Annotated in this window: 101 protein-coding genes, 1 tRNA gene, 1 other RNA gene and 2 pseudogenes (2 of these 105 only partly in view); 64 read left to right on the top strand and 41 right to left on the bottom strand. The window is 64.8% G+C overall.

Going from position 1 to position 114,291, the window contains the following annotated elements; all coding sequences use genetic code 11:
- On the bottom strand, positions 1-346 hold the 5' portion of the coding sequence (locus ACUYMZ_RS04640) for an SDR family NAD(P)-dependent oxidoreductase (protein ID WP_481602255.1). It extends 452 nt beyond the left edge of the window; only the first 346 of its 798 coding nucleotides appear in the window; the start codon lies at positions 344-346; its stop codon lies beyond the left edge, outside the window.
- A gap of 91 nt (positions 347-437) precedes the next feature.
- Here ACUYMZ_RS04640 and ACUYMZ_RS04635 point away from each other — a divergent pair, with 91 nt between their 5' ends.
- Entirely contained in the window at positions 438-1,625 is a 1,188-nt protein-coding gene (locus tag ACUYMZ_RS04635; protein WP_481602254.1) for a glycoside hydrolase family 76 protein, read from the top strand.
- Positions 1,626-1,669: 44 nt separating this feature from the next.
- On the opposite strand, the gene ACUYMZ_RS04630 is transcribed toward ACUYMZ_RS04635, so the two are convergent.
- Entirely contained in the window at positions 1,670-2,263 is a 594-nt protein-coding gene (locus ACUYMZ_RS04630) for a YdeI/OmpD-associated family protein (protein WP_426005940.1), read from the bottom strand.
- A gap of 78 nt (positions 2,264-2,341) precedes the next feature.
- Here ACUYMZ_RS04630 and ACUYMZ_RS04625 point away from each other — a divergent pair, with 78 nt between their 5' ends.
- On the top strand, positions 2,342-3,064 hold the full coding sequence (locus tag ACUYMZ_RS04625) for a hypothetical protein (protein WP_481602253.1): 723 nt from the start codon (positions 2,342-2,344) through the stop codon (positions 3,062-3,064).
- 361 nt (positions 3,065-3,425) lie between these two features.
- Positions 3,426-5,087: an MSCRAMM family protein gene (locus tag ACUYMZ_RS04620; RefSeq protein ID WP_481602252.1), complete on the top strand. Its 1,662-nt coding sequence runs from the start codon at positions 3,426-3,428 to the stop codon at positions 5,085-5,087.
- 74 nt (positions 5,088-5,161) lie between these two features.
- Here the strand turns inward: ACUYMZ_RS04620 and ACUYMZ_RS04615 are convergent, their stop codons facing one another.
- Genes ACUYMZ_RS04615 through ACUYMZ_RS04595 form a run of 5 tightly spaced genes read right to left on the bottom strand, consistent with a single transcriptional unit; the run spans position 5,162 to position 12,496 of the window.
- Entirely contained in the window at positions 5,162-6,418 is a 1,257-nt protein-coding gene (locus ACUYMZ_RS04615; protein WP_481602251.1) for a M20 family metallo-hydrolase, read from the bottom strand.
- Positions 6,419-6,426: 8 nt separating this feature from the next.
- The gene (locus ACUYMZ_RS04610) at positions 6,427-8,127 is read right to left on the bottom strand and encodes an amidohydrolase (protein ID WP_481602250.1); all 1,701 of its coding nucleotides are present in this window, start codon (positions 8,125-8,127) and stop codon (positions 6,427-6,429) included.
- A gap of 8 nt (positions 8,128-8,135) precedes the next feature.
- Complete coding sequence (locus tag ACUYMZ_RS04605; RefSeq protein ID WP_481602249.1) at positions 8,136-9,533, bottom strand: aldehyde dehydrogenase family protein; 1,398 nt, start codon at positions 9,531-9,533, stop codon at positions 8,136-8,138.
- Between the two features lie 15 nt (positions 9,534-9,548).
- Positions 9,549-11,165: a thiamine pyrophosphate-dependent enzyme gene (locus tag ACUYMZ_RS04600; RefSeq protein WP_481602248.1), complete on the bottom strand. Its 1,617-nt coding sequence runs from the start codon at positions 11,163-11,165 to the stop codon at positions 9,549-9,551.
- Positions 11,162-12,496, bottom strand: a complete 1,335-nt coding sequence (locus ACUYMZ_RS04595; protein WP_481602247.1) for an MFS transporter — start codon at positions 12,494-12,496, stop codon at positions 11,162-11,164. The genes ACUYMZ_RS04600 and ACUYMZ_RS04595 overlap by 4 nt, the downstream gene beginning before the upstream one ends.
- A gap of 162 nt (positions 12,497-12,658) precedes the next feature.
- Between ACUYMZ_RS04595 and ACUYMZ_RS04590 the strand changes: the two genes are divergently transcribed.
- From ACUYMZ_RS04590 to tgt, 8 genes are all read left to right on the top strand, one after another.
- Positions 12,659-13,831, top strand: a complete 1,173-nt coding sequence (locus ACUYMZ_RS04590) for a PucR family transcriptional regulator (protein WP_426005930.1) — start codon at positions 12,659-12,661, stop codon at positions 13,829-13,831.
- Positions 13,832-13,987: 156 nt separating this feature from the next.
- The gene (locus ACUYMZ_RS04585; RefSeq protein ID WP_426005929.1) at positions 13,988-15,337 is read left to right on the top strand and encodes an MFS transporter; all 1,350 of its coding nucleotides are present in this window, start codon (positions 13,988-13,990) and stop codon (positions 15,335-15,337) included.
- On the top strand, positions 15,334-15,756 hold the full coding sequence (locus ACUYMZ_RS04580; protein WP_426005928.1) for a RidA family protein: 423 nt from the start codon (positions 15,334-15,336) through the stop codon (positions 15,754-15,756). The genes ACUYMZ_RS04585 and ACUYMZ_RS04580 overlap by 4 nt, the downstream gene beginning before the upstream one ends.
- Positions 15,753-16,361, top strand: a complete 609-nt coding sequence (locus ACUYMZ_RS04575; protein ID WP_481602246.1) for an RraA family protein — start codon at positions 15,753-15,755, stop codon at positions 16,359-16,361. Before ACUYMZ_RS04580 ends, ACUYMZ_RS04575 begins: the two co-directional genes overlap by 4 nt.
- Before the next feature lie 66 nt (positions 16,362-16,427).
- Positions 16,428-16,967: an NUDIX hydrolase family protein gene (locus ACUYMZ_RS04570; RefSeq protein ID WP_481602245.1), complete on the top strand. Its 540-nt coding sequence runs from the start codon at positions 16,428-16,430 to the stop codon at positions 16,965-16,967.
- A gap of 75 nt (positions 16,968-17,042) precedes the next feature.
- Positions 17,043-18,110: a DUF6707 family protein gene (locus ACUYMZ_RS04565; RefSeq protein WP_481602244.1), complete on the top strand. Its 1,068-nt coding sequence runs from the start codon at positions 17,043-17,045 to the stop codon at positions 18,108-18,110.
- A gap of 72 nt (positions 18,111-18,182) precedes the next feature.
- Complete coding sequence (locus ACUYMZ_RS04560) at positions 18,183-18,890, top strand: SRPBCC family protein (protein ID WP_442424634.1); 708 nt, start codon at positions 18,183-18,185, stop codon at positions 18,888-18,890.
- Positions 18,891-18,950: 60 nt separating this feature from the next.
- Positions 18,951-20,258 (top strand): tRNA guanosine(34) transglycosylase Tgt, encoded by a 1,308-nt coding sequence (gene tgt / locus ACUYMZ_RS04555; RefSeq protein WP_481602243.1) that lies wholly within the window; start codon positions 18,951-18,953, stop codon positions 20,256-20,258.
- Positions 20,259-20,354: 96 nt separating this feature from the next.
- On the opposite strand, the gene ACUYMZ_RS04550 is transcribed toward tgt, so the two are convergent.
- Positions 20,355-21,062 (bottom strand): queuosine precursor transporter, encoded by a 708-nt coding sequence (locus ACUYMZ_RS04550; protein WP_426005921.1) that lies wholly within the window; start codon positions 21,060-21,062, stop codon positions 20,355-20,357.
- A gap of 283 nt (positions 21,063-21,345) precedes the next feature.
- Between ACUYMZ_RS04550 and ACUYMZ_RS04545 the strand changes: the two genes are divergently transcribed.
- From ACUYMZ_RS04545 to ACUYMZ_RS04535, 3 genes are read left to right on the top strand one after another with little or no spacing between them, the layout of a single operon-like run.
- Entirely contained in the window at positions 21,346-22,008 is a 663-nt protein-coding gene (locus tag ACUYMZ_RS04545) for a TetR/AcrR family transcriptional regulator (protein WP_481602242.1), read from the top strand.
- The gene (locus tag ACUYMZ_RS04540; RefSeq protein ID WP_481605809.1) at positions 22,002-22,904 is read left to right on the top strand and encodes a TIGR01777 family oxidoreductase; all 903 of its coding nucleotides are present in this window, start codon (positions 22,002-22,004) and stop codon (positions 22,902-22,904) included. The genes ACUYMZ_RS04545 and ACUYMZ_RS04540 overlap by 7 nt, the downstream gene beginning before the upstream one ends.
- Positions 22,901-23,332 carry a hypothetical protein gene (locus ACUYMZ_RS04535; RefSeq protein WP_481602241.1) on the top strand — a complete coding sequence of 144 codons (432 nt, stop codon included), beginning with the start codon at positions 22,901-22,903 and terminating at the stop codon, positions 23,330-23,332. Before ACUYMZ_RS04540 ends, ACUYMZ_RS04535 begins: the two co-directional genes overlap by 4 nt.
- 68 nt (positions 23,333-23,400) lie before the next feature.
- Here ACUYMZ_RS04535 and ACUYMZ_RS04530 read toward each other — a convergent pair whose 3' ends face one another.
- The gene (locus ACUYMZ_RS04530) at positions 23,401-23,910 is read right to left on the bottom strand and encodes a methyltransferase family protein (protein WP_481602240.1); all 510 of its coding nucleotides are present in this window, start codon (positions 23,908-23,910) and stop codon (positions 23,401-23,403) included.
- A 475-nt stretch (positions 23,911-24,385) separates the two neighbouring features.
- Between ACUYMZ_RS04530 and ACUYMZ_RS04525 the strand changes: the two genes are divergently transcribed.
- The 5 genes from ACUYMZ_RS04525 (at position 24,386) to ACUYMZ_RS04505 (ending at position 29,921) form a co-directional block, all read left to right on the top strand.
- The gene (locus ACUYMZ_RS04525) at positions 24,386-25,771 is read left to right on the top strand and encodes an MFS transporter (protein WP_481602239.1); all 1,386 of its coding nucleotides are present in this window, start codon (positions 24,386-24,388) and stop codon (positions 25,769-25,771) included.
- Positions 25,772-25,963: 192 nt separating this feature from the next.
- A complete protein-coding gene (locus ACUYMZ_RS04520) occupies positions 25,964-26,632 on the top strand; it encodes a response regulator transcription factor (protein WP_442425077.1) in 669 nt (222 codons plus the stop codon).
- Entirely contained in the window at positions 26,629-28,044 is a 1,416-nt protein-coding gene (locus tag ACUYMZ_RS04515; protein ID WP_481602238.1) for a sensor histidine kinase, read from the top strand. Before ACUYMZ_RS04520 ends, ACUYMZ_RS04515 begins: the two co-directional genes overlap by 4 nt.
- Positions 28,037-29,020 (top strand): TAXI family TRAP transporter solute-binding subunit, encoded by a 984-nt coding sequence (locus ACUYMZ_RS04510; protein ID WP_481602237.1) that lies wholly within the window; start codon positions 28,037-28,039, stop codon positions 29,018-29,020. Before ACUYMZ_RS04515 ends, ACUYMZ_RS04510 begins: the two co-directional genes overlap by 8 nt.
- Positions 29,021-29,075: 55 nt before the next feature.
- Positions 29,076-29,921: a hydroxymethylpyrimidine/phosphomethylpyrimidine kinase gene (locus ACUYMZ_RS04505; RefSeq protein WP_481602236.1), complete on the top strand. Its 846-nt coding sequence runs from the start codon at positions 29,076-29,078 to the stop codon at positions 29,919-29,921.
- Here the strand turns inward: ACUYMZ_RS04505 and ACUYMZ_RS04500 are convergent.
- Positions 29,918-30,808 (bottom strand): cytochrome b/b6 domain-containing protein, encoded by an 891-nt coding sequence (locus ACUYMZ_RS04500; RefSeq protein WP_481602235.1) that lies wholly within the window; start codon positions 30,806-30,808, stop codon positions 29,918-29,920. The genes ACUYMZ_RS04505 and ACUYMZ_RS04500 overlap by 4 nt on opposite strands.
- Positions 30,809-31,141: 333 nt before the next feature.
- Here ACUYMZ_RS04500 and ACUYMZ_RS04495 point away from each other — a divergent pair, with 333 nt between their 5' ends.
- Positions 31,142-31,756, top strand: a complete 615-nt coding sequence (locus ACUYMZ_RS04495; RefSeq protein ID WP_481602234.1) for a TetR/AcrR family transcriptional regulator — start codon at positions 31,142-31,144, stop codon at positions 31,754-31,756.
- A 137-nt stretch (positions 31,757-31,893) separates the two neighbouring features.
- On the opposite strand, the gene ACUYMZ_RS04490 is transcribed toward ACUYMZ_RS04495, so the two are convergent.
- Complete coding sequence (locus ACUYMZ_RS04490) at positions 31,894-33,408, bottom strand: helix-turn-helix domain-containing protein (protein WP_481602233.1); 1,515 nt, start codon at positions 33,406-33,408, stop codon at positions 31,894-31,896.
- 151 nt (positions 33,409-33,559) lie between these two features.
- Here ACUYMZ_RS04490 and aceA point away from each other — a divergent pair, with 151 nt between their 5' ends.
- Both aceA and aceB read left to right on the top strand, forming a co-directional pair.
- Positions 33,560-34,876, top strand: coding sequence for an isocitrate lyase (gene aceA, locus ACUYMZ_RS04485; RefSeq protein ID WP_481602232.1), 1,317 nt, complete (start codon positions 33,560-33,562; stop codon positions 34,874-34,876).
- 92 nt (positions 34,877-34,968) lie between these two features.
- The gene (gene aceB, locus ACUYMZ_RS04480; RefSeq protein WP_481602231.1) at positions 34,969-36,621 is read left to right on the top strand and encodes a malate synthase A; all 1,653 of its coding nucleotides are present in this window, start codon (positions 34,969-34,971) and stop codon (positions 36,619-36,621) included.
- A gap of 228 nt (positions 36,622-36,849) precedes the next feature.
- Here aceB and ACUYMZ_RS04475 read toward each other — a convergent pair whose 3' ends face one another.
- Together ACUYMZ_RS04475 and ACUYMZ_RS04470 are read right to left on the bottom strand one after the other, a co-directional pair.
- Positions 36,850-38,046, bottom strand: a complete 1,197-nt coding sequence (locus ACUYMZ_RS04475) for an MFS transporter (RefSeq protein WP_442424903.1) — start codon at positions 38,044-38,046, stop codon at positions 36,850-36,852.
- 86 nt (positions 38,047-38,132) lie between these two features.
- The gene (locus ACUYMZ_RS04470; RefSeq protein WP_442424902.1) at positions 38,133-39,353 is read right to left on the bottom strand and encodes an ROK family transcriptional regulator; all 1,221 of its coding nucleotides are present in this window, start codon (positions 39,351-39,353) and stop codon (positions 38,133-38,135) included.
- 182 nt (positions 39,354-39,535) lie between these two features.
- Here ACUYMZ_RS04470 and ACUYMZ_RS04465 point away from each other — a divergent pair, with 182 nt between their 5' ends.
- The 12 genes from ACUYMZ_RS04465 to ACUYMZ_RS04410 all read left to right on the top strand — a co-directional run bounded on the left by ACUYMZ_RS04465 (position 39,536) and on the right by ACUYMZ_RS04410 (position 51,270).
- On the top strand, positions 39,536-40,276 hold the full coding sequence (locus ACUYMZ_RS04465) for a sugar phosphate isomerase/epimerase family protein (protein ID WP_481602230.1): 741 nt from the start codon (positions 39,536-39,538) through the stop codon (positions 40,274-40,276).
- On the top strand, positions 40,273-41,412 hold the full coding sequence (locus ACUYMZ_RS04460) for a Gfo/Idh/MocA family protein (protein ID WP_426005903.1): 1,140 nt from the start codon (positions 40,273-40,275) through the stop codon (positions 41,410-41,412). Before ACUYMZ_RS04465 ends, ACUYMZ_RS04460 begins: the two co-directional genes overlap by 4 nt.
- 43 nt (positions 41,413-41,455) lie before the next feature.
- Positions 41,456-42,781 (top strand): ABC transporter substrate-binding protein, encoded by a 1,326-nt coding sequence (locus tag ACUYMZ_RS04455; protein WP_481602229.1) that lies wholly within the window; start codon positions 41,456-41,458, stop codon positions 42,779-42,781.
- 63 nt (positions 42,782-42,844) lie between these two features.
- Positions 42,845-43,858 carry a carbohydrate ABC transporter permease gene (locus tag ACUYMZ_RS04450; protein WP_426005901.1) on the top strand — a complete coding sequence of 338 codons (1,014 nt, stop codon included), beginning with the start codon at positions 42,845-42,847 and terminating at the stop codon, positions 43,856-43,858.
- Positions 43,851-44,690: a carbohydrate ABC transporter permease gene (locus tag ACUYMZ_RS04445; RefSeq protein ID WP_442424897.1), complete on the top strand. Its 840-nt coding sequence runs from the start codon at positions 43,851-43,853 to the stop codon at positions 44,688-44,690. Before ACUYMZ_RS04450 ends, ACUYMZ_RS04445 begins: the two co-directional genes overlap by 8 nt.
- A gap of 80 nt (positions 44,691-44,770) precedes the next feature.
- Complete coding sequence (locus ACUYMZ_RS04440) at positions 44,771-45,547, top strand: sugar phosphate isomerase/epimerase family protein (RefSeq protein ID WP_481602228.1); 777 nt, start codon at positions 44,771-44,773, stop codon at positions 45,545-45,547.
- A complete protein-coding gene (locus ACUYMZ_RS04435) occupies positions 45,544-46,665 on the top strand; it encodes a Gfo/Idh/MocA family protein (RefSeq protein ID WP_481602227.1) in 1,122 nt (373 codons plus the stop codon). The genes ACUYMZ_RS04440 and ACUYMZ_RS04435 overlap by 4 nt, the downstream gene beginning before the upstream one ends.
- 32 nt (positions 46,666-46,697) lie before the next feature.
- Positions 46,698-47,894, top strand: a complete 1,197-nt coding sequence (locus tag ACUYMZ_RS04430; protein WP_481602226.1) for a Gfo/Idh/MocA family protein — start codon at positions 46,698-46,700, stop codon at positions 47,892-47,894.
- Between the two features lies 1 nt (position 47,895).
- Positions 47,896-48,897, top strand: coding sequence for a sugar phosphate isomerase/epimerase family protein (locus tag ACUYMZ_RS04425; protein WP_481602225.1), 1,002 nt, complete (start codon positions 47,896-47,898; stop codon positions 48,895-48,897).
- Between the two features lie 12 nt (positions 48,898-48,909).
- Positions 48,910-49,794, top strand: coding sequence for a TolB family protein (locus ACUYMZ_RS04420; protein WP_481602224.1), 885 nt, complete (start codon positions 48,910-48,912; stop codon positions 49,792-49,794).
- A 4-nt stretch (positions 49,795-49,798) separates the two neighbouring features.
- Positions 49,799-50,797 carry a Gfo/Idh/MocA family protein gene (locus tag ACUYMZ_RS04415; protein WP_481602223.1) on the top strand — a complete coding sequence of 333 codons (999 nt, stop codon included), beginning with the start codon at positions 49,799-49,801 and terminating at the stop codon, positions 50,795-50,797.
- The gene (locus ACUYMZ_RS04410) at positions 50,794-51,270 is read left to right on the top strand and encodes a heme-degrading domain-containing protein (protein WP_426005892.1); all 477 of its coding nucleotides are present in this window, start codon (positions 50,794-50,796) and stop codon (positions 51,268-51,270) included. The genes ACUYMZ_RS04415 and ACUYMZ_RS04410 overlap by 4 nt, the downstream gene beginning before the upstream one ends.
- Positions 51,271-51,288: 18 nt before the next feature.
- Here the strand turns inward: ACUYMZ_RS04410 and ACUYMZ_RS04405 are convergent, their stop codons facing one another.
- Complete coding sequence (locus ACUYMZ_RS04405) at positions 51,289-52,350, bottom strand: YeiH family protein (RefSeq protein ID WP_481602222.1); 1,062 nt, start codon at positions 52,348-52,350, stop codon at positions 51,289-51,291.
- 101 nt (positions 52,351-52,451) lie between these two features.
- Here ACUYMZ_RS04405 and ACUYMZ_RS04400 point away from each other — a divergent pair, with 101 nt between their 5' ends.
- Positions 52,452-53,375 (top strand): LysR family transcriptional regulator, encoded by a 924-nt coding sequence (locus ACUYMZ_RS04400; protein ID WP_426005890.1) that lies wholly within the window; start codon positions 52,452-52,454, stop codon positions 53,373-53,375.
- On the opposite strand, the gene ACUYMZ_RS04395 is transcribed toward ACUYMZ_RS04400, so the two are convergent.
- Entirely contained in the window at positions 53,354-54,022 is a 669-nt protein-coding gene (locus ACUYMZ_RS04395) for a response regulator (protein WP_426005889.1), read from the bottom strand. The genes ACUYMZ_RS04400 and ACUYMZ_RS04395 overlap by 22 nt on opposite strands.
- A pseudogene (locus ACUYMZ_RS04390) lies at positions 54,019-55,595 on the bottom strand (sensor histidine kinase). Before ACUYMZ_RS04390 ends, ACUYMZ_RS04395 begins: the two are co-directional and overlap by 4 nt.
- Positions 55,596-55,850: 255 nt before the next feature.
- Between ACUYMZ_RS04390 and ACUYMZ_RS04385 the strand changes: the two are divergent.
- The 5 genes from ACUYMZ_RS04385 (at position 55,851) to ACUYMZ_RS04365 (ending at position 59,891) form a co-directional block, all read left to right on the top strand.
- Positions 55,851-56,858: a Bug family tripartite tricarboxylate transporter substrate binding protein gene (locus ACUYMZ_RS04385; RefSeq protein ID WP_481602221.1), complete on the top strand. Its 1,008-nt coding sequence runs from the start codon at positions 55,851-55,853 to the stop codon at positions 56,856-56,858.
- On the top strand, positions 56,855-57,358 hold the full coding sequence (locus tag ACUYMZ_RS04380; RefSeq protein WP_426005887.1) for a tripartite tricarboxylate transporter TctB family protein: 504 nt from the start codon (positions 56,855-56,857) through the stop codon (positions 57,356-57,358). The genes ACUYMZ_RS04385 and ACUYMZ_RS04380 overlap by 4 nt, the downstream gene beginning before the upstream one ends.
- The gene (locus tag ACUYMZ_RS04375; RefSeq protein ID WP_426005886.1) at positions 57,358-58,896 is read left to right on the top strand and encodes a tripartite tricarboxylate transporter permease; all 1,539 of its coding nucleotides are present in this window, start codon (positions 57,358-57,360) and stop codon (positions 58,894-58,896) included. Before ACUYMZ_RS04380 ends, ACUYMZ_RS04375 begins: the two co-directional genes overlap by 1 nt.
- On the top strand, positions 58,893-59,285 hold the full coding sequence (locus ACUYMZ_RS04370) for a universal stress protein (RefSeq protein ID WP_481602220.1): 393 nt from the start codon (positions 58,893-58,895) through the stop codon (positions 59,283-59,285). The genes ACUYMZ_RS04375 and ACUYMZ_RS04370 overlap by 4 nt, the downstream gene beginning before the upstream one ends.
- 75 nt (positions 59,286-59,360) lie before the next feature.
- Entirely contained in the window at positions 59,361-59,891 is a 531-nt protein-coding gene (locus tag ACUYMZ_RS04365) for a GNAT family N-acetyltransferase (RefSeq protein WP_426005883.1), read from the top strand.
- On the opposite strand, the gene ACUYMZ_RS04360 is transcribed toward ACUYMZ_RS04365, so the two are convergent.
- Both ACUYMZ_RS04360 and ACUYMZ_RS04355 read right to left on the bottom strand, forming a co-directional pair.
- The gene (locus ACUYMZ_RS04360) at positions 59,892-62,027 is read right to left on the bottom strand and encodes an amylo-alpha-1,6-glucosidase (protein ID WP_481602219.1); all 2,136 of its coding nucleotides are present in this window, start codon (positions 62,025-62,027) and stop codon (positions 59,892-59,894) included.
- A gap of 49 nt (positions 62,028-62,076) precedes the next feature.
- A complete protein-coding gene (locus ACUYMZ_RS04355) occupies positions 62,077-63,150 on the bottom strand; it encodes a glycosyltransferase family 4 protein (protein WP_481602218.1) in 1,074 nt (357 codons plus the stop codon).
- Between the two features lie 130 nt (positions 63,151-63,280).
- Here ACUYMZ_RS04355 and ACUYMZ_RS04350 point away from each other — a divergent pair, with 130 nt between their 5' ends.
- On the top strand, positions 63,281-63,979 hold the full coding sequence (locus ACUYMZ_RS04350) for a DsbA family oxidoreductase (RefSeq protein ID WP_426005879.1): 699 nt from the start codon (positions 63,281-63,283) through the stop codon (positions 63,977-63,979).
- A 99-nt stretch (positions 63,980-64,078) separates the two neighbouring features.
- Here ACUYMZ_RS04350 and arfA read toward each other — a convergent pair whose 3' ends face one another.
- From arfA to ACUYMZ_RS04325, 5 genes are all read right to left on the bottom strand, one after another.
- Entirely contained in the window at positions 64,079-65,617 is a 1,539-nt protein-coding gene (gene arfA / locus ACUYMZ_RS04345; RefSeq protein WP_481602217.1) for an arabinosylfuranosidase ArfA, read from the bottom strand.
- Between the two features lie 40 nt (positions 65,618-65,657).
- Positions 65,658-66,554: a carbohydrate ABC transporter permease gene (locus tag ACUYMZ_RS04340; protein ID WP_426005876.1), complete on the bottom strand. Its 897-nt coding sequence runs from the start codon at positions 66,552-66,554 to the stop codon at positions 65,658-65,660.
- A 2-nt stretch (positions 66,555-66,556) separates the two neighbouring features.
- Positions 66,557-67,504, bottom strand: coding sequence for a carbohydrate ABC transporter permease (locus ACUYMZ_RS04335; protein ID WP_426005875.1), 948 nt, complete (start codon positions 67,502-67,504; stop codon positions 66,557-66,559).
- 36 nt (positions 67,505-67,540) lie between these two features.
- A complete protein-coding gene (locus ACUYMZ_RS04330) occupies positions 67,541-68,875 on the bottom strand; it encodes an extracellular solute-binding protein (RefSeq protein WP_442424884.1) in 1,335 nt (444 codons plus the stop codon).
- A gap of 183 nt (positions 68,876-69,058) precedes the next feature.
- On the bottom strand, positions 69,059-70,060 hold the full coding sequence (locus tag ACUYMZ_RS04325) for a LacI family DNA-binding transcriptional regulator (RefSeq protein WP_442424883.1): 1,002 nt from the start codon (positions 70,058-70,060) through the stop codon (positions 69,059-69,061).
- A gap of 100 nt (positions 70,061-70,160) precedes the next feature.
- Between ACUYMZ_RS04325 and ACUYMZ_RS04320 the strand changes: the two genes are divergently transcribed.
- Positions 70,161-70,883, top strand: a complete 723-nt coding sequence (locus ACUYMZ_RS04320) for a TetR/AcrR family transcriptional regulator (RefSeq protein WP_481602216.1) — start codon at positions 70,161-70,163, stop codon at positions 70,881-70,883.
- Here ACUYMZ_RS04320 and ACUYMZ_RS04315 read toward each other — a convergent pair.
- Together ACUYMZ_RS04315 and ACUYMZ_RS04310 are read right to left on the bottom strand one after the other, a co-directional pair.
- Positions 70,842-71,489, bottom strand: a complete 648-nt coding sequence (locus tag ACUYMZ_RS04315; RefSeq protein WP_426005868.1) for a LytR C-terminal domain-containing protein — start codon at positions 71,487-71,489, stop codon at positions 70,842-70,844. The two genes, ACUYMZ_RS04320 and ACUYMZ_RS04315, sit on opposite strands and share 42 nt — an antisense overlap.
- 22 nt (positions 71,490-71,511) lie before the next feature.
- Positions 71,512-71,811, bottom strand: coding sequence for a type II toxin-antitoxin system VapB family antitoxin (locus ACUYMZ_RS04310; protein ID WP_021471645.1), 300 nt, complete (start codon positions 71,809-71,811; stop codon positions 71,512-71,514).
- A 135-nt stretch (positions 71,812-71,946) separates the two neighbouring features.
- Here ACUYMZ_RS04310 and ACUYMZ_RS04305 point away from each other — a divergent pair, with 135 nt between their 5' ends.
- Together ACUYMZ_RS04305 and ACUYMZ_RS04300 are read left to right on the top strand one after the other, a co-directional pair.
- On the top strand, positions 71,947-72,867 hold the full coding sequence (locus tag ACUYMZ_RS04305) for a Cof-type HAD-IIB family hydrolase (protein ID WP_481602215.1): 921 nt from the start codon (positions 71,947-71,949) through the stop codon (positions 72,865-72,867).
- A gap of 47 nt (positions 72,868-72,914) precedes the next feature.
- Entirely contained in the window at positions 72,915-74,504 is a 1,590-nt protein-coding gene (locus ACUYMZ_RS04300; RefSeq protein WP_426007478.1) for a stealth family protein, read from the top strand.
- Positions 74,505-74,507: 3 nt separating this feature from the next.
- On the opposite strand, the gene ACUYMZ_RS04295 is transcribed toward ACUYMZ_RS04300, so the two are convergent.
- From ACUYMZ_RS04295 to ACUYMZ_RS04285, 3 genes are all read right to left on the bottom strand, one after another.
- Complete coding sequence (locus ACUYMZ_RS04295; RefSeq protein WP_481602214.1) at positions 74,508-75,461, bottom strand: phosphodiesterase; 954 nt, start codon at positions 75,459-75,461, stop codon at positions 74,508-74,510.
- A 278-nt stretch (positions 75,462-75,739) separates the two neighbouring features.
- Complete coding sequence (locus ACUYMZ_RS04290; RefSeq protein ID WP_481602213.1) at positions 75,740-77,317, bottom strand: M23 family metallopeptidase; 1,578 nt, start codon at positions 77,315-77,317, stop codon at positions 75,740-75,742.
- A gap of 183 nt (positions 77,318-77,500) precedes the next feature.
- Complete coding sequence (locus ACUYMZ_RS04285) at positions 77,501-77,878, bottom strand: MarR family winged helix-turn-helix transcriptional regulator (RefSeq protein ID WP_481602212.1); 378 nt, start codon at positions 77,876-77,878, stop codon at positions 77,501-77,503.
- 96 nt (positions 77,879-77,974) lie between these two features.
- Between ACUYMZ_RS04285 and ACUYMZ_RS04280 the strand changes: the two genes are divergently transcribed.
- Entirely contained in the window at positions 77,975-79,429 is a 1,455-nt protein-coding gene (locus ACUYMZ_RS04280) for an MFS transporter (RefSeq protein WP_481602211.1), read from the top strand.
- A 76-nt stretch (positions 79,430-79,505) separates the two neighbouring features.
- Entirely contained in the window at positions 79,506-80,417 is a 912-nt protein-coding gene (locus ACUYMZ_RS04275; RefSeq protein WP_481602210.1) for an oxygenase MpaB family protein, read from the top strand.
- A 186-nt stretch (positions 80,418-80,603) separates the two neighbouring features.
- On the opposite strand, the gene ACUYMZ_RS04270 is transcribed toward ACUYMZ_RS04275, so the two are convergent.
- On the bottom strand, positions 80,604-84,065 hold the full coding sequence (locus ACUYMZ_RS04270; RefSeq protein ID WP_481602209.1) for a proline dehydrogenase family protein: 3,462 nt from the start codon (positions 84,063-84,065) through the stop codon (positions 80,604-80,606).
- Positions 84,066-84,188: 123 nt separating this feature from the next.
- Between ACUYMZ_RS04270 and ACUYMZ_RS04265 the strand changes: the two genes are divergently transcribed.
- Complete coding sequence (locus tag ACUYMZ_RS04265) at positions 84,189-85,088, top strand: LysR family transcriptional regulator (protein ID WP_481602208.1); 900 nt, start codon at positions 84,189-84,191, stop codon at positions 85,086-85,088.
- A gap of 50 nt (positions 85,089-85,138) precedes the next feature.
- Here the strand turns inward: ACUYMZ_RS04265 and ACUYMZ_RS04260 are convergent.
- Positions 85,139-85,223, bottom strand: a tRNA-Ser gene (locus ACUYMZ_RS04260).
- A 292-nt stretch (positions 85,224-85,515) separates the two neighbouring features.
- Between ACUYMZ_RS04260 and ACUYMZ_RS04255 the strand changes: the two genes are divergently transcribed.
- From ACUYMZ_RS04255 to recR, 4 genes are all read left to right on the top strand, one after another.
- Entirely contained in the window at positions 85,516-85,839 is a 324-nt protein-coding gene (locus ACUYMZ_RS04255) for a hypothetical protein (RefSeq protein WP_481602207.1), read from the top strand.
- A 213-nt stretch (positions 85,840-86,052) separates the two neighbouring features.
- Positions 86,053-86,149: signal recognition particle sRNA small type (gene ffs, locus ACUYMZ_RS04250), an RNA gene on the top strand.
- A gap of 34 nt (positions 86,150-86,183) precedes the next feature.
- A complete protein-coding gene (locus ACUYMZ_RS04245; RefSeq protein WP_481602206.1) occupies positions 86,184-89,426 on the top strand; it encodes a DNA polymerase III subunit gamma and tau in 3,243 nt (1,080 codons plus the stop codon).
- Between the two features lie 87 nt (positions 89,427-89,513).
- On the top strand, positions 89,514-90,113 hold the full coding sequence (gene recR, locus ACUYMZ_RS04240) for a recombination mediator RecR (protein ID WP_426005855.1): 600 nt from the start codon (positions 89,514-89,516) through the stop codon (positions 90,111-90,113).
- Here recR and ACUYMZ_RS04235 read toward each other — a convergent pair.
- Positions 90,110-91,219, bottom strand: coding sequence for a hypothetical protein (locus ACUYMZ_RS04235; RefSeq protein ID WP_481602205.1), 1,110 nt, complete (start codon positions 91,217-91,219; stop codon positions 90,110-90,112). The genes recR and ACUYMZ_RS04235 overlap by 4 nt on opposite strands.
- Before the next feature lie 240 nt (positions 91,220-91,459).
- Here ACUYMZ_RS04235 and ACUYMZ_RS04230 point away from each other — a divergent pair, with 240 nt between their 5' ends.
- Positions 91,460-92,806 (top strand): aspartate kinase, encoded by a 1,347-nt coding sequence (locus ACUYMZ_RS04230; RefSeq protein ID WP_426005853.1) that lies wholly within the window; start codon positions 91,460-91,462, stop codon positions 92,804-92,806.
- A 250-nt stretch (positions 92,807-93,056) separates the two neighbouring features.
- Positions 93,057-93,356, top strand: a complete 300-nt coding sequence (locus tag ACUYMZ_RS04225; RefSeq protein ID WP_211713967.1) for a DUF4193 domain-containing protein — start codon at positions 93,057-93,059, stop codon at positions 93,354-93,356.
- 104 nt (positions 93,357-93,460) lie between these two features.
- On the opposite strand, the gene ACUYMZ_RS04220 is transcribed toward ACUYMZ_RS04225, so the two are convergent.
- The 4 genes from ACUYMZ_RS04220 to ACUYMZ_RS04205 form a co-directional block, all read right to left on the bottom strand.
- A complete protein-coding gene (locus tag ACUYMZ_RS04220) occupies positions 93,461-93,619 on the bottom strand; it encodes a hypothetical protein (protein ID WP_481602204.1) in 159 nt (52 codons plus the stop codon).
- Positions 93,616-94,014: a LapA family protein gene (locus ACUYMZ_RS04215; protein WP_426005849.1), complete on the bottom strand. Its 399-nt coding sequence runs from the start codon at positions 94,012-94,014 to the stop codon at positions 93,616-93,618. The genes ACUYMZ_RS04220 and ACUYMZ_RS04215 overlap by 4 nt, the downstream gene beginning before the upstream one ends.
- A 112-nt stretch (positions 94,015-94,126) precedes the next feature.
- Positions 94,127-94,357 carry a hypothetical protein gene (locus tag ACUYMZ_RS04210; RefSeq protein ID WP_426005848.1) on the bottom strand — a complete coding sequence of 77 codons (231 nt, stop codon included), beginning with the start codon at positions 94,355-94,357 and terminating at the stop codon, positions 94,127-94,129.
- 113 nt (positions 94,358-94,470) lie between these two features.
- Positions 94,471-95,409 carry a LysR family transcriptional regulator gene (locus ACUYMZ_RS04205; RefSeq protein WP_481602203.1) on the bottom strand — a complete coding sequence of 313 codons (939 nt, stop codon included), beginning with the start codon at positions 95,407-95,409 and terminating at the stop codon, positions 94,471-94,473.
- A gap of 240 nt (positions 95,410-95,649) precedes the next feature.
- Between ACUYMZ_RS04205 and ACUYMZ_RS04200 the strand changes: the two genes are divergently transcribed.
- Together ACUYMZ_RS04200 and ACUYMZ_RS04195 are read left to right on the top strand one after the other, a co-directional pair.
- Positions 95,650-96,786 carry a PrpF domain-containing protein gene (locus ACUYMZ_RS04200; RefSeq protein WP_481602202.1) on the top strand — a complete coding sequence of 379 codons (1,137 nt, stop codon included), beginning with the start codon at positions 95,650-95,652 and terminating at the stop codon, positions 96,784-96,786.
- A 12-nt stretch (positions 96,787-96,798) separates the two neighbouring features.
- The gene (locus ACUYMZ_RS04195; protein ID WP_481602201.1) at positions 96,799-98,238 is read left to right on the top strand and encodes an SLC13 family permease; all 1,440 of its coding nucleotides are present in this window, start codon (positions 96,799-96,801) and stop codon (positions 98,236-98,238) included.
- 186 nt (positions 98,239-98,424) lie between these two features.
- Here the strand turns inward: ACUYMZ_RS04195 and ACUYMZ_RS04190 are convergent, their stop codons facing one another.
- The gene (locus tag ACUYMZ_RS04190) at positions 98,425-98,649 is read right to left on the bottom strand and encodes a hypothetical protein (RefSeq protein WP_442423402.1); all 225 of its coding nucleotides are present in this window, start codon (positions 98,647-98,649) and stop codon (positions 98,425-98,427) included.
- Between the two features lie 88 nt (positions 98,650-98,737).
- On the opposite strand from ACUYMZ_RS04190, the gene ACUYMZ_RS04185 reads away from it, so the two are divergent.
- From ACUYMZ_RS04185 to ACUYMZ_RS04170, 4 genes are all read left to right on the top strand, one after another.
- Positions 98,738-99,211: a MarR family winged helix-turn-helix transcriptional regulator gene (locus ACUYMZ_RS04185; protein WP_426005840.1), complete on the top strand. Its 474-nt coding sequence runs from the start codon at positions 98,738-98,740 to the stop codon at positions 99,209-99,211.
- Positions 99,212-99,299: 88 nt separating this feature from the next.
- Complete coding sequence (locus tag ACUYMZ_RS04180) at positions 99,300-99,902, top strand: SSI family serine proteinase inhibitor (RefSeq protein ID WP_481602200.1); 603 nt, start codon at positions 99,300-99,302, stop codon at positions 99,900-99,902.
- A gap of 34 nt (positions 99,903-99,936) precedes the next feature.
- Entirely contained in the window at positions 99,937-100,821 is an 885-nt protein-coding gene (locus ACUYMZ_RS04175) for a 3-methyladenine DNA glycosylase (RefSeq protein WP_426007477.1), read from the top strand.
- Positions 100,822-100,875: 54 nt separating this feature from the next.
- On the top strand, positions 100,876-101,265 hold the full coding sequence (locus ACUYMZ_RS04170) for a serine protease inhibitor (RefSeq protein WP_481602199.1): 390 nt from the start codon (positions 100,876-100,878) through the stop codon (positions 101,263-101,265).
- Between the two features lie 67 nt (positions 101,266-101,332).
- On the opposite strand, the gene ACUYMZ_RS04165 is transcribed toward ACUYMZ_RS04170, so the two are convergent.
- Positions 101,333-104,503, bottom strand: a complete 3,171-nt coding sequence (locus ACUYMZ_RS04165) for a S8 family peptidase (protein ID WP_481602198.1) — start codon at positions 104,501-104,503, stop codon at positions 101,333-101,335.
- Positions 104,504-104,767: 264 nt separating this feature from the next.
- The gene (locus ACUYMZ_RS04160; protein WP_481602197.1) at positions 104,768-107,770 is read right to left on the bottom strand and encodes an exo-alpha-sialidase; all 3,003 of its coding nucleotides are present in this window, start codon (positions 107,768-107,770) and stop codon (positions 104,768-104,770) included.
- Between the two features lie 128 nt (positions 107,771-107,898).
- Here ACUYMZ_RS04160 and ACUYMZ_RS04155 point away from each other — a divergent pair, with 128 nt between their 5' ends.
- Together ACUYMZ_RS04155 and ACUYMZ_RS04150 are read left to right on the top strand one after the other, a co-directional pair.
- Positions 107,899-108,846: an NAD(P)-dependent oxidoreductase gene (locus tag ACUYMZ_RS04155; protein ID WP_481602196.1), complete on the top strand. Its 948-nt coding sequence runs from the start codon at positions 107,899-107,901 to the stop codon at positions 108,844-108,846.
- 70 nt (positions 108,847-108,916) lie between these two features.
- Positions 108,917-109,441, top strand: a pseudogene (locus tag ACUYMZ_RS04150) (manganese catalase family protein); the annotation flags it as partial.
- 68 nt (positions 109,442-109,509) lie between these two features.
- Here the strand turns inward: ACUYMZ_RS04150 and ACUYMZ_RS04145 are convergent.
- Together ACUYMZ_RS04145 and ACUYMZ_RS04140 are read right to left on the bottom strand one after the other, a co-directional pair.
- On the bottom strand, positions 109,510-109,800 hold the full coding sequence (locus ACUYMZ_RS04145) for a DUF1540 domain-containing protein (protein WP_481602195.1): 291 nt from the start codon (positions 109,798-109,800) through the stop codon (positions 109,510-109,512).
- A 123-nt stretch (positions 109,801-109,923) separates the two neighbouring features.
- Positions 109,924-110,112 carry a hypothetical protein gene (locus ACUYMZ_RS04140; protein WP_442423395.1) on the bottom strand — a complete coding sequence of 63 codons (189 nt, stop codon included), beginning with the start codon at positions 110,110-110,112 and terminating at the stop codon, positions 109,924-109,926.
- Between the two features lie 239 nt (positions 110,113-110,351).
- Here ACUYMZ_RS04140 and purS point away from each other — a divergent pair, with 239 nt between their 5' ends.
- Genes purS through purL form a run of 3 tightly spaced genes read left to right on the top strand, consistent with a single transcriptional unit; the run spans position 110,352 to position 113,690 of the window.
- On the top strand, positions 110,352-110,603 hold the full coding sequence (gene purS / locus ACUYMZ_RS04135; RefSeq protein ID WP_011773385.1) for a phosphoribosylformylglycinamidine synthase subunit PurS: 252 nt from the start codon (positions 110,352-110,354) through the stop codon (positions 110,601-110,603).
- Position 110,604: 1 nt separating this feature from the next.
- Positions 110,605-111,384 (top strand): phosphoribosylformylglycinamidine synthase subunit PurQ, encoded by a 780-nt coding sequence (gene purQ, locus ACUYMZ_RS04130; RefSeq protein ID WP_426005828.1) that lies wholly within the window; start codon positions 110,605-110,607, stop codon positions 111,382-111,384.
- The gene (gene purL, locus ACUYMZ_RS04125) at positions 111,381-113,690 is read left to right on the top strand and encodes a phosphoribosylformylglycinamidine synthase subunit PurL (RefSeq protein WP_481602194.1); all 2,310 of its coding nucleotides are present in this window, start codon (positions 111,381-111,383) and stop codon (positions 113,688-113,690) included. Before purQ ends, purL begins: the two co-directional genes overlap by 4 nt.
- 50 nt (positions 113,691-113,740) lie before the next feature.
- Here the strand turns inward: purL and ACUYMZ_RS04120 are convergent, their stop codons facing one another.
- Positions 113,741-114,291: the end of a putative bifunctional diguanylate cyclase/phosphodiesterase gene (locus tag ACUYMZ_RS04120; protein WP_481602193.1), read on the bottom strand. 889 nt of this gene lie beyond the right edge of the window; 551 of the gene's 1,440 nt are visible here — the last part of the coding sequence; the start codon falls outside the window, past its right edge — the gene reads right to left on this strand; it ends in the stop codon at positions 113,741-113,743.

Raw genomic sequence — 114,291 nt, 5'->3', positions numbered from 1 at the left:
CTTTGTTGAACGTTTCCAGGGGCAGTACGCCGTCGCGCCCCAGGACTTTGCCGGGGGTGGCCACGCCGGCACAGTTGACCGCGATGCGGAGCGGCCCCAGGGCCATTGCGGCATCGACGGCCGCCTGGACCTGGGCTTCGTTGGTCACATCTGCCGGAGCGAAGACAGCCTTGGCTCCGTGATCCCCACCAGCTTCATTGAGTTGGGCGGCATAGGATTCCCCTGCTGATTGCGGCAGGTCCACGATCACCACCGATGCGCCCGCATGGTGGAGCCGTTCGACGGTTGCCGCTCCCAAACCCGACGCGCCACCGGTGACAAGCGCCACCGTCCCCCTGATGTCCATCCATCCTCCTCGATGCCGGCTCAAATCCGTTAATGCATGTTAACTGGAATTGTGATCCAGCGCACCCTGGACCTCCCGATAGGCTGGTCCCATGCCTGCCGACCAGAACCCTGCAGACCAGCTCGCGGCATCGAACCTGCCGGCGCCGGACGCCGCCGACCGCGCCAACCAGGCCGCCCGCTCAGTTACCCGGGCTTTCGGCAGGCGGCTGTTGTTCATCCCCGGAACCCACCTCGGCACCGTCACGCTCCCCTCCGCCGGTAGCCTCCGCAGCCTGGCAGCTCCCTGGCATTACTGGTGGCAGGCGCACTATGTTGACTGCCTGGTGGATGCAGGCCGCAGGGAACTGGCCTCGGGTGTGAAGTTCGACGGCGGCTCCCGCCCCAGCGCAGGAAGGCTGGCTTCCCGGCTGGTCACCACCATCCGGATCCGCAACCTTTTCCGCTTCATCAATCACTACTACGACGACATGGCCTGGCTGGCGCTCGCGACCCTGCGCCTGGAGTCGCTCGCAAGGGAGGCGAAAAAGCCGGGCCGCAGGCGCAACGCGTACGTGCGGAAGTCCCTCACAGCGCAGTTTGACTCGGCGTCCACGGACGAGCTTGGCGGTGGCACGTTCTGGAGCACCGCACGGGACTTCAAGAACACCCCGGCAACGGCCCCGGTGGCCCTCTACTACGCCAGGACCGGGAACGTGGCCAAAAGCCAGGCCTTGGTGGAATGGCTGAACACCAGGCTGCTGCATGCAGAACGCGGCCTCTACATGGACGGGCTGCGTATCCGCGACGGCCAGGCATTCCTTGAGGAAGCCGTATACACCTACAACCAGGGACCGGTCCTTGGTGCCCTGCTTGAGCTGGGCGGAACAGGCAACCTGGAACGCGCTGCCCGGCTGATAAGCGCAACCGCCCGCGAGCTGACTGTGCGAGGGACCGGCATCATCCGGGGTGACGGCACCGGCGACGGCGGTCTTTTCACCGGCATCCTCGTCCGGTACCTGGCCCTTGCCGCACGCGACGAACGGCTGCCGGAGGACACCCGCGCTACCGCCCGCAACCTCGTGGCAGCTACTGCGGACGCGCTGTGGTCCGGCCGCACCGACGCCGGCGACGGACCCGCATCCCGTCCGCGGCTTGTTTTCTCCTACGATCCCCTGCGGCCGGCGGCTGAGACGTATCCGGCAGGTGCCGCCGTCGAACTTTCCACCCAACTCCAGGCGTGGATGGTCCTTGAGGCGGCCGCGACGATCCCAAGTAACGCGCCGATCCCAACTAAGTAGCAGCTGTGCGCGTTTTGAGGGCTCAAAACGCGCACTAATGCGACTTAGTTGGGTTTTTTGCGCTGGGGGTACGGTGCCTCATGCCTGGCCAGCATCTCCACAAAGCCGGCGATCTTGCGTGCGCGGGTGTCGGCTCCCTTCACCGCGTTGGTGCGGAGGATGAGGGCGAAGCGGTTCTGGGATGTCAGGACATCGAACATGGCCTGCGCCTCGGGCACGGCGGCGATAGCGGCGGCGAGGTCGTCGGGAACCACGGAATCGGCAGGCCCGGCGTAAGCGGCTTCCCAGCGGCCGTCGGCCTTGGCAGCCTCCACGACGGCGCGCCCCGCCTCAGTCATCTTTCCAGCCTCCTCCAGTCGGGCTATGTGGCCGACGTTCCGCAGCGACCACATGCTGCGGGGGCCTCGCGGCGTCATGCGCTGCACATAGCACTGGGCGTCGCGGCTTTTCGTCTGGCCATCGATCCACCCAAAGCACAAGGCCTCATCCAGGGCAGCGGCGTAGTCCAGCTCCGTGACGTTGCCGCCCTTCTTGTGGAGGACAAGCCAAACCCCGGGGCTGACCGCAGCATTGTTGGACAACCATTGCCGCCACTCCGCAGCGTCCTTGACCGTCAATTCTTCAAGCTCAACAGGCATGGCCCCATTCTGCTGTGAATCGGCCCCCACGGCATAGGCTTGTGCGCAAGCACGCCTCGGAACCACCCAGGAGGACCCATGCTGCGAGCACGCCCCATCCATTTCACGTCCCGGCCGGAGAAGTGGACCCAGTTGTTGACGGCACTGGGCCTGGCGAACACCGTTGCGGACCATGACTGGTGGGAGTTCGACGCCGGCTCCGGCCGCCTTGCGCTGCACCGCGTGGCGCACCAGCAGCCGGAGCCACAGGACGGAACCACCCGGTTTGGCGTGGAGGTCGGAGTGCTGGCCGAGTTCGCCCGACGTACCCGGGAAGACGGGACCATCGCCGATATGACGGAAGCCGCGCACGGAGAAACCGTGCAAGTCACTGCGCGCGACGGCTTCTCCTTCCTGGCTGATCCGGCCAAGCGCGCCGAGGACGGTACATGGGCCACGTCGGACAAAGCCGACCCCGCCATCACGGTAGTAGCCACCTGGGTGAGTCCCGCCGTCGACGATTCCGCGCAGGAACTGCGCAATATTGGCGCGCGGCCACGGACCGCAGATGACGACTCAGTGACCTTCACCACCAAGAACGGCGGCATCCTGCGGGTTGTTCACGGAGCAACCGCCGGATCCGGGGAACTGGCTTTTGAGTACGACGGCGGGCTGGAACCGCTGCTTGACCGGCTCACCGATGCGGGAATCGACGCGAGGATGGGCGACGGAGTGCTCTATGTCGCCAACCCGGATGCCGTGGGTGGCTCGGCACCGGCTTCGATCGTCGTGGAGCGGAAACCCGGGCTGACGGGGCAATAAAAAGTCATTGTCTTTGACTGACCCTGAGCTTAATATCAAGTGCTGGGATCGATTGGGGGAAGGCAGTACATGCGCCCCGGGGCTCAGCCGGGACAAAATCTCCGGCATCTGGGACCGGCACGTGAAAGCCCGCCTTAGGGGTTTTCGTTTCCCTGTACCTGCGCTCACTCGCATGCTTTAAGCATCTTCGCAGCCGCTGGCACGTACACGGCGGCTCCATCGCCCCACGGTCTCAGGGGCGGTAACCAATACCGACGGAAGCAGCTCGAGCCAACGGGCTGCCCAAAAACCCGGGGGAATGTCGCGGCACCGGATAAACCCGTCCGGCCCGTATGGATTTCAAGCGAATTCAGGCATCCCAATGAGAAACAAGAAGATTACCTCGATCGGGGCAGCAGCAGCCTGTCTGGCTTTAGTGCTCTCCGCAACCGCAGCCCAAGCCAACCTGCCCGGAAGCCCGTTTGATGCGGCCGACGGCAACCTGGTCCTCAACGACGAAACACAGGACTGGGCCAACGCGTCCATCAGCTGTGTAGCTCCCGTTTCCGGATGTGGTATCGATCTGCCCACCGGCCAAACGGACAACTCGTTCGGCCAAGGCACCAAGGAAGATACTGAAGTTCCGGCCATTGTTGACGGCTCCATCCCGAACAACAAGAGCGATCTGCTCCGCTTCTACGCCCACTTGAAGACCGAAGCCAATGGTGACGACTACGCCTATCTGGCGTGGGAGCGTGTCCAGGAACCGACCGGCACCACCAACATGGACTTCGAGTTCAACAAGAGCAGCGTGCTGTCGGCCAACGGTGTCACTCCAGTACGAACCGCCGGCGATGTGCTCATCAAGTACGATCTGTCCCAGGGCGGTACGAACCCTGTGCTGGGCTACCACCGCTGGATGACGACCGGTGGAAAGGCGGCGTGTGACTCGGCCAATACCACTCCGTGCTGGGGCCCTGTCCAGCCTCTGACCGGCAACTTCGAGGGTTCCATCAACACTGTGGCCGTGGTTGACCCCATCGCACCGAATGCTCCGCGCAACCTGAGTGCACGAACCTTCGGTGAAGCTGCCATCAACCTGACCGACGCCGGCATCATCCCGGCCGGCTCCTGCGAAACCTTCAGCGGCGCCTACCTGAAGAGCCGGTCCTCCGACTCCTTCACGGCCGCCCTGAAGGATTTCATCGCTCCGGTACCGCTGAACTTCAGCAAGTGTGGCTCCATCAAGATCCATAAGGTAACAGTGGGCGGCGACGCATCGTTCGGCTACACCACCACAGGCGGACTGACTCCGTCGACGTTCAACCTGAGCAACGGCGGAACGCAGGACTACGGCACCTCCGTCCAGGCCGGCAACTACAGCGTCACGGAAAGCACCCTGCCCTCGGGCTGGACGCTGACGGACCTGCAATGCACGTCCTCCGGAGCCGGTACCTCCACCAGCCGGAACGGTGCCACAGTGAACATCGTCCTTGGGTTCCAGGGAACGGTGGACTGCACCTACACGAACACGGCCAAGGGCGTCATCAATGTCCATAAGCGGGATGACGGAACAGGCAGCGGAGCATCACTGGCCGGTGCTGTCTTTACCCTGTTCAACAACGCCGCCCCGCTGACGGCACCGCGCGGCGCGGAGGACACGACCACAGGCCTCACCTGCACCACCAACGCCAGCGGCGATTGCTCGTTCACGGACATCCTCGCGGGCGAGTACTGGGTTGTTGAAACCACGACGCCCGCCGGCTATGACACGGCCGCGGACCAGCGTGCAACAGTGACGGCCGGGGCAACGGTTTCCCTGACCTTCGTGGATCCGCGTGACTTCAAGATCATCGTGCTGGTCTGCAAGTCCGCAGACAACTCGCTGTATCCGAGCACCGTGACGGTGGACGGCGTGCCGCTCACCTCGCTGGGTACGGCTCCGGCAGGCTTCACTGCCGCCCAGCTGTGCGGCCTCGGCGGCGCGGCCTACGATGACAAGAAGGTAGGCGACCACCCGGCCAACGTGGCCATCCCGCAGTAAATCCTTCGTTGTCGGTACACGAAAAACAACAGCTGCCCCTGCCCTTGGCGGGGGCAGCTGCTGTGGGTACGGCTTCAGTCCGCCAAAGCTCCGTTGCACAGCCGGCTGACCACCTCGGTGAGCATGGCGAGCCCGGCCACGATGTCCTCATCCGTGGTGTATTCGTGCTCGTTATGTGAAATTCCGTCGACGCTGGGCACGAACAGCATCACCGTGGGAACAAGGTCCTTCATGTTGGTGGAGTCGTGCCCGGCCAGGGTCATGACTTCCTTGTTGCTCAGGCCAAGGTCCGCGGCCACCTTGGCGGCGAGCTCCACTCCCTCGGGCTGGTACGGCGTGACAGCCCAGGAGTGCGAATGGTGCTGCTCCACGGAAACGTTGGCCAGTCGCTCGATCTCCCTGATGCGCGAGTGCAGCAGGGCATCCGCTTCGGCCAGCACTGCCTCGTCGGCGCTGCGCAGGTCCAGCAGCAAGTTCACGCGGGACGGCACCACAACCGGCGAGTTCGGGTAGACGTTGAGCTGGCCCACCGAAGTGTGCAGGACACCCGGGAACTTATCAGCGAGTTCGCGGGCCGCGACCACCAGCATGGACGCACCCAGGAGGGCATCCTTGCGGTCGGCGATGACGGTCGAGCCGGTGTGGGCTTGCTCGCCGTGCACCACGAATTCGTACTTGTTGGCCGCCCAGTTCGAGTGGACCAAGCCAATGGTGACGCCTTCGCGCTCCATGCTGCGGCCCTGCTCAATGTGGATCTCGGCGCAGAAAGCAGCTTCCGGCCCTTCAAAGTCACCTCGGCAGCCAATGGCGTCCAGCGCCTCACATACGGAAACACCGTCGGCATCCTTGGTGTTAAGCGCCTCTTCCAAGTCCAGCTTCCCCGTATAGACGGACGAGCCCATCATGGACGGCTTGAAGCGGCTGCCTTCTTCGTTGAACCAATTGACGACGGCGAGGTTGAACTTGGGTGCCTCGGCGCCGGCTGCCCAGCGCTCAACCAGGCGGAACGCGGCGTGGGCGGCAGCGAGGACGCCGTAAGCGCCGTCGTAACGTCCCGCGGTCGGCTGGGAGTCCATGTGCGAGCCGACCACGACGAACGGAGCACCGGGAACGGCTTCGTAGAGGCCCCACTGGTTGCCGGCGCGGTCGAACCTGACCGAAAAGCCGTGTTCCTCAAGGAGACCGGTGAGCCAGCGGCGTTGTTCGCCGTCGGGGATCGTGGCGGCCTGGCGGTCCACGCCGCCGTTGTCCGTGGCCCCGAAGGCGCTCATGGTGCGGAAGTCCTGGACGAAGGCGTTGTCCTGGGCCGTGAAGCTGGTGGTGTTTATCATGGTCTCCCCTAATTGCTCTTGTGGGATTGGCCGGCAGGAACGAGGGCCGCCGGCGCAGCGTGGAGGTCTGTCGATTGGTACGTGAAGTGGCCTCCGACGGCGGTGGCCAGGACACGCAGTTGGCTGATGTCCGGCGCATCCAAGGGAGAGGCGGAGAGGACGGTGAAGTCCGCGAGCTTGCCCTGCGTGAGCGACCCCTTGTCCGCCAGCGTGCCCGTGGCTGAGGCCGCTCCGCTGGTGTAGGCGGCCAACGCCTGCAGCGCGGTGAGCCGCTCGTCCGGATTGCCGAACACCGCGCCTGAAGCTGTCTTCCGGTCCACGAACGCCTGCATCCCGCGCAGGACGTTCCCGTCGGCCACGGGCCGGTCGGAACTGCCTGCCAGGACAACCCCGGCATCGAGGAAGCTGGCCGCCCGATAGGCCCAGGAAAGGCGCTCGGGACCAAGGGAAGCCGTCATGCCATCGCCGCCGTCGCGGAAGAAGCTCGCCTGCGGAGTGACGGCGATCCCGGCTTCCGCAAGCCTGGAGAGCTGCTCGGGCCGGGTCATGGACGCGTGCTCGATCCTGTTGGGCACGCGTCGCGGACCGTAGGTGGCTTGACATTCGGCGAGGATGTCCAGCGCTAAATCGATGGCCCTGTCCCCAATGGCATGCGCCGCGATGGACCACCCCGCGGCGTACGCTGCCTCGATGCGTTCCCGCAACTGGGCCGGGTCCGCTTGGAAGTAACCGACGTTGCCGCGGTTGTCCTTCTGGCCGTGGCTGCAGAACTCATGGCTCACAGCCGCGGTCTCGCCCAACAATGATCCATCAAGGAAGACCTTGGCTGGCCCGAGGGACAAGTACTCATCCCCGAATCCGCTGAAGACCCCAAGGTCCAATCCAGCAGGAGCCACCCCGGCGCTGTCGGCGCTATGCCCATCCAGGCCGTGCAGCACATCCAGCACCGGCATCACCTGGGCACGGGCGTGCAATCGGCCATTGGCGGACGCCCGCTGGTACGCGGCGAGCTCGGCCGGGCTGTGCCCGATCCATCCACCGCCCACACCGGCTTCGGTGAAACTCGTGATTCCCTCGGCGGCGTAGTACAGCGTTGCCCGCTCCAAGGCTGCCTCGATGTCCTCCAGCGAGTACGGCAGGATCAGCTGCTGGATCAATTCCTGGGCCGTCTCCTGGACGAGTCCCGTGGGACGTCCCGCTGCGTCGCGGACTATCGCTCCGCCGTCGGGATCGGGGAACGACGGCGATTCGGCACCTGCCAGCCGCAGTGCGGCGGTGTTGACCACGGCCATATGCCCGGAGTTGTGGCGCATGAACAGCGGCCGTTCCCCTGTGATGCGGTCCAGCTCGGCGATATCCGGGAAGGAACCGCCGTGCTGGGTCTGGCTGAAGCCGGTGGCGAACAGCCAGCCATCACCTTGAGCCGTGGCATCTGACAGCAGTCCATACAGCTCCGCCAAACCACGTGCCCCGGACACATCCAGCTCCGCCAGGCCCAGCCCGAACCAGGTGGTGTGGCAGTGCGCGTCGATGAACCCGGGGGTTACCGTCGCGCCACCGAGGTCCAGTACGTCAGCGGCGTCGAGCCCGGAAAGCTCCTCGTCCAGGCCAACTATTCGGCCCTTCCAGATGCCCAGCGAGCTGGCCGATGGGCGGTCGGGATCCATGGTGATGATGTCTGCGTTGCGCAGGAGAAGATCGAGTTTCATGGCGCGTTCTAGCGGTGCGACGTGGTGACGGACTTGATGCGGGTGTAATCCTCGAGGCCATAAACGGAGAGGTCCTTGCCCGTGCCCGAGTGTTTGAAACCGCCGTGTGGAGCTTCGGCAGGGATGACCTGGTGGCAGTTGATCCATACAGCGCCGAAGTCGAGTTCTGTGGAAACGCGCGTCACCACCCCGTGATTCTCGGACCACACGCTGGAGGCCAGGGCATACTTGGTGCCATTGGCCAGTTCAAGCGCTTCCTCTTCGGTGGTGAAAGGCTGGACCGTGAGCACGGGGCCAAAGATCTCCTCGCACACCACCTCGTCGGTCTGGAAAACGCCGTCGATCACCGTGGGTTCAAAGAAGTACCCGGTACCGGTGCGCTTGCCGCCGGCCAGGACCTGCGCGTTGGCAGGGAGCCGGGACATAAAGCCCTCCACGCGTTCCAGCTGGGCAGCACTGTTGAGCGGGCCGAGGTCCGTTCCGACCTTCAGCGCCGAGGCAGCATCGGCCAAAGCCGAGGCAAACTCGGCGTGGATCTCTTCCTGGACCAGCACGCGGGTAACGGCTGTGCAGTCCTGGCCGGCGTTGAAGAAGGCTGCCAGTGCGATTTCCCGGGCGGTCCGTTGGATATCGACGTCGGCAAACACCACGGCGGGCGCCTTTCCGCCGAGCTCCAAGTGGACATCCTTGAGCGTCTTGGAGGCCGCGGACATGACCTGCGCCCCGGCCCGGGTGGAGCCGGTGATGGAGACCATTTCCGGGATATCGTGGTCCACCATCGCAGCCCCGGCTTCACGGCCGCCGCACACCACGTTGACCACGCCAACCGGGTAGACCTGCTGAGCCAGCTCGGCCAGGACCACGGTGGACCACGGGGTGGTGTCGGCCGGTTTGAGGACCAAGGTATTTCCTGCCGCAAGGGCGGGACCGATCTTCCAGATTGCCATCATGAACGGGTAGTTCCACGGCGTAATTTGTGCCACCACGCCAATCGGCTCACGACGGATGGTGGATGAGAACCCCTCCACGTATTCCGTCTGGGCCGTTCCGGAAACCACCCGGCAGGCTCCGGCGAAGAAACGCAATTGGTCGGCACCGCGCAGGATTTCCAGCTCCTTGGTCAGCGCAGCAGGCTTGCCGGTGCAGGCCACTTCGGCCTCAAGCAAGCGGTAAACGTTGGCCTCGACGAGGTCCGCGAGCTGCAACAGCAGCGACTGGCGCGTTCCCGGCGTCGTGCGCTTGTAGCTCTTGAAAGCCGCGGCCGCGGCTTGGAAGGCGGAATCGACCGTGGCGGCGTCGCTGTCCGGGGCGGTGCCGATCTGCTGACCCGTCGCGGGGTCGAAGAAGGGCAAGGTATCCACTGAGGGCACGGACTCGCCGTTGATGATGTTCTGAAGCTGGATCACGTGGGGTCCTGACTCTTAGTTGGACGTTTTGGGCGAGCGGGTAGCGGAGTCCTGGGGAAGGTGCAGCAGGGCGGGCAAGCCTGAATCTGCGGCACGGCGGAACGCGGCCGCGAAGTCTTCTGTGCGGTCCACCCGCTCCCCGTAGCCCCCGTAGGAGCGGGCCAGCGCAGCGAAGTCCGGGTTGGTCATATGGGTTCCGGACGGGCGGTCCGGGTAGTGCGCTTCCTGGTGCTCGCGGATGGTGGCGAAGATGCCGTTGTCCACCACCAACACAATGAACTGCGCTCCGTAGCCCATGGCCGTTGCGATTTCCTGGCCGTTCATCATGAAGCACCCGTCGCCGGCAACGGAGATGACTTGGCGGCCCGGGAACGCGAGGGAGGCTGCAACTGCCGCCGGAATGCCCATGCCCATGGCTCCGTTGCGCGGTGCTGCAAGGGAATTGGCGGAGTTGTGCTTCAGGTACCGTGCGGGCCACAGGGCGTGGTTCCCCGCACCGAAAGTGAGGACGGCGTCGTCGTCCATCTCTTTCTTGAGGACTTCCATGGCGACGCCCAAGTCAACGCCGATGCCGCCGTCGGGCCGGGGTGTGGAGAAGGCGAGGTGGTCGGCACGGGCAGTGGCGAACCAACCGGCCTCGCGGTCGCCGCCCGCATCAGTGGGCAGCGCTGTGGCAAATGCGGTGACGTCGGCAACGATGTGTTGGTCCACGCGGCCGAAGTGGCCCAGGAGGTTGGCATCGGCGTTGACCACCACCGTCTCCGCGTTGAGCCCGCGCTTGTAGCCATCGGAGAGGACATCGCCGCGGACGCAGCCCACGAAGACCAGGAGGTCCGCGTCGTCCAACCGCTGGGCATTGGCGTCGCTGCGTCCGTACCCCAGAAAGCCGGCGTAGGCGTCGCTGCGGTGCGGAACGGCGTCGTACGCGCGGAAGTCCGCCAGCACCGGAACGCTGTGGCGGCTGGCCCAGGCGGCCAACTGCCCACCGGACTCCTGCGTCCAGCCTTCGCCGCCGACGACGATCAGGGGCTTGCGTGCCTTGTCCAGCTTCTGCTTCAAAGTGGCAAGGTCCGCGGCTGCGGGAGTGGACCGCGCCACCGTGCGGGGTTCCACGGTGGCGTCTTCCACGACGTGCACCAGCACATCTTCCGGGAGGCCGATCACCACCGGGCCGGGGCGGCCGCTGAGGGCGGTGAAGATAGCATCGTCCACCACACGGGCAGCGGATGCGGCGTCGTCGAGGGTCACCACCTTCTTGGCAGTGCTGCCGAACCAGGCATTGATGTCGAATTCCTGGAACGACTCGCGGCCACGGTCGGCCACCGGAATCAAGCCGACGAACAGGATCAGCGGAGTGGCGTCCTGGTGCGCGGTGTGGACGGCGATGAAGGCGTTGGCGGCGCCCGGTCCACGGGTCACCATGGCAACTCCGGGAAGCTCGGTCAGACGGCCCTCCGCGAGGGCCATGAATCCTGCGCCGCCTTCCTGCCGGGCCACCACGTTGGTGATGGGCGAACCGTGCAGGCCGTCGAGGACATCAAGGAAACTTTCGCCAGGAACGGTGTAGACGCGCTTGACGCCGGCCCGTTCCAGTTGGCCGACAATGAGGTGGCCGGCGGTGGTGGTGCTCAATGCTTCATTCCTTCTTCCTTGATGGAGAGGGCGGGGAGGAACAGGCCGGACAGTGCGGTCAGCGCCGAGACCACGAGCAGGATGATGGCGCCGGGCCAGTACGAGTTGCCGTTGGCTGCCACCAGCGCGGTAGCGATCAACGGGACGAAGCCAGAGATCACGCCTGCGGTATTGGAAGTGATGGCGACGCCGGTGTAGCGCACCTTGGTGGCGAACAGGGCGGTTAGTGCCGTGCCGGAGACCGCGTACGGAATGGACAGCACGGCCACGCCGATCATCATGCCGATGACCACAAGGAACGGGTTGCGGCTGTCGATGGCCAGGAAGACGGGAACCGCAATGGCAGCAGAGGCTACGCCACCCCAGAGGATGACCTTGCTGGCGCCGAACTTCTCACCCAGGCGGCCGGCCCAGATGAGGGCACCGATTTCCAAGGCAGCGGTCAGGAGGCTGCCGAGCAGCAGGAGTTCGGAGGGGAGCTTGAGGACCTTGGTGCCGTAGAACACCACAAAGCTGGTGATGAGGTAGAAGCCGCCGATACCCAGGAGGGCCGAGCACATGCCCACCAGGATTTGGCGCCAGCTGTTCTTCAGCACTCCGCGGATGGGGGCGTGCTCGGTTTCGCCGGATTCCATGAGGGCCTCGAACTCGGGTGATTCACTGAGCTTGCTGCGGATCCACAGGGAGACGGCCAGCAGGGGGATGGCGGCGATGAACGGGATACGCCAGCCCCAGGCGTCAAAGTTGGTCTGCCCCACCAGGTAGAGCATGCCGAAGAAGCCGCCGGAGGAAAGGATGGTGCCGATCGGGGAACCGACCTGCGGGAGCGCGGCATAGCGCGCACGCTTGGCCACGGGAGCATTCTCGACGGCGATAATCACCGCACCGCTCCACTCACCGCCCACGGCAAGGCCTTGGATGATGCGCAGGAGTACCAGGAGAACCGGAGCGGCCATGCCGATGCTCATGTAGTTGGGCAGGAGGCCGATCATGCCGGTGACAATGCCGATCCCGACGATGGTGACCATCAGGATCTTCTTGCGGCCCACCTTGTCTCCCAAGGCACCGAAGATGAAGCCACCTATGGGGCGGGCAACGAAGCCCACAGCCAAAGTGGCGAAGGAACCCATGGCGGCGACGAACGGATCCTGCGAGACGAAGAACTGGGCGTTGAACACCAAGGCAGCAGCCGTGGTGAAAAGGAAGAAGTCGTACCATTCCAGCGCCGTGCCAACCAGGGCGGCCAAAGCCACCTTCTTGGTGACGCTTTCGTCGATGACGCGATCTGCCGAGGGGCTGACGCCCGTGGCTCCGCTGACGGTGCTTGCCATTGATGCTCCAAAAGTGCGAACGGACCGGATATTGGGATCCGGGACGATGGTGTGGATAGCTTGTGAGGGGGTTCACTCCACAGTGACTTATTCCATAGTGCCAGTAGTTTTTCCCAAAATAACTAGCGATACATCACGCAAATAGGGCGTTAGAATGTGTGAATGCACAATGTCGAGACCTCGGGGCACAACGTTCGCTGGAGTGCGCTGGTGGAACAGCTGGAAGGCCGCCTGGACGGGCTGGCGCGCGCGTTCACCACCCGTGTCCGGGAAATCCCCGAGTACGGCGAAAGCCAAGTTACCGTCCAGGAGATCACCGAGACGGCACGCGAAACCTTCCGGCGCCTGATCCGTGGACTCAAGGGCGGGGATCCCACCAGCCAGGACGGACTGCTGGACTTCGCTTCCGACCTGGGGTCCAAGCGCGCACGGGCCGGCATTCCTCCGGAATCGCTGACCTCCGCTGTTCGGCTGGACTTCAGCATCCTGTGGGCCGAGTTGCTGGAAATCGCGAAGCCCGAGGACGCCATGCTGCTCGCTTCCAGGGTGGACCAGGTTTGGAAGGTAGTTGACGAATTCGCCACCCGGACCCACACCAGCTACCTCACCGAACGGGTGCGCATGGCCCAGGAAGAGTCCAGCATCCAGCGCGAGTTCATCGCCAGACTCTTCAACCAGAGCACGCCGTCACTGGAAACTTCGGCCCAAGTTGCCTCCGCGCTGGGCCTCAATCCGGACTCACGCTTCGCCCTGGTGGCGGCTAGTGGTGAGCCCGGAGCGCAGCTGCGGTCCGCCGTCACCCACGCCGGCACGGCACGGCCCCGGCTGTTCCTTCACGAATCCGGCGGCAACACCTACGTCTTCTGGCCGCTTCCGTCGGTCCGAACCCGCGGCGCCGCATCCAACAACACCCTTCCAGCCGCACTCTCGACAGTCCCCTGCGGCTACGTATCAGAGGTCCTCGGACTGCGCGCCTTGCCCGCGGCGGCCCGGACAGCCGAAACGCTCGCCGCTTTGCTCCGTCCCCGCGACGCCGGTCCGCTCTCGGCCGATGCAGCCTGGGCCAGATTGGCCCGGCAAAACCTCCAGGACGCAGGGCTGGACCTCGCCGCGGAACTGGAGGAAGCCCTCGCCGAGTGCAAGGGCGGCGAGCGCGAGCGTCTTCTGGAAACTGTGCGAAACTACCTGACCACCGGCAATGTCACTCTGACCTCAGAGCAGTTGTTCTGCCACCGCAACACCATCCTCAACCGGCTCAACCGCTTCCAGGAACTGACCGGGATCGACCTGGCCGTTCCCGTGCAGGCAGCGCGCCTGGTGGTTGCCTGGGCCTAGTTCGGGTCACGGGCAAGGGCACGGGCGATGTGTGTTTTCACATTCCGTATCGCCTTTTGCTGGGATTTATGCCATTGAAGCTGTGATCGGCAACACAGAATAGTTGTAGCTACCTTGCAACGGACACTCGTCCCCGCACCCCATCCGGAGATTCTGATGGCCCAAACGGTAGATACCGATTCCGCATCCACAGCCAGGCTCGACCTGACGAAAATGCGCAAAATTGCCCTCGCCAGCGTTATTGGCACCACCGTCGAGTGGTACGACCTTTTCGTGTTCGGAACGGCGTCCGCACTCGTCTTCAACAAGATCTTCTTCCCCAGCTTCGATCCCATCGTGGGCACCATGCTCGCCTTCGGAACCTTTGCCTCGGCGTACATCGCCCGCATGGTCGGCGCCATAATTTTCGGGCACTTCGGCGACCGCCTGGGCCGCAAATCCATGTTGCTCGTCTCGCTGCTGACCATGGGCGCAGCCACGTTCGCGATCGGCCTGCTGCCCGACTACCAGAGCATCGGCATCATGGCGCCACTCCTGCTCCTCCTGCTCCGTGTCATCCAGGGCTTGGCCCTTGGCGGCGAATGGGGCGGCGCCGTGCTCATGACTGTGGAGCACGCCCCCGCCAACCGCCGTGGCTTCTTTGGCTCGTTGGTCCAGGTTGGCGTCCCGGCCGGCACCCTCATTGCCAACGTCGCGTTCCTCATCGTGGCTTCCAGCATGAGCACCGACGCCCTGCACTCCTGGGGCTGGCGCATCCCATTCCTGGCCTCCGTGCTGCTGGTGGCCGTGGGCATCTACATCCGCTTGAACATTGAGGAGACCCCATCCTTCCAGGCCGTCAAGACCGCCGGCGCCAAGGCAAAGATGCCGTTCGCCTCGCTCATGGCCAAGTACTGGAAGCAGGTTGTCCTGGGCGGCGTCGCCACCCTTTCCACAGGCAGCACCTTCACGCTTCTGGTGGCGTCCGGCGTCGCCTACGGCAAGAAAGAACTGGGTCACTCGGAAAGCCTCATGCTCTGGGTTGTCCTGGCCGCCTGCGCGCTCTGCTTCGTCCTGATCCCGTTCTTCGGCAAGCTCTCCGACAAGCACGGCCGCAAGCCCATCATCTACGCAGGCGTTGCCGCTGAAGCCGTCCTCGCTTTCCCGATGTTCTGGCTCATGGACACCAAGTCCGTGGCGCTCCTGTTCGTCGCCTACCTCGCCATGATGACGGCCTTCGCTGCCAACTACGGCCCCATCGCCACCTTCCTGGCAGAGCTCTTCGGGTCCAAGGTCCGCTACTCCGGCCTTTCCGTGGCCTACATGCTGTCCGGCCTGCTGGGCAGCGCCGCCACCCCGTTCATCACCACGTGGCTGCTGGGACTGACCGGCCAGAGCTCCTCGATCGCCTGGTACATCATGGCGGCAGCCATCCTGTCCCTTGTGGCACTGTTTGTCCTGACCGAAACGCGCCACGGCAACATCGACGCCGTCGATGTTGCACCGGCTGAAGCGGCAGCGAAGTGAACGCAACCCCCATCGTGCGCCTGGCCGGCATCCCCGGCCAGGCGCCCGCCGTCGGCCCTTTCCCGCCAGCGGTCATTGCCAACGGTTTCGTGTTCACCTCCGGCCAGATCCCCGCCATCACCGGACTTAACGATCAACCCGGGACTTTTGAAGGCCAGGTCCGCCAAACCATCGACAACCTGGCCGGAGTCCTGGAGGCGGCCGGGTCCAGCCTGCAGCACGTGGTCAAGGTCAACACGTACCTGACCAGCGAGGAGCAATTGGAGGACTACAACCGCGTGTACGTCGAGTACTTCGGCGCGGCCAAACCGGCGCGAACCACCGTGTGTGTCAGTCTGTGGGGCGTGTCGCTGGAGATCGAGTGCGTTGCCGTCCTGGCCGGAACCGCCTCGACCGGAACCACGGGGGCCGCACAGTGATCCGGACGCTCCTTGAGGACCTAACAAGGGTCAGCTACCCCACGATCGGCCACTTCCTGGAAGATGGCTTTGTTGACCCGGCCATTCAATCCCTCCTGCCCAACGTCAAGGTCGCCGGGCCCGCTGTCACGGTGCGGATCGCCGACCATGACGCGATAGCCATGAACCGCGCCCTCCTTGCGCTGCACCCCGGCGACGTCCTGGTGGTGGACATGCTCGGCGACCACCGCCATGCGCCAGTTGGTGCCGTCACTGCAGCCACGGCGATCGCCCAAGGCGCAGCCGCCGTCCTGATCGACGGCATGGCAACGGACCTGCTGGAACTGCGGCAGGCCGGGCTGCCCGTCTTCGCGCGTGGCACCACCTGCCTCACCACCAAGCGCGCGTACAGTACTGGCTCCGCCGTCAATGTGCCGGTTCACTGCGGCGGCATTGCAGTGAACCCCGGCGATTTGGTCCTCGGGGATGACAACGGCTTGATCATCCTGGAGCCGCACGCAGCCCGGAACGTCATGGGTCAAGCCCTTGCCTCGGATGCGGCCGAACCCGCCATCCTGGCCAGGATCGCGGCCGGCGAACCGCTCCACACGGTCCTGGCCCTGTAACTCCGCCACCCGTAACCCCGCTGTGGCACCAACGGACTTCGGCCGGGGATGCGGTAGAACTTAACCATGAGCGTACGTACACCCGACCCATATCCCGGCTGGCTTTCCGACGAGGACCTTTTCGAGGCGCGAGGGCGCCTTCCCATGGTCTACGTGGAGGCTGTTCCCGTCCGCTTGGATCCCCTCGGGTACGTCAATGAGGTCGGCTCCCTGCTGCAGGGCGACGCCGACGGCAACATGGTCCGCTACCTCGTCTCCGGCCGCGTCCTCTACCGCGAAACCATCCGGGCAGCACTCCTGCGGCACATGGAAAAGGACCTCGGTCCCCTGGCTTTCCCCCAGCTGCCCATCAGCCCGGTCCCGTTCACGGTGGCCGAATACTTCCCGGCCCCGTCCCAGACCGGCTTCACCGATGACCGCCAGCACGCGGTCTCGCTGGTGTTCATCATCCCGGTCACAGGTGAATGCGAGCCCCGCCAGGACGCACTGGAACTGACCTGGATGACTCCGCAGGAAGTCCTCCGCGAAGACGTTCAGCAGGAATTCGAAGGCGGCCGCGGCAACCTCGTGCGGCAGGCCTTGGCCTACTCGGGCATCGTCGTCTAGGGCGGGTCCCGGCGCCTGCCGCGGCCGGACTTTGTAGACTGGACGGCGGACCGCAAGAGAACCAAAGGACTTCCGATGACTCACAGCCCAGCCTCAGAGCAGTACCGCGAGAAGCAGGCTGGGGACCTGCAACCGGGAGACTTTGTGTACCCGCCGGGCGACGGTCCCGCCCAGGAAATCCGCAGCGTCGAGACCCAGCACGATGACTACGGTGTCGCTGCGCTGCTGCTGGTCACAACGTTCGACGGCGGTTCGATGCGGATCGCTGCGGGCTCCAGTGTGCCGGTTGGCAGCGGAGTCCCGGGCAGCGGCGTCGGGTCCGGTTTCGGCGACAGCACCGGCACCAGTGCCGGCGACTCCGGCGACAGCGCCGGTGCCGCCTCCGGCGGCGGGGCCGAAGGCCCGTCCACCGAAGACCCCTCGCTCAGCACCCCGGCGGAAACGGACCAAGAGGCGCCCGCCGCTCCCGCCGTCGTCGTACCTCCACGCCCGGAAACGCCGCCAGTGGCCACCGGACCGGGTCCGGAAGAACTGGCCCTCATCCCCGAGCCGCACGGTACTCCGGAGTCAGTGGTTGTGGCCGCCGCAGCCGGACACAAGGGCAAGAACGGTGTTCAGGTACTGGCCGACCGGCTGGCCAAAGGCATCAACACCAAGTCGGGAAGCTGCCTCCGGGATCTCAGCGACCTGGCCTTCGACCTGTGCGTGGTGTTGCGGGATCCGGACAAGGCGCTTGAAGTGGCCGATCTCCTGAACGTCCTGCCCTTCGACGGGAACCTTGACCGCTGGGCGTCGATTGAACGCGCCCTGGCGCTGTCCAGCTTCATCTGCCGCGAATCCGGACAAACGGACCGGGCGGCTGTGTACGAAAAACTCCTGCGGGCTCCCGAATCGCAGGAAGAGGACCCGTTCAAGGCCCGTATCAATGCCAGGGTCCGGCAGCGCGCCCTCAACGAACCCAACCTTTACGACAAGGAGATCTTCCGCGCGATCGACAACGGCAACCGCGAAGCCGAACGTGAATGGCGGTTCCTGCGGCTCGAAGCGCTGCTGTTCCTCCGCGCGCACGGCGGCTCCAAAACCCTTGCCGGAGACGAACTGACACGCCGGATCGCCAACGAACTCGACTCGGTCCGCGCTTAGGGCCGCCGGACCGCCCGGCTCGGGAAGATCAAGCCCTGTTTTATGTGCCCGAACGGCGGTAGATTCTGGGCCATGACGAACAATCTGAGCGTTGTGATTAATGCCGACGCGCAGCAGGTTTGGACAATGCTGCGTGAACCGTCGCTCGTGGCCCAATGGCATGGTTGGGAAGCCGATGACCTCGCCGACGAAATCAAACAGATCTACTTCAACACCGATGTAGTGGAAGGACCTGACCACACCAGCCTCACCGTCAACGGCGGCGACATCTTTGAGCTGCATCCCGTGTCCGGCGGCACCGAAGTCAAGGTGACCAGGGCCGCGCTGGACCACAATTCCGAGTGGGCGGAGTGGGATGAAGACATCACGCAGGGATGGCTTACCTTCCTCCACCAGCTTCGGTTTGCCTTGGAGCGGCATCCGCACGGTAAGCGCCGGACGCACTTCCTGTCCGTCTCAGGTGACGGCTCAGCCATAGAAAAGCTGGGGCTTGGCGACCTTCCGCCCGTAGGCGAGGAATATTCGCTCACCCTGAAAACCGGCGAGAAGATCTCCGGCAAGGTCTGGTTCAAGAGCCGGCACCAGGTCGGCCTGACCGTGCACAGCTACGCCGCGCACGGCGACGGGCTGCTGATCGTCGCAGAACAGTTGCCGATTCCGGACAAAAGGCCCGACGGCGGCGCGATAGTGATTGCCTCGACCTACGAGCTCGGGGCCCACACGTTCAACGACATCCGTGCCTCCTGGGACAAGTGGAAGGAAGCGAACTACAGCTCCTGAGACGGCGCCCATCGGACCTCCGACAGGGTGACCTTCGGCAAAGCTGGCACACTTGGTAGCGTGCCAGCTTCCGCTTCTTTGCCTTCGCCTGATTCAACCACCGCGCCCTCCGTGGCCACGGCCGGATTTTCCTTCGAGGTGGGCCGGCGCCTGACGGAAACGTGCCCGCCGTCGTCCTCGCTTGTGGAGGCGAACGGGGGCGGGTTCCTGGGCCGCACCGGAACCATCACCACGCCGCACGGAACCATCCAGACGCCGGCGTTCATCGCCGTCGGGACCAAAGCCACCGTCAAAGCCGTGCTCCCGGAGTCCGTCGCCGAACTTGGTGCACAAGCTGTGCTGGCCAACGCCTACCACCTCTACCTCCAGCCCGGGCCCGAAATCCTCGACGCCGCAGGTGGGCTCGGCGCCTTCATGAACTGGTCCGGCCCGACCTTCACGGACTCCGGCGGGTTCCAGGTAATGAGCTTGGGCTCCGGGTTCAAGAAGGTGATCGACATGAAGAACGTCGACACGTCCGGGCCCGACGACGCCGTCGCCCCGGGGAAGGAACGGCTGGCGCACATCGATGACGACGGGGTCTGGTTCAAGTCCCACCTCAACGGCGACAAGCACCGTTTCTCCCCCGAGATCTCCATGCAGGTCCAGCACCAGATCGGGGCGGACATCATGTTCGCGTTCGACGAGCTGACTACCCTGCAGAACTCCCGCGCCTACCAGGAAGAGTCGCTGGAACGGACGCGGCTCTGGGCGTTGCGCTGCTTGGAGGAGCATTTCTCGTTGACTGAGTCCCGGGCAGGCAAGCCGTACCAGGCCCTGTTCGGGGTGATCCAGGGCGCCCAGTACGAGGACCTGCGGCGCAAGGCATGCCGCGATCTTGGCGCGATGCCCTTCGACGGGTACGGCATCGGTGGGGCGTTGGAGAAGGAGAACCTCGGGACGATTGTCCGCTGGTGCAACGAGGAACTCCCCGAGGACAAGCCCCGCCACCTGCTGGGCATCTCCGAACCGGACGACATCTTTACCGCCATCGAGAACGGGGCCGATACCTTCGACTGTGTCTCCCCCACCCGCGTGGCCCGGAACTCCGCGTTCTACACGCCGTCCGGCCGGTTCAACCTGTCCGGTGCACGGTACAAGAAGGACTTCGGGCCCCTCCAGGAGGGCTGCGACTGCTACGCCTGCGCCAACTACTCACGGGCGTACATCCACCACCTGTTCAAGGCCAAGGAGATGCTCTCCGCAACCCTGATCTCCATCCACAACGAGCGCTTCGTGGTGAAGATGGTGGACGACGCCCGCTTGGCCATTGAATCCGGGGATTTCTTCGAGTTCAAGGCCGAGACGCTGGGGCGGTACTACTCCTAGCTTTGCTTGGTGCCGGTGCCGGGTTCGCGGGAAACGTGCGACGGCGTTGGGAAGCTTCCAGCGGCCCCGTGCCTTTCCAGCGAACCCGGCGAAGGGCTAGGCCGCGATTGCGCCGTAGCTCGGCTCACGCTTCTTGATCCAGCCCACCACCAGCACGGTAATGGGCACGAAGATGAACTCGACCGCCGTCTTGTACAGGAAGCCCACCAGGACGTAATTGATGAACGAGCCGACGTCGGAGATGCCGATCACCGACGCCGCGATGCTGCAGAAAATCAGGGTATCGACGAACTCGCCCACCACGGAGGAGCCCATGAGCCTGGCCCACAGGGTCTTTTCTCCCGTGCGCTCCTTCATCTTGACCAGGATCCAGGAGTTGATGGTCTGGCCTGCGAGGAACGCCAGCAGGGACGCCAGGACGATTTGTGGAACGGGCCCGAGCGCGCCCTCGATGGCTGCCTGTTTGGCGGTTCCGTAGTCGTCATCGAAGCCGGGGAGGATGATGATCACCCAGTAGCAGAGCGACGCGAAGACACTCAGGGCGAACGAGGTGATGATGGCTTTGCGGGCCACCTTGAAACCGTAGACCTCGCTCATGACGTCGCCCAGGATGTAGGCCAGCGGGAAAAGAAAGAAACCGCCGTCAGTGATGATGGGCCCGAGCACCACGCCTTTGGAAGCGCCGATGTTGGAGAGGATCAGCACCACGGCCATGACCGCGAGCATGATGCCGAAGTAGGGGGAACCGATGGACGCAAAACGCGGTGCGGGCTTGCTCAAAGTACTGCCGGAAGGCGAGGGCATGGGTCATCCGTTTCGTAGTGGTTCGCGCAGGCGCTCTGCAACTCGCGGCGCCCCGCTGTATTAGCACTGGGGTAGTGGGGGCATCCTGCCCGGCACCAGCTACATTGTCCCACCCTCCGCACGCTCTCTCACCTTCCGCCCGGTTTCCCGCCACCCTCTCTCACCCAAGTGCTGTTGTGCCGCCACCCTCTCTCACCAAAACCCCGCACCCTGTTTGAACGCGTTCAAAACTTATGCCACACTCATTCTTGAACACGTTCAAGAATCTGCCGGAGGAACCAACATGGCCGCCAAGAGCGAACAAACACGGCAACTCGTAGCCGACGTCGCACTGAAGATGTTCCGCGAGGTCGGCTTCGAGAAGACCACCATGCGGGCCATCGCCCAGGAGGCCGGCGTCTCGGTGGGCAACGCCTACTACTACTTCGCGTCGAAGGACGAGCTGGTCCACGAGCTCTATCTCCAGGTGCAGGACGAGCATGCTGTCGCCGCGGCCGCGGCCCTGCACAACGTGCAGGATCTCACCGGCCGGCTCAAGGCCGTGCTGCACACCGGCATAGACGTCATGACCCCGTACCACCAGTTCGGTTCCGACTTCATCGCGACGGCGATCCGGCCGTCGTCGCCCGTTAATCCGTTCGGAAAGGCGTCCACCGCGGCCCGGGACGCTTCGCTCGCGATCTTCCGCACCGCCGTCGACGGTTCCTCTCCCGCGGTCGCCAAAAAACTGCGCGGGGAGTTGCCCGAACTCCTCTGGCTCGCCTATATGGGAATCGCACTGTTCTGGGTCTACGACACCTCCGAGAACCAGCGCCGCACCCGCAAGCTCATCGACGGCGCGGCGCCGCTGGTTGCGCGCGGGCTGTCACTGGCAAAGATCCCAGGCGTCAACAAGGTGTTCGACGACGTCCTGGGACTGGTCCGCAGCGTGAAGACCCAATCGTGACAGCCACAGTGGTGATCGCTGGAGCGTCGGGCTTCATCGGACGGTACTTCCGGCGGCGGTTCGCCGCGGAGGGCTGGCAGGTCCGCACCATCGGGCGGGACGCTTCGGTTGACGCCCAATGGAACGACGACGGCGGCATCGCCAAGGCGCTTAACGGCGCCGAACTGCTGATAAACCTCGCCGGACGAACGGTCAACTGCCGATACAACGAGCGGAACCGTCGGGAGATCCTTGACTCGCGGGTACAGACGACGCGATCGTTGGGGGTCGCACTCTCCCGTTGTGATGAACCGCCACGCACGTGGATCAATGCGAGCACCGGGACCATTTACCGGCACGCGGAGGACCGGCCGCAGTCCGAAATGGCTGGCGAGTTGGGTAGCGGATTCTCCGTCTCCGTGGCCCGCGCGTGGGAGGACGAACTGGCGGCGGCCTCGACTCCGTTGACCCGGAAAATTCCTCTGCGGATCGCCATTGTCCTCGGCAGGGACGGAGGAGTCATGGGTCCCTTCCGGAACCTGGCGCGGCTCGGGCTGGGCGGGCACATGGGCCGCGGGACGCAGAAGTTCAGCTGGATTCATGTGGAGGACTTGTTTCATTCGGTTCTGTTCCTTCACGAGCGGCCCGAGCTGTCCGGGCCAGTCAATGCGGCGTCGCCATATGCTGTGGACAACCGTGAACTGATGTCCTTGGTCCGGCGGAGCCTCGGTGTGCCGTTCGGAGTTCCAACACCGGCGTGGCTGTTGGGGATGGGCGCCGTCATCATCCGCACGGAGACCGAACTGGTCCTGAAGAGCCGATGGGTCGAGCCAAGGAAGCTGGTCGAGGCCGGCTTCGCGTTTCAGTATCCCGCTCTTGCCGACGCCCTCAACGCGATCAGCAGGTCCAGCCGATGATGACCGACCCGAGTGATGAGTATGCTCCGGCAGAGTTGAACACGCCGCAGTACCGCCCCCTGCACCGGGTGGTTCTCAATGGCAAGAGCCTGGCCCTGGGTGTCCTGGTTGCGTACCTGGTCTTCAGCTCGTTGTTGGCCGTGCAGGCTCCCGACTGGGCTCTGATCTTCTTTGTTTACGCCGCGATCCCCGTGGCATTCATCGGCACGGCCGTAGGAGCTTTACTGGGATTGGCCATGCGCCGCGTGCGCAACCAATGGCTTCACGTGGCTGCGTTTTTCGCGACCGGGGCTCTCATCTGCCTACCCTTCGGCGGTTTCTCGAGTTGGGGCGCAACCTTGTTTAGCCTGTCCATTGCGCTGGCAGCAGGGATCGGCCGGCTATCGGTCTGGCGACTCGTCCGCATCACGCAACGCTCTCTCACCTAAGCGCCCCCTCAGCCGAACGCTCTCTCACCAAAGCGCCCCCTCAGCCGAACGCTCTCTCACCGTCCATCTCAAGGTTCGTGGCGCCGTGGGATTCCGACGTAACGCGGCACCTCCCTCACGTACTCGACGTAGGGCTGCCCAAACTCTTTCTGAAGTGCCCTTTCTTCCCAGAGGGCGCCAAGATGTTCCACCAGCATGCCCGCCGGCAGAGTCACCAGAGCCCACGGCGAACCCCTGAATGCCGCTACACCGGCATGGATCATCCACCAGCCCAAGTACATAGGATGACGGCTCAGGGCATAGGGGCCGCTGGTCACAAGTTCTTCAGGGCGGCCCAAGGCAAAGGTCCCCACGGTGTGGCGTCGTCGTTCCACAACCGCCCAGGCTGTAACTCCCGTGCCGGTCAGCAGCAAGATCGTCCCCACGACTTTGCGAGTGCCACGAACTGGTGTGATCGGCGTCGGCAATACCCGGTCGAGGACCCCGTCCAGGACGAGTCCGAGCACTTGACCAGGTGGAAGCGGTATTCCGCCTGCTTCCTGTTTCAGGATGAGAACCACCCGCCGAAGTGTGCCCATGCCATGAACATTAATCCCGTCCCAGCCTGAAGGCCACGGCCTGCACGCACGGAGTGAGAGAGCATCCGCCCAAAACCGGCGATCCCTGAGAGAGCGTCCGCCCAAAACCGGCGATCCCTGAGAGAGCGTCCGGCCAAAACCGGCGATCCCTGAGAGAGCATCCGCCCAAAACCGGCGATCCCTGAGAGAGCATCCGCCCAAAACCGGCGAACGGTGAGAGAGCATCCGCCCAAAACCGGCGATCCGTGAGAGAGCGTCCGGCGGGGGAAACCTAAGGAAGTGTTAGGAAATCCCCTCCCGCGTTGGCTGTGCCGTGCATCACCCATAGCTTGGAATACGTCCTCTTCATCCAAGAGGGCCTTTCTTAGTCACGAAGAGCCATGCGCAACGACGCCATGAGCACGAGCTTCATGGACAGAACGAACTCATGAAAGACACGGCTGCCACGTGCGCAGCCGGCCAGGAAGGTTCATTGATGAGCACCCAACAAGCTGCGCCCCTCAGCGAGGCGGCCCAAACACGCAAGGCCGTGAGCAATATCCTCAAGGGCTCCGCGGGCAACCTCGTGGAGTGGTTCGACCTCTACGTGTACACCGTGTTTGCCGCGTACTTCCAGTCGCACTTCTTTAATTCGTCGGACGATCTGCAGGCGGGCCTCGAAGCGATGGCCGTGTTCTCGACGTCGTTCCTCGCCCGTCCAGTCGGCAGCTGGTTCTTCGGCCGCTACGCAGACCGCAAGGGCCGTAAGGCCGCGCTGACGCTAAGTGTCACCATGATGTCCGCGGGCTCATTCTGCATTGCGATCCTGCCCACGCAGGACGTCATCGGCTTGTGGTCCATGATCCTGCTGGTGTTCATCCGCGTGCTGCAGGGATTCTCCGTCGGCGGCGAGTACGGAACCAGCGCCACCTACATGTCCGAGGCTGCTACGGCCAAGCGCCGCGGCTTCTTCTCCAGCTTCCAGTACGTGACGCTGGTGGGTGGCCAGATGTTGGCTCTCCTCGTCCTCGTGATCCTGCAGAACACCATGACCAAGGAAGCCCTCACCGAGTGGGGCTGGCGCATTCCGTTCGCGATCGGCGGCGTCGCTGCCTTGGTTGTCCTCTGGCTCCGCCGTTCCATGGAGGAAACCGTCTCGGCCGACCAGATCCGCGCGGCCCACATCAAAGTGGAAGGCGAAGCCCAGCCGGGCACCATGAAGCTCCTCTTCACCAAGCACTGGAAGCCATTGCTCATCTGCATCGGCATCACGCTCGGTGGCACGGTGGCGTTCTACACGTACACCAACTTCATCCTGAAGTTCATGAACGATACCTCCGGCATCGCCAAGACCGACACCTCTGTGATCAACTTCTGGGCACTGTTCATCTTCATGCTGCTGCAGCCGGTGTATGGCATGATCTCGGACAAAATCGGCCGAAAGCCCCTGCTGGTGTGGTTCGGCGTCACAGGTGTCCTGTTCACGTGGCCGCTGCTGTCCACCTTGGCCGGCACGCAGGACCCCTTCATGGCGTTCCTCCTGATGATGGGCGGCCTGCTCATGGTTGGCGGCTACACGTCCATCAACGCCTTGGTGAAGGCCGAGCTCTTTCCGGCTTCCATCCGCGCTCTCGGCGTCGGCCTGGGCTACGCAATCGCCAACTCGCTCTTCGGTGGCACGGTCCCGCTGATTGGCGCAGCGCTGCAGAAGGCCGGCCAGGAAAACCTGTTCTTCACCTACGTAACGGCCGCGATCTTCGTATCCCTGCTGGTGTACATCTTTGCGTTGAAGAACAAGAAGGCTACCCACCTGGACGCCGAGCAGGGCAGCGCGTTCAAGGTCAAGGACGAGGACGACAAGAAGGACCTCGTCAACGCCTAAAGGCCGTGCCTGCGAGGCCCGCCCTGCGCCCTTTGGTCATTCCAAAGAACGCAGGGCGGGCCCGGCTTGGCTAAGGGGTGGGCGTTTGGTGATAGAGGGATTCCCTGAAGGCGCCGGAAGGTGATAGAGCGTTGGGAATGGAGTAACCTCCAAGACGGAGCAAACGCTCCGCAAGCAGGAGGAAACCCCACAGTGCACGTGCTTATCGTCGAGGATGACGACTCCGTAGCATCTGCCCTTGCTGCCGCCGTCGCATCCGCTGGCCACAAAGCTGCACGGGTTTCCCGGGGTGAAGACGCACTGCTGGCCCATCGGCAACATGAGGTGATCCTCCTCGACCTCGGCCTCCCTGATATCGACGGCCTGGACGTCCTCAGGAAACTGCGTCAGGTCACGCAGGCTCCCATCCTGATCCTCACGGCCCGTGATGATGAACGCAGCGTGGTGCTGGGCCTGCGTTCAGGAGCAGACGACTACCTGGTCAAGCCCGTGAAACTCGTGGAACTGCTGGCAAGGATCGAGGCGGTGACCCGACGTACCAGCCGTTCAGGGCAGGGCACACCCCACGTCATCACCGTAGGACCCGTGACAGTGGACCTGGACCGCCGCGTGGCCGCCGTCGAAACCCGGGAACTGGCACTGACAGCGACCGAGTTCGACCTCCTCAGCCTCCTGGCCAGGAACGCCGGCTCGGTGGTGACGCGCGAACAGATCCTGGATGCCCTCTGGGGTGATGCTTTCCTCGCGAATTCACGCTCCCTGGATGTCCATCTCACGGCCTTGCGTTCCAAGCTCCAGCAGCCGGGGTTCATCATCAACGTACGCGGCGTGGGCTACCGCGTGGAGGGCGAACCCGAATGAGGGTGCGGGTCCTCGGCATCCTGAGCCTGCTGGTGGTGGTCATCGTAGCCACCGTTTCCAGCGTGATCCTGACATCGGCAGGCCGCGAACTGACCCAGGAACTGCAAATCAACCGGGTCGCAGCCCTCAACAGGTTCGCCCAACTGGCAAGCGACGCCGCGCAGGACAACAACACCACCCAGCTGGAACGCGAGATGAACCGGTACTCCGAACTGTACGGCGAGGGTGTCCTGATCCGGCTGCAGGACACCACGGTCGCCTCGGGCGGACTCAGCGAGGAACGGCACGATGTCCGTGACGCCCTGGGACGTGCGAGCCTCAACCTCAGTGACACAACGCTGAACCCGGTGAGCCCGTTCACCACCGGCAACGAGGTCCTCTCGCGTCCATTCGGGACAGCCAGCCAGGTCCTGGGCGAAGCGGTGGTTGAAGTGGACCTCGACACGGCGCGCCGTAAACTCCGGGAACGCTGGGGTGCTGTTGGGCTCGCGGCTTTGGCTTTGGCCGCGTTGCTGCTCCTGGCCGCCTCACGCATCACCGGCTGGGTTCTCAGGCCCGTGCAGCGGCTCAGTTCTGCTGTCCATGAACTGGAAGCCACGGGCAGGACCAGTCAGCTCCCCGAAGCCGGACCGCCCGAGCTCCGCGAACTCAGCCGTTCCTTCACGGCCATGGCCAATACGGTCACCGAAAGCATGGAATCACAGCGCCGCCTGATCGCCGACACGTCGCACCAGCTCCGGAACCCGGTGGCCGCGTTGCGGCTGCGCATCGACCTGCTGCAGCTGGAACTTCGTTCGGCCAAGGAACAGCAAGCCGCAGCGGGTGTGGTGGCCGAGCTTGAGCGGGTTGAGGACATGCTCGACGGCGTGCTGAAGCTGGCTGCCGCTGAGCACCGCGCCTCCGCGGGGGCTGCCCCTGCAGCGCACCCGATGGCAGACCGAAGGGCGTCCGTGATCGATGCCGTTCCCGTGCTGCAGGGAGAAGTTGAGCGTGCCATGCCGACGGCCGAAAGGGCCGGATCAACCCTTGCCACGGACTTTCCCGGGTCCCCGGTGGAAGTCCCCTGCAACCCGGAAGAACTGGCACAGATGGTGCGTGAGCTCCTGGCCAACGCCATCAAGTACGCCCCGGGCGGCCACATCACCGTGGCGACGCAAAAGACGCAAGGAGGTGCCGCCGTCGTGATTTCGGACGACGGTCCCGGCATCCCCGAACAGAGCCTGGCCGCCGCTGCAACCCGGTTTTGGAGGGGGCCGCAGCACGGCGCGATCGAAGGCAATGGTTTGGGAATGACGATCGTGGAGCGCCTGGCGCAGGCCAACCAGGGAACGCTGGTACTGCAGAACAGGAAGCCGCACGGACTGTCGGCTCGCGTGGAGTTCACGTCCCAGGCAGGAGGAACAGGTGCGTGACCCTCAGCTGACGCGGAGGAAGTTGCTCGCGGTGGGGCTCGCCGCTGGGCTGTCAGCCGTTGGAGCGAGCGCCTGTACCGCCGTCGATCAAGCGGGCAAGGTGACCGTGGCAGGCGGCGAAACCGGAGGGTTCTACCTTGAGTTCGCCACGCTGCTCGCCGGGCTCCTGCAGCGGGAAGGGGTGGCATCGTCTACCGAAACGCTGATCACGGGCGGCAGTCTCGACAACATCCGGCGCGTCTTGTCCGGCGAGGCGACATTCGCCGTCGCCCTCGCCGATGCCGCCGTACGGGCCGCCGCAGGGCAGGAAGCGGACAGCCAGGACGGAAAAGACCTGGTGGCCTTGGGCAAGGTGTATGAAAACTACGTGCACTGCATTGTCCGGGAGGACAGTGGCATCCGCAATGTTTCCGAGCTTGCGGGGCGGACCGCCGGCGTTGGCGAAGTTGGTTCGGGCACGTCGCTGACTGCGGACCGCATCCTGGCGGCTGCCGGTCTGGCCGGGGGCGCCGCCCCGGGACCGGTGAGGCAGGTGAACCTGGGGCTCAGCGAGGGACTGGCCGCACTCAAGGACGGGTCGATCGACGTCATGATCCAGTCCGGGGGTGTGCCCACCGCACCGATCGTCGGCACAGCGGACGAAGTGCAGCTGCGGCTCCTGGACCTTTCCGACCTCATCCAGCCCACCAGGACCCTCTCCGGATTTTTCTACGACCGCGTCCTGATTCCCGCCGGCACCTACGGTGACGCTCCCGCGGTCTGGACGTTGGGGGTGGCCAACCTGCTGCTGTGCCGGCGGGACCTCGCCGACGCGTTGGCGCGCAGTACGGTGCAGCTCCTGGTGGAACGGGCCAGTGAGCTGGTCCCGGCCTCGAGCGCCGGGGTGCAGTTCCTCAGTCCGGAAACCCTCATCAATACCGCCGGCGTTCCCCTGCATCCCGCTGCCCAGGCGAGCTACCGGGAACTGCACGGCTGACCGCCCGGTATGCCCGGTATGCCCGGAAACGGGACACCCTCGGGAAACTGGCAAAATGGAATCCATGACTTCAGCCGTTTCCCCTGCCATTGCACTGACCATCGCCGGCTCGGAAGCGACCGGCGGCGCCGGTGCGCAAGCCGACCTCAAGACCTTCCAGGAACTGGGAGTGTTCGGCATCGTCAACCTCACCTGCATCGTCTCCTTCGACCCCAAGGACAACTGGAACCACCGTTTCGTCCCGGTGGACCAGCAGGTTATCGCGGACCAACTGGAAGCAACGACGGCGGCCTACGGTGCCGCTTCCGGCGCACCTTCGGTTCTGGACACCGTGAAGATCGGAATGCTCGGCAGCCCGGCCACCATCAGCACTGTTGAGGGAGCCCTGCGTGGCGGTGCGTTCGCCAACATCGTGCTGGACCCGGTGCTGATCTGCAAAGGCCAGGAACCGGGGCACGCACTGGACACCGACCAGGCGTTGAAGGCCCAGATCCTTCCCTTGGCCACGTTTGTCACCCCGAACCATTTCGAGGCCGAGTCGTTGTCCGGCATTGCCATCACGGATGAGGAATCGCTGAAAGCCGCAGCCATCCGCATCCACGAGCTCAGCGGCGCAGCGGTCCTTGCCAAAGGTGGGGTGCGGCTGGAAGGTGCTGACGCCGTCGACGTTTTCTACGACGGCGAGACGCTGGAAGTCCTGCGCGCCCCGAAGGTGGGCGAGGTTGCCGTGTCCGGTGCCGGCTGCTCGCTGGCCGCCGCAGTGACCGCCGAGCTCGCCAAGGGTGCCACCCCGCTTGAGGCGGCCCGGACTGCGAAGGCTTTCGTGACCGAGGGAATCCGCAACCGCGTGGCCTCCGGCGCCCCGTTCGACGCCCTGTGGCAGGGCGGCGCGCTGAGCTAGCGCGAGACCTTGCCCATCAGCGACGCGATCGGGCGCAGGAACAGCGGGCGGGCCAGGAACCACGCGGCGGCGGTGAAGACGATCGACGCAGCGAAGATACCGAAGCCCCACCAGCTGGTGTTGTCGTCGTTGGCGGCGTACATGTGGTTGAGGTTGCGGAGGGCGCCGGTGGCGAGGACCAGCGTCACGTGGACGATCACGAACGCCACGAAGTAGATCATTACCGGGAAATGGATCTTGCGGGCCAGTTCGATCGGGTAGAACTTGTTGACCGCAGCCTTCTTGGGCCACGCACCGGACATCCGCAGGCCCGTAATGATCGCCAGCGGCGCAGCGATGAAGACGGTGATGAAGTACGTCAGCAACTGCAGGGCGTTGTAGTTGTTCCAGCCGTTTTCGACGGGCCAGTTCAGCGAGGCGTACTGCAGGCCGGCCGAGACAGCGTTCGGGAAGACGTCGCAACTGGTGGGCACAATCCGGAGCCACTGGCCAGTGGCGAACAGCAGCACGATGAAGATGACGCCGTTGAGCACCCACAATGCGTCCAGGGTCAGGTGGAACCAGAGGTCCAGGCTGATCTTGGTGGGCGGGTTCTTGGTTTTGATGAAGCCCTTGTTGTTCCGGGTCCAATAGGCGGGCGGACGGGTGGTGGTCCGCACCTGCCAACCCGATCGGATGATGAGGACCAGGAAGAACATATTGAGGAAGTGCTGCCAGCCCAGCCACGCCGGGAACCCGGTAGGAGCTCCCTCGGGCAGGTCAGAGTGGCCGGGGTAGTCAATGAGGAACTGCTTCACGGGTTCCAGCGTCCGCAGCCACATGGCAACCAGCACCAGGATCAGCGCCAACACCAGCGCGCCAGCGGTGATGACCCTGGTTTGAACCACCTGTTCGACGTGATCCCGGACGACTTGCTTGAAACGGACATCAGGCCGCGTTCCTCTCTGGCTTGTTGGCGTGCGACCAGTTGGCGCTCTCATAGCGATTCAACCAGTTGCTGCCCGACGGTGAAAACGGCTCCCGGGTTTTGGGGCGTTCGGCGTCAAAAATCGCAGCATTTGGTTACATACTGCAATACATATTTCTAGAACAGACTTCCAGAATTATTTCCTGTATTTTGGGCCTTGGTCAAGGATGGGCCGCTCCCATCCGCCTCTCGGTCGGTTCAGCATTCCAGAAACCGTCCGGAAGACACACCGACGCTGCGGCAAGGAGGTCCCATGGTCCGGAAGACGTCTGACGCCGGGGTCCACGCGGGCTCCTGGCAATGGTCGCGCACGGCGGCCACCCGCCGGAACCTTCTTGACGCGGCCGGCGCCGTTTTCTCCGAGCAGGGCTTCACCGACGCCGGCATCTCCGATATTGTTGCCCGCTCCGGCTCCAGTGTCGGCAGCCTCTACCACCACTTCGGCGGCAAGACCGAACTGTTCCTCGCCCTGTGGGACGACTACCAGAACGAGCACGAACGCCTGGTGGCGGCCGCCGTCGCCAGAGCCCGCAAGTCCGGCGAAGACGATCCGCTGGCACTCTTCAACATCGGCAGCCGGACCTACTTCGACTACACCTGGAAGCACCGCGACTTGGAGCGCGTGTTCATCGAGGGCGACACTCCCCCGGGCTTTGAGGTCCTCCGGCGCGAACGCGGCCGCGAGTGGGTGCGCCAAAATTCCGTCCTGCTCGGCACCAGCGAGGACACCCTGGGCCGGCTCACTGTCGCGGTGATCACGGACATCATTACGGTTGCCGGCCACGAGGTCGCCTTGAGTGGCAGCAAGAAGGAGGCGGACGACGTCGTAAAGGCCGCGGCTGTGCTGGTGGCGCGGCTGGCTCCCTAGCCGTGCGCGCCGAATTCGCCGGAAGCGTGCTTGCACACCGGGAAACTTCCGGCGACGCCGCATCGTTCCGGCGAACTCGATTCGCCGACCCCGAGAACGCGACCCCGAGAGCCGACCCCGAGAGCCCGTTGAGAGGGTCAGCGCCCGGAGTGGGCCTCCAGGAAGCTGTACACCTCGGTCTCGTCCACGCCGGGGAACGCCCCCGGAGGCATCGCAGCGAGCAGGTGCGAGTGGGCCCGGGCCGAAGGCCACGCGTTTCCGGCCCACTCGTCGGCCAACGCCGCAGGCGGACGCTTGCAGCAATTCGGATCCGGGCAGTTCGAGGTAGCGCGGGCAGTGGTCTCGCGTCCGCGGAACCACTTCACGTGCTGGTACGGCACGCCAATGCTGAGCGAGAACTCCCCGGTAGCCGACCGCTCGGTGCGGGCAGTGCACCAGTACGTCCCGGACGGCGTATCCGTGTACTGGCTGTAGGCGCTGAACTTGTCCGGCACATCGAACACAGCCCGTGACGTCCAGGCCTTGCATGAGGGCTGCCCCTCGATGGCGCCGGTGTGATCCTGCGGGAACGTCACGCCGTCGTTCTCGTAGGCCTTGTAGATGATGCCGGACTGGTGGGTCTTCTGGAAGTGCGTGGTGATGCCCAGGTGCTTGGTAGCCAGGTTGGTGAAGCGGTGCGCGGCGGTTTCGTATGACACGGCGAAGGCATCGCGAATGTCCTCCACCGCGATTTCCTTGGCCGCCTTGGCCTTTTGCAGGAACTCCACCGTGGCGTGCTCGGGCAGCAACAGCGCGGCCGCGAAGTAATTGGTGGCCACACGCTGCGCCAGGAAGTCGCCGTAGTTCCGCGGAGTTTCGTGCCCCAGGACATAGTGCCCCAGCGCCTGCAGCAGCACAGAACGGGGGTCGTGGTCCTGCCTCTGGTTCTGTGTCAGATAAATTCTGCGGTTCTTCAAATCCGTCACGGACCGCGTGGAATGCGGCAGGTCACCCACATGGTGAAGCGAAAAACCGAGGTTCTCGGCGATGTCCGCAATGACGTGCTGGCTCAGCGGACCCGTGGTGTAGCCGACGCCCTTGAGGACCTTCTGTGCCTCGGCCTCATACTCGGGGAAATAGTTGCCGCGCTCGCGCATCATGGCACGCAACTCGCCGTTCGCGCGGCGGGCTTCTTCCGGCGTCGCGGCTTGCTCATTAAGCTTGCGTTCGAGCTCCTGAAGCAGCCCCACCTGCGACTCCAGCACCTCCAGCGGAAGCCGCGAGCTGATGCGGATTTTCGGCAGGTTCAGCGACTCGTAGAGCGGTCCCCGCTGGTACCGTTCCAGCTCGATTTCCAGGGCCGCACGACGGCTGGGCGGCTCCGCCCCCAGCAACTGGTCGATGCTCACATTGAGGGACGCAGCCAACTGCTGCAGCAGACCCAACTTGGGCTCGCGCTTGCCGTTTTCAATCAGGCTCAGCTGGCTTGGTGCGGTCCCGACGGCGGCACTCAGGTCATCGAGCGTCAGGCCGGCCTGCTTGCGCAAATGGCGCACGCGGCGGCCAAGGCTGATGACGTCCAGTTCAGGGGACGCAGGGGACGACGACGGCGACGCGACTTCGCGATTCCAGCTCACAGGCGACATTTCTTGAGGATACGCGAAGAACTGCATTTCTTTCCATGCTTTTCCTCTGGAAAGCCTCTTGAAAGTGCAGAAAAGTAGTTCTCACGAAAAAGAAACACAGACCCCGGGCAAGCCGGCCGAAGCAGCAATGACGCAGCGGAGGCCGGCCCGGGAGCCCCGCCATATGAGGAGACATGCAATGACCGCATCGTTTGAACCAGCAGAGCAGACCGCCGATCAGCAGGCAGCAGCGCTGGAGCTTGAATGGTCCGCCAACCCGCGCTGGGAGGGCGTCACCCGTGATTACTCGGCCACCGACGTCGTCCGCCTCCGCGGCCGCGTCTCCGAAGAGCACACCCTGGCCCGCCGTGGTTCGGAGAAGCTGTGGAAGCAGCTCACGGAGGAAGCACCCACCGGTGGTTACACCAACGCCCTCGGAGCCCTGACCGGCAACCAGGCCGTGCAGCAGGTCAAGGCCGGACTCCGCGCCATCTACCTCTCCGGCTGGCAGGTGGCCGCCGATGCCAACCTTTCGGGCCACACCTACCCGGACCAGTCGTTGTATCCGGCGAACTCGGTGCCCCAGGTTGTCCGTCGCATCAACAACGCCCTGCTCCGCGCAGACCAGATCGAATACGCCGAGGGCATCAAGACGGTCGAGGACTGGCTGGTCCCGATCGTGGCCGACGCCGAAGCCGGCTTCGGCGGCCCGCTGAACGCCTATGAGCTCATGAAGTCCATGATCACCGCAGGCGCCTCGGGTGTTCACTGGGAAGACCAGCTCGCTTCCGAGAAGAAGTGCGGACACCTCGGCGGCAAGGTCCTGATCCCCACCCAGCAGCACATCCGGACCCTCAACGCAGCCCGCCTGGCGGCCGACGTCGCCGGTACCCCCACCGTCGTCATCGCCCGCACCGACGCCGAGGCAGCAACCCTGATCACCTCCGATGTCGATGAGCGCGACCGCGAATTCATCACCGGTGAGCGTACGGCCGAGGGCTTCTACAAGGTCCGCAACGGGATCGAACCCTGCATCGCCCGCGCCAAGGCCTACGCCCCCTACTCCGACCTGATCTGGATGGAAACGGGCACGCCGGACCTGGAGTTGGCCCGTAAGTTCGCCGAAGCCGTCAAGGCCGAGTACCCGGACCAGATGCTTTCCTACAACTGCTCCCCGTCCTTCAACTGGCGCAAGCACCTGGATGACGACACGATCGCGAAGTTCCAGCGTGAGCTCGGCGCCATGGGCTTCACGTTCCAGTTCATCACCCTGGCCGGCTTCCACGCCCTGAACTACTCGATGTTCGACCTCGCCCACGGTTACGCCCGTGAAGGCATGAGCGCGTACGTCGAGCTCCAGGAGAAGGAATTCGCCTCCGAGTCCCGCGGCTACACCGCCACCAAGCACCAGCGCGAAGTCGGCACCGGCTACTTCGACGACATCGCCACCGCGCTCAACCCGAACGCATCCACCCTGGCCCTGGTGGGATCCACCGAAGAAGGCCAATTCCACTAACAACTTTCCCAACTAAGTCGCAGTTGTGCGCGTTTTGAGCCGTCATAACGCGCACAACTGCGACCCAGTTGGTCCCCGAAGGGATAAATCAGATGAACAGCTTCACCGACAACTTCACTATCAACGGGATCACCCTGACCGCGCAGCCCATTTCACGGCAGAACGAGGTCCTTACGCCGGATGCGCTTGAGTTCGTTGGCAAGCTGCACCGGGCCACTGCTGACCGCCGCCAGGAGCTGATGCAGGCACGGCACGCACGGCGCAACGCCATTTCGAGTGGCCAGGATCCCCGTTTCCTGCCGCAGACCGAGGGCATCCGCAACGACCCGTCCTGGCGTGTGGCTCCCCCGGCTCCGGGCCTGGAGGACCGCCGCGTGGAGATCACGGGTCCCGTGGACAAAAAGATGACCATCAACGCCCTGAACTCCGGCGCGAAGGTCTGGCTGGCCGACATGGAGGACTCCTCCACGCCGACATGGCGCAACGTCATCCAGGGCCAACTGAACCTGACCGATGCCTTGGAACGCCGCATCGACTTCACCTCCCCGGAGGGCAAGGAGTACAAACTCAAGGCCGCCGAGGACCTCCCCACCATCGTGGTCCGTCCGCGTGGCTGGCACCTGCCGGAGAAGCACCTGCTGATCGACGGCAAACCGATCGCCGGCGGAATTGTGGACTTCGGCCTGTACTTCTTCCACAACGCCCGCCGCCTCCTGGCCCAGGGCAAGGGTCCCTACTTCTACCTGCCCAAGATCGAGAACCACCTCGAGGCACGGTTGTGGAACGACATCTTCATCCTGGCCCAGGACCTGCTCGGCATCCCGCAGGGCACCATCCGCGCCACCGTGCTGATCGAAACCATCACGGCCGCCTTTGAGATGGAAGAAATCCTGTACGAACTCCGCGACCACGCTTCCGGGTTGAATGCCGGCCGCTGGGACTACATCTTCTCCCTGATCAAGAACTTCCGGATCCGTGGCCCGCGCTTCGTGCTCCCGGACCGCGGCCAGGTCACCATGACCCAACCGTTCATGCGTGCCTACACCGAGCAGCTGGTCCGGGCCTGCCACCGCCGCGGAGCCATGGCAATCGGGGGCATGGCAGCAGCGGTTCCGAACCGGAAGGACGAGGCCGCCAACGCAGCTTCCTTCGAGAAGGTCCGCGCGGACAAGACCCGCGAAGCCAACGACGGCTTCGACGGTTCATGGGTGGCCCACCCGGACCTGGTTCCGGTGTGCCGGGAAGTCTTCGACGCAGTACTTGGGGAGAAGCCGAACCAGCTGGACCGAAGCCGCGAGGACGTCACGCCCGATGACCGCGCCCTGATCGACATCTCCACCACCGAGGGCTCCATCACCGAGGCCGGCGTCCGCCTGAACATCGAAGTAGGCATCCGCTACATCGAGTCCTGGCTGAGGGGCAACGGGGCCGTGGCCATCCACAACCTCATGGAAGACGCCGCCACCGCGGAGATCTCCCGCTCCCAGCTTTGGCAGTGGATCCACTCCCACGCGATCACCGAGCACGGAGACATCATTACCCGCGAATGGGTCCAGGACATGCTGGACGAAGAGTTCGCCCGCCTGGAACGCTTCGATGGAGACCGCTTCGCAGACGCCCGCAGCATCTTCGAAGAGGTCACCCTCACCGAGGAATTCCCGACGTTCCTGACCATCCCCGCCTACGCCCGCTTCCTCACCGAGGCCAAGGAAGAGGCAACGGAAGAAGAACTGGTCGCCGCCTAGCCCCTGGCGATTGTCCAGGAAACACAAAGCCCCGACGCTGGGCTGCCTGCACTCTTCGCAACAAGTGACCCCGAAGGCCGGGGAAGGCAGCCCAGCACCGGAAACCTCACCCAACCAGGTCGCAGTTAAGCGCGTTTTGAGCCGTCAAAACGCGCTTAACTGCGACCTACTTGGGTGCGTACGACGGCGGCACACGGCCCGCGCGGCCGGCTCACCCCGCGTGGCGGCTCACCTTCCTTGGCGGGAAACCCAGCGGACGGACAGTGTTGTGCAGACGCAGAAAGCCAGCACCGAACCAAGGATCACCAGCAAGGGAACAGTCCAGCCGCCGGAAGCGTCATGCACGTAGCCCACAATGGTCGGAGCCAGTGCGGCAAAGCAATACCCCACACCCTGCACCACGGCCGACATCTTCCCGGCAGCCGCCTGCGAGTGCGCGAACTTGATGACGGCGATGAAGATGACCGTGATACCACCACCCTGGGCAATGCCGCCCAGGGAGGACCACAGCCACCACCAGCCCGGGGCCAACAACAGGCCAACGGGAACCGTCAACCACAACGCACTCAAGGTGACCGCGACCGTCGTCGTGCTGGAAAAGCGGGCCAGCAGCGGCACGCCCAGACCACCCACAATCGCGAAGATCTGGAACAGCGACGATCCCGCTCCGGCCTCGGCGGTCCCCATGGCGAGTTCGTCAGACAGGAAGCTCGGCAGCCACGCGGTGACCCCGTAGTAGGAGAACGCCTGGCCCGCGAACCCGATGGTCAATCCCGCCACCAGCCAGGCCACGCCGCGGGTCTTTCCGGGGGCTGCAGGCGCCGGAGGTGGAACGGGTGCCGGGACAAGCGCCCGGCGCGCTCCCACGGTGGGTATCCAGAACACGATTGCAGCCAGTGCCAGCAACGCGCTTGCAGCCAGAGACAACCGCCACCCCACCAGTTCGGCCAAGGGCGCCGTGGCTACCGATGTGAGGAAGGAACCGATGTTGAGCGCAGCCGTGTAGACACCCATGGCCGTGGCCTGCCGGCGCGGCGCAAAGTCGCGCCGGATGATCAGCGGGACGGCGATGTTGCCGATCGTGATGGCCACCCCGATCAGGACGGTGCCCACCATCACGGGAACACCACCGCCGCTGGACCGGATAACGACGCCGGCCAGCACACCCAGCAGCGTCAGCATCACGGCGAACTCGGCCCCGAAACGACGCCCGGCCAAGGATGCCAGCGGCGAGGCCAGCGAGAAGCAAAGCACCGGGATGCCGGTCAGCAATCCCAGTTCCACGGGCGAAAAGCCAAGATCCCGCCGCAGGGACTCCACCACGGGCGCCACCGCCACGAACGGTCCGCGCATGTTCAGGGCAATAAGGCCGATGCAGGCAAGGATCAACCAGCTCCGCGGGACTTTGGCAAGGAATTGACTCATCGGGGAGGCAGGACTGGAGCAGGAAGCGTTTTCATCACCTTCATTGCTATCACGCCTGCGCACCTGGAAAGCGCCGGAGCCCGGTCTTATCCGGCTGCCTGCAGCGTGGCTTCGATCACGGCCGGTGACAACACATGCTGCGTGACCATCTGGCTGGCACCGAGGATCGCGGAACGATCGCCCGCCATGGAGATGCCGATCCGCAGGTGCGTGGTGGCCAGCGGCAGTGAACGCCGGTAGACCACCTCGCGGATCCCTGCCACCAGGTGTTCGCCGGCCTCCCCCACGCTGCCGCCGATGATGATCATGGAGGGATTAAGCAGGTTCACCACCGTGGCCAGGACATCGCCGACGTCCCGCCCCGCCTGGCGCAAAGCCTGGATGGCTTGCAGGTTTCCTTCGTCGACGAGCCGCAGGACGTCGGTGCCCGTGGCGGCTTCCAGCCCTTGTGCCTTGAGTTGACCGGCGACGGCTGGACCTGAGGCGAGCGCTTCAAGGCACCCGTAGTTGCCGCAGCGGCAGAGGACGTCGTCGCCGCGCGGGACACGGACGTGCCCGAGGTCGCCCGCGGTTCCATTGGCTCCGCGCTGCAGTTCCCCGTTGCTGATGATGCCCGCACCAATGCCCGTGGCCACTTTGACGAACAGGAAGTTGCGGTGGTCCGGCCAGTAGGCGGTCCGTTCACCAAGCGCCATGATGTTGACGTCGTTGTCCACCAGCACCGGAACGGGCAGTGAGCGCTGGACGTAAGGGACGACGTCGAACCCGTCCCACCCCGGCATGATGGGCGGCTTCACCGGACGCCCGGTGTCATGTTCCACCGGACCGGGAAGTCCGATGCCGATCCCGGCGAGGTCGCCCGGGTGGCGGCCGGCCTCGGCCAGCAGTTCCTTGCCCGCAGAGATGACGCGGCCCAGGACTGCTTCCGGACCGTCAGAGACGTCCTGCTTCAGGCGGCGCTCAGCGAGGATGCTGCCGCCGAGGTCCGTCACAGCGACGATCACGTGGGTGGCCCCGACGTCGACGGCCAGGACCACGCGGGCTGCCGGGTTGAAGGCAAAGCGCGACGGCGGCCTGCCGCCGCTGGAGCTGGCCTCACCTGCGGGGCCCACCAGTCCGGAGCTGATGAGGGCATCAATGCGGGAGGCGACGGTGGAGCGGGCGAGGCCGGTGGTCAGCGCGAGTTCGGCGCGGGTGCGGGCCTGGCCGTCCCGAAGCAGTTGGAAGAGATCCCCGGCACGCGAGAGATTCGCGGCTTCCGGCGCGGCCGCATCTTTTCCGGCCTGGGTACCCGGGGCTGAGGTCATGGACTTAGTGAAGCACGATTGCTTATGAGTGTCATGCACCAAAAGTATGTCGATTAATTTTCACCTTTTGCTTGACGCTCGACAAAAGTCCCCATAGGTTGTGAGCAGCACCACATCACGCGCATCAATGCCGCGCATCACCCCTATGAATCACCCTCATTCCACAACGACGAGGAGAGACAGTGTCATATTCGATCCAGCTCTACACGGTCCGAAAGGCCCTTGAAGAGGATCTCGCTGGAACCATCCGCCGGCTGGCGGACATCGGCTTCACCATGGTTGAGCCCTACCGCTTTGTCGCCAAGGCCGCCGAGCTCAAGCAGGCGCTGGCGGCAAACAACCTCACCGCCCCGTCCGGACATGCCCCTCTGCTCAGCGACGACCAGGACGCCATCTTCGCCGCCGCGCAGGATCTGGGAATCGGCACCGTCATCGATCCGCACGTGCCGATCGAGCGCTGGAACACGATCGAGGACATCAAGGAAACGGCCCGGCAGTTGAACGAAGCAGCCAGGAAGGGTGCCGGTTACGGCGTCCGGGTGGGCTACCACAACCACTGGTGGGAAGTTGAGTCGGTCATCGATGGCAAAACCGCCCTGGAACACCTGGCGGACCACCTGGATCCGGACGTCATCCTGGAGCTCGACACTTACTGGGCCGCAGTCGGAGGGCAGGACCCGGCACAACTCCTGGCGCGGCTCGGAGACAGGGTCAAGTTCATCCATATCAAGGACGGACCCCTCACTCCGGACCCCTCCGCCCAACTGGCCGTAGGCGACGGAAAGATGGCCATCCAGGACGTCCTGGCCGCAGCCACCTCCCTGGAAGCAGGCGTTGTGGAACTGGACGACTTCCAGGGCGACATGTTCCAGGCCGTCCAGGACAGCTACAACTACCTCTCCGCCGGGAAGGTGTCCGCATGAGCCACGCAGCAGGTGCGGCCTTGGAAGCCCAGGGAGCGGGTCCCGTTGGCGTTGGCATCATCGGGGCAGGCGTCATCAGCAAGCAGTACCTCGACAACCTCACCAGCTTTCCCGATGTCAGGGTGGTGGCAATCGCCGACCTCTTCGAAGAGGCGGCGGCAAGCCGGGCTGCCGAGTACGGCATCCCCCACCACGGCGGCATTGAAGCGGTACTGGGGAACCCCGACGTCGAGATCGTCATCAATCTGACCATCCCGGCTGCCCACGTGGAGGTAGCCACCCAGGCCGTGAACGCCGGCAAGCACGTCTGGAGCGAAAAGCCCTTCTCCCTGGACCGCGAAAGCGGAATCGGCCTGCTGAAAGCGGCCGACGCCGCGGGCGTCCGGCTGGGCTGCGCGCCGGACACTTTCCTGGGAGCCGGCCTGCAGACAGCCCGCCGGATGATCGAACGCGGCGACATCGGCACCCCGCTGACCGCCCTGACCCTCATGCAGTCCCCGGGTCCCGAGTCCTGGCACCCGAACCCGGCCTTCCTGTTCCAGGACGGCGCGGGTCCGCTGTTCGACATTGGCCCCTACTACCTGACCACCCTGGTGCAGACGTTCGGCAGCATCCGCCGGGTAGCCGCTTTCGGTTCGAAGTCGCGCGAAACCCGCGTCATCGGCTCCGGCCCCAAGGCCGGGGAAGTCTTTGACGTCACCGTACCCACGCACGTCAGCTCCATCCTGCAGTTTGAGAACGGCGAATCGGCGCAGAGCATTTTCAGCTTCGACTCCCCCCTCAAGCGCGCCGGCTTCGTGGAAATCACCGGATCAGAGGCCACTATCGCCTTCCCGGACCCGAACAACTTCGACGGCGATGTCCGCATCTGCGCTTTGGGATCGGACGACTGGACGGTGGTCCCCTCGGTCGGATCCACGGCAAGCCGCGGTGCCGGTGTGCTGGAGATGGCCCGGGCCATCCGTGAAGGCCGCGAACACCGGGCCCAGGGAGAGCTGGCCTACCACATCCTCGACACCATGGCGTCCATCTCGGAGTCGATCGACAACCGCGCGTTCGTGGATGTGGAGAGTTCCGCATCCAAGGTCCCTGCCCTGCCCGAGGACTGGGACCCCACCGCTTCAACACTGTCCTGACCCACCATCTGTGCCAGCTCGACGACGAGAAAACCGGAGCACCATGAAAAATCCCTTGAAAGTACTCTCTGCCCTGGCTGCGACAACCGCCATGGCCCTCACGCTCAGTGCCTGTGGCGGCGGCAGCAGCCCGCAGGCAAGCAGCGACACCATCACCTACTGGGCATCGGACCAGGGCAACAGCCTTGACGACACCGCCGCCAAGTTGAAGCCGTCGCTGGACCGCTTCACCGAGAAGACCGGCGTCAAGGTCCAGCTGGAAGTGATCAGCTGGACGGACCTCTACAACCGCATCCTCACCGCGGTGACCAGCGGCGATGGCCCGGACGTCCTCAACATCGGCAACACATGGGCCGTGACGCTGCAGGAGACCGGAGCCTTTGAGCCGGTGGAAGGGGAACTGCTGGAAGCCGTGGGAGGCAAGGACCGCTTCCTGAAGACCAGCTGGTCCACCGGTGGCGCCGAGGGCAAGACCCCAACGTCGGTCCCGCTCTACGGCCTGGCCTACAACATGTACTACAACACGAAGATGTTCAAGGAAGCCGGCATCGAGAAGGCCCCCGCCACCTGGGACGAATTCGTCGAGACTGCCAAGAAGCTGACCAAGGACACCAACGGCGATGGCAAGCCGGACCAGTGGGGCTTCACCGCGGCGGGCGCTTCGGTGTCCGCCAACTCGCACCAGGCCTTCGTCCGTGGCCTGCAGAACGGCGGCACCCTGTTCGACTCCGAAGGCAAGCCGACCTTTGACAGCGACCCCCAGGTTGAAGGCGTCAAGCAGTTCGTGGACCTGATGGCCACGCACAAGGTGATGTCGCCGTCGGACGCTGAACTTAGCCAGGGCAGCCAAAAGGTGGACAACCTCATCAACGGCAAGGCCGCCATGATGTTCGACCAAAGCCCGTTGAAGAATTTCGCTGCACGCGATTTCAAGGACTGGGGCGTAGCTCCGGTCCCGATGATGACCGCCGACGCCACCGGCGACCGGGCCACGCAGAGCCACGTAGCCGGAATCAACCTCAGCGTCTTCAAGAACAGCGACAACAAGGCGAACGCCATCAAGCTGGCAGGCTTCCTTACCAGCGACGAAGAGCAGGTAGCCCTCAACAAGGCCTACTCCTCCCTCCCGGTGGTGACGGCTGCGTCCACAGACGCCGCTTTCCAGACCGACGAAGTCAAGGCCAAGAACGACGCGCTGGCCAACCACTCCCTGCCCATGCCCCTCATTGCCAAAGAGGGACAGATGGAAACCCTGACCGGCACGGCCATCAAGAACCTCTTTGCCAAGGCCGCTACCGGAACTGTTTCCGAGGACGACATCCGGGCGGCCCTCAAGGACGCCAACAACCAGATGGCCGCGGCCCAGTAACCAGGCCCAGCGGGCGGGGGTGCCACCGGAACACGGCACCCCCGCTCCGGCCAAGGAGTTTCCATGTCACATTCAGCATTGGACAGCGGACCAGCCGCTGCAGGCAGCCCGGCTGCGCACGATCCTGAGCCCGGCCCATCCAAGGCGGCCGGCACACCGGTGGTCCGCAAGCGCCGCCGTTCCTTCCTCCCCTACGGCCTGATCGCCCCCGCGGCGGTCCTCGAACTTCTGATCCACATCGGACCGATGCTCCTGGGCATCTGGATCGCCTTTATTTCCCTGACCCAGCTCAACCTGACCAACTGGCTCAACGCCCCCTTCGTAGGGCTGCAGAACTTCATCAACGGACTGAATCCGGACAGCACCATCGGCCAGGCATTCTTCGGCACGGTAGGCCGCACGCTGGGCTACACCGTGCTGGTGGTTGGCTGCTCGTGGGTGCTCGGCATGGCCGGCGCGGTCTTCCTTTCCTCCAACTTCAAGGGCCGCGGACTGCTGCGGACCTTCTTCCTGGTCCCGTACGCACTTCCGGCCTATGTGGGAACCATTGCCTGGGCCTTCATGTTCAACCAGCGCGACGGCGCAGTGAACCAGATCCTGGTGGACACCTTCCGCCTGTTCGGCGACGAACGCCCGTTCTGGCTGCTGGGCGAGAACTCCTTCGGCGCCATGGTGGTGGTGAACGTGTGGCAGCTCTGGCCCTTCGCGTTCCTGATGCTGATGGCTGCCCTGCAAAACGTCCCCAACGACGTCTACGAGGCCGCGGCGATCGACGGTGCCAGCCTGTGGCAGCAGTTCAAGAGCATCACCTTGCCCATGGTCCGCCCGGCCAACGGCGTGCTGCTCATGGTGATGTCCCTGTGGACGTTCAACCAGTTCAACATCCCCTTTGTCCTGTTCGGCGCATCATCACCCAAGGAAGCCACGCTGATCTCGCCGCTGATCTACCAGAACTCCTTTGGAAGCTGGAACTTCGGCCTGGGCGGCGCCATGAGCGTCCTGCTGCTGATTGCCCTGTTCATCGCATCCGCCTTCTACATCCGCATGGTCCTGCCCAAGGGAGCCGACAATGATTGAGACCCGCAAATTCCGGATCCTGCGCAATATCGTCCTGACCATCCTCTCCCTCTGGGTGGCAATCCCCCTCTATGTAGTGGTGTCCACCTCGATCAAGCCGCTCAAGGACGTCGCCGGACTCTTCCAGTGGATTCCGCGCGAGATCACCCTGGCCCCGTACCTGGATATATGGACCACGGTTCCCCTGGCGAAGTACTTCCAGAACAGCCTCATCATCACGATCTGCGCCACCGCCTGTTCCGTGACTGTCGCCGTCCTGGCCGCCTACGCGATCGCCCGCCTGCCGTTCAAGGGCAAGCGTGTCTTCAGCTTGACGGTCCTCTCCACGCAGATGTTCCCCGGTATCCTGTTCCTCCTGCCGCTGTACCTGATTTTCACGCAGATCCGGAACATGACCGGCCTCCAGCTGCAGGGCTCCTACCTGGGGCTCATCATCACCTACATGACGTTCACGCTGCCTTTCGCGATCTGGATGCTGAGCGGATATTTCGCCTCCATTCCCAAGGAGTTGGAAGAGGCGTCGATGATTGACGGCACCGGCCGGATGGGTGCACTGTTCCGGGTCATCCTGCCGGTAGCCAAACCCGGCATCATCGCCGTGGCCGTGTACTCGTTCATCTCGGCGTGGGGCGAAGTGCTGTTCGCCTCGGTCCTGACGAACGAAGCCACCAAGACACTGTCCTTGGGGCTCAAGGCCTATGCCAGCGAGTCGGACGTTTTCTGGAACCAGCTCATGGCTGCCTCCGTGGTGGTCAGCCTTCCCGTGCTGATTGGTTTCATCCTGGTCCAAAAACATTTGGTGGCAGGCCTGTCCTCCGGGGCAGTGAAGTAGGTTGACTGTTAAGTGACGAACCACAGCAACCTGACCAGTCCAGCATCACTGTCAACGATGCGCTACGTGGAAGGAATCCCATGTCCTACTCACTCCAGCTCTACACCCTGAGGGAAGCGATTGCCGAAGACCTGCCCGGCACCATCCGGCGGGTCGCAGACATCGGTTATACCCAGGTTGAGCCGTACAACTTCGTGGCCCTCGCGCCGGAGCTGGGTGCGGCCCTGAAGGGGAACGGCATCACCGCCCCTTCCGGCCACGCGCCGCTGCTCAGCCAGGACCCGGATGAGATCTTCGCGGCCGCCAAAGAGCTGGGCATCACCACGGTGATCGATCCATTCCTTCCGGCAGAGCACTGGCAGGACGCCGGAGACATCCGGTCCACCGCGGCCAAGCTCAACGCCGCCGCAAAGAAGGGCGCCGAATACGGCATCCGCGTGGGGTACCACAACCACGCCTGGGAGCTGGAGTCAACCATCGAGGGACAAACCGCCCTGGAGTACTTCGAAACCCTCCTGGACCCCGAAGTGGTCCTGGAAGTGGATACCTATTGGGTAGCCGTCGGCGGGCAGGACCCCGTTGAACTGTTGACCCGCCTGGGTGACCGGGTGCGGCTCATCCACATCAAGGACGGACCCGCCACCACGGATACCAAGGCCCAGCAGCCGGCCGGAAAGGGAACCATCCCCGTGCTGGATGTGATCGCTGCGGCCACCTCCCTGGAAGTGGGAGTTGTTGAGTTCGACGACTACTCGGGGGACGTCTTTGAAGGCATCGCCGAGAGCCTCAGGTTCCTGACGGCCGCAGCCAGCGTACAGGCCGCGGAAGGAACCGCTTCCGGGGAGGCACGGGCATGACCACCACACCATCCACACGCAAGGGCCCGGTGGGCGTTGCCGTCATCGGCGCGGGCAATATCTCCAAGCAGTACCTTGATAACCTCACCACGTTCCCGGACCTGACGGTCCATGTCATCGCCGACCTGTTCGTTGAGGCCGCCGAGGCGCGGGCCAAGGAATACGGCATCGCGGAGTTCGGCGCCCCTGAGCTGGCGCTGAACCATCCCGACGTCGAAATCATCGTCAACCTGACCATCCCGGCGGCGCACGTGGAGGTCGCGACGGCCGCAGTCAAGGCCGGCAAGCATGTCTGGACGGAGAAGCCGATCTCCCTGGACCGCGAATCCGGCCTGGGGCTGCTCAAGGCCGCGGACGCGGCAGGTATCCGCCTGGGTACGGCGCCGGATACGTTCCTGGGCGCGGGCTTGCAGACCGCGCGCCGGATCATCGAACGTGGCGACATCGGCGCGCCGCTGACCGGGATGACCACGTTCCAGACCCCCGGGCCGGAAAGCTGGCATCCGAATCCGGCGTTCCTGTTCCAGCACGGCGCGGGTCCGTTGTTCGACATGGGGCCGTACTATTTGACCGCCCTGGTGCAGACCTTCGGATCGGTGCGGAAGGTGGCCGCGGTCGGGTCAGCGGCCAAGGCGACCCGCGTCATCGGTTCCGGGCCCAAGGCAGGTGAGGAGTTCGCCGTCGAGGTGCCCACGCATGTGTCCGCGATGGCGCAGTTCGAAGGCGGGCAGTCCAGCCACAGCGTCTTCTCCTTCGAGTCCCCGCGCCAGCGGATGGGATTCGTGGAAATCACCGGTTCGGAGGCGACCCTTTCCCTGCCGGATCCGAACTACTTCGACGGCGACCTCAAGCTCTGGCGCCCCGGAGCAGAAGAACCGGAAATCATCCCGGCCACCGGCCCGGCCAACGGCCGCGGCATGGGTGTGCTGGACATGGCCCGTTCCCTCCGCTCCGGAGAACCCCACCGTGCCACCGGTGAGCTCGCGTACCACGTGCTGGACACCATGGTCTCGATTGCCGAGTCCGTGGAATCGGGCACCTTTGTGGAAGTCGCCAGCAACGCCCCCTCCTCGGCAACACTTCCCGAGGACTGGAACCCCACAACAGCCACGCTTTAACGACCCCTGAAGAATCAGCGAGGACCCAGACCATGACCACCCCCACCCACTCGTCCCGACAGCCGGCCGCCCCTTTGCGGGTGGCAGCGATCGGCTACGCCTTCATGGGGAAGGCCCACTCGAATGCGTGGCGGAACGTGGCCAGTTTCTTCGACGTCCCGGCTGTGGAACAGGCAGTGCTCGTGGGCCGCGACCCCGTCCAGGTGGCCGAAGCGGCCGCCAAGTACGGCTGGGCCGAGTCCGCCACGGACTGGCGCGATGTCATCGACCGGGAAGACATCGACATCATCGATATCTGCGCACCGGGCTGGATGCACGCAGAAATCGCCATCGCAGCGCTGGAAGCCGGCAAGCACGTGCTGGTGGAGAAACCACTGGCCAACACCCTCGCCGAGGCCGAAGCCATGACTGCTGCTGCAGCCAAAGCACGCAAGCTCGGCGTCCAGTCCATGATCGGTTTCAACTACCGCCGCGTCCCCGCACTCGCCCTCGCCAAGGAGCTCATCGCCGAGGGCCGGCTCGGCACCGTCCGCCACGTCCGGGCCGCGTACCTGCAGGACTGGCTCTCAGACGCCCGGTCCCCCATGACCTGGCGGCTACGGAAGGAAACCGCCGGCTCCGGCGCCCTCGGCGACATCGCCTCCCACGCCATCGACCAGGTCCTCTTCCTCCTGGGCGAGGACGTCACCGAGGTCACCGGCCGCCTGCACACCTTCGTAGACCACCGCCCCGGGGCGGACGGCCCGGAACAAGTAACGGTCGACGACGCCGCCTGGGCCACGCTGACCCTCACCTCCGGAGCAATCGCCTCGGTGGAAGTCTCCCGCGTAGCCACGGGGCAGAAGAACTCCCTCAAGCTCGAAATCTACGGCGACAAGGGCACGATCCTGTTCGACCTGGAAGCGCTGAACGAGCTCGGCTTCCTGGACGTCACCGTCCCGGTCCGGGAACAGGGCTTCCGCCGGATCCTGGTCAACGAACCCGAGCACCCGTACCTCGAGGCCTGGTGGCCGCAGGGTCACATCATCGGCTGGGAACACACCTTCACCCACCAGATCCGGGACTTCCTGCAGGCCATCAGCGAGGGCAGCGAGCCATCGCCATCCTTCGAGGAAGGCCTCAACGTCCAGCACATCCTGGCCGCCATCGAAGAGTCCGCGGCCGCCAAGAGCTCACTGATTCAACTGTCCAACACCAACGAATCCGCACGCGCAACCGAAGGAGCCTGACATGCCCCGCCCGTACACCCTGTTCACCGGCCAGTGGGCCGACCTCCCCCTCGAGGAAGTCGCCAAGCTCGCCTCGGGCTGGGGCTACGACGGCCTGGAAATCGCCGTCTCCGGAGACCACCTCGACGCCTGGCGCTGGGACGAACCCGGCTACGTCGAGTCCAAACTCGAACTCCTGGACAAGTACAACCTCAAAGTCTGGGCCATCTCCAACCACCTCAAAGGCCAGGCCGTCTGCGATGACCCCATCGACTTCCGCCACGAAGCCATCGTCGGCTCCAAAGTGTGGGGCGACGGCGACCCCGAAGGCGTCCGGCAACGCGCTGCCGAGGAAATGAAACACACCGCCCGCCTCGCCAAGGCCCTCGGCGTGGACACCGTGGTCGGCTTCACCGGCTCCTCCATCTGGCAATACGTGGCCATGTTCCCGCCCGTCCCCGAGAAGGTCATCGACGCCGGTTACCAGGACTTCGCCGACCGGTGGAACCCCATCCTGGACGTCTTCGACGAAAACGGTGTCCGGTTCGCCCACGAAGTCCACCCGTCCGAGATCGCCTACGACTACTGGACCACCGTCCGCACGCTGGAGGCGATCGGCCACCGCGAAGCGTTCGGCCTGAACTGGGACCCCTCCCACATGATGTGGCAGGGAATCGACCCCGTGTCCTTCATCTGGGACTTCAAGGACCGGATCTACCATGTGGACTGCAAGGACACCAAGGTCCGCCAAACCGGCCGCAACACCGTCCTCGGCTCCCACCTTGCCTGGGGCGACCCACGCCGCGGCTGGGACTTCGTCTCCGCCGGACGCGGCGACGTGCCCTGGGAAGCGTCCTTTCGCGCCCTGTCCGCGATCGGCTACAACGGCCCCATCTCCGTCGAATGGGAAGACGCCGGGATGGACCGCCTCCACGGCGCCCCCGAAGCCCTCAAAGCGCTCAAGAAGTTCAACTTCCCCGCCTCCCAAACCAGCTTCGACGCCGCCTTCAGCAGCAAAGACTAGGAGCCGTCCGACGTGATCCGCACCCTGCAAACCGGTCAACAGTGCCAGGTGCGGATCGCGTCGGTGACCGGCGAATCCACGCTGCTTTACAGCACCCACCGCATCCTCCTGGAAGCCCCCAACTGGACTCTGGATGGCCGGTCCCTGATCCTCAACGGGGACGGGAAACTTTGGCAGTTGGACATGGCTTCCGGCACCCTGATCGAAATCCCCCTCGGCGGCATCCCGGACCTGAACAACGATCACGTCCTCGCGCCCGACGGCGAAAGCATCTTCCTCTCCGCCAACGACGGCCACATCTACAGGGCTCCACTCACCGGCGGCCATGCCCAGCGCATCACCCCGGATGACGGTTCCTTCCATTTCCTCCACGGTGTCAGCCCGGACGGGGCGGAGTTGGCGTACGTGGGAATCGGGGGCGGGGACTTCAGGCAACCGGGCCGCCTCATGACCATAGCGTCCGACGGCGGTGCTCCCGCCCGCGTCAACGTTGGAGAGGGCCACTGCGACGGGCCGGAATATTCGCCCGACGGGAAGTGGCTGTACCTGAACACGGAATCCTTCAGCACCGAGCCCGGCCATGCCCAACTCGCCCGCGTCCGGGTGGACGGGACCGGCTTCGAGCAACTCCTCGAATCCAAAACGGTGGACTGGTTCCCCCATCTTTCCCCGGACGGGCAGTACGCCTCCTACATCCGGTTCCCCAGCGGAACGCAGGGCCACCCCGCAGACCTGCCGGTCGCCGTCGTACTCGTCTCCACAGGTGACTGGAAAACTCCGCTGCACACATGGCCGCTGTTCGGCGGCCAAGGTACGCTCAACGTCAACAGTTGGTCGCCGGACTCGGAGCATTTCGCGTACGTGGCGTACCCGCCGGCTACCCAAACGGAGGACTGAACACGTGTCACTTTCTGATGGAACCATTCGCTGGGGAATCCTTGGAACGGGGTTCATTGCGGACCTCCAAACCCGGGACCTCCGTGAGAACGGGTTTACCGTCCGAGCCGTCGGCTCACGGTCGCTGGACTCGTCCAAGGCCTTCGCTGAACACCACGGCATCGCGACCGCCCACGGCAGCTACGAGGACCTCGCGGCTGATCCCGATGTGGACGTCATCTACATCGCCACCCCGCACCCCATGCACCACGCAAATGCTCTCCTGGCTTTGAATGCGGGCAAGCACGTGCTGGTGGAGAAGTCGTTCACCATGAACGCCAGGGAGGCGCGGGAGGTGACCGAGGCGGCCGCTGGCAAGGGGCTCGTGGCGCTGGAAGCCATGTGGACGCGGTTCCTGCCCCACATGGTCCGCATCCGCGAAATCATCGCGGCCGGGACCATCGGCGAGGTCCGCAAAGTCATTGCCAGCCACAATCAAAGCCTGCCCAAGGACCCCGCGCACCGGCTCAACGACCCCGCCCTCGGTGGCGGCGCACTGCTGGACCTTGGCATCTACCCCATCTCCTTCGCGTTCGACCTCCTCGGTGCTCCTTCGTCCATCCGGGCGAGCGCGTCGATGACGGCCACCGGCGTGGACCGGCAGACTGCCGCTATTTTCGACTACGACGACGGCGCCCAGGCCGTGGTGGATTGCGAACTGGATGTGGCGAGCGCCAACCGGGCCCTGGTGATCGGCAGCGAGGGGTGGATCGATATCGAACATACCTGGTACAACCCCGTCCCGTTCACTGTGTTTGCCACGGATGGCACGGTCCTGGAGCGTTTCGATGAACCCGTCGGCAGCCGGGGCATGCAGTTCCAGGCCGCCGAGGTGGAGCGCCTGGTGAAGTCCGGCGAAACCATGGGAACCATCCTTCCGCCGTCCGAGAGCGTTGCCATCATGGCCGCCATGGATGAGATCCGCCAGCAGATCGGGCTGGGCTACGGGGCTGATCGAGCATGAGCGATTCACCACGCCTGCAGGAGTTGCGGCAGCAGGAGGAAGAACTGGTTTTCGCTTCGTTCGATCACCATGACGCCTGGCGGCTGGGGTCGTTGATCGCCAACCACGCGATCGCCGAGGGCTTTGGGGTGGCAGTAGACATCCGCCGCCACAACATCGTCCTCTTCCGCTGCGTGCTTCCCGGCGCCACGTCCGACCAGGAGGAATGGATCCGGCGAAAGTCCAATTCGGTACTCAGGTTTGAGCACAGCACCGCGTTCCTGTCCGAGCAGTTCTCCGCTCTCGGCCACAATCCGCTCGGCGGTGGCTGGCTCAACCATGACGACTACACGCTCGCCGGGGGCTCTTTCCCTCTCCGGGTCCGGGGCGCCGGGGTGGTCGGCGCGATCACCGCTTCCGGCCTGGCCTCCGACGAGGACCACCGGTTGGTAGTGGACGGCATCAGGAACTACCTGAAGACAGTCGGGGCGTAACCCCCACAAGAACGGGTCCTAGGCCATCATCCACGCCGCCCCCAGGCCGAGGGCCGCGATCAACGCCCAAGCACACAAGGCCATCACGAGCGACCGTGGTCCGGCGTGCAGGAGTTCACGTACCCGGACCGCGGAGCCCAGGCCGAACAGGGCTGCACCCAGGGCGATCTCCTGCGCCAAGCCGCCAAGGACCAGGACAGGGGGCGGAGCCCAGCCCAGGGTGCGGAGCACGATCATGGCCAGGAATCCCACCACGAACACGGGAACAATGGGCGGGAACGTCCCCGGACCCCCTGATCCGCGAACGCGCTGAAACCGTTGCCACAGCCCTGCCGAGGCAACGATCGGCGCCAGGAGGACCACCCGAGTGAGCTTGATGACCACGGCAGCGCCGAGGGCCACGGTTCCGGCAGTCTGGGCTGCGGCCACCACTTGCCCCACATCATGGACCGATGCTCCCACCCATCGCCCGAACGTCACCGTGTCCAGGCCCAGCGGATGCATGAGCAGGGGCAAGGTGCCGATGGCCAAGGTTCCGCAGAGCGTTACGAGGGCAACCGGCAGGACGGTGTCCTGGTGCTTTGTTCCCCGGACAGCCGCCATGGCCCCGATGGCCGAGGCACCACAAATCGAAAACCCCGTGGCGATGAGCAGCGGAGCATCGCCAGGGAGCTTGAACAGCTTGCCCAAGGCATACGTGCCGGCGAAAGCGAGCAGCACTACCGCCACGATGAGCCCCAAGGCCTGCCAGCCCAAGGCGGCGATGTCCCCCAGGCTTAGCTTGAGCCCCAGCAGGACGATGCCGGCCCGCATCAGGTGCTTACCGGCAAAGCGGAGACCCGGCTGCCAGGCACCGCCAACCCAAGCTGCAGTTCCGGGCACGTTGGCGGCGGCAATCCCCAGGACCACGGCAAGGGTCATGGCCGGAAGCGACGGCAACAGGGCGTGAATGCCGAAAGCCAACGCCACCGCCACCGCACATGCGGCTAGCCCGGGCGCCAGGGCGCGGAGGCGGTCACGACACCGGATGGCAGCAGACAGCCCCGGTTCGGCTTGGGCGGTTGCCCTGGTTGTGGTCATACTTCCACGATCCCCCGAATCCGCGGCCCGCGGTAGCCGTCGTTTCAGCCTGAACCCATGCCTAATTGACATGAGCTGACTCTGAGGCATATCGTCCACGCATGAGCAGCCGACCAGACCTCACCGCCTTGGAAATCCTGGTCCTGGTGGCAGAAACGGGGTCGGTCGGCGCTGCCGCCCGCCGTGTGGGCATGGCCCAACCCAACGCCAGCCGCGCATTGGCACGGCTTGAGCGGCAACTGGGCCTGACCCTGGTGGTCCGTACTCCTGCCGGTTCCCGCGTCACCAATGAGGGCGAGGTTGTCACGGCGTGGGCCCGTGAGGCACTCGGCGCAATGGACCGGATGATCCTGGGAGCCCGCTCGCTTGCCGAGGAACGGGCGGCGCACCTGACGGTTGCGGCCAGCCTGACCATTGCGGAATACCTGGCTCCACGTTGGCTGGCCCGTTTCCGCCGGACACACACGGACCTGCATGTCAGCCTCGCGGTGGGAAACTCCGGCGAGGTCCTGGAGCAGGTGGCCGCCGGGAAAGTTCCCCTGGGCTTCGTCGAGACTCCGGTGTTGCCGCGGACTGTTGCTTCAACCACCGTGGCCCGCGACGAACTGGTTGTGGTGGTGGGGACAACGCACCCTTGGGCACGGCGGCGGGTCCCCGTCCAGCCGGACGAATTGATCGCCTCCGACCTGGCCCTTCGGGAAGTCGGCTCGGGAACCCGCGACACCCTGGTCAGGGCCCTTGAGCGTTCGGGCGCCCCGCTGCATGAGGCACGGATGGAACTGGCCAGCACCGTTGCCGTCAAAGCGGCCGCCATTGAAGGTGCTGCCGTGGCGGTGCTGAGCGAGCTTGCCGTGACCGCAGAACTGGCCACCGGCCAACTCATCGCCGTACCCGTCCAGGGCCTGGACCTCACGCGGTCGCTTCGCGCCGTCTGGCTGCCCGCGCGGAGGCCTGAAGGAAGCGCCGCCGAATTGATCCGGATCGCGAAGGCGGGCGAGCGGCTTCACCGCGGCTTGAGCACATAGCGCCTTTCAGGACGCCCGACGCCGTACTTCAACTTCACGTCCACGGCACCTTCGTCGTGGAGGTACTCAAGGTATCGGCGGGCACTCACCCGTGACGTGCCCAGCTGTTCGGCGACTTCCGCGGCCGAGAGGTCGCCGCTGGCGGAACGGAGCGTTGCCTGGACCCGCTCGAGGGTCTCCACGCTGCAGCCCTTGGGCAGGGAACGCCCGGTGCTGCCCAGCCCGAACACCCGATTCACATCCGTTTGCTCAGCCACGTCCTTGGAAGCGTCCAGGCCCTGATAGGCGCTGAGATAGTGGTTCAGCCGTTCCTGGAGGTCTGCCTGGGAGAACGGCTTGATCAGGTAGTGCACGATCCCGCCGCGCAGGGCCTTGCGGACTGTCTCCACCTCCCGCGCGGCGCTGATCACCAGGACATCCAGTTCCGGTGCCACCTCCCGCAAGCGGTGCATCAGGTCAAGCCCATTAATGTCCGGCAGGTGGATGTCCAGCAGCACCAGGTCCGGCTGCAGGCGCCGGGTCTCTTCCAGCGCCTGCGCTCCCGTGTGGGCCACCCCCACAACGCCGAACCCTTCCGTGCGCTGAATGAAACCGGCGTGCACTTTGGCCACCATGAAGTCGTCATCGACAATCAGGACCTTGATCACGGCTTTCCTGCCCCTTTGCTGAACGTCGCTGTAAATACTGCCCCTGGTCATTGGCCACCGTGAGGTCGCCTCCGGAGCGCCGGCAAATGACCCGGGACAGTGCCAGGCCGAAACCACGGGCATCCCCTGGTGCGCGCTCCTTGGTGGAGAACCCCTGCCGGAAAATCTCCTCGACGTCGGTGTCCGGGACCCCCGGTCCGTTGTCCCGGACACTGACGGTTACCTCGTTGTCTCCATCAGCCACCAGCACGCTGACCGTTGCCCCCGGAAGGCCGGTGACGGCGTCGAACGCGTTGTCCACGAGGTTCCCCACCACGGTGGTGAGGTCGCGGGAAAGTTCCTCCTGAACGCGCGGCAGCGCAGCAACCGGATCCAGCTTCAGCTCAACGCCGCGTTCGGCGGCGAGGCTGGCTTTGGCGATGAGGAGGGCGGCGAGCGCCGGGTCTTCGATACGCCTGGTGACGTCGTCGTTGAGGCGCGTACGGTCCACCGTGACGCCGTTGACGAACTGGACCACGGAATCATAATCCTCAAGCTGGATCAGGCCGGAAATCACGTGCAACTGGTTGGCGAACTCGTGGGCCTGGGCTCGGAGGGTGTCCGTGACGGTGCGGGTGGCGCCGAGTTCACGTTCCAGGGATGAGAGCTCGGTGCGGTCCCTCAGCGTGGTGACGGAGCCGATGTCACGGTCATGGGAGCGGAGCGCCACCCGGTTCATGACCACCAGCCGGTCCCCCACCAGCACCAACTGGTCCGGGGTGTCCTGGTCGCGGGTGAGTACGGTCTTAAGCGCCGGGTCTACGTGCAGGGACCGGATCTTCCGCCCCACGCAGTCCTCCGGAAGGCCCAACAACTGCCGGGCGCTGTGGTTGGCTACGGTGATGCGTTCGTGGGGATCCAAGGCAACCACGCCTTCCTTCAGCCCCTGCAGCATGGCTTCGCGGTTCTCCACCAAACCGGTGATTTCGTGCGGTTCCATGCCCAGTGTTTGGCGCTTTACCCGGCGGGACAGCAGGAATGCCCCTGCAACTCCCAGAACGCTTGCCACCCCCAGATAGGTCAGGAGGTTGGGAACAGCGTCACCCAGGCGTTCGATGGTGGATGGGTAGTTCCGGCTGATGGCGGCGATGCCGATCATGGTCCCGGAGTCGTCCAGCACGGGCACGTGGGCTGAGAGTACAGCGGCTCCGCCACTGCCGACGACTCCCGTCCAGGCCCGCCCCTCGCCCACGCGGCTGTCGCCAAGGGGCAGGGGCTTGCCCAGGATTCCGGGATCAGAGGCGGCGACCACGGTGCCGTCCAGCTTGGCGAGCGCAACATGCGACGACCCGGAGACGGTCCTGACCGATTCAGCCACGGCAGGGAGGGCTGAACCGGCGCGCGGCTCGGCGGCGGGCAGGAGCGCGCGCACTGTGGGGTTGCTGGCCAGGGCTTCGGCGGCGGACAAGGCCCTGCGGCCTTCGGTCCGCTCGAACGTTGCCGCTGACTGCGCCAGCGAGATGGCGACGACTGCCACAAGAACGGCCAGGACGATCAGCAACTGCAGGACAAGGTACTGCCCCGCCAGGGACATCCCTCTTCGTCGAGTCACGGCATGGATCCTTTTTGGGTGGCTCCCGGGCCTGGACAGGGGCTGGGTGTTGTCCGGCAGGAGTACCGGAACTATACCCCAGGCGTCACCATTCGCTGCCTGCTGGTGAACGCAATGAACTTAACGATCACTGCGAACACAAGAGTGATCCCTGTCACCTGCGGACCTAGCATCGATTCACGGGGCACACCGATGTCCGCCCTGCACCTAATTTTCATCGTTGAGAAGAGGAACACCATGCGCCAGATCCGCGCATTGCGCCTTGCCGCCGTCGCCGCCGGCATCGCCCTGATGGCCACCGGCTGCGGTGCCACCGGCAAGAACTCCACCGGTTCCGAAAGCACCGGCGCGGCCGGCCCGGTCACCGGCCTCCAGATCATGGTCCCCAACACGCCCGGTGGCGGGTACGACACCACGGCGCGTGCCGCGGCCAAGGTCCTCGATGACGAGAAGATCTCCACCAACACCGAGGTCTTCAACCTTGCCGGAGCCGGCGGCACTGTTGGACTGGCGCGTGTTGTCAATGAAAAGGGCAACGGCGACCTCACCATGCTGATGGGCCTTGGCGTGGTGGGGGCCAGCTACACCAACAAGTCCGAATCCAAGCTGACCGAGACCACCCCGCTGGCACGGCTCATCGAAGAACCCGGCGCCATCATGGTCAGCAAGGACTCCCCCTACAAGACCATCGATGACCTGGTGAAGGCATGGAAGGCCGACCCCGCGTCCATCTCCGTGGGTGGCGGTTCCTCCCCGGGCGGCCCGGACCACCTCCTGCCCATGCAGCTTGCAGGTGCCGTGGGCATCGATGCCACCAAAGTGAACTTCGTTTCCTACGACGGCGGTGGGGACCTGCTCCCCGCCATTCTCGGCAACAAACTCGGCTTCGCAGCTTCGGGCGCCGGTGAATACCTGCAGCAGATCAAGTCCGGTGAAGTCCGTGTGCTGGCCACCAGCGGCGAGAACCGGCTGGAAGGCGTGGATGCCCCCACGCTGAAGGAATCCAACATCGACCTCGTGTTCACCAACTGGCGCGGAATCGTGGCCCCTCCGGGCATCAGTGACGATGACAAGAAGTCCCTGATCGCGGCCCTGGAGAAGATGCACGAGTCCGCCGGTTGGAAGGAAGCCCTGAAGACCCACAGCTGGACCGATGCCTTCATCACCGGTGACGAATTCCAGACCTTCCTGACCGAGCAGGACAAGCGGGTGGCGGACGTGCTCACCAAGCTTGGGTTGGCGTGAGCACTGCAGCAACAGGCCTGAAAGGCCGCGCCGAGCTGGGGGTTTCCCTCCTGCTCGGCGCGGCCGGCGTCCTTGTCTTCCTTGACGCCAACGGCCTGGTCACCCCGTATTCGAAGTCGGACCCTGTAGGTCCAAAGACCGTTCCCTTCATCGTTGCCGGCCTCTTGATCGTGTGCGCAGTCCTGCTGGCCATCAACGTCCTCCGCGGCGGCAAGGGGGAAGCCGAAGGCGGCGAGGACGTGGACCTGGCACACCCCGCGGACTGGAAGACCGTCCTGCCCCTGGCCGGCGCGTTCATCCTCAACATCCTGCTGATCGATTGGGCCGGGTGGGTCATTTCCGGAACGGTCCTGTTCTGGGGCAGCGTGCTCGCTCTGGGCAGCCGCCGCTACATCCGTGACGGGCTCATCTCGATTGCCCTCTCCTTGCTGACCTTCTACGGCTTCTACCTCGGCCTGGGCATCGCCCTGCCGGCCGGGCTCCTGGAAGGAATCCTCTAATGGACGTCTGGTCCTCACTGATGGACGGGTTCGCCACCGCCCTCACCCCCATGAACCTCATGTTCGCCGTCATTGGCGTGCTCCTTGGCACAGCCGTGGGCGTTCTCCCCGGACTGGGCCCGGCCATGACCGTGGCCCTGCTGCTGCCGGTCACCTACGCCCTGGAGCCCACCAGTGCGTTCATCATGTTCGCCGGCATCTACTACGGCGGCATGTTCGGCGGTTCCACCACGTCGATTCTGCTCAACACACCCGGTGAATCGTCGTCAGTGGTGACGGCGATCGAAGGCAACAAGATGGCCAAGGCCGGGCGTGCAGCCCAAGCGCTCGCGACGGCGGCCATCGGTTCGTTCGTAGCCGGCACCATAGGCACTGCCCTCCTGGCTGTTTTCGCGCCCGTGGTGGTGGAGTTCGCCGTCAGCCTGGGCGCGCCCAGTTACTTCGCGATCATGGTCCTTGCCTTGCTGGCTGTCACGGCCGTACTTGGCTCCTCGCGCCTGCGTGGCTTCGCCTCCTTGGCGCTTGGCCTGGCCATCGGACTGGTGGGCATCGACTCCGTCACCGGGCAGCGCCGGCTGACTTTCGGCCAGCCGCTCCTGGCAGACGGCCTGGACATCGTGGTGGTCGCCGTGGCGATCTTCGCGGTGGGTGAAGCACTCTGGGTCGCGGCGCATCTTCGCCGGACCCCGCTCCACGTCATCCCCGTCGGCCGCCCCTGGATGGGCCGCAAGGACTGGGGGCGTTCGTGGAAGCCATGGCTCCGTGGCACAGCCTTCGGGTTCCCGTTCGGTGCCCTTCCCGCCGGCGGGGCCGAGATTCCCACGTTCCTCTCCTACGTCACGGAGAAGCGTCTCTCCAAGCACCCGGAGGAGTTCGGCAAGGGGGCCATTGAGGGTGTCGCCGGGCCGGAAGCTGCCAACAACGCCGCAGCGGCGGGGACCCTGACCCCCATGCTGGCCCTCGGCCTGCCCACCAACGCAACGGCCGCCGTCATGCTCGCAGCGTTCACCACCTACGGCATCCAGCCCGGACCGCAGCTGTTCTCCAGCGAGGGCCCCCTGGTATGGGCGCTGATCGCAAGCCTGTTCATCGGCAACCTGCTGCTGCTCCTGATCAACCTGCCGCTGGCTCCCGTATGGGCCAAGCTGCTCCAGCTCCCCAGGCCCTACCTTTATGCGGGCATCCTCTTCTTTGCCACCCTGGGCGCCTACTCGGTCAATCTGCAGGCCTTCGACCTGGTGATCCTCTTGGTCCTGGGCGCACTGGGCTTCATGATGCGGCGGTTCGGCCTTCCCGTCCTGCCACTCATCCTCGGCGTGATCCTCGGCCCGCGCATCGAGGGCCAACTCCGGAAGACCCTGCAGCTGAGCGCGGGCGACCCCGCCGGGCTCTTCAGCGAGCCGATCGCCGTCGTGGTTTACATCATCGTGGCCCTCGTCCTGGCGTGGCCGCTGGTCTTCAAGATGATCCGGCGCAACCGTCCCGCCCTCCACACCCCGAACAACCATCCCGAGCCCCAGAAACAGGAGAACCCATGACCATAGTGGTGGGATACGTCCCAACCCCGGAAGGCGAGGCGGCACTCACCCAGGCCATCGCCGAGGCCAAGAAGAACAATGCCACCCTCTTGGTCATCAACTCGTCCAAAGGCGACGCCCTGGTGGACAACCGGTACGCCCAGGAACCGGACATCCAGAACATCGAAGAGCGCCTGGCAAACCACGCCATCCAGCACATCATCAAACAGCCGGTCCGTGGCCACGACGCCGCCGCCGAAGTCCTTGATGCGGCAGACGAACACCATGCCGAGCTCATCGTGATCGGCCTCCGCCGCCGCAGCCCGGTGGGCAAGCTCATCATGGGCAGCGTTTCGCAAAGAATCCTGCTTGAAGCGGACTGCCCGGTCCTGGCGGTCAAGGCCGACTAAGGACTCCCCGCACGGAAAATGCCCTTAGGATGCGTTCTTGAGGGCATTTTCCGTTTCAACCCCAGGGGGACCCACATGACCGAAACCATCCGCACGGCAAGAGCGGACGACGCCGGAAAGCTGGCGGAGCTGGCCGCCGTCACGTTCCCCTTGGCCTGCCCTCCCGGCGCCTCGCCGGACGACATCCAGGCCCATCTCGAAAAGAACCTCAGCGAGGCCAGCTTTGCCGGTTACCTCACCGACGCGAATATCACCATCCTGGTGCTCGACGACGGCGGGCAGCTCAACGGCTACACCATGCTGATCGCCAAACCGGCAGGCGACCCGGACGTCGCCGCGGTCCTTTCGGCCCTGCCATCAACCGAACTCAGCAAGTGCTACGTGCACCCCGACCACCATGGCCAGGGTGCAGCGTCACGCCTGATGAGGGCCTCCCTGGCCGACGCGGCGGACAAGGGTGCGGCCGGCGTCTGGCTTGGCGTGAACAGCGAGAACGCGAAGGCCATCAGGTTCTACGAGAAGTCTGGCTTCCAGCGGGTGGGCACCAAGTCCTTCAAGCTCGGCGATTCCGTGGAGCACGACTTTGTGATGGAGTACGCACTCTGACTAGCCGAACATGTCTCCCGTCAACGGCGGCCGCGGGTCGCTCCGCAACTGGAGCCCCTCGGGCAGGTTGGTCACCGTCCCCGAGGAACCCGACGCCTGCACCGTGATCCGCGACTTGCCCAGCAGCACGTTCTCCGCTTGGAACTCCCCCAGTGAATCCGGCAGGATCGGCGCGAGATGCAGGACGTTCCGGGTGAAATCGGGATCGAACCTCAGCAGGATCCTGGCGAGCTGGATCGGCGCCGCAGCCGCCCACGCCTGCGGGGAACACGCCGTCGGATACGGTACCGGCGCCGAAAAGTCGTCACGGTCAAAGCCGCAGAACAGCTCCGGGAGTTGGCCGCCGAAGTGCTCGGCGGCGTCGAACAATCCGCGCGCTACCCGGCTGGCTTCCTTGACGAAGCCGTACCGCATGAGTCCCGTGGCGGCGAGCGCCGTATCGTGCGGCCAGACGGAACCGTTGTGGTAACTGACGGGGTTATAGGCTCCCATGTCCGAACCAAGCGTCCGGATCCCCCACCCTGTGAACATCTCCGGCGACATCAGCCGTTCGGCCACCAGTCCTGCCTTGTCCTCGTCAACGATGCCCACCCACAGGCAGTGCCCCATGTTGGATGTACAGGAATCCACGGGCCGTTTGTCCTTGTCCAGCGCCAGGGCGAAGTAACCCTTGTCCGGAAGCCAGAAGCTTTTGTTGAAGGCCTCCTTAAGCGACTCGGCCCGGTCAGCGCAACGGCGTTCGACGGCGGAATCACCTGCCGCGCGCGCCAGCAGCGAGCGTGCTACGTAAGCCGCGTAGGAGTAGGCCTGGACTTCGCACAGGGCGATCGGCGTCCCGGCCATGGTGCCGTCAGCGAAGTTGATGCCGTCCCACGAGTCCTTCCACCCCTGGTTGACCAGTCCGTGGGTGTTGGGCCGCTGGTATTCCACAAAACCGTCTCCGTCGCGGTCACCGAACTCTTCGATCCAGGCCAGGGCGCGATCGGCGTGGGGAAGCAGGGATTCAATGATGTCCGAGCCCAGGCCCCATCGGCTGAGCTCGCCCAGCAGGGAGACGAAAAGCGGTGTCGCGTCGGCGGTTCCGTAATACGCGGTGCCGCCGAGGGATAGCCCGGCTGTGACTCCCAGGCGGACTTCGTGCGGCATCCGGCCGGGTTCCTCTTCAGAGTCAACGTCCACGGTGGTGCCCTGCAGTGCCGCGAGCGTCTGCAGCGTTCCGGCCGCGAGCCCGGGGTCCACCATGAGGGACATGTAGGAGGCCAGGATGGAATCCCGCCCGAACAGGGCCATGAACCACGGCGCGCCGGCAGCGACGGCTGCCCGCCCGGGGTGGTTCGGGTCGAAGATCCGAAGGGAACCGAGGTCGCTTTGGCTCCGTTCCAGGGTCTGGTCCACGTTGCGGTCCGTAACCTCGATCCTGGGCACGTGTTCGGTCCAGGCGATGTGCCTCCGGGCACCGGTGGTGTGGTGCAGGGGCGTGGTTTCAGTGAATGGCTCGTCCGGTCGTTTGCCGTTGACCAGGGGAACAGCCACAACACTGGTACTCCACTGGCTGCGGGGTGGGATGGTGATGTGGAAGGTGAGCCCTTTTTCCGTGGCCCTGGCACCCGATGCCCGGAACGCCACCCCGCGCCGTTCGCCGTTGGGGTGGATGGCCTCGAGATGGAGCTCGCGTTTATGTGCTGTCCTGGTCACTGCACCCGCACGGCCGGACCGTCCGCCCTTGACGTCGAAGAGGTCTGCCAGGTCCGCATCCACCAGCAGTTCGATCTCGCAGGGTGCAGGCTGGCCGGAGTAGTTCCTGATGGTCAGATCGTCCCGGAGTCCGGCGCCCACATGCCTCTGGTGCCTGACCACCAAGGGACTATCGAAGCGCCCGTCCGAGGAGCACGCCCGGCCCACGTACTCGGCCTGGAAAGCCGTGGGATTCCTGGCGACCAATGGTTCCCTCAGTGCACCGTTAACCCGCAGGACCCACATGGAGACGATCCGGGTGTCCTGGTAATAAGCCCCTTGGGAGCCGCCACCGTGGACGTCACCCGAGTGTGAGGAGATACAAAAGGAAGAGCCTTCGACGACGGTTACGGCACCCAGTTCCGAGGCACCGGCTTCGGTGTCGGCGTTCCAAGCTGTCATGGCCGTCAGGCCTCCTCCATGGGATCCCGGGATGGTACGGCCGTCTGCGCTAGAGGGCCTGGCTTCGATTCTCTTGCACCGGCGCGCTCCCCGATACCCCTTTACCTTTGAATTGTTGGATCACATGGGCGTAGAGGTCCAGGTGTTCGGCAGCCATCCGACCGGCACTGAAGTAGTCGTCCACAGAGCGCCTGCAGTCTGCGCGGCTCAGGCGTGCTGCCGCATCCACGAAGCCGGCCAACCCGTCCACTCCGGCAAGGTAGCCGGTCTGCCCATGCCGGATGATCTCCGGCGCTGCTCCCATGGGTGTGGCCAGGACCGGAGTACCCGTGGCCAGGGATTCGATCATGACCAGGCCGAAGGGCTCGTGCCATTGGATGGGATTGATGAGCGCCAGAGCACCGCCCATGAGTTCATACTTTTCCGGGTCGGACAGTTCACCCAGGAACTCCTCGTCGGGACCCAGCGCCGGCTTCACAACCTCGCGGTAGAAGAGCTGTTCATCCTTGGCGTGCATTTTCGCGGCGATCCGCAGGGGGACCCCGGCTTTCCGGGCAATGGACACTGCCTCCATGAGCCCTTTGTCCGGGCACATGCGCCCGACGAAACAGGCGTAGCCCCCGTCTCCTGGACCGACTGACACCGTGGAGAGGTCCAGTCCGTGATGGATGACGGCTGACACATTAAGGTCCGGGACCAGGCCGCGTTGGTCATGGGAAATGGCGACGATGGCCGTGTCGCGCTCCATCGCCCGGTACAGGCCGGTCGACTGATGATTCAGGGGACCGTGGATGGTGGTGACCACCGGGATTCCCGGCGGCCGGTGGGCGTAGAGCGGGCCGGCCAAAGTGTGGTCGTGGATGATGTCCACCCCGTCCATCGCGCCGTAGGCCTTGATCACATGGGCCAGTTCGCTCAAGGAAAACCCCAGCTCGTCCGGCTCGCTGGGCCCGAGGTCCGGTACCTGCGGCACGGGACAGGTGCTGTCCGATGTCGCCGCCAGCAATACGTCGTGGCCGGCGTCAGCGAGCGCCCGGGCCAAGGCATCCACTACTCTTTCGGTTCCGCCGTAGCGTTCAGGCGGCACGGTAAACCATGGTCCAACTATGAGTCCGATGCGCATTCCGGGGTCCTTCGCGCACACCCCCAAACCACGGGCTGACTTCATAACCCGCTTCAAGGCTATTAGCCCCGTGAGGAAAATAACAGGTCAGCGCCGGAATGCTCCCGCAGCCTTCACGGTTGGCAAAACCATGAAGATTGAGATTTGGTCGGACGTTGCCTGCCCGTGGTGCTACATCGGCAAGCGCCGTTTTGAGACTGCCTTGGCACAGTTTGCACACCGCGATTCGGTGCAGGTCCAGTGGAAGAGCTACCAGCTGGACCCCTCCGTGCCCGGGCACTACGACGGTACGGAACTGGATTACCTGAGCAAGCGCAAGGGCATGGCTCCGGAGCAGGTCAAGCAGATGTTCGCCCACGTCACGGAGACCGCGAAGGGCGAGGGCCTGGATTACCGCTTCGACCAGGTGGTGGTGGCCAACAGTTTCACCGCGCACCGGCTGATCCACCTCGCGGCCACCCACGGCAAGCAGGATGCCGCCAAGGAACGCCTGCTGAGCGACCACTTTGAGCACGGCAAGGACATCGGCAACCAGGAATACCTGAAAGACCTTGGAGCTGCCCTCGAACTGCCCGCCGCCGAAGTCGCTGAACTCTTCACTTCAGAGAAGTACACGGAGGAAGTGAACCAGGACATCAACGAGGCCCGTGCCATCGGCGTGACCGGAGTCCCGTTCTTCGTCATCGACCGCAAGTACGGGATCTCGGGCGCGCAGCCCGCCAAGCTCTTCAGCCAGGCCCTCAACCAGGCCTGGCAGGAAGCCAATCCGCTCATTCCCGTCGGCGCCTCCGATGCCGAGGCCTGCGGCCCCGACGGCTGCGCCGTTTAACCCGGCCACCCGCCGTCGTCCGTTAACCCGACTGGGTCGCATTTGTGCGCGTTTTGAGCGCTCAAAACGCGCTTAACTGCGACCCAGTTGGGTGCCGGGCTAGGCTTTGGCGACCTCAAGCTCGACGACGGCCCAGGACAGGGCGGGCAGCGTCAGCCGAAGCTCCGAGCCACTGGCCTTGACGTTCTCCAAAGGCTTCAAACCCACCCGGTCCGGCTGGGACTGGCTGTTGATCGTGAACCGGTCGCCGCCGTCGGGAATCTCCAGTACCTCCGCCCGCACTACCTGCCGGGCGTCGAATCCACGCAGGGCGGTCTCAATGTCAGCTGCCTCCTCCAGGCCGCGGTTGGCGAAGAACAGCGCAACACGTCCGGTCTCCTCGTTCCAGGTTGCGCTGACATCCACCAGGTCCGTGTCCCCAAAGCGGGCATTGGAGTACTTGTCCGAGTCCACGGCCAGCTGAAGGATCTGCCCCTTGGCGAGCTCGGCCATCCGCGCGAACGGGTGGAAGATGGTCTGCTTCCACGCCGGCCCGTTCTCTTCGGACAGGATCGGCGCGATCACGTTGACCAGCTGCGCCTGGTTGGCGATCTTGACCCGGTCGCCGTGCCGGAGCAGCGAGTTGAGCAACGTGCCCACCACGACGGCGTCCGTGACGTTGTACTTGTCCTCAATGACGCGCGGATGTTCACGCCACGGTCCCTTGACGATGTTGCGCAACTGGTCCTCGGTGTCCCGGCCGCGCTGGTACCAAACGTTCCACTCGTCGAAGGACAGGTTGATGTGCTTCTTGTGCTTGCCCTTGGCCCGGACTGCGTCGGCGGTGGCAATGACCGACTCAATGAAGAAATCGGTGTCGACGGCGGATGCCAGGAAGCTGCCGACGTCGCCTTCCTCTTCGAAGTAGTAGGCATGGAGGGAAACATAGTCCACCTCGTCATAAGTGTGCGTGAGGACAGTCTGCTCCCACTCGCCGAACGTGGGCATCGCGGATTTTGAGCTGCCGCACGCTACGAGTTCAATGGACGGATCCACGTAACGCATGGCCTTGGCGGCCTCCTGTGCCAAGCGGCCGTACTCATCGGCCGTCTTGTGTCCGATCTGCCACGGCCCGTCCATCTCGTTGCCGAGGCACCAGAGTTTGATGTCGAACGGGTCCTTGTGGCCGTTCTTGGCGCGGAGATCCGACCAGTACGTGCCTCCCGGGTGGTTGGAGTACTCGACGATCGCGCGGGCTTCTTCCACTCCCTTGGTGCCCAGGTTGATGGCTTCCATGATTTCGGTGCCGGCCTGCCTGGACCAGTCCACGAATTCGTGCAGGCCAAAGGCGTTGGTCTCTACCGTGTGCCAGGCACCGTCCAAGCGGCGGGGCCTGTTTTCGCGCGGGCCGATTCCGTCTTCCCAGTTGTAGCCCGAGACGAAGTTGCCGCCCGGATAACGGATCACCGTGGCGCCGAGTTCCTTGACGAGTTTCAGGACGTCCTGCCGGAATCCGTGCTCGTCTGCTTCAGGGTGCCCGGGTTCGTAAATTCCGGTGTAGACGCAGCGGCCCATGTGCTCCACGAAGGAGCCGAACAGGCGGCGGGGTACTTCTCCGACCGTGAAGTCGCGGTCGAGGGTGATGCGTGCGCGGGACATGGATCTCCTTAAGTTTCGTGATGGCTGGAAAGCTGGCCGGTCAGGTGCCGGCAAGTCCGGTGGTGGAAATGCCCTTGATGATCTGGCGCTGGAAGAACAGGAAGACGATGATCAGCGGCAGTGCGGCCAACAAAGCTGATGCCATGTTCTGCGCGTACTGCACGCCATAGGCGCTCTTGATGGTCTGCAGGCCCACGGGGAGCGTCAGCAGGGAGTCGTCATTGGTGGAGATGAACGGCCAGAGGAAGTTGTTCCACGCGCCGATGAACGTGAAGATGGCGACCGCAGCCAGGATGGGCCGGGACAGCGGCAGGATGATCTGCAGGAAGATTCGGAGCCGGCTGGCCCCGTCCATCACGGCGGCTTCTTCAAGTTCACGCGGGATCTGGTCAAAGAACTTCTTGAGCACGAACACCATGGCCGGGTGGATCACCTGCGGAAGGATGATGGCCCATGGCGTATCGATCATTTTGAACGCGAGCATTTGGTAGAAGAGCGGAATCATGAGCACCGGTGGCGGCACGATGATGCTGGCGATGATGGCCGCCATCAGGATCTTCTTGCCCTTGAACTCGATCCTGGACAGCGCGTAGGCGATGAGGGCGGAGATCACCAGCGTGATGAGCGTGATGGCTGCAGAGGTGTAGAGCGAGTTCCACGTCCACAACGGGATGTTGCCGGCCTGGAACACGCTGGCGAATGCGTCGACCGTAAAGCCCGACGGCGGGATCCAGCTGACCTTCGACGCCGAGGCATCCGCTTCGGTCTTGAAAGCGGTAACTGCCGCCCAGGCGAAGGGGATCAGCCAAAGGACGGCGAGGACGGCTGCGACGGCGATCGCGATGATCTTTCCGACGGTCGGTTTGCGGCGTGGTTGCCGGATGACCTGGCGGTCTGTGGCTGGCGCAACGGTACGGGAGAGGGTGGTGGTTGCCATGGCTATGCACTCCTGCGGCGGGTGACGAAGAACTGCATGACGGACACCATCACGATCAGTCCGAAGAAGATGTAGGAGATGGCTGCGGAATATCCCAGCCGGTACCCGGTGAACCCGGTTTCGAAGATGTACTGGACCACGGGCCTGGTGGAGCCACCCGGACCGCCCGCTGTCATCTGGTAGATCTGGTCGAAGATCTTGAGGGATGCAAGGATCTGCAGCAGCACGATCATCACGGTGGTGGGCGTCAGTTGGGGCAGGGTGATGGAGAAGAACTGCCGCCACGCGCCGGCGCCGTCCAGCGATGCCGCTTCATAGTGCTGGACCGGGATGTTCTGCATTGCGGCCAGGTAAAGAAGGAAGTTGAATCCCACGGTCCACCACAGCGTTGCGATCACAATCGACCACATGGCCACATTCGGATCGTTGAGCCACCCGACTTTCGGGATGCCGAACTTGGACAGGAAATCGTTGATCAGGCCAAGCTGCGGGTTGTACATCCACACGAAGAACATGGACACCACGGTGGAGGCCAGGAGGTACGGTGCAAAGTAGCTCAGCCGCCACAACCACTGGGCCGGGAGGCCGATGTTCAGCAGCGCCGCCATGGCCAACGCAACCAACACCAGCGGAACCGTGCTGATCACCGTGAAGTACAGGGTGTTGCCCAGGGAACGCCACATTCCGGCATCGGCGAAGGCCTCGGAATAGTTGGCGAACCCGATGAGGGCGTCATTGGCCCCTGTGAGGGACTTGCCGGTCAGGCTCATGTAGAAGCCGTACAGGATGGGCCATATAAGGAATACCAGGAAGAATGCGATGAACGGGGCCGAGAACGCCCAGCCGCTCACGTTGTCCCTGCTTCTGCGCAGGGAGGGGCCGGCCTTGCTGCCGGGTGCCGGTGTTGTCCGTAGTTGGCGGGTCTGCCGGGACACTGTAGAGGAACTCATGAAGGACTCCTTTGTCGCTCGGTGTGCTGATGCCGGTCAGACCGGGTTGGGCCGGAACAGGAGGTCGTTGGTGCGGTCCACGAAGCCGTCCCACCCGTCCTGCGCCTTGCTGCGTCCGAGAAGCACGTTCTGGATGAACTCGGCAAAGTAGTTCTGCCAGTCCGAGCCTGACCCGCTGAACCAGGCCTCGGGATCGTAAGAGATGATGTCCGCCGCGTTGGCGTAGTGGACCTGCGGGGTGAGCTCCTTGTACGCCTGCGATTGCACCACGGGCTGGTACGCGGGAATGTGGCCTGCCTCTGCCCACGACAACGAACCCTTGAGGATGTCGCTGACGAACTTGTAGGCGTCCTTGCGCTTGTCCTGGTCAGCCACGAGTTGCCGCGGAAGGACGAACGAATGCGAATCGGCGTAGGCAGCCGGCGTCCCGTAGAGGGTGGGAATGGTGAGCGCATCAACGGGCAGCTTTGCCTTCTTCATGGTGGGCAGTTCCCAGCCGCCGCTGAACAGCATTCCGGAGTCGCCCCGGACGAACTCGGCGATACCGGTGTTGATGTCGTTGCCTTTGGCCGCGATGGTGTCGTCAAAGAGCGAGGCCATGAACTCCAGCGATTCCACGGCGGCGTCCCGGTCGGCCTGCATGGGCTGGCCGGGTGTCAGCACAATGTCAGCTCCGTGCTGCTTGTAGAGCGTGTAGAACAGACGCCACATCTGGGAGCCGAGGTTCAGGTAACCAAAAGAGAGGCCGTGGGCTTTGGTGACCTTTTGCATCTCCAGGGCCATGGCTTTGAACCCTTCCGGCGACGTCACCTCCTGCAACAGGCCGTTGCTTTCCAGAAGCCCTGCTTTGGCAGCGATGTCCGTGTTGTAGAACATGATGAACGGGTGGGAGTCCAGGGCGAGCGAGAACACCTTCCCGTCCTGCCGGCTCTTTTCCCAGATGCGCGGCGCGAAGTTCTCCGGCGTGATGCCGTTCTCCGCCAACAGGTCCAGGTCCCAGGGCTCAATGAGGCCACCCGGGGCGTAGCCGGGCACCCGGCTGGCATGCATGATGGCGACTTCCGGCGGCCGTCCGCCAGCCGACGCCATGGCGAGCTTGGTGTAGTACGGCGGGCCCCAGGCCAGCACCGTTGGGTGCACTTTGAAGCCGGCGTTGAGGCTGTTGGCGTTGGCAATCATGGCCTGCATCTTGGTGCCGTCCCCTCCGGAGAGGAGATGCCAGAAGTTGATGGTCTCCTTGGGGGCGGCTCCGGCAGTCCCGCCGCACCCCGAGAGGCCCGTGGCCAAGAGCCCACCGCCAAGCAGCGCTGAGCCGGCCAATAACTGTCGCCGGGACAAACTTCTCCCGGCCAAAGATTCAAACTGCTTCACCCATCACTCCTTTGGAAGGGTCCGCTGAAAGGACACACACTGCTGCACTAAAGTCCGGATCCGTAGCGTCCCCTCGTGTGGGAAATGGTGGCCCTGGGGTGACGCAGGTCTCACATTACATCGTTGTAAAAATAAGAACAAGAGAAAATTGTTAGCGCACACAATTCTGCGGCAAACTCCCTTTCACCGACCGCTGCTGGCCCGTTCCACGATCGAGTAGTCCACCTCCACCACCCGCTGCTCCCGGTGCCTGTCTCCCATGCGTTCCATCAACAGGCGCAACGCCTCCGAAGCAATGGCCCGCTTGTCAAAGGAGACCGTGGTCAGCGGCGGGACCGCAAACCGCCCGTCGGCAATATCGTCAAAGCCGGCCACGGCAATGTCATCCGGCACCCGGATCCCCCGCTTCCACAACGCATTGAGTGCACCCAGCGCCAATGAGTCCGTAAAGCAGAAAAGGGCCTCCGGCAGGGGATGGGATTCCAGGTATTCATCCAGGGCCTGCGCCGCCGACTCCGAGGTCCACCGTTCACAGCGGATCAAGAGCTCGTCGTCGGGCGTGATGCCCAACGATTCCAAGGCGGCCTCATACCCCGCGGCCCGGTGGATCGCGGTGGACGAGTGTCGGCCCTGGTTGATGCCCAGCACGGCGATCCGGCGGCGCCCAGGCTTGGCAAGTGCAAGGGTCAGGTCGCGCGCAGCACCAAAACTGTCCACGTACACCCGGTCCGCCAAGTGCTGGGTGACCTCCCCGAGCAGGACAACGGGAGGCAGGGACACCCCCACTTTTACCGCGCTCTCCTGCAGTACCACCGGATTGAGGATCAACCCGTCGATCAGGTTGGAGCGCGCCCTGGTCATCAGTTCCTGCTCGCGCTGGGGATCCAGGCCCGTTTCCTCGATCTGGATGCTCCAGCCCAACTCATGGGCCACGTCCACAACATGGTGGGCTATCTCAGCGGAGAAAGGGGTTGCGAGGTCCGGCAACGCCAGGCCGATCACTCCCGAACGGCCGTTGCGGAGGCCGCGCGCGGACAGGTTGGGGACGTAGTCGAGTTCGGCCATGGCCTGCTCCACCCGCAGCCGCGTGGGAGCGCTGACCGGCACGACCCCGTTCATGACGTTCGATACGGTTTTGGGCGATACCCCTGCTCGCCGCGCCACATCCTTGACCGTTGCGCGCAACAGTCCCCCTTGTTGAGTTATTGTCCGGTCCCCTGATGGTACGCGAGTTTGTGAGCGCAAACCTGCCACTCTTAGTGACAGATCACTGTAAAGTGTCTATATGCCAAGGATCACGGCCCCTACCAATGCTGCCCAACGAGCCGCGACGCAGCGCCGGATCCTGACTGCTTTCGGCGAGCTCCTCTTCACCCACGGACTTCCGGGGCTCACCATGACAGACGTCGCCCGCCATGCGGGAGTTGGCCGGACCGCCGTCTACAACTACTACGCGGACATGGAACAACTGTTGATCGCGTACGCCCTGGACGAGACCGAACGCTTCATCGGCGACCTCCGCGACTCGCTCGCCGCCCTGGAGAACCCCGTGGACCGGCTTGCGCTCTACGTGCGCGCCCAAGTGGAGGACCTGAGCCGCCGGCACCTGCCACCCGGGCCGGCCATGGCCGCCGTCCTCTCCCCGGGCTCCTTCGCCAAACTGGCGGACCACGTGGGTGAGCTGAACGTCCTGCTTGAGGACATCCTCAACGACGGCGTACGGCAGGGCTACCTACCGGACATCGACGTCGCCCAGCTTGCGCGGCTTATCCACGGCACCCTGTCCGCCAGCGCCGCACGACGCAACCGAACGCCCGACGGCGACACTCCCCCGCCGTCGCCGGCCTCCGACGTCGACATCCAGACAGCGCAAACGGTGCGGTTCATCCAGTTGGGCGCCGGCGCCCAGTTCGACGAGGCCAACCGGCCCGTCCGCTTGCACGGGCAGGCTCCGGTGGGCACTGCGCTACTGGTTGGCCGGGAGGGTGGGAACGATCGGCCACTTTGAGTTATCGGCGATCCGCAGGTTCTCCCGCGGGCACGCCAGCATGCCCGGGCTCTTGTCCACCTTGTCAGCATCAACCAGGCCCTGGTAGCCGGACGTCAGGATGACATCCACGGACTCGTCCTCGCGGTTGTCCTGGAAGTAGTCGGTCCCGGCCAGGTTGCGCTGGACGTTGAAAGCTGCGGCCTGCCCCTTGACGCCGGACACCACCACGCCCACGCCCGTATAGGCGGTGTCGCTGTTGTCCACCCCGGCCACCTTGTAGCCGCGGGCCGTGAACTGTTCGGCCACGGTCCCGGCCAACCCGCCCCGCGATGTGGCATTGAAGACGTTGAGCGTCACGGACTCGTTGGGCAGGTAGTCGAAGGTAGTGGTGGGGCAAAGGCTGGTGGGCGCCTTGCTGGAGGCCGCCGTGGGAACCTTGATGACCCCGCTCATGACCGCCCAGGCCCCTACTGCGCCAGCGGCGATCACGCCAACCAGCAGGACAAGCACCACCGCATGCAGCACCCGGCGGGCGAAGTGACCGCGGGGCGGCTGGGTACCCTCGGTGAAGGTGGCCCGGAGCTCCGGACCGGTCACCACGTGGTGGCCATGCAGCTGCGTCACATCCTTGGGACGCCGCCGTTGCCTAGCCATCGATCACCAGCACGCGTGCGTGGATGGCCGTCCTTTGATGCAGCGCCGTCCTGACCGCCCTGTGCAGTCCGTCCTCCAGGTACATGACCCCCTGGTACTGCACGACATGGGGGAAGAGATCACCAAAGAACGTGGAATCCTCGGCCAGCAGGGCCTCCAGGTCGAGCGTCCGCTTGGTGGTCACCAGCTCGTCCAGGCGTACGGGGCGGGGAGGCAGGGCAGCCCAGTCACGCGGCGCCGAATATCCATGGTCAGGGTACGGGCGTCCCTCGCCCACAGCTTTGAAGATCACCCTGCAAGCCTATGGAAGATGCCGCCGCAACGGAACTTGTGACCGGCGGCACACGCAGGTTGTAGCCAAATGGTGACTATCGACGTGGGGCGTCATAGCTGGGATGCACGGCCCGGGGGCTGACAGAATAGGGGCATGACCCAACCGCTGCAAGGTACCAGCCGGACCGCTGCCCGCACCGCACCCGCCCTCGCGCTGCTGCTGGACGTGGACGGCCCCATCGCCAGCCCCGTGACGCGCGACGTCAAACCGGACATCATTGCCGACCTCGTGGCACTGGCCTCTGCGGGCATTCCCGTGATCTTCAATACCGGACGCTCGGACGCCTTCATCAGCGAGCAGGTGATGGCACCCATGATCGCCGCCGGCATGCCCGCGGGGACCGTCATCCATGCGATCTGCGAGAAGGGCGCTGTCTGGTTCAGCTACACGGCCGAGGGCCCCGGCCCGATCCATGTGGACCACGAGCTGTCAGTGCCCAAGGCCTACGGCGATGACATCCGCCGGCTGGTGGCGGAGGACTACGCCGGGCATATGTTCTTCGACGAGACCAAGCGCGCCATGGTGTCCGTGGAGCAGCACGTGGAGGTGGCCAGCGAGGACTACCTTGCCGAACAGAAGCTCTTCGACGCAGATGCCCTGGACATCATGAACCGGCACGGACTCAATGCCGCAATCCTTGACCACCATGCGCCCGGCTCGGACGACACTGCCGACTACCGCCTCGACCCCACCATCATCTCCACCGACATCGAATCGGTGCGGCTGGGCAAGGACCTCGGTGCCAGCCGCGCCGTGGAACTGCTGGCGGCCCAGGGCATTACCCCGTTGTCGTGGCGGACCGTGGGAGACTCGCGCACCGATTACGCCATGGCAGACTGGCTGCACCACAACGATCACGAGGTCAAGCACGTAGACGTCCGGCCGGCAGACGGAGTTCCGGTGAAGCCCTACCCCATCCTTACCGCCGCCGACCTCGAACTGGCGGACGACGTGATCCACGACGACGCCGGCGGAGCCTTCCTCCGCAGCTGGCGCGAGGCCCTCGCCATCTAGCCAGCCACCCACCCGCATCCACCCGCAAAGACTACGGAGAAACAGCCATCACGCAAGCACAGGTCGATCCCATTTACCACGGCAGCCCCACCGTAGAAGAGGATGCGGTCGCCGAGGCGGTCTCGCCTGCCGTTGTTGCCCACCTTAAGCACAGGCCCGACGTCGTCCGTCACCGCGGGCGGTACGCCCTGCTGAACGCCGACCTCACCCCGCAACAGGCGATGATCGAGGACCTCCTGGCGGTCCGTGCCGCCCTCGATGCCCAGGGCGTGGACTTTATCCTGGTCCGCGGAAACGACGAGCGGCCGGTTATCGCCGTCGACTGGGAGTCCCGCAAGCAGGTCCGCGAAGCCCTGGTGGCCGCCTTCCGCAACGAACCCTTCTACTCCATGACCGTCGATGCCAAGAAGAAGGCTTCCGTATTGGTGGCCGACGGGGAACTCTCGGCCAACCGCAAGGCCAGGATTTTCCGCCTGTACCGACCCCGCGTCGAGCCCACGGGTGGCCTGTCCTACGGCCCGGGCCTGGGTGTCCAGCTGGAACTGTGGCGGTTTGAAGGCAACCACCTGGAGCTGCCGGTGGAGAATTCCCTGACCCGGCGGACGCTGATGCGCCAGGACGCCGTCCGCGGCACCGTGAACCGGCATGGCCTGGAATGGCCCACGATCGAGAACATGTTCGCCGACCACGCCAGTGACATCGACTTCGACATCGACATCGTCTTCTCCTGGGTGGACGGCACGGATCCCGCCTACATCGCGGCCCGGCGCAAGCAGCAGGCCAACGCCGTGCTGGGCGAAGGGGACGACCACGAAGCCCGCTACCGGCAGATCAACGAGCTCAAGTACGCCCTGCGTTCCGTGCACATGTTCGCGCCCTGGATCCGGCGGATCTTCATCGCCACCGACTCACCCGCTCCGTCCTGGCTGGCCGACCACCCCAAGGTCACCATCGTGCGCAGCGAGGAATTCTTCACCGATCCGACCGTCCTGCCTACCCACAACTCGCAGGCCGTGGAGTGCCAGCTCCACCACATCGAGGGCCTGTCCGAGCACTTCCTCTACTCGAATGACGACATGTTCTTCGGCCGCCCGGTGGGACCGGACATGTTCTTCACTCCCGGCGGCATCACCAAGTTCATCGAAGCCGACACCCGGATCGGCCTGGGCGAGAACGACGCGGAGCGCAGTGGCTTCGAGAATGCCGCCCGAGTCAACCGGAAACTGCTGTGGGAACGGTTCGGCCGCATCACCACCCGGCACCTTGAGCACACGGCGGCTCCCCTGCGGCGCAGCGTCGTGGAGCAGATGGAACGCGAATTCCCCAACGAGTTCACCAAGACCGCGGCAAGCCGCTTCCGGGCGGCCGACAACATCTCGGTCACCAACTCGTTCTACCACTACTACGCGCTTCTGACCGGCCGGGCCGTCACCCAGACCAACGCACGGGTCAAGTACGTGGACACCACGTTGTGGTCCGGGCTGCACTATCTTCCGAAGCTCCTCGCCAAGCGCCATATGGACCTGTTCTGCCTCAACGATGGCAGCTTCCCCGAGGTCCACGCCGACGAACGTGCGGCCATGGTGACGGACTTCCTGGAAAAGTTCTTCCCCGTGAAGGCTCCTTGGGAGAAGTAGGCGTCAGCCTCGGCTGCCGGCGGGCGACACAAGTTCCTGCGGCTGCCGTGCCTGCTTCCGCCTGGAGCCCTCCGGAATCCGGATTCCGGCTTCTGCCAGCCGCCGCTGCACCTCGGCTGCGTCAACGGGTTCGCCCACGGTGACCCCGCCGGACATGGGCACCACCGAGTGGACGATCGTATGTTCGTACACATGCACCATGTTGTAGGACTGCGCACCATCGCGGCCCCGTTGGCCGCCGGCGCTTACGGCCAGGTCCTGGGTGTAGCACGTCGCCGAGGCGACCGACACCGGGATGCCGGCGAAGCCCGCCGTCGTGGAGTAGTGCAGATGGCCGCCCAGAATGGTGCGGACGTCCGTATTGCGCACGACGTCGGCCAGCGCGGCCTGGCCGCGCAGCTCCACCAGCACCGCGAGGTCCTGGACGCAAGGAACGGGCGGGTGGTGCAGGGCCAGGATGGTGCCGTCCGGAGCGGGCGTAGCGAGTTCGGCGGCGAGCCATTCGAGCTGCGCCTCGGACAGTTCACCGTAATGGTGGCCGGGCACCGTGGTGTCCAGGGTGATGATCCGCAGCCCGTTGACGAAGTAGCTCCGGTCCACCGGGTCTTCCGGCTTGCTCTTCTCCGAGGCGTCCAGGAACGCTGAACGGAAGTTGGCACGGTTGTCGTGGTTGCCCATGGCCCAGATCGCCTTTGCGCCGACGGTCTCGCAGACGGGTTCGATCATCTCGCGGAGGCGGCTGTAGGCCTCGAACTCGCCCTTGTCAGCGAGGTCTCCGGTAAAAATGATGGCCTCGGGACGAATCCTGGACGCGATGATCTGGTCGCAGATCTCCTGGAGGCGGGCAGAGCTGTCCACCGAGCCGTGGAGCGTGGCGGCACCACCTACCAAGTGAAGATCGCTCAAGTGCAACAGCACATGACCTGGTTTGGGGTACTCGGCCTCGATGAGCTCCATGACTGCCCTAGCGTTTGGTGGGAGACGGCGCCTCCCGCTTCCTTCCAGTACGACCAATCCAACCAGACAGCAACCCAACATCAGGCTAATTTCCGGCGGAATGTTGGAAAATTACCTGTTTCCCTTCTGCGTCCGACTGATCAGGCCAGCGCCTTGTCCACTGCTTTTAACAGGTCTTCGGAGTCAGGCCCAACTGCGGATGGGACCCAATCCCACGGTGTTCATCCAACCGCCCTGGGCCCGCGGCGGGGCCGTGGTTCACCCGGGGAATGGAGCAGCTACGGCGCCGGCGTGATGAAGGCGGACAACGGAAGGGTTGTCCCATCAGGTCCCTGGACCAACCCTGGAGCCACCACAATGTATCCAGGCGGCAGGATCACCGTGGGCAGGGTCGCAACGGTGGTTACGGGCGCGGGCGCGGGCGCGGGAGCGGGGGCCACAGGCACAGTGGCCGCCTGCGCGGTTGTCACCGGGACCGGCGTGGGAGCCGGAGCGACGACCACCGGAGCGGGGGCCGGTGCAGCTGGAGCGGGGGCTGCCGGCGCAGGTTCAATCGCCGGTGCCGGCGCCACTGGAGCAACGACGGCGGCATCCGGGCTGGGTGCCGTCTGCGTCGTCAGTTGGGGTGCCACAGTTGTGGTGGCCGGCGTCGAGCCGGTCGTGGTACCCGTGGCAGGAGCCGTCGTCACCGGGGCCGGCGCAGTTGTCTGGGTTGGCGTCGGCGCAGTTGTCTGGGTCGGTGTCGGCGTAGCGGTCTGGGTTGGCGTCGGCGTGGCAGTCTGCGTCGGCGTCGGCGTGGCAGTCTGCGTCGGCGTCGGTGTCTGTGTCGGAGTAGCGGTCTGCGTCGGTGCCGGTGTCTGTGCCGGTGTCTGCGTGCCGGGCGGGGTGGACGTGGTCGGAGTTCCGGCAGGACCGGATGGTCCGGGAACCACCGTGGCGGGAACTTCGTCGTGCTCGTGTTCGCCGCCGATGACCGCGCGGGTGGTGCCGTCCGAGACCGGAACTGCCCACTGCGGCGCAGCCGAAGTCCCGGTGCCGGCACCCGGCTGGTAGTTGACCATGGTGATTCCCTGCAAAGGATCCACTTGGCGGATCGGCAGGAGCGTCCAGTTGGCCGGGTTTGTGTGCAGTCCGTTGACGATGGTTTCGAAGTGGAGGTGGCAGCCAGTGGACCAGCCGGTGGTCCCGACTTCCGCGATGACCTCGCCCACCCGGACGGATTGCCCCTGCGTGACCCCAATGGCCTGCAGGTGGTTGTACGTGGTGACCAGTCCGTTGCCGTGCTCGATCTCCACGCGGTTGCCGCCGCCCCAGATGTGCCAGCCAACAGCCCTGACCACGCCGGCGTCAGCCGCGTAGACCCGGGTTCCACACGCCGCAGCATAGTCCTGGCCCCAGTGGAATTCGCCCGGGAGGCCGGTCAGCGGGCTGAGCCTGTAGCCGTAGGAAGAGCTCGGGTTCAGCACTTCGAGCGGAGCGTAGAGACTGCCTGCGGGAGGCCGTGACAATCCGGCGGAAGCAACGGTGAGTCCCGTGGAACCGTCCTTGCCGACCGTCCTGACCAAGGCCCGGTCAAAGTACACCATGGGGGTGCCGGCGGTCTGTTCGGGAGGCTCCGGGAGAGGGTCGATCACCGTCGTTTCGGCCTCCGGAGGCACCAACTGACCCAAAGCCGCTGGTCCCACCACGCCCTGGGCGAGGGAACCATTGACCGATCCGGTCGAGGCGGACGTGAGGGGTTGGAATCCAAAAGCGAAGAACGCCAGCACTGCGAGACTGCCCGCGACGAACACGCGGCGGAACCCCTCGGTGCGTACCAGATCCACTACCCGGTCTGATTCATGATGCTTGCCCACAAACACTCCCCAAAAGCCAGCGTCACCAAACCCCAGCCTGGCGTGCAAGCTCCATTCTTGCCCCAATCATGGGGAAAATAAACCCTTTCGGGCCGCCCGGGAGTGCAAGGTTGGCTCAGTTTTTGCTCAAGGCACCCTTGAGGAAACCTGCGGTTTACCTAGCCGAGGTTTTCCTTGGTTTACCTAGCCGAGGTTTTCCTTCAGGAGGGCGCGGTGCTCCACCGCCGCGCCGGCATGGAGTTGGCGGCCGGCCTCGGTAAGTTTCAGGAACAGTGAGCGGCGGTCATCAGAGCACGTCTGGCGGGACACCAGTCCGGCCTTTTCCAGCCGGTCCACCACCTTGGATACAGCACTTTGGGTCATGGGCGTCCGCTCCCCCAACTGCTTCATCCGGCAGGCTGCGTCGGTGCTTTCAGCCACAAGGTCCAGGATCTCGAACTCGTTCAGGCCGATGTTGAACTTGGCTTCCAAGGCGCGGTCAATGGCTCCGGCGGTCCGGAAGTAGGAGTCCTGGATGCTGCGCCACTGCTCTACAAGCTGACGGTCACGCGTTGATGCCATGCCCCGATTCTAGTTCATCCGACATTTGAAAACCACGTCATAAGATGACGCATCATATTCCTTGTCATTGAATGACGTGTCATATAGATTGATCGCATGACTTCACCCACCACCCTCAAAACACCTGCCGGCGCCGTGGTTTCAGCGGTCAAGTGGACCCGTTCCCAATGGTTGCTGCTCATGGTGGTCTGCACTGTCCTGGCCCTGGATGGGCTGGATGTTTCCATGGTCGGGGTGGCCTTGCCATCGATCGGCCAGGAACTGAACCTCGGCACGGATACCCTCCAATGGATCGTGTCGGCCTACGTCCTCGGCTACGGAAGCCTGCTGCTCCTTGGCGGGCGGCTCGCTGACCTGTTGGGCCGCCGTCGTATCTTCCTCATCGCGTTGGCAGTATTTGCCGCAGCCTCGCTGGTAGGCGGCCTGGTGGATGATCCTGCGGTCGTCATCGCCACCAGGTTCATCAAGGGGCTGGCCGCCGCCTTCACCGCACCTACCGGATTCTCCATCATCACCACCAACTTCGCCGAGGGCCGCGAGCGCAACAAGGCCCTGTCCATCTTCACCACCTTCGGCGCCAGCGGCTTCTCGCTCGGCCTGGTGGTGGGCGGCCTCATGACCAGCCTGAGCTGGCGGTGGACCTTCCTGGTCTCCGTACCGATCGCCGTGGCCGTGGTCCTGTTGGGCATCAGGTTCATCCCCAAGGACAAGCCGTCGGCGGAGAACAGCGGCCACGATATCTGGGGCGCCGGCACCCTTGCACTGGGCATGCTCGGGCTCGTTTACACCCTGGTCTCGGCACCGGAAGCGGGGTGGGGATCTGTGGCAACAATCGCCGGATTCGCCGTCTCCGCAGCTGTGCTGGCGGCCTTCGCAGTGATCGAGAGCAAGGTCAAGCACCCGTTGATCCGCTTCGGCATCCTGAAGGAAGGCTGGGTGGCCCGGGCCAATCTCAGCGCCGTCGGGTTGTTTGGTTCGTACCTGAGCTTCCAGTTCATCGTGACCATGTTCCTGCAGTCTGTCCTGGGCTGGACGCCATTGGGGATGGCGCTGGCCTTGCTGCCCGCCGGCTTGCTCGTCGCCACGAGCGCTCCGTTCGCTGACCGGCTGATCGAGAAGTTCGGCGCCACGCAGCTTATCCTCACCGGCCTCACTGCCTTGGGCCTCGGCTATGTCCTGTTCCTTCGGGTGGGCACCACCCCCAACTACGCCTTGGACATCCTGCCGTCCGTGATACTGCTCGGCATCGGGTTCGCTTTGGCCTTCCCGTCCATCAACGTCCAGGCCACCACCGGCATCAAGGACTCCGAGCAAGGCTTGGCAGCAGGCCTCATTCAGACCAGTACACAGGTTGGGGCAGCCCTGGTGCTGGCAGTAACCACGGCCCTGGTCAGCAGCCACGGTCAGCCAACCGGATCCGTCAGCCCCCAGGCCATGCTGGAACAGTACCGTCCGGGCCTGATCCTGAGTGCCGCCGTCGCCATTGCCGCCTTGTTGGTGGCAGCAGCCCCGGCACGGCGCCGCCAAGCCCCGGCAGGCAGCGTCAGGTAGGGGCAGCCCGCGGTACAGGTCCCTCCACCCGGGCGGGACCTGTACACGCTCCCCGAACCGGGGTCGAATGGAATGCATGAGGAATTACCTCACCGAATACCGGCACGCACTCCAGCACACGTTCACCGGGACCTCCGGCACCCCGCCCGAGTGGGTACCGCGCCTGGCCGAAGGCAACGACACCGGATACCACCTCCCCGGCTCGGCGGTCTGGACCGTGCACGGATCCATGACCCCGATCGTTGCCGGGATCCGCGTCCTGCTCATGCAGGCGCTGCACCCCGGAGCCTTGGCGGGAGTCTATGAGCACTCTGGTTTCAAGGAAGATCCGCTGGGACGCCTGGCCGGAACCATTCGCTGGATCTTCACCGTCACGTACGGGTCCCGGGAAGCTGCACAGGCCGCCACTGACCGGATCAGGAAACTCCACCACCATGTCCGGGGAAGCTACGTGGACGGCACGGGGGCCCACCGCGACTATGTGGCCAGCGACCCCGAACTCCTCCGCTGGGTCCATGTCACCTACGCTGAGTCGTTCGTCACGGCGCACCGTATCTGGGGCGGGCCCATACCCGGCGGCCCTGACCAGTATGTGCGTGAGTGGGCTCAGGCGGGCACGCTCATGGGTGTGGAGAGTCCTCCCTCAACGGAGGCAGAAGTCCACCGGGAGTTGGACGACTGGTACGCCTCCGGAGTCCTGCGTTCCGACGAGCGCCTGGCGGAAACTGTGGCCTTCATCCGCCATCCGCCGCTCAACCCGCTGCTGCGGCCCGGTTACAACGTCCTCTTCGCAGCCGCCGTGGCAAGCCTTGAACCGAAGTACCGGGAGCTCCTTGGGCTCCGGACGGCCCACTTGGGACCCGTTCCCCTGCCCGCCATCCCGGCAGCCCGGGTGGTGCTGGCCGTTGTCCGCCTGGCACTTGGGCGGCATGGCCCCAGCGAACTCGCCGCCCGTCGGCGGCTTGAGCGGCTTGGCTGGCCCGACTGAACCACCTCCGCGTGCCGCCACCACCTACTTTGACGGCAAGGGCCCTGGGGCGGGCCCGGATCCTCGGCGTGTCGGGCGCGATGGCGGCCAAAGTTGGTGGTGGAGGCACGGGCCCTCGCCGCGGGAATCCAAAAAAGCCGGGCAGGTCGGAGTGAATCCGTCCTGCCCGGCTTTGCGGGAGGTGCCTTAGATCAGGTGGTCGGAGAGGTGGTTCGGGGTGCCGAAGCGGTGGGCCGTGATGGACACAGCCTGTTCGCGGAGGAACGGCAGCATCTCGATCCGGCCGGCCTGGGTCACGGCACCGTGGTACACAGCGACATCCGGACGGCCACCCATCGCCGCGCTCAGCGCGGTGAAGTCGCCACCGATCAGGCGGATGCGGCCGCCGTCGAACGTTGCAGCGCGGGCCAGCCATGCGGCGTCGTCCTCAACGCGGACGCTGACGCCCAGGTTCGCAAACACACTCACCACAGCATCCGGAAGTACGACGGCGGAGCTCACCTTGAGCGCCGAGCCAGCCACGGCACCTGCAGCCACAACGCGGAGCAGCTCAGCGAGCCGCTCGCCTTCGGAGAGGCGGATGGTCACCGGGATGGGGCGGTAGCGGAAGACGTTCCGCTCGGCGGTCAGGCCGGAGACGTCCTTGCGGGTGCCGAACTCGGAGTCCCAGGCTGCGGCGTCACTGAAGAGGGACTGTTGCAAGGTCTGCAGTTCCTCCGGCGTCACGTCAACAGACTTGGCTGCGGACAGGATCTGCGCGGCAGCGCCCTGGAGGACCGTGCCGCGCGTGGCCGTGGCCTCGGCCGGAAGCCAGCTGCCCAGGCCGATCAGGTAGTTCGGTCCGCCGGCCTTGGTTCCGGCACCCACAGCGGACTTCTTCCAGCCGCCGAAGGGCTGGCGCTGGACAATCGCGCCGGTGATGCCACGGTTGACATAGAGGTTGCCGGCCTGGATCGTGTCCAGCCATGTGCCGATCTCCGCGGAATCGAGGGAGTGGAGACCGGCGGTCAGGCCGTACTCGATCTCGTTCTGGATGGCGATCGCTTCTTCCAGGGTTTCAGCGGTCATGACGCCGAGGACCGGGCCGAAGAACTCGGTCAGGTGGAAGTAGGAGCCGCGTTTGACGCCCGAACGGATGCCGGGCGACCACAAGCGGCCGGTGTCGTCGAGGCGTTCGGGCTTGACGGCCCAGGTTTCGCCGTCGCCCAGGGTGGTGAGGGCGTTGAGGAGCTTGCCGTTGGCGGGCTCAATGATCGGGCCCATCTGCGTGGTGGCGTTGTCCGGGTAGCCCACGGTCAGGGAGCGGGCGGCATCGATGAGCTGGTTGTGGAACCGCTTGGACTTTCCGACCGAACCCACCAGGATCACCAGGGACGCGGCGGAGCACTTCTGGCCGGCGTGGCCGAACGCGGAGTACACCACATCCTTGGCGGCAAGGTCCAGGTCGGCACTCGGCGTGACGATGATGGCGTTCTTGCCGGAGGTCTCTGCCAGCAGGGGCAGGTCCTGGCGGAAGGAACGGAAGAGTTCAGCGGTCTCGTAGCCACCGGTGAGGATGACGCGGTCGACGCTCGGGTGCGAGACCAGCTGCGCGCCAAGGTCGCGCTCTTCGAGCTGCACGAGCGCCAGAACCTCGCGCGGCACGCCGGCCTCCCACAGGGCGTCCACCATCACGGAACCGGAGCGGCGGGCCTGCTTTGCAGGCTTGATCACGACGGCGGAGCCTGAGGCGAGTGCCGCAAGCGTCGAGCCGGCGGGAATCGCCACCGGGAAGTTCCACGGCGGGGTCACCACGGTGAGGTTCGCTGGGACGAACGTGGCGCCGTCGACCGTTTCCAGGTCCTTGGCCCGCTCTGCGTAGTAGTGGGCAAAGTCGATCGCTTCGCTGACTTCCGGGTCACCCTGGTCGATGGTCTTGCCGGTCTCGGACGCCATGACCTCCAGGAGCTCGGCGCGGCGGGCTTCCAGGACCTCGCCGGCGCGGTGGAGGATGGCAGCGCGCTCGGCTGCCGGTCGGGCGCCCCAGGCCTTGCCGGCATCCACGGCTGTGGTGATGATGCGCTCAAGCTCGGCGGCCTCGGAGACCTTGGTGGACTCCACGATCTTGTTCCCTGCCGTTGACCCCGGAACTCGCTTCAGGATGTCGCGGCCCCAGGCGCGGTTGGCGGGAAGGGCGGGGTCCGTATCCGGGGTGTTGCGGAAGCCCTCGGTGGGAGCCGGCTCGGCGGGCAGGCGGCGGTCCTGCTTGCGGTTCGGTTCCGGGACCTCATCCGTGAGTTGCGCGAGGGAGTTGAGGAAGCGCTGCTTTTCGCGCTCGAAGAGTCCCTCGTTTTCGCTGAGTTCGAAGACGGCCGACATGAAGTTTTCCTGGCTCGCGCCTTCTTCAAGGCGGCGGATCAGGTAGGCGATGGCGACATCGAATTCGCCGGGGTGGACCACGGGGGTGTACAGGAGCAGGCTGCCGACGTCCTTGCGGACCGCGGTGGCCTGGCCGGTCGCCATGCCGAGCAGCATCTCGAACTCGATGCCTTCAGTGACACCACGCTGCTTGGCAAGGAGCCAGGCGAAGGCGACGTCGAAGAGATTGTGCCCGGCAACGCCGATGCGCACCGCGTCCACATGCTCCGGGGTGAGCGCGTAGTTGATGACGCTCTTGTAGCTGGTGTCGGAGTCCTGCTTGGTGCCCCACGTGGCCAGCGGCCAATCGTGGAGGGAGGCTTCCACCTGCTCCATGGGAAGGTTGGCGCCCTTCACCACGCGGACCTTGATGGGAGCCCCACCGTTTGCGCGCCGGGCGGTGGCCCATTCCTGCAGTTCCTGCATGGCGCCGAGGGCGTCCGGGAGGTAGGCCTGGAGCACGATGCCGGCCTCGAGGTTCTTGAACTCAGGCATGTCCAGGATCCGCTTGAACACGGCGATCGTCATGCTGAGGTCTTTGTATTCCTCCATGTCCAGGTTGATGAACTTGGGCTTGGGGAACGACGCAGCCAGGCGGTAGAGCGGGGTGAGCTTCTCCACCACGTGGTCCACTGCCTCGTCGAAAGCCCACGGGGAATGCGGGGCCACGGTAGAGGATTCCTTGATGGAGACGTAGTCCACGTCCTCGCGGGCAAGGAGCTTAAGCGTGCCGTCCAGCCGGCGCTGGGCTTCATGCTCGCCCAGGACAGCTTCACCGAGGAGGTTCACGTTGAGGTGGACGCCGTCCTGGCGGATCTTTTCAATGGCAGGGCCGAGCTTGGCGTCCGTTGCATCAACAATCAGGTGACCCACCATCTCGCGGAGAACGCGGCGGGCGATCGGGATAACCACCTGGGGCATGATCGGGGCCATGACGCCACCCACGCGGACTGCGCTGCGCATGTACCACGGCAGGAACGCCGGCACCTTCGGGGCAAGCTCGGCGAGCTTCCGGGCGGCGACGGACAGATCCTCAGGGCGGATGACGCCGTCGACGAATCCAACCGTGAAGTCCAGTCCGTTCGGGTCCTTCAGGACGCCGGCGAGACGCTGGGCGGAGACGTCCACTGGAATCTTGCCGGCCTCTGTCAGCCAGTGACGGACCAAGGCGATGGCCTCTTGGGCCAGTGCGTCGAACTGCCCGGATTCCTGGGTGCGCGGAGAGGTCGCATCCGGGAGGGTGCTGGTCATGGGGGCTCCTTCTGGGACGGAGAAGTTTGTTTGTTTCCATCAGTATGGATCTACAATCTCATTAGGAAAAGCGATCTTTTCTGACGAATATTCATTACTCATCCCGATGCTTTGGAGGCCACCGTGCTGGACGTCCGCAGACTGCGTTTGCTGCACGAGTTGAAGATCCGGGGAACCCTCGCCGAGGTAGCCGATGCCATGCAGTACAGCCCCTCCTCGGTGTCCCAGCAGCTCACGCTTTTGGAAAAGGAAGCAGGCGTGGAGCTGCTCCGGAAAGCCGGCCGCCGCGTGCAGCTGACTCCGCAGGCGGAGATCCTCGTGGCGCATACAGCTGCGCTGCTGGAGACGCTGGAACGGGCCGAAACCGAGCTGGCCGCTTCCCTGTCCACGGTAACGGGAACCGTTCGACTGGCCGTGTTCCAGTCGGCAGCCTTGGCACTGCTGGCCGACTTCCTCACGATCATGCGGCAGGAGTACCCGGAGGTGCGGGTGGAGATGACCCAGCGCGAACCTGAAACTGCGTTGTACGAGACCTGGGCGCGCGACTTCGACATTGTTGTGGCAGAGCAGTACCCCGGCCACGCCGCTCCGCACCATCCGGGACTGGACCGCGCGACCCTCACCAGCGACGCCATCCGGCTGGCTACTCCCCCGGTGGGCATGGGCGGGGAGAGTATCGCCTCGATCGCTGATACCGCGTCCATGCCCTGGGTCATGGAGCCACGAGGTGCGGCCTCACGGCACTGGGCCGAGCAAGCATGCAGGTCGGCGGGCTTCGAGCCGGACGTGAGGTATGAGACAGCCGACCTCCAGGCACAGATCCGCCTGATCGAGTCCGGGAACGCCGTAGCCCTGATGCCGGACCTTGTGTGGACCGGGATGGAACGCCCCGTCCAACTGATCGACCTCCCGGGCCTTCCGGCCAGGACCATCTTCACGTCCACGCGCACCGCCGGACGCATCCATCCCGCGATCCTTGCATGCCGCGAGGTGCTGGAGCGTGTGGCAGCAGCCCAGCGGTAGGGGTTTCCAGCCAACGCAAAAGGCCCCGGTCCGAAGACCGGGGCCAACCGCGGAGAATGGGGGATTTGAACCCCCGAGGGCGTTAACCCAACACGCGTTCCAGGCGTGCGCCATAGGCCGCTAGGCGAATTCTCCCTGCTTCCGATTCGAAAGCAGATACTACTGTACCTGAGAATTCCGGCATCGCCCAATCGAGGGTTAACCCTTGACCCAGGAGCCGCGCCTTAACGAAAAAATGGACGCCCCCAACGCGCCCATTCTTGCGGTATCACCGTTGAGCTGCCGGGTCCGGCCCCTCTTGCCCAGGCCCCGCAGCTCACAATCTGGAGATTGCCCCAATCGGTGTACATACTTATGGTCCGCTGTGGATGGCGGATATGCAATGGTCCTGCCCGCTTTTCGGACTCTTTAGTGACAGGATGTGCCCATGACAGAGCTCCACGCCCTGGTGGTCTACGTGCCGGTTGACCACGTCGAAGTGGTTCTGCGCGCCATCGGGGACGCCGGCGCAGGGCGGATCGGAGACTACTCGCATTGCGCCTTTACCTCGCCGGGAACCGGACGGTTCACTCCGCTCCCAGGCGCCCGGCCCTTCATCGGTGAAGTGGGGGCGGTGGAACAGGTGCCCGAAGTCCGGGTTGAGTGCGTGGTTGCTTCAGACGTGCTCGACGGCGTGGTGCGGGCTTTGCGGGCAGCGCACCCTTATGAGGAACCGGCTTTCATGACCTGGCCGGTGAATGGGTGGAGGTGAGGGGCTGGGCCGGCACACGGGGCCGGCTCAGCGCCGCGTCCGTTTCCGCCCGTCGCACCCATAACTACGGGTGCGCCAGGCGGAAAGGGTTGCGCAGCCCACGCAGAACGGTTGCGAATGGCGGAAAGGACCGCGAAGACCCTTCGCCGTCGGGAGTTTTTCACACCGGCCATGGCCGATTCGAACCCCGAAGTAAGTTCGGGTAAGCTTGTCGACGGCCCCTCATGTGGCGTCATCCTGTTGAACTCCCCCAGGACCGGAAGGTAGCAAGGGTAGATGGGCTCTGGCGGGTGCATGAGGGGTCTCTTATTTAAAATGTCAGTCCCTATAGGTAGGTTTTCCCTGTGACTGTTACAACTGCCCTGTACCGGAGATACCGCCCGGATTCTTTCGCGGACGTTATCGGGCAGGAACACGTCACCGACCCGCTCATGACGGCGCTGCGGAAGAACCGCGTCAACCACGCCTACCTTTTCTCCGGTCCGCGCGGCTGCGGTAAAACCACGTCCGCCCGCATCCTGGCCCGCTGCCTCAACTGTGCGCAGGGCCCCACGGATACCCCCTGCGGACAGTGCCCCAGCTGCGTTGAGCTCGCCCGCGGGGGTTCGGGTTCCCTGGACGTCATCGAGATCGACGCTGCCAGCCATGGCGGCGTGGACGACGCCCGCGATCTCCGGGAGCGGGCCACCTTCGCTCCTGTCCGGGACCGCTACAAGATCTTCATCATCGACGAGGCCCACATGGTCACGTCTGCCGGCTTCAATGCACTGCTCAAGATCGTTGAGGAGCCGCCGGAACACATCAAGTTCATCTTCGCCACTACGGAACCGGACAAGGTCATCGGCACCATCCGTTCCCGCACCCACCACTACCCGTTCCGTTTGGTGCCGCCCGAGCCGCTCATGACCTACCTTGAGTTGCTGTGCCGTCAGGAAAACGTGCCGGTGGCTCCCGGTGTGTTGTCCCTGGTCATCCGCGCCGGAGGGGGCTCGGTCCGTGACACCCTCTCCGTGCTGGACCAGCTCATGGCCGGAGCCGGACCCTCAGGCCTGGACTACGAGCTCGCCGTCGCGCTGCTGGGCTACACGCATGCTTCCCTGCTGGACGACGTCGTGGATGCCGTGGCCGCGGCAGATGCCGCCACGGTGTTCCGGGCCGTTGACCGCGTCATCCAAACGGGTCACGATCCCCGGCGTTTCGTGGAGGACCTCCTGGAGCGCTTCCGCGACCTCATCATCGTTCAGGCCATGCCTGAGAGCGCCCAGGCCATCCTGCGCGGGATGCCCGAGGACCAGATCGCCCGCATGCGGAACCAGGCCACCAACCTTGGTGCGGCCGAGCTGTCCCGCGCCGCAGACGTCACCAACACCGCGCTCACCGAGATGACCGGCGCCACCTCTCCGCGCCTGCACCTGGAACTTCTGTGCGCCCGGATCCTGCTGCCCGGTTCCGAGCAGACGGAGCGGGGAATCGCCGCACGGATCGACCGCGTGGAGCGCCGCCTTAATTACGCGGGCGACGCCGGGTCCCCGGTTGCTGCTGCTGTCCCGCCATCAGCAGGTGGTACTGCCCCGGGCGCCGGTCCGGTCCCTGCCGCACCTGCCCCTGCAGCGGCGGCTCCCGCTGAATCTGCAGCGGCCGCGCCTGCCGCGACGGCAGCAGCTGCCCCTGCGGCGGCTCCCGCAGCCGCCGCTCCCGCTGAACCTGTCGCGACTGTTCCCGCCCCCGCCGGGTTCCCTGCGTCCCCGCAACAGGCACCCGGGCAACCCATGGAGCGGCCCGCCCGTGACGGAATCACGGCTCCGCGCGTGTCCACCAACGACTGGCCCGTCGAAAACCGCCAAGGTCCGTCCGGGGTCGACGCTCCTGGCGCCGCACAGCACGCCGAAGCGCAGCCGCCAACAGCCCAGCCTGCTCCCGCTGCGCAGCAGGCCCCCGCAGTACAACAGGCCCCCGCAGTACAGCAAGCACCACCGGTGGCGGCATCCGCTCCTGCAGCCCCGGGGGGCGGGGATGTCGAGGTACTTCGCCGTGCCTGGCCCGATGTTCTGCAAACCCTGGCCAAGATCAAGCGCAGCACCTGGGCTCTGGTGGAGCCCAATGCGCAGGTTGCACACTTCGACGGCCAGTTGCTGACGCTCTCCTTCACCACGTCCGGACTCGCCGGGGCTTTTGGCCGGGCGGACCACTCGGAGAACCTGCGCCAGGCAATCCACAAAACCATCGGCATCGACTGCCAGATCGTGGCTTCGGCGGGCGGCAACAGCTCAGCGAGCTCTGAGCCAAACCCAAAAGCACCTACTAGCCGGGCAACCCCGGCATCGGATGGCAGTGCTGGGCCGGCGGGCCGCTCCGTAGCTTCTGCAGCCCAGGGAGAGGCGAAAGCTCCAGCAACGCCTGCGGGCCCGGCAGTTCCTTCGGCACAGGCTGTTTCGGCCGTCGACTCCGCGTGGGGACTGGCCCCGGCACAACCGTCCCCCGCGGCCACGGCCAAGACCGCTCCGGAATCCGGCGCGCCCACCGGCTCGTCGTCCGTTGGCGCATCATCCGTCGGCCCGCAGCCAGGCAGCGCTCAAGCAGCAGCTACGCAGCCAGGCAGCACCGCCCAAGCCACGCAGCCCGGCAGCACACCCGCCCAAGCCGCGCCCGGCAGCACACCCGCAGCAGCCACGCAGCCCGCGAGCACGCCTCCGTCAGCTGATGCCGCTACTGGGGGCTCCGGAGCTTCTCCTGTCACAGCTTCCGGCGCCACGGCAGGAACCAACCCCTCGCCGGGTGACTACTCCTACCCCGACGACGACTGGGGTGCTCCCCGCGACGAGGACGTTCCCCCGCTGGAGGAAGAGCCGCCCTACGACTGGGAGCCGTCCTCCAACGCCGGGCAACCTGACAGGCACCGCGCGCCGTCCCCTGCACCTGCCGCTCCGGCTGTCCCTGCCACCAACGAAAGCGACCAAACCGGATCTGCCCGGGAGGGTTCAGGCAGCCCGGCCCGCCCGGTAGCTGATGACCCGTGGTCGCGGGCCGTTGAGCACGCTCCGGGCACGTGGGTAGTGGGAACGGAGTCGAATGTCGGCACAACGGCGGTCCGTCCGCAGCACGAGACTCCGGCATCCTCCGGCACGCCGGATTATGAACCCGCCGCGGCGCAGGTCCCGGCAGAGCCAAGCTATGGCCACCCCACCAGCGGCGATCAAAACGGCTCCTCCGGCTGGAACGTCGCAACGCCGTCGGGCTGGCCTGGAACCGCAACCCGCGCGGCGGCGAACCCTGCCCAGGCCGCCGGCGTGGCACTGCCTTCAGGTTCCGTAGCCACGCTCGAGGGGGACGCGCCGTCGTCCGGTCCTGCAGGGCGGCAAAGCCTGTACCAGCGCCTGACCAACAGCCCGGAAGCGCAGATGGGGCGGGTCCAGGCGCCGACCCGTACCCAGCCCCAGCCCCAGGAAGTGGCTGACGACATCCCCAGCCCGGAGGACGAAACCATTGAGGAATCCCGGGTCTTTGGGCGTGCCGCGGTGGAGCGTATTCTGGGCGGGAAGCTCATTGAAGAGCGGTCGCTGGACGGTTCTCCGCTGCCGGGCCGTTAGCGGCCGGCGACCTGGTCGGACCATCGTCACCCATCACAACCCACGGCTGGATCCCAGCCGGACCACCACCGAGCAAACGAGGACATTGTGTACGAAGGCGCAGTTCAGGAGCTGATCGACGAGCTCGGCCGGCTTCCGGGCGTGGGCCCCAAGTCGGCGCAGCGCCTGGCGTTCCACATCCTTGAGGCTGATCCTGAGGATATGAAGCGGCTGGTCGCTGCCATCACTACGGTGAAGGAACGGGTGAAGTTCTGCTCAACGTGCTACAACGTCACCGAGCAGGAAACATGCAACATCTGCCGTGACCCTCGTCGGGATCCATCGGTCATCTGCGTCGTGGAGGAATCCAAGGATGTCCTGGCCGTGGAGCGCACCCGCACGTTCCGGGGCAGGTACCACGTGCTGGGCGGGGCCATCAATCCGATCGCGGGCATCGGTCCCGAACAGTTGCGCGTCCGGGAGCTCCTGACACGCCTGAACGATGGCGCCATCCAGGAAATCATCATCGCCACGGACCCCAACCTTGAGGGCGAGGCCACGGCAACATACCTGGCGCGCATGCTGAAGACCATCGGGATCACCGTCACCCGACTGGCTTCGGGGCTGCCGGTGGGCGGGGACCTCGAATACGCGGATGAGGTCACCCTTGGCCGGGCCTTCGAGGGCAGGCGGAACGCGCTGGCCTAAGTCCGGCGCCTGCGGGCTCCCAGCCTCCGTCCGGGCACCAACACCATGGCGGCAACAACAACCTGGACCGCAAGGCCTGTCACGGCGACGGGCACGGACGGCGGAAGGCCTTCGCTGGACTGACCGTCCAGGCAGGGAACATCCCGGGCCGGGCCATCGGCAGCCCACTGCAGCCCCGCCAGCACCCAGGCAAGGTCGTGGTCCCGGGGAACCATTCCCCCGGCGAGGCTCCCCAGTAGCAGCGCGGGGTGCGACGCAGCCATCCACGCCACCCGCTCCGTGTACGCCACGTCCACTGGCCGGGGGCGTCCAACACATTCGTACGAGGTGATGCGGCCTGCGTCGTCACGCTCCACATTGACGGGCACGGACGCCTGGGCTGTCCCTTGGGTGCTTGGCAGGAGCGCCACCGTGGCCACCACGTTGGCGAGGCACAGAACCACCAGCACAACCGTCGCAAGGGCAGACCCCGCAGCGCGCGAACGGAAGCATTGACGCGCTCCGTGGCCGATGAGCCCAAACAGCGCACCTTCCACGACGGTGACAACGACGGCGGCACCGGCCACCCCTATCGGCACGCCGCTGCCGGCGCCCACCGCAGCCAGAAGCACGCCGGCGGGCAAGGCAAGACCCGCGGAGCGCAGCGCACCCGCGGTCAGGACCGCGAGGACGTTGCCTGAGGACGCGAAGCCCCAAACGGTGCCCAGGACCGCGGAGAGAACGGCCAGCCATGCTGCCGCCAGCAGGTTGGAGGCACTGGGAACACTCGACTCGAACCATCCGTTGGCCTGGCCGAAGCTTACTGTGGCCGCGGCCAGCGCCCAGGACAGGCCGAGCGCAGCACTGCAGGCCAGCCAATAGGACCATGACGTCCAGGACGACCACGCCTGGGAGCCGCCGTTCCGCACGGCGTTCACCAAGGCACGGCGGGCATCCTCCTGCGGATGGACGGCGTGTTCCGGCGTTGCCCTGCGCACGGGAAACCGGTCGTCGATCTCACCGCCGCCGATCACCTCGTATCCCTGGTTCAAATCCGGGGCATCACGGGGCAAGCCGGGGTCAGGCCCGGGCAACGCTCCGGGCGGCTGGTCAGGCGCCTTGGCCACGGCCGCACCCACGTGTCATGGAGGCATAGTACCCAGCCATTGACACGCGAAACAGGGACAGCGGCAAGACCGGAAACCACGTTCCTTTCCGCAGTGGTCCTGCTGGTGGCCGCGATGTGGTCACAATTCCTGCCCGGGCAGGTGACGGCGATAAACTTGCCAAATAAGCTACGCAGGCGTGCTCCAATTGGATTGCAGTGTGCCGCGTTCGAACCCTATTGATGCAGTGAGGGTGCGCGCATGACTATGCCCACTACCGAAGTGAAGATCGAAGAGCTCGCCGACGGGGCTGCCAAGACCAAGCAGCTGATCGTCCAGAAGTTCGGCGGTTCCTCGGTTGCTGATGCTGATGGCGTCAAGCGGGTGGCCCAGCGCGTTGTGGATGCGCAGAAGGCCGGCAACGAGGTCGTGGTTGTCGTTTCCGCCATGGGAGACACCACCGACGAACTCCTGGACCTTGCCGCCCAGGTAACCGATGCCGCTCCGGCCCGTGAGATGGACATGCTGTTGTCCGCCGGTGAGCGAATTTCCATGGCACTGCTGGCCATGGCGATCAACAAGTTCGGTGCCTCGGCGCAGTCCTTCACCGGTTCGCAGGCGGGCATGATTACCGACGGCATCCACGGCAAGGCCAGGATTATCGACGTCGATCCGCACCGCATCCGCACGGCACTGGACAAGGGCCATATCGCGATCGTGGCCGGTTTCCAGGGCATGAGCCGCAGCACCAACGAGATCACTACTCTTGGCCGCGGCGGTTCGGACACCACGGCTGTGGCGTTGGCTGCCGCACTGGAGGCCGATGTCTGCGAGATTTACACGGACGTCGACGGTATCTTCACCGCGGACCCGCGCGTGGTGTCCTCGGCCCAGAAGATCGACCGCATTTCCAGTGAGGAGATGCTGGAACTGGCTGCTTCCGGCGCCAAGATCCTGCACTTGCGCTGTGTGGAGTACGCACGCCGCTTCGGTGTGCCGCTGCACGTCCGTTCCTCATTCAGCCAGCATGAAGGCACCTGGGTCATCCCCGGCGCTGACGAAAAGTTCACGATTCAAGAGGGAGTTGCCTTGGAGCAGCCAATCATCTCCGGCGTTGCACACGACCGGTCCGAAGCCAAGGTCACCGTGGTGGGCGTCCCGGACATCCCGGGCAAGGCTGCCGCCATTTTCCAGGTGATCGCCGATGCCCACTCGAACATCGACATGATCGTCCAGAACGTATCCACCCACGGCACCGGCCGGACGGACATCTCCTTCACCCTGCCGATCGTCGAAGGCGCCGACGCCCTCGCTGCCCTGCGGGCCGCCGAAGCACAGATCGGTTTTGAGAGCATCGAGTACAACGAGCACGTTGGCAAGCTCTCCCTCATCGGTGCAGGGATGCGCTCCCACCCGGGCGTCTCGGCAACCTTCTTCAAGGCCCTTTCCGATGCCGGCATCAACATCGACATGATCTCCACGTCGGAAATCCGCATCTCGGTGGTCACCAGCGCGGACGCTTTGGATGACGCTGTCCGCGCCATCCACAACGCTTTCGAGCTCGACGGCGAGGCAGAAGCTACCGTCTACGGCGGCACCGGCCGCTAGAAATTCCTCGGGCGACGAGCCCAACTAAGTAGCAGTAGTGCGCGTTTTGAGGGCTCAAAACGCGCACTACTGCTACTTAGTTGGGTGAGCACGTCCTTGTCGTACAGCCACTGCAGCTGCAGTCCGTCGAAGGCATTGTTCACCGTGGTTTTCACCACATGAGGCCTCTTTACGGTATGGTATGGAATTTTCATGGCATGCTGTACGTTGCATAGCCGTAACTCCCCTATCTGAAGAGGCAAATAAACAAGTGGCAGCCGATTACGACGAACTCCGTACAGACGTCAAAGAAAACCAGGAGCAGTCCCTCCAGGCACTGCAGTCCGCCAGCGCCCCGACGGCAAAGAGCGTCGTGCTGGAACTCGATGAAACCGATGGCCTTGACGCCAACGGCCCGGGCGGCGAAATCGTCGCTGAAGAGCTCGTCATCCAGGTCATTCCCCAGGCAAGCGATGAGTTCACGTGCAACTCCTGCTTCCTGGTCCGCCACCGCTCGCAGATCGCCCGCGAGAAGGATGGCGTCGCCTACTGCACTGACTGCGAAGGCTAAGACAACCACCACCCGGGCGGTCTGATCGTCGTCAGGGAGTGCCGCCGTCGGGTCTTAATTGCGGAAGGGACCGGAGCACATGCTCCGGTCCCTTCCGCAGTTAATCAGTGTTCTTCCGAGTCCGGCTCGGTGAGCTTTTCCTCATCCGTCTCCTCGGGAGCAACCACGGGCGACATCGCATCACCGAGCAGTCCCGGCGTCCCCTTGTCCCGCTCAGCACCCGCGCCGAGGTCAGGGGCGTCCTTCCCGGGATCCCCGCTCACTGTCCGGCCCTTGGTCCCATGGCTGCCCGCCGCCGGTGGTTGTTGATCCTCAACTGCAGAATCCGGGCACCACCGGCAAGGGCCACCAGCACACCGCCACCCACGGCAGCAATGAACAGGGTTGTTCCGAGGGCCAAGGACCCTTCCAGTCCGAAGAACCTCACCGTCACCATGTCCTGGTTCTGCACAAAGAAGACGATCAGGAGCACGAGCACCGCCAAGCCCACAGCCACCGCCACCCACACTGCCGCGGTCCTGGTGGGCCGACTGCTCTCCGGGGCCCGTGTTTGCTCCGGATAGGCCGGCCCGGTGGGATCCACGCGCCGTTGATCAACGGGTCGTCCGGGTGTCACCGGCTGTCCGTGGGTTGTTGCAGCATCATCCTGGAAACTCATCAAGGCCCCCTTGGTCGCGGATTATCCGTGCACTCACATGATAAGCATGCTGATTAGTAGACTCACAGGGATCCGGCGGGCTGAGTTCTTCGCCTTTCCGTGGCACTCCGGGCTAGATGGCATAATCCGTCGTGGTCGGGCCGGGATCGTTGTTCCGCACTGCGTAGTGGTGCCCCTCGGAATCGGTCTCGATATCGAAGGTCTTCAGATCAGCCTCGGAAGCAGTCTCGAATTCATCGTGCTTATGCACCACGGGGCTGTCCGTATCTCCGCGCGCTGCGGGGCCAAAGACCATCTGAAACCGCTCGGTTGCGTGCTGGAAGCCTTCCAACCTGCGTCCCATATTCTCCACCTCCTCTCGCCAGGAGTAGGAAAGAAACGGCTGGGCGTGACAACCGGCCCAGTGATGAAATTTTACGCCCGGGACGGGGAAAAGGCACCGGACGGCACCGGCGGCTACAGGTAGTCTGCTGCCCTCTCGCGGGCAATTTCCAGGAGCGTGGAATGGAAGGCCACTTCCGCGGGCGCGTACACCTTGTCCTGGCGCTGGGCGAGGAGCACCCTCCTGAGCGGCGCCGCGGAACCAAGGCTGATGGTTCTGACGTCCGGATGTTGCAGGGCCATGGCCGTCTTGGGAACCATGGCAACACCCATGCCGACGCTCACCATGGCCTGCGCCTCCTGGTAGTCGTTCGCCAGGAAGCCAATGGAGGGTTCAAACCCCGCCGCCTGGGCAGACCGCCGGAGCACTTCCACCACAGGGTGCGCCTCTGCCCTGACAATCCACGACTCCTTGCTGAGTTCCTCCATGCGGACTTCCCCGCGCCCGGCAAGGGGGTGGGTGCGGGAGACGAGGATCACGGTGCTTTCCTGAAAGACTTCCGTGACCCTGATTGAATCGTCATGGAAGCGGTTCCAGGGATAGTCCCACAACAAGCACAGCCCGGTGACGCCCGACTGCAGGTCCTCCACCAGTTCGTCGAACCGCGCACTGCGCAATGACAGTCCGATGGCCGGATACCTCTTCTTGAACGCGCGGATGACCAAGGGCAGGAATGAACCGGCGAGGGTGGGAAAGGTGCCTACCGTCAACGATCCCCTCTTGAGGCCTGCAATCTGCTCCAGATCGCTGTGGGCTGCCCGCATCTGACCGACGATCCTCCGGGCATGGCCCGCCAGGACCTGGCCGGCCTCAGTGGGAACTACCCCCCGTGAGCGCCGGTTGAACAGCGGCTGCCCGACTTCCTGCTCCAGCTTCCTCAGTTGCTGGGACACGGCGGACGGGGTGTACATCAGAATGTCGGCCGCCGCGGTGATGGATCCCTGTTCGACGACCTCAACCAGCAGCGCCAGCCGTCGGATATCGAATAATTCCCGCAACTCATCGTTTAGCATCACTTCACTCTTCCACACGAAAGCTTCAACTGCTGATGGCTGGGCCTGATCCGCAGACCAACGGTGCCCGCGGAAGGTCCAGATACCTCCCACTAGCCACCCTGCATGCCATAAGCAGCAGTGACTTAAGAACCTCTACATCCTCCCTCACATATCCAACATTGTCTTCAATTGTGATCTGGCTCAATCTCGAATCAAGCCCAAGAACTTTTGAGGGCGACGGAAAGCGAGGAACAGATCATGCAGATCGAAGCGGAATGGATGCGGGGCGGGACCAGCAAGTGCTGGGTCTTCGAAACATCACGCCTGGAAGAGACCCGGACCAGCCCGGATATCCTGCTGCCCCGGCTTTTTGGCAGCCCCGACCATCGGCAGATCGATGGTGTGGGCGGGGCCAGCTCAACCACCAGCAAAGCAATGATCCTCAACCGGCCTGACGACGGAGACGTTGATGTCGAATTCACCTTTGCGCAGGTGGGAATCGAAGAAGCCGTCGTGGATTGGGGCAGCAACTGCGGCAACTGTTCAGCCGTTGTGGGCCTGTATGCCATCGAAAAGGGCTGGGTGGTGCCGCACGGGGACATCACCCGGATCGTCACGCGCAACACGAATACAGGCCAGATCATTATCCAGCGCGTGGCAACCCCCGCGGGGGCGCTGCCCATCCTTCCCCAGGCAGTGATGCCCGGGGTCCCCTTCCCGGGATACCAGGTGGGGTTGGGGTTCCAGGATCCGGCGGGCAAGACGACGGGCACGTTGCTGCCATCGGGTTCGGCAACGGACCTGGTCAAGGCTGGCGGAACCCGCTTGACCGTCACCATGGTCGACGCCGGGGCTCCGGTGGTCATACTCCGGGCCGAGGACTTGGGCCTCGTTCCGGATCGCTACGATAACTGGTCCACTGATGTGGAACCATTCCTGCCCACCCTTGAAGAGATCCGTCGTGGCGCGGCTGTCCGCATGGGGCTTGCAGCTTCACCAGGTGAAGCAGCCCGCGCCGTTCCCAAGGTCGCAATCGTGGGGCAGCCGTCCCCGGGCAGTTCCCTCGATGACCCGGCAATGGCCAGCGACGTCAACGCCATGATGCTGTCCATGGGCAAGCCCCATCCGGCCCTGGCGATCACCGGAAGCATCGCGTTGACCCTCGCCGCCCGCACGGATGGCACCATCCTCAACGCCATCACAGGGCCTGCAACCCAGCCAACCCTCCGGCTGCGGACGCCGGCCGGGGTCATCGAAACGTGGAGCGAGGAACGGAACGGATCCCTGCTGGTGGGCGTAGACCGCACAGCCCGCACCATCGCCACCACCACCATCCACCTCCCGGAGGTCATCGACAGCATGGTCGAACCCTCCTTTGCCGGCGCTACTCAATGAAGAGAGAGCAACATGACTAAAACCGCAGTAAAACCAGCTCCCGCCACCACTTCCGGAGACCGCTCCAGGCGACCGAACCGCCGTCGTCGTATCCTGCTGGTGACGGCAGCCGCGATCACCGCCCTGGGTCTGGTCGCCCTCCTGTTTGGAGGTGTCCTTTTCGACCCTTCGGCCGCCGCGGAATCGGAGCCGACCATGACCCCCACCCAGATCATCCCGCTCGTTATCCTCGTGGTGATGTTCGTGGTTGCCACCAAGTGGCCGCTCAACATCGGCGTGATGGGCCTGGTGGCCTCCTTTGGAGTCGGTTACTTCATGCTCGGTATGAACGACAAGGAGATCCTGGCAGACTTCCCGGCCAGCATCGTCCTGACGATCATCGGCGTGACCTACTTCTTCAGCATGGCGCAGAGGAACGGGTCGATCGACATCATCGTCCAGTCCTGCGTGCGGATGGTACGGGGCAAGACACTGCTGATGCCCTGGGTGTTCTTCCTCATGGCGGCGGCGCTGACGGCTTTGGGAACCTTCTCCCCTGCGGCTGTGGCTTTGCTGGCCCCCGCAGCGCTGGGCCTTGCGTATGAATCGCGCATCCATCCGGTCCTTATGGGCGCCTTCCTGATCAATGGCGCGCACGCCGGAGGTTTCTCGCCCCTTTCAGTAGCAGGGGTCCTGGTCCATGACATCGCCCTGAAGAACGGCTTCCCCATCTCCCAGGGGGCATTGTTCTCAGCCAGCTTTGCCCTGAACTTCATCCTGTCTGCACTGACCCTGGTGCTGTTCGCCCTCATGGGCAAGCTCCGCGACAAGCACGCCAACGAGTACGACGGCATGGAAACCCCGAGGGCAGGCCGTCCCAACGGCCAGCAACTCCTCACCCTGGCACTGATCCTGGCCATCCTCGTCTGCACGCTCGGTTTCCACCTGCCCATCGGCTTCGTGGCGCTGTCGGCGGGCCTCCTCCTGGCACTGGTCAACATCAAGGAGCACAAGACCTTCATTGGCGGCGTTTCCTGGTCCACCGTCCTCCTGGTGGCCGGCATGATCACCTACGTTTCGCTGCTCCAGCACGTAGGCGTTATCGATACCCTGGCTGAGCAGGCCCTGGCTTTGGGCGCACCACTGCTGATCGCACTGGTCCTGTGCTACGTGATCGGCGTCGGCTCCGCCTTTGCTTCCTCGACGGCACTGCTGACGGCCTTCATCCCCATGGCCGGTCCCCTGCTGGCCACCAGCTCACTGAGCGCTTCGGGAACCGTTGCCGCCCTGGCCATTGCCGCCACCGTGGTGGATGTCTCCCCGTTCTCCACCGATGGCGCCCTGGTCGTGGCCAACGCCCGGGAGCATGACCGCCAGCGCGTCTACCGCCAGCTCATGGTTTACGCCGGAGGAGTGGTGCTGGTTGCCCCCGCCCTGGCGTGGCTGCTCCTGGTACCCACCGGGATCATGTAGCTCCCCGGCTACCCACCACGTGCCGGACCTCATGGCCGGCAGACACGGAACGCCCTGCACTCCATCGCAACAGGACACCCGAAATACGGGCGCAGGGCACCGTATACAGCAAAGGCAGGGCGCATCACGCGCCCTGCCTTTCGCTTGCAGTTGTATCCGGCCCCGACCCGATCCATCCAGCCGCGGCTACCGCAGCGACTTGTCGTCCGGGTTGCGGGGAACCACATAGGTGCTGCCGTCGGGGCGGCGGATGGTTTCCCACTGCTGGGTCTCTGCCTGGCGCTGGGCAAGGAGCCGGCGGTTGTCCTCGGTCATTTCATGGTCGATCGAGCTGCTGTGCGCCGGTCCAAAAATGACCCGCAGCTTCCCCGTTGCGCGCATGAACTTCTGGGCGAAGGATTCCTTTGCCACCCGGATCGACTCCTCTTTTCGACGGTTCAGTACCTTCATAGTACGCTAATAGTTAGTACACTAACTAATCGATCAGCAGGAGGCATCGATGACCCTTACCAGCGAGAGTACCCAGGACACCGATGACGACCTGCTGCTCGAACGCCAGTTGTGCTTTGCCCTGACGGTTGCTTCGCGCACCGTGGTGGGCGTGTACAAGCCAGTCCTCGAGCACCTGGGACTGACCCACCCGCAATACCTGGTGATGCTCGCCCTGTGGGAGCGGAGCCCCAGGACGCTGAAAGACATCAGCGACGCCCTGCTGCACGAGCCCGCCACGCTTTCCCCGTTGCTCCGCCGCCTGGAGGAAGCCGAACTGGTAACCCGCGAGCGCGTGCCGGGCAACGAACGCGCCCTCGCCATCAAGCTCACGGACAAGGGAGCAGCGCTCCGCCGGCAGGCCACGGAGGTACCCGGCGCCATCCGCGAGCGCCTGCAGCTCAGTCGCGAAGAAGTCGCAGAGCTCCACCAGGCCATGACCGGCCTGATCGCGGCGACCCAGCGGAATGCCACCGGCTCCTAGGCGCCATTCCGGGGTTGGTGTTCCCTGCAGCTGACAAGGCGGACCGGCGGCCCGGCAGCGTAAAATGAACGTGAACCAAGGAGATTCGATGCGTCTGCGATCCGTACGTTCCGCGCTGGCGGTCCTGGCCCTGGCAGGCCTGTCGGCCACCGGACTGGCTGCGTGCACGGGCACCCCGGCGCCAGGCGGGTCCGGCAGCGCAACGTCTGCTCCGACGTCGTCGTCCAGCACTGCTGCCCCGACGCCTGGCGGGTCAAGCACCAGCACCCCTACGCAGGTGCCCACCACTCTCGGTCCGGGGGACACCGGGCCCAACCCGAGCCTCCCAGGCCCCAACCCGGTTCCCGGGCAGGGCAATGCCGAGCTGTCCATCACCGTCCTGGACTCCCCGGAGGCAGCACCCCGGAACTACACCCTGGTGTGCCAGGGCGGAACGCCGGCCGCGGAAAGCAACCACCCCACCGCTGCCGCTGCCTGCGCAGCGCTTGAGGACAACCCGGGCCTGCTGATCCCGCCCACGCCCACGGACCAGGCCTGCACGCAGCAGTTCGGCGGCCCGCAAACGGCCACGGTGACGGGTGCCGTTGACGGCACGGAAGTGACGGCCCGTTTCAGCCGCACGGACGGTTGCCAGATCGCCCTGTGGGACGCTGCCGCCGGCATCCTCGGTTCCAGCGGTGGGGCAGCTTAGCCTGCAGCACCTCCCCCAGGACCTATGGCTTGGTATGGAGGCTGCCCATCACGCACGCGTCGCCCGGTACGCTGATCCCTACCTGGCCCGCCGCTCCGCGGGGAAGAAGCATCCCGTGGAGGACTTCCTTTTCACGTACTACACGCAGAAGCCCGGCCAGCTGCTGCGTTGGCATCCGGGCGACGGCGTGGTGCTCAGTGGGGAGCGCGCCTTGGAGCGGGCGGACTGGAAGTTTTATCAAAGGCTCGACGACGGCCAGCTCGCCGCTGCGGGATTGGCGCCCGGGACGCCTGCGGTCACCTTCCACCGCGAATCGTTCCTGGACCAGCGGGCGGAAGCTGTCCGCTTCGCCGGGATCATCCTGAAGGGTACGGCGATGCGGCCGGCACAGTTTGGCTGCTTCGGGCTGCATGAATGGGCCATGGTGTACCGGCAGGACAAGTTCGACCTCCGCCACGAGTACCTGACGTTGCGACTGGGCGGTCAAGGGACGGATGAAGTGGTGGAACGGAACCGCATACGCTGCACCCATTTCGATGCCTTCCGTTTCTACACACCGGACGCCATACCCCGGAACGAGCTCACGCCCACCCGGGAGAACCAGCGGGCCATGGAGCAGCCCGGTTGCCTGCACGCCAACATGGACCTGTACAAGTGGGCCTACAAACTGGCGCCCGCGCTTCCCAGTGAACTGGTGATGGATTGCTTCGAGCTGTCGTGGCGGATCCGGACCATGGATATGCAGGCGTCCCCCTACGATCTTGCGGAATGGGGCTACCCGCCGATCAGGATCGAGACACCGCAGGGCAAGGCCGAGTACGTTGAATACCAGCGGGCTTTCGCAGCCGAATCCCAGGTTCTGCGGACCCGCGTGCTCCAGGCGGTAGGGCCGCTGTTGGAGGGCCTGCAGTCCGGGTGACATGCCCGGCTGTCCCGCCGGAGCACCCGCCGCCGCCACCAGCGAAAGGTCACCATGGATTCACCGCAGAACAGCCCGTACGACGTCGACCTGACAGTTACGCTCACAGACGCACCTGGCGCCGAGCCGAGGATGTTCCGTCTCCGGTCCGTTGACGGCGTCCTCTCCCCGGACGAAGGGTCGCTGGAATCCAACTTGCCGGACGCGCATGCGGCGCTTGCCGCCGTCGAGCAGTTCGGCGAGGAAGCCTTCTTTCCCGTGCCCCGTCCGGACCGGATCTGTACCCAGCAATACGGCGGACCGCAAGTGGCTGTGGTCCAGGGAGTGTTCCGCGGACGGCAGGTCACCAGCCAATTCAGCCGCACCGACGGCTGCGAGATCGCGCGTTGGAAGAGCCTGGCACCCTTGTTCGGCGGAACAGGCGGCTCATCCGGGGCCGCCTGAGGCATGGACGCAGCAGTGGCCGGCGGGGTCTCCGCCGGCCACTGCTGTTCTTCAGGGGAACCGGGGTTTAGCCGGCGTTGTTCTCCTGGCTCGGTTCGTCACCGCGGATCTTGCCATGGCCCTTCTTGTCCTTGGCGGGATCTTCCTGGTCGGGAACCACAGCGGCTCCGCCCGTGCTGACCACTACGGTCACGAAGGTCGGCTGGCTGGTCCCGGCAAAGGTCAGGCGTCCGATGTAGGAGCCCGGCTCCAGGCCGGTCCAGTTCAGGGCAATTGTTGACTTCTTGCCGTTGTGGAGCTTGATCGGATTCGGAGTCACGGTGGCGTTGCCCTCGTTGGCCCCCAGGACAGCCGCATCAACCGTGGCCTTGGTGGGCTGGTTGTTGGGGCTGGCGTAGAGGTTGGCGAAGATGTAGTAGTCCCCCGGCGCCGGGTTGGGCACGGTCACGGATTCACTGGCCGAGGCCGTAGCCGCCGGAAGCTGCTGCCCGGCAGGTGTCAGGACCAACATGTCGAAGTCCGCGGCTTCGTCCGAGGAGATCACAGAGAACTTGGCCAGCGCGCTGCCCTCGCCCACAGTCACCTTCTTGACGAAGTTGGAAGCGTTGGTCTCCCCGGCAAACGGACCGGGCACCAGCTCGACGGCGGAGGAGTCCGCCTTGGACAAACCATCAACCGTCACACCGACCGGCAGGTTGGTACCGGCCACGATGTTGATGGTGCCGGAACCATTGGGCCCGGTCCCGGTGAAAGCGAGGGCCTTGTCCGCAATCACCGACTGCGGACGGACCGCTATCGGCGAGGTGACGGTCTTGTTGGCGCCCTGCCAGGTCAGCGATCCCATGGCGAACTGTCCCAGGGCGGCGCTCTTGTTCTCGAACTGCACCTTGAACGTCTTCTTCTCCCCTGCCGCACCGAAGTTCAGTACCGACGGGGTGATCTTGACGTTCACGCCCGGCACGTTGGCCGTTGCGCGGTACATGCCCGGGGTCAGTGCGGTCACGGTCCTGGTGACTTCGATCTTTCCGGCCAGGTTGCCCAGGGCGAAGGACGGCACGTTCATGTCACGCGGCTGGGTGGATCCCAATCCCTCGATGCCCAGGTCAAGGCCGGTGCCCTGCACGAACTTGAGGTAGTCCTCCGTGGAGGCGTCGTAGACCAGGCCGGGGCTGAGCACCTTGGCAGGATCAACCTGGCCGGCGCCCGTGGCGAAGACATCCTTGTTCGGCTGACCGTTGGCCAGCTTCACCTGTCCGGCGGTGGTCATCATGGCTGATTTCACCGTGGCCGGGGACCACTGCGGGTTCTTGGCCAGGATCAGGGCGCCGAATCCGGCAACGTGAGGCGATGCCATGGACGTTCCGGAGAGGAAGCCGAAGTTGTCGCCGCCGGTTCCAATGGGAGACACACCTGCGAGCACGGCCACGCCCGGTGCGGATACATCCGGCTTCAGGAGGTCGGAATCAGTGGCCAGGAGCGGACCACGGGAGGAGAACCCTGCGATCTGGGGCTGCGCCTCTGCGGGCAGGCCGGTGGTGTCGCGGTTCAGCAGGTTGACGGTGATGGCCGCGTTGGCAGCCACCTTGTCCTTGATGGCCTGGGTGGCAGGCGGGTTGACGTGCACGGTGGGTACGGCGTGCTTGTCTGTGTCCAGGGACGATTCGGTGAGGTTCACCAGGATCATGCCCACACCGCCGCCGCGCAGGACCTCGGCGCTCTTAGCGGTACGGTCCACCACGCCACGGTCGCAGACAACAACCTTGCCGGCAACCTTGGCGGGGTCCAGGGACCCGGGCGCGCACAGTGCAGCACTGCCTTCGCCGCTGGCCGCCTCGGTGGAAAGTACGACGCCGGCACCGGTCACCTCACGGTTCATGATGCTCGCTCCGCGGAACTTGCTGCCATCGGAGAATTCAACCGTGCCCTGGAGTTCCTGGGAGAAGGAGGTTGCTGCAGTGGTGGTCAGCCAGGGTGCACCGTGGTTGACGGTGCTGGCCGTGGGTCCCGAGTTTCCGGCCGAAGTGGCTACGAAGATCCCCGCGGAGGCTGCCGACAGGAATGCCAGGGATACAGGATCAGTGGTGGACGTTGCCGAACCGGAGATGGAGTAGTTCAGCACATCCACGCCGTCCAGGATGGCCTGTTCGATTGCATCAACGGAGGCAGAACCGTAGCAGCCGCCCGTGGAGGGATCGGTGTCTTCCCAGCAAACCTTGTAGATGGAGAGTTTTGCGGCCGGTGCGATTCCGCTGGTGATGCCAAAGCTGCGTCCATCCACCGTCGCCTCGACGTTGGCGTTGCCGGCGGCGGTGCTGGCCGTGTGCGTGCCGTGGCTGTCCACGTCCACAGGGGAAATGCGTTCCTCGGGGGCGCGGTTTTCTTCGGGCACGGTCTCGAGGAAGGCGTCAGCGAAGTAGTGGGTGCTGAGGACCTTGGAGTTGCAGGCGCTGCCGTCGTAGTCGGCGCCCGTTCCGGTGCCGGGCTGGCATTCGCCGATGAAGGTATCGCCGTCGGCCTTCAGCATGGCGATCCTGCCATCGTCGGTGCGGTACGGAACGCCTACCTCGGGGTTGCCCGTGAGCGGGCCGACCGGTTCACCGGCGAAGAAGGGATTGGAAGGGGTGTAGCCGGTGTCGATGACACCCACCACGGTGCCCTTGCCGGCATTGTCGACGCCGCCGTACTGGGTGGCCCAGGTTCCGTCGGGTCCGCTGAGCTTCAGGAAATCCGCGGTGGAGTAGTCAGGCGCGTATTGGGTGTCGGGGGCCACCAGGAGGACCTTGGGATCCTTTGCCAGGTTGATGGCCTGGTCGGCCGTGAGGTTGGCACTGAAACCGTTCACGGCGGTGGTGAAATCACGTTGGATGGTGACGTTTTCCTGCTGCGCAATGTCCTGCTGCTGCCGCTGCAGGTGCTCTTGGTATTCCTTGACCTCGGCACTGCCGGCATCGAGCTTCTTGCCTTCTTCCGGCTTGGTGGGCGCCAGGCCGGGAGTCCCGCCGTCGTAGGTGGCCGCGGGCTTTTCGGCCAGGACAACCATGTAACGGCCGTCTTTGTAGGCGTTGGGGTCGAGGTTTTTCTTGGCCACGCCTGCCACATTCCCTGGCGCGGTCTCCGGGGCAGGAGCGGCCTGGGCCGGCAACGCCATGGAAGAGAGCAGCAACGGCAAGCCCACGGCCACGGCCGCCGCCTTCCGAAGCCCCCCGCTTCTGACGAAGCTCTTTCCTTGTGATTTCACGAGTGATTGCACCTTTCACTGGGAGGGCCAGGGCGCCATCGCCAAAGCCCGTCAACTGAAGTTGGTTGCATTTTTGACAGTTCTTGTCAATGAAACGCAACCAACCGAGTCACACAGTACAGAGTGGGAGGGGATTTCGACATACTGCACATTTTGGGAAATTTGTCTTGTCACAAAGGCCCCTCCGACACGCAGGCGCGCGGAAGGGGCGGCAACACCGGCACGTGGTGTTACCGCCCCTTCCGACCGTGTGACCCCGCCCGGTCAGCCCTTCGGGGTCACCTGCAGGCGGTCGAAGGATACCTGGACGCCGTGCTGGTCCAGGACCACGACGTCGTCGCGGCCGTTCTTGACATCGGAAGGAAGAATGAACTCCACGGTGTTGTCCGTGGTGGGAAAGATCCACCCCAGGCGATAGCTGGTCTTATTCAGGTACACGTAGTACCACTGGCCGTAATCCAGGCCCTGAAGCACCACTTTTTGGCCGTTGCGGTACTTTTCCGCCGTAGCGAATTCCACCGGTGCCGCCTGGCCTTCAAAATCCTGCACCGTGAGGACCGGCTCACGTGACGGCTGCGCGGGCTGGACAGCCAGTTCAAGGGGCTCACCCGCCACGGACGCCGTAACGTCCTTGGAGCCGTTGCTGGCCTTCACATCGAAGGACCCGGCAGGCAACGTACCCTTGGCAACGTCCTCTTCAGTCAGGACGTGGACGCGCGTGGAGGTGACAGTATCCCCGGCTGCCAGGATCGGTTCCGAGATCCCTGCCGCTGCCGCTTCCACGCCTGCCACGGCCACATTGCCGGCGTTGCCCACGGTGTACGTGTAAGTCACAGGATCACCTGCGCTTGCATACCTGTCTCCGTCGGCATCTGACCACTCGGCGGTCACCGTGCCCTCCACCTTCGGTTCACGGACCTTCAGGTCTACCTCTCCCCCGTTGATCTGGTAGCTCCTGGCACTCTGGCCCGCCGCGCCAACCTCCCAGCTGGTCAGCGGAACGAAGAAGCCCTGCGCGGCTTCTTCCGCTGTCACGGTGTGGCGGGGCGTGGAGCACTGGTAGCTCTGCCCGGCAGGCAGGGACAGGTAGCGGCAGTTGCCAGGGCCGTCCGGCAGGAAGGGGTTGAAGTTGCCGGCGGTGGGGACCACTTTTTCAGTGAGGGGGCCGGTGTTCTTCACCGTGAAGGCGTACGAGACCAGGTCACCTGCCATATAGGGCTGCGTTGCCAGGTCACGCCCGACGTCGGCGCGCGCCCCGCTGATGTCGGCCGAGACCAGCCCGTCCCGCAAGGCGACCGAAGCACCCGTGAACGATACCGTTTTGGTGAGGGACGGCGTCGTGCTTGAGGTGATGCTGAAGGCGGCTTCGGGCGTGAAGTAGCCGCGCTGGATGTCACCCGACGTGACCACGTGCTTGGCCGTGGAGCACGTATAGGTGGCTCCGGCAGCCAGGTTGTTGTACCGGCAGTTGGGCGCCGACGGCGGGAGGAACCCGGAATCGAACGTCCCCGACACCGGGACGGAGTTTGCCGTGACGTTGGATGTGTTCTTGACGGTGAAGGTGTAGTTGACGGTCTCGCCCACCTGGTAGGGGCTGGCCGCCACGTCCCGGGCCGGTGCGCCGCCACTGATGGCCACGCCCACCTGCGGTGCGACCGGCACAGTGGCCGTGAAGGTGTACTGCGAAACCCGGCCGTCCGCCGTCGTGAATGCGGCGTTTAGGTTCTGCGGGCCGCTGGCGTTGGCCGGCGCGGTGAGTGCCACATTGACGGTGGCCGAAGCGCCCGGAGCCAGGGCCGGCACCGGGACGGTGGTGGCCGACCAACCCGTGGGCGTGTAGACGGTGGCGGTGGCACCGCTGAGGGTGGTGGCTTCCTGGTTGGTCACCGTCACCGCCACCTGCCGGGTGGCTCCCGGCGCGGTAGTGACGGCCGGGACGGTGAGCGGTGCGCAGACATAGTTCAGCCAGGCATCATCGAACTGGGCGAAGGGCATGTTGTCCGTGTAGTTGCCCTCGTACAGCACCCCGAAGGCGCCGTCCTGCAGGCGGGTCACGGTGGAGTACGCGGAGAAGCCCGCCCGAATGGTGCGCACGCCGGGCCAGGTTGCGCCGTCGTCGCAGGAGACGCGGGCCGAGACGTTTTCACGGCCGGTCCTGGAGTTGGCGTTGGTGAAAATCAGCTTCTTCGCATCGGCTGAGCCCTGCGCAGCATTCGGGAACATCCTGGCGATCGCGCCGTTGTTGGCGGGATCGGGCAACTCGGTATCCTGCGTCACCGGACCATACGTGGCGCCCCCGTCCGTCGAAACCGCCACCTTGCGATACCCCTGGTTGGCGTTGTCCCGGGAGTTGAGCAGCACCCGACCATCGGAGAGTTCAACGGTCTTGTTCTCATCCATGCGGTCGCCCACGTTGGCGCCCTTCTTCCAGGTCACGCCGTGGTCATCGGAGTAGACGCTGTAGGCCTGGATCTTATTGGTTCCGTCCGGCTGGCGGACGTCACCGGCGAATTGCTGGATGAGCCGGCCCTTGTAGGGGCCGTATTTGAGCTGGATGCCTTCGCCCGACGAGGCGAAGTTGGAGCGCACGTCGCCTGCCACGGGGTTGGTTTTGCTGGTACCAGGCTTGGTGACACTGGTGATCAGCCGCGGTTGGCTCCACGTCACGCCGCCGTCCGACGACTCGATGACGGCAGAAGAGATGACGTTCCTGTCGGCGTCGTCGTTACCGAACTGACTGCCACCGAAACCCTGGTCCTTGGAGTAGACAAAGAACGCGAAGACCTTGTTGGCCTCTGCATCGTAGATGTAGGAAGGGTCGCTGTAGCCGTACTTCGGGCCGCTGGAGTCCGCGATATGTCCGGCGGCGATGACCTGGACGGGGCCCCACGTCTTCCCGCCGTCGGTACTGCGGCGCTGCACGATCGAGTTGGGGTTGGGGGCATCGGCAGCGCTGCCTGGGCGGCCGTCCCACGCCGCCAGCACCACATTGTTGCCCAGGTAGGTCAGTGCGGGGATGCGGTAGAAGAAGTTTGCGGCGGTGCGGTCGGCGGCCAGGTTGGTTTCGCTGAAGCTTCCCGGAGCCAGGGTTGGATCGCTGGGTGGAATGGGCGCCGCCTGGGCCGGCAGGCCTGGCCCGGCAACCAAGCAGGCGGCCAAGGCGCCGGCAGCGGTAATTCGTGCGAAGGAAAGTGCAGGGGATCTCAAATCCAGGGTCCTTTCGAAACGGCGGGATCGTTCAACGACGGCATTGGTGTTACGTGCCACGTCGAACGTCCTACAACCATAAGGTGTTCACCGTCACATTGCTAGGGATGACGCATGGGCGGCGCCCGGCGGTATCCAACGGGTAGCGTCGTGACCATACCCGCCGCCCTGGAGCAATGGAGCTTTTCGTGAAAATCCTCGTCCCCCACACCATTCACCTCGATCTCTCCCCGATCACGGACGAGGTGGTGACCTATCAGGTTGACCAGTCGATTCCCGACGAGCACACCGACGCCGACGTCCTGGTGGTCTGGCAAAACACTGCCGACAACCTCCGCGACGCGGCCCGGCGCCTGACCCGGCTGCGCCTGGTGCAGACCCTGGCCGCCGGCCCGGATTCCGTCCTTGCTGCGGGATTCGCCCGCAGCGTGGCCATCACGTCCGGCCGCTCGCTGCACGACGGACCGGTGGCCGAGCACGCCCTCGCGTTGGTGCTTGCCGCGATCCGGCGCCTGGACACGCTGCTGGAGGCGCAGAAGTCCACCACGTGGGACCGCGACTTCAACGTGGCGCAGTCCGCACCGGAAACCGAACAGCTTTACACGCTCGACGGCGCCAGGGTCACCATTTGGGGGTTCGGCTCCATCGCAGGGCGGCTCGCTCCGCTTTTGGCTGCGCTGGGTGCCAGCGTCACCGGCGTCGCGAATTCCGCCGGCGAGCGGTATGGCTTCCCGGTGGTCGCCACCCCGGCACTTCCCGACGTCCTGAAAACAACGGATGTGCTGATCTCGATCCTCCCGGCCACCCCCGCGACGGAAAATTCCCTGAACGCGGACATCCTGGCCGCCCTGCCCCGGACTGCCGTGTTCGTCAACGTAGGCCGTGGCGCCACCGTGGACGAGGACGCCTTGCAGGCCGCCCTGGCGGAGGGCCGGCTCCGGGCGGCGGCGCTGGACGTCACCAAGACGGAACCATTGCCTTCGCACTCCCCGCTATGGGCCACCCCAAACCTGATCATCACTCCCCACGTTGCCGGCAACCGCCCCAAGGGTTCATCCGCGCTGGTCCTGGCCAACGTGGCCGCACTCAAGGAAGGCCGGGAGTTGACCAACCAGGTGGCCGGTCCGGCGCTTTAGGCACTTACCATTGCACGCAGATAGTAAGCATGCTTATGGTGGGCGGGTCCATTCGGCGAAATGCGCACCCTACGTCTACAACAGCGGCAACCTCGTTCTTGACCTGCTGTACAACCTGATGCTGGAGTCCACGGGACGGCTCCAGAAGTGCCGGATCTGCGAGATGACGGACAACAAAACAGCCCGCTCCACCATCGCGTACCTGATCGTCCGCGACCAAGCGCACGAGAACGCTTATGCCAAGGCCTTGGAAAGCCTGGGGGTCAACTGGGGCAAGGTCCTGCCCATCCCCAAAACCAACGCAGAGCAGTTCCCGGAGGTGAAGAGGTTGCTGGACATGGGACTGCAAAGCATCCAGTACACGTTCAGCGCCGATAACCAGAGCGAGGCGGGCAAGCTGTTCCGGGGCGCGTCACCATCCAACGACGGAACCGAACTGACCACGGATGTCATGCCCGACGGCTTCCCGATCACCATGTCGCCTGAGCGCAAGGAGGAGTTCGCACCCGGGCTGGACCCGGAACTCCTGGCACTGATCCAGGCCACCGCGGAGCAGGAGCTCAGGGATGCAGACAGTCCCGCGCAGGCGAAGTAGCCGGTAGCAGCAAAAGAGCGGCACACCCCGTGGGTGTGCCGCTCTTTTGTCCGTTGCTTGCTTGCCGGTCAGGCGTGCTCGTAGGTCAGGCAGTCAGCGGCTTCGGCGCCGGGTCCTACCCTGACATCGTGGGCCTCGCACATGAGGTTGTTGTTGTGTACGCACTCAGAGCGCTGACAGGCTCCAACGTGCGCGAGAACCTTGGGCAGTCCGCCCATCCGGGTGGTGTCGATGAACGTGGCGCAGGAAGCGTGGTCCTGGGTACCGCCGATCGTGATACCGAATGCAGTGCAGCCATCATGGTTGAATCCGCAGCTGCCAACACTACAGGCGGATACTTCGGCAATGTGGTCGGTCATTGTTCCTCCTGGTAGGGCCTTGGGGGGTGCTCAAACCCCGCGTGTAATCCCAAAGTACGCCGGATCTGCGCGGTTTAACCCGTTTGATTAGCGCATTTGTACGTGTGCTAATCGCCCCCAAAACTACCTCCGACGCGCTCCACGCAGGGCTTCGCTGATTTTCGCGCGGGTTTCCGCATCCAAGGGAGGTGTGACCATGCGGTCCCGGGCTGCCCTGTCCGCCAGGATTTTCTGCAGCACCATGCGCCCCAGCCCGGCAAAGACCGCCGCCCCCACCACACCCAGAACCATCGACTTCGGCTTCCCGCTCATGCCGCAATCCTAGTGGCATTTTGGGCCGGACCGGCGGGGGCTGCTCGCGGAATCGCGCTGAATAGGGTATGTGGGCTACTCCCGGTAGGATAGATGTGCAAGCTCGCGGAGCGCCCCCACACCGTTTCAGGACACCGTTTTCAGGACACAGTTCGAACGCGGCTGAACGGCGTGAGACGGCACCCCTCCGCGGCAGCCTTGTTTAAAGGTTCACCCAACTCACGCACAGGAGTTACCGGATGCCCCGGATCGTCGTTGACGTCATGCCCAAGCCCGAGATTCTGGACCCCCAGGGGAAGGCCATCGTGGGTGCACTGCCCCGCCTCGGCTTCAACAGCTTCAGCGCAGTCCGCCAGGGCAAGCGCTTCGAACTGACCGTCGACGGCGAGGTGACCGATGCGATCCTGGCCCAGGCACGCGAGGCTGCTGAGACGCTGCTCTCCAACCCGGTGATCGAGGACGTTGTCAACGTCGAGGTCGTCGAGGCCTGAGATGACTTCAATCCCCCTGATTGGCGAGGCCGTGGCCGTCGCCGCAGAGCCCCGCTTGGCAGGCGCCAAAATCGGCGTCGTCACCTTCCCCGGCACCCTGGACGACCGCGACGCCGCCCGGGCAGTACGGCTTGCAGGCGGCACGGCGGTTTCGTTGTGGCATGCTGACGACCACCTGGGCGATGTTGACGCGGTCATCATTCCCGGCGGTTTCTCCTACGGCGACTACCTGCGCGCCGGCGCCATTTCGCGCTTTGCACCGTTGATGTCCAAGATCATTAAGGCTGCAACAGGTGCTGCATCCTCTAATCCTTTGCCGGTCCTCGGTATTTGCAACGGCTTCCAGATCCTGACCGAATCGCACCTGCTGCCCGGTTCCATGATCAAGAACGACCACCTGAAGTTCATCTGCCGTGACCAGGTGCTGCGGGTGGAAAACGCCAACACCGCATGGACGGTGGACTACCAGCAGGGCCAGGAAATCACTGTGCCGCTGAAGAACCAGGACGGCCAATACATCGCCGACGAGAAGACCCTCGATGCCCTGGAGGCAGAGGGCCGCGTGGTGTTCCGCTACGTGGGCTTCAACCCGAACGGTTCCCGCCGCGACATCGCCGGCATCTCCAACGCCGCGGGCAACGTGGTGGGCCTCATGCCGCACCCCGAGCACGCCGTTGAGGCCGGCTTCGGTCCGGAAGCACTCGATGGAGCAGCTTCGGACACTGACGGCCTCGGTTTCTTCACCTCCGTTTTGACCAAGATTGTGGGAGGCGACAAGTGACCACTGAGACCACCAAGAAGTTCAACATCGATACCGTTGAGCACGCTGCCAAGACCCCGGACACGGAACTGCCCTGGGCCGAACTGGGCTTGAAGCAGAACGAATTCGACGAGATCGTCAAGGTCCTGGGCCGCCGCCCCACCGGCGCGGAACTGGCCATGTACTCGGTCATGTGGAGCGAGCACTGCTCGTACAAGTCCTCCAAGAACCACCTCCGCCAGTTCGGCGAGAAGGTTACCCCGGAGATGAAGAAGGACATGCTGGTTGGCATCGGTGAGAACGCCGGCGTGACCAACCTCGGCGACGGCTGGGCCGTAACCTTCAAGATCGAGTCGCACAACTCGCCCTCGTTCGTGGAGCCGTACCAGGGTGCCGCCACAGGCATCGGCGGAATCGTCCGCGACATCATCTCCATGGGCGCCCGCCCGGTTGCCGTGATGGACCCGCTGCGTTTCGGCGCCATCGACCACCCGGACACCGCGCGCGTCATGCACGGTGCCGTTGCCGGCATCGGCGGCTACGGCAACTGCCTCGGCCTGCCGAACATCGGCGGCGAGATGGTCTTCGACTCCGTCTACCAAGGCAACCCGCTGGTCAACGCACTGGCCGTGGGCGTCATGCGCCACGAGGACATCCGCCTGGCCAACGCTTCCGGCAAGGGCAACAAGGTGGTCCTCTTCGGTGCCCGCACCGGCGGCGACGGCATCGGCGGAGCCTCGGTCCTCGCGTCCGAGTCCTTCGACGACACCAAGCCGTCCAAGCGTCCCGCCGTCCAGGTGGGCGACCCCTTCGCCGAGAAGGTGCTCATCGAGTGCTGCCTCGAGCTCTTCAAGGGCTCCCTGGTGGAAGGCATCCAGGACCTCGGTGCCGCCGGTATTTCCTGTGCAACGTCCGAGCTCGCCTCCAACGGTGACGGCGGCATGCAGGTTGAACTGACCTCCGTTCTTCTGCGCGACCCCACGCTGACCCCGGGCGAGATCCTCATGTCCGAGTCGCAGGAACGCATGATGGCAATCGTCACGCCGGAGAACGTGGAAGCGTTCGAGGCCGTGATGGACAAGTGGGCCGTGGAGTACTCCTGGTTGGGTGAAGTGACCGACACCGGCCGCCTCATCATCACCTGGGAAGGCGAAGTAATCGTCGACGTCGATCCCCGCACCGTTGCGCACGACGGTCCGGTCTACGACCGCCCGTACGCCCGCCCGGAATGGCAGGACTCGGTACAGGCCAACTCCTTCACCGGTTCAGTGGAAGACGCCGGACGCCCGGCTGCCCCGTCCGAGTTGGCCGCGGCCGTCACCGAACTGGTCGCCTCGCCGAACATGTGCAGCAAGGCCTGGATCACCAAGCAGTACGACCGCTACGTTGGCGGCAACACTGCCATGGCCTTCCCGGACGATGCCGGCGTGGTCCGTGTTGACGAAGAGACCGGCCTGGGCGTTGCCCTCGCCACCGACGCCAACGGCCGCTACACCTACCTGGACCCGTACCAGGGTGCACAGCTGGCGCTGGCCGAGGCCTACCGCAACGTCGCCACTTCCGGCGCCGTTCCCATGGCCGTCAGCGACTGCCTGAACTTCGGTTCCCCCGAGGACCCGGACGTCATGTGGCAGCTCGCCGAAGCCATCCGTGGCCTCTCGGATGCCTGCATGGAGCTTGGCGTCCCGGTCACCGGCGGCAACGTCTCCCTGTACAACCAGACCGGCACCACGCCGATCCACCCCTCCCCGGTGGTGGCAGTCCTCGGCAAGCTCGACGACGTCGCCCGCCGCACGCCGTCGGGCTGGCGCGAAGATGGCCAGGCCATCTACCTGCTCGGCACCACGGCTGCTGAACTGGATGGTTCCGAGTGGTCCAACCTCCGCGGACACCTCGGTGGCCAGCCGCCGAAGGTGGACCTCGCCGCCGAGCGTGAACTGGGCGAGATCCTCATCAACGCCTCCAGGGACGGCATGGTGGACGCCGCGCACGACCTCTCCGAAGGTGGCCTCGCTGCCGCTTTGGTTGAGTCTTCGCTGCGCTACGGCGTGGGTGCCCGCATCGCGCTTGAGGAACTCATGGAACGCGACGGCGTGGACCTGTTCACTGCCTTGTTCTCCGAGTCCCAGGCACGTGCAATCGTCTCCGTGCCGCGCTCCGAGGAAGTCCGTTTCAAGGACATGTGCACCGCCCGCGGCTTCGCCCACCTCCGGATCGGCGTGGTTGACGCTGCCGGCGGGAAGCTGGAGATCAACGGCGTGGACGAGCTGTCCCTGGACGCCCTCCGTGAAGCCCACGAAGGCACCCTGCCGAAGTACTTCGGCTAGGAACAGTCAGCAGAAACCCCCGGCACTGACGTCAGTGCCGGGGGTTTTTACTATGCGGGCCAGGTTTCCTGCTGCGCCAGTTGCGCCGTGAAATCCGTTTCCGGAAGCGGCCTGCCAAAGTAGTAGCCCTGCCCGCTGGTGCAACCGATGCTGCGCAAGGCCTCGGCCTGTTCAGCGGTCTCGATGCCCTCCCATACGCCGTCCAGCCCGCAGGATCGGATGACCTGCTGGATCGCGGCCAGGAAATCCAGCTGACCTGGTTCCTTGCAGAGGTCCCGGACAAACTCCCGGTCTACTTTCACCCGGTCCACCGGGAGCTTGCGGAGGTAGCCCATGGACGAGTACCCGGTACCGAAGTCGTCGATTTCCAGTCCGACGCCCAGACGGTGCAGGCTGAGCAGGGTATAGCGGTCCAGTTCGTTGTTCTGGATGATGGCGCTCTCGGTGAGTTCCAGGACCAGGGCTTCGGGTTCGAGGCCGGCCGCGGCCAGGGCCTCGCGCACGTCGTCGCCGAACTCCAGGCTTTGCAGGTCCGCGGCTGAGACATTGATGCGCATGGTGAAATGATGGCCCGCGGTGGCCGGGTCGTCACGCCACTTCC

The organism is Arthrobacter sp. T572 (genome assembly GCF_056780115.1).
The sequence above is the reverse complement of the archived record's forward strand: the minus strand, read 5'-3'. Positions and strand labels throughout refer to the sequence as shown.

Bases quoted from the DNA above. Each gene is read 5' to 3' on its own strand.
- ACUYMZ_RS04385 (WP_481602221.1), top strand. From the start codon at position 55,851: ATGCGCCAGATCCGCGCATTGCGCCTTGCCGCCGTCGCCGCCGGCATC.
- ACUYMZ_RS04375 (WP_426005886.1), top strand. From the start codon at position 57,358: ATGGACGTCTGGTCCTCACTGATGGACGGGTTCGCCACCGCCCTCACC.
- ACUYMZ_RS04360 (WP_481602219.1), bottom strand. From the start codon at position 62,027: ATGACAGCTTGGAACGCCGACACCGAAGCCGGTGCCTCGGAACTGGGT.
- ACUYMZ_RS04400 (WP_426005890.1), top strand. From the start codon at position 52,452: ATGAGCAGCCGACCAGACCTCACCGCCTTGGAAATCCTGGTCCTGGTG.
- ACUYMZ_RS04175 (WP_426007477.1), top strand. From the start codon at position 99,937: ATGGAGGCTGCCCATCACGCACGCGTCGCCCGGTACGCTGATCCCTAC.
- ACUYMZ_RS04355 (WP_481602218.1), bottom strand. From the start codon at position 63,150: ATGCGCATCGGACTCATAGTTGGACCATGGTTTACCGTGCCGCCTGAA.
- ACUYMZ_RS04585 (WP_426005929.1), top strand. From the start codon at position 13,988: ATGGCCCAAACGGTAGATACCGATTCCGCATCCACAGCCAGGCTCGAC.
- ACUYMZ_RS04435 (WP_481602227.1), top strand. From the start codon at position 45,544: ATGACCACCACACCATCCACACGCAAGGGCCCGGTGGGCGTTGCCGTC.
- ACUYMZ_RS04565 (WP_481602244.1), top strand. From the start codon at position 17,043: ATGACTCACAGCCCAGCCTCAGAGCAGTACCGCGAGAAGCAGGCTGGG.
- ACUYMZ_RS04625 (WP_481602253.1), top strand. From the start codon at position 2,342: ATGCTGCGAGCACGCCCCATCCATTTCACGTCCCGGCCGGAGAAGTGG.
- ACUYMZ_RS04450 (WP_426005901.1), top strand. From the start codon at position 42,845: ATGTCACATTCAGCATTGGACAGCGGACCAGCCGCTGCAGGCAGCCCG.
- ACUYMZ_RS04210 (WP_426005848.1), bottom strand. From the start codon at position 94,357: ATGGGACGCAGGTTGGAAGGCTTCCAGCACGCAACCGAGCGGTTTCAG.
- ACUYMZ_RS04535 (WP_481602241.1), top strand. From the start codon at position 22,901: ATGATGACCGACCCGAGTGATGAGTATGCTCCGGCAGAGTTGAACACG.
- ACUYMZ_RS04200 (WP_481602202.1), top strand. From the start codon at position 95,650: ATGCAGATCGAAGCGGAATGGATGCGGGGCGGGACCAGCAAGTGCTGG.
- ACUYMZ_RS04490 (WP_481602233.1), bottom strand. From the start codon at position 33,408: ATGCAGTTCTTCGCGTATCCTCAAGAAATGTCGCCTGTGAGCTGGAAT.
- ACUYMZ_RS04215 (WP_426005849.1), bottom strand. From the start codon at position 94,014: ATGAGTTTCCAGGATGATGCTGCAACAACCCACGGACAGCCGGTGACA.
- ACUYMZ_RS04340 (WP_426005876.1), bottom strand. From the start codon at position 66,554: ATGGCAACCACCACCCTCTCCCGTACCGTTGCGCCAGCCACAGACCGC.
- ACUYMZ_RS04455 (WP_481602229.1), top strand. From the start codon at position 41,456: ATGAAAAATCCCTTGAAAGTACTCTCTGCCCTGGCTGCGACAACCGCC.
- ACUYMZ_RS04285 (WP_481602212.1), bottom strand. From the start codon at position 77,878: ATGGCATCAACGCGTGACCGTCAGCTTGTAGAGCAGTGGCGCAGCATC.
- ACUYMZ_RS04295 (WP_481602214.1), bottom strand. From the start codon at position 75,461: ATGGAGCTCATCGAGGCCGAGTACCCCAAACCAGGTCATGTGCTGTTG.
- ACUYMZ_RS04370 (WP_481602220.1), top strand. From the start codon at position 58,893: ATGACCATAGTGGTGGGATACGTCCCAACCCCGGAAGGCGAGGCGGCA.
- ACUYMZ_RS04615 (WP_481602251.1), bottom strand. From the start codon at position 6,418: ATGATAAACACCACCAGCTTCACGGCCCAGGACAACGCCTTCGTCCAG.
- arfA (WP_481602217.1), bottom strand. From the start codon at position 65,617: ATGTCCCGCGCACGCATCACCCTCGACCGCGACTTCACGGTCGGAGAA.
- ACUYMZ_RS04335 (WP_426005875.1), bottom strand. From the start codon at position 67,504: ATGAGTTCCTCTACAGTGTCCCGGCAGACCCGCCAACTACGGACAACA.
- ACUYMZ_RS04445 (WP_442424897.1), top strand. From the start codon at position 43,851: ATGATTGAGACCCGCAAATTCCGGATCCTGCGCAATATCGTCCTGACC.
- ACUYMZ_RS04635 (WP_481602254.1), top strand. From the start codon at position 438: ATGCCTGCCGACCAGAACCCTGCAGACCAGCTCGCGGCATCGAACCTG.
- ACUYMZ_RS04570 (WP_481602245.1), top strand. From the start codon at position 16,428: ATGAGCGTACGTACACCCGACCCATATCCCGGCTGGCTTTCCGACGAG.
- ACUYMZ_RS04595 (WP_481602247.1), bottom strand. From the start codon at position 12,496: ATGGCAAGCACCGTCAGCGGAGCCACGGGCGTCAGCCCCTCGGCAGAT.
- ACUYMZ_RS04530 (WP_481602240.1), bottom strand. From the start codon at position 23,910: ATGGGCACACTTCGGCGGGTGGTTCTCATCCTGAAACAGGAAGCAGGC.
- ACUYMZ_RS04365 (WP_426005883.1), top strand. From the start codon at position 59,361: ATGACCGAAACCATCCGCACGGCAAGAGCGGACGACGCCGGAAAGCTG.
- ACUYMZ_RS04255 (WP_481602207.1), top strand. From the start codon at position 85,516: ATGACAGAGCTCCACGCCCTGGTGGTCTACGTGCCGGTTGACCACGTC.
- ACUYMZ_RS04170 (WP_481602199.1), top strand. From the start codon at position 100,876: ATGGATTCACCGCAGAACAGCCCGTACGACGTCGACCTGACAGTTACG.
- ACUYMZ_RS04620 (WP_481602252.1), top strand. From the start codon at position 3,426: ATGAGAAACAAGAAGATTACCTCGATCGGGGCAGCAGCAGCCTGTCTG.
- ACUYMZ_RS04495 (WP_481602234.1), top strand. From the start codon at position 31,142: ATGGTCCGGAAGACGTCTGACGCCGGGGTCCACGCGGGCTCCTGGCAA.
- purS (WP_011773385.1), top strand. From the start codon at position 110,352: ATGCCCCGGATCGTCGTTGACGTCATGCCCAAGCCCGAGATTCTGGAC.
- ACUYMZ_RS04460 (WP_426005903.1), top strand. From the start codon at position 40,273: ATGAGCCACGCAGCAGGTGCGGCCTTGGAAGCCCAGGGAGCGGGTCCC.
- ACUYMZ_RS04590 (WP_426005930.1), top strand. From the start codon at position 12,659: ATGCACAATGTCGAGACCTCGGGGCACAACGTTCGCTGGAGTGCGCTG.
- ACUYMZ_RS04505 (WP_481602236.1), top strand. From the start codon at position 29,076: ATGGAATCCATGACTTCAGCCGTTTCCCCTGCCATTGCACTGACCATC.
- ACUYMZ_RS04545 (WP_481602242.1), top strand. From the start codon at position 21,346: ATGGCCGCCAAGAGCGAACAAACACGGCAACTCGTAGCCGACGTCGCA.
- ACUYMZ_RS04350 (WP_426005879.1), top strand. From the start codon at position 63,281: ATGAAGATTGAGATTTGGTCGGACGTTGCCTGCCCGTGGTGCTACATC.
- purQ (WP_426005828.1), top strand. From the start codon at position 110,605: ATGACTTCAATCCCCCTGATTGGCGAGGCCGTGGCCGTCGCCGCAGAG.
- ACUYMZ_RS04185 (WP_426005840.1), top strand. From the start codon at position 98,738: ATGACCCTTACCAGCGAGAGTACCCAGGACACCGATGACGACCTGCTG.
- ACUYMZ_RS04630 (WP_426005940.1), bottom strand. From the start codon at position 2,263: ATGCCTGTTGAGCTTGAAGAATTGACGGTCAAGGACGCTGCGGAGTGG.
- ACUYMZ_RS04440 (WP_481602228.1), top strand. From the start codon at position 44,771: ATGTCCTACTCACTCCAGCTCTACACCCTGAGGGAAGCGATTGCCGAA.
- ACUYMZ_RS04270 (WP_481602209.1), bottom strand. From the start codon at position 84,065: ATGACCAGCACCCTCCCGGATGCGACCTCTCCGCGCACCCAGGAATCC.
- ACUYMZ_RS04550 (WP_426005921.1), bottom strand. From the start codon at position 21,062: ATGCCCTCGCCTTCCGGCAGTACTTTGAGCAAGCCCGCACCGCGTTTT.
- ACUYMZ_RS04205 (WP_481602203.1), bottom strand. From the start codon at position 95,409: ATGCTAAACGATGAGTTGCGGGAATTATTCGATATCCGACGGCTGGCG.
- ACUYMZ_RS04430 (WP_481602226.1), top strand. From the start codon at position 46,698: ATGACCACCCCCACCCACTCGTCCCGACAGCCGGCCGCCCCTTTGCGG.
- ACUYMZ_RS04515 (WP_481602238.1), top strand. From the start codon at position 26,629: ATGAGGGTGCGGGTCCTCGGCATCCTGAGCCTGCTGGTGGTGGTCATC.
- ACUYMZ_RS04195 (WP_481602201.1), top strand. From the start codon at position 96,799: ATGACTAAAACCGCAGTAAAACCAGCTCCCGCCACCACTTCCGGAGAC.
- ACUYMZ_RS04560 (WP_442424634.1), top strand. From the start codon at position 18,183: ATGACGAACAATCTGAGCGTTGTGATTAATGCCGACGCGCAGCAGGTT.
- aceA (WP_481602232.1), top strand. From the start codon at position 33,560: ATGACCGCATCGTTTGAACCAGCAGAGCAGACCGCCGATCAGCAGGCA.
- aceB (WP_481602231.1), top strand. From the start codon at position 34,969: ATGAACAGCTTCACCGACAACTTCACTATCAACGGGATCACCCTGACC.
- ACUYMZ_RS04470 (WP_442424902.1), bottom strand. From the start codon at position 39,353: ATGACCTCAGCCCCGGGTACCCAGGCCGGAAAAGATGCGGCCGCGCCG.
- ACUYMZ_RS04320 (WP_481602216.1), top strand. From the start codon at position 70,161: ATGCCAAGGATCACGGCCCCTACCAATGCTGCCCAACGAGCCGCGACG.
- ACUYMZ_RS04275 (WP_481602210.1), top strand. From the start codon at position 79,506: ATGAGGAATTACCTCACCGAATACCGGCACGCACTCCAGCACACGTTC.
- ACUYMZ_RS04425 (WP_481602225.1), top strand. From the start codon at position 47,896: ATGCCCCGCCCGTACACCCTGTTCACCGGCCAGTGGGCCGACCTCCCC.
- ACUYMZ_RS04405 (WP_481602222.1), bottom strand. From the start codon at position 52,350: ATGACCACAACCAGGGCAACCGCCCAAGCCGAACCGGGGCTGTCTGCT.
- ACUYMZ_RS04525 (WP_481602239.1), top strand. From the start codon at position 24,386: ATGAGCACCCAACAAGCTGCGCCCCTCAGCGAGGCGGCCCAAACACGC.
- ACUYMZ_RS04280 (WP_481602211.1), top strand. From the start codon at position 77,975: ATGACTTCACCCACCACCCTCAAAACACCTGCCGGCGCCGTGGTTTCA.
- ACUYMZ_RS04305 (WP_481602215.1), top strand. From the start codon at position 71,947: ATGACCCAACCGCTGCAAGGTACCAGCCGGACCGCTGCCCGCACCGCA.
- ACUYMZ_RS04610 (WP_481602250.1), bottom strand. From the start codon at position 8,127: ATGAAACTCGATCTTCTCCTGCGCAACGCAGACATCATCACCATGGAT.
- ACUYMZ_RS04475 (WP_442424903.1), bottom strand. From the start codon at position 38,046: ATGAGTCAATTCCTTGCCAAAGTCCCGCGGAGCTGGTTGATCCTTGCC.
- ACUYMZ_RS04230 (WP_426005853.1), top strand. From the start codon at position 91,460: ATGACTATGCCCACTACCGAAGTGAAGATCGAAGAGCTCGCCGACGGG.
- ACUYMZ_RS04180 (WP_481602200.1), top strand. From the start codon at position 99,300: ATGCGTCTGCGATCCGTACGTTCCGCGCTGGCGGTCCTGGCCCTGGCA.
- ACUYMZ_RS04140 (WP_442423395.1), bottom strand. From the start codon at position 110,112: ATGAGCGGGAAGCCGAAGTCGATGGTTCTGGGTGTGGTGGGGGCGGCG.
- ACUYMZ_RS04145 (WP_481602195.1), bottom strand. From the start codon at position 109,800: ATGACCGACCACATTGCCGAAGTATCCGCCTGTAGTGTTGGCAGCTGC.
- ACUYMZ_RS04410 (WP_426005892.1), top strand. From the start codon at position 50,794: ATGAGCGATTCACCACGCCTGCAGGAGTTGCGGCAGCAGGAGGAAGAA.